Source organism: Pseudomonas sp. McL0111 (assembly GCF_052567255.1).
Genome location: NZ_CP199585.1, coordinates 394,971 through 508,090 on the forward strand (window position 1 = coordinate 394,971; position 113,120 = coordinate 508,090).

107 protein-coding genes and 1 pseudogene (2 of these 108 cut by a window edge) are annotated in these 113,120 nt (G+C 59.1%); 58 read left to right on the forward strand and 50 right to left on the reverse strand.

The window, feature by feature from the left end; translation table 11 throughout:
- Positions 1–635 carry the 3' portion of a 23S rRNA (adenine(1618)-N(6))-methyltransferase RlmF gene (gene rlmF, locus ACTWLJ_RS01920; protein WP_445179673.1) on the forward strand. The gene continues 385 nt to the left of window position 1, outside the view, so the window shows 635 of its 1,020 coding nt (coding positions 386–1,020); its start codon lies off the left edge, out of view; its stop codon occupies positions 633–635.
- A 205-nt stretch (positions 636–840) separates the two neighbouring features.
- Here the strand turns inward: rlmF and ACTWLJ_RS01925 are convergent, their stop codons facing one another.
- Positions 841–1,122, reverse strand: coding sequence for an HU family DNA-binding protein (locus tag ACTWLJ_RS01925; RefSeq protein ID WP_003221909.1), 282 nt, complete (start codon positions 1,120–1,122; stop codon positions 841–843).
- Between the two features lie 395 nt (positions 1,123–1,517).
- Here ACTWLJ_RS01925 and yejK point away from each other — a divergent pair, with 395 nt between their 5' ends.
- Entirely contained in the window at positions 1,518–2,522 is a 1,005-nt protein-coding gene (gene yejK, locus ACTWLJ_RS01930; RefSeq protein ID WP_445179674.1) for a nucleoid-associated protein YejK, read from the forward strand.
- Positions 2,522–2,872 carry a glutaredoxin family protein gene (locus tag ACTWLJ_RS01935; protein WP_445179675.1) on the forward strand — a complete coding sequence of 117 codons (351 nt, stop codon included), beginning with the start codon at positions 2,522–2,524 and terminating at the stop codon, positions 2,870–2,872. Before yejK ends, ACTWLJ_RS01935 begins: the two co-directional genes overlap by 1 nt.
- 143 nt (positions 2,873–3,015) lie before the next feature.
- Here ACTWLJ_RS01935 and ACTWLJ_RS01940 read toward each other — a convergent pair whose 3' ends face one another.
- The 5 genes from ACTWLJ_RS01940 to ACTWLJ_RS01960 all read right to left on the reverse strand — a co-directional run bounded on the left by ACTWLJ_RS01940 (position 3,016) and on the right by ACTWLJ_RS01960 (position 6,990).
- On the reverse strand, positions 3,016–3,951 hold the full coding sequence (locus tag ACTWLJ_RS01940) for a glutathione S-transferase family protein (RefSeq protein ID WP_445179676.1): 936 nt from the start codon (positions 3,949–3,951) through the stop codon (positions 3,016–3,018).
- Positions 3,952–4,035: 84 nt separating this feature from the next.
- Positions 4,036–4,338: a GIY-YIG nuclease family protein gene (locus tag ACTWLJ_RS01945; protein WP_401219983.1), complete on the reverse strand. Its 303-nt coding sequence runs from the start codon at positions 4,336–4,338 to the stop codon at positions 4,036–4,038.
- Between the two features lie 40 nt (positions 4,339–4,378).
- Positions 4,379–4,849, reverse strand: coding sequence for a nuclear transport factor 2 family protein (locus ACTWLJ_RS01950; protein ID WP_445179677.1), 471 nt, complete (start codon positions 4,847–4,849; stop codon positions 4,379–4,381).
- A gap of 205 nt (positions 4,850–5,054) precedes the next feature.
- Positions 5,055–6,341, reverse strand: coding sequence for a CynX/NimT family MFS transporter (locus ACTWLJ_RS01955; protein WP_445179678.1), 1,287 nt, complete (start codon positions 6,339–6,341; stop codon positions 5,055–5,057).
- On the reverse strand, positions 6,331–6,990 hold the full coding sequence (locus ACTWLJ_RS01960) for a FadR/GntR family transcriptional regulator (RefSeq protein ID WP_445179679.1): 660 nt from the start codon (positions 6,988–6,990) through the stop codon (positions 6,331–6,333). Before ACTWLJ_RS01960 ends, ACTWLJ_RS01955 begins: the two co-directional genes overlap by 11 nt.
- Before the next feature lie 166 nt (positions 6,991–7,156).
- On the opposite strand from ACTWLJ_RS01960, the gene ACTWLJ_RS01965 reads away from it, so the two are divergent.
- The 3 genes from ACTWLJ_RS01965 to ACTWLJ_RS01975 all read left to right on the forward strand — a co-directional run bounded on the left by ACTWLJ_RS01965 (position 7,157) and on the right by ACTWLJ_RS01975 (position 9,794).
- The gene (locus ACTWLJ_RS01965) at positions 7,157–7,468 is read left to right on the forward strand and encodes a type II toxin-antitoxin system MqsR family toxin (RefSeq protein WP_445179680.1); all 312 of its coding nucleotides are present in this window, start codon (positions 7,157–7,159) and stop codon (positions 7,466–7,468) included.
- Positions 7,465–7,956 carry a type II TA system antitoxin MqsA family protein gene (locus ACTWLJ_RS01970; RefSeq protein WP_445179681.1) on the forward strand — a complete coding sequence of 164 codons (492 nt, stop codon included), beginning with the start codon at positions 7,465–7,467 and terminating at the stop codon, positions 7,954–7,956. Before ACTWLJ_RS01965 ends, ACTWLJ_RS01970 begins: the two co-directional genes overlap by 4 nt.
- 212 nt (positions 7,957–8,168) lie before the next feature.
- On the forward strand, positions 8,169–9,794 hold the full coding sequence (locus ACTWLJ_RS01975; RefSeq protein WP_445179682.1) for a S8 family peptidase: 1,626 nt from the start codon (positions 8,169–8,171) through the stop codon (positions 9,792–9,794).
- A gap of 63 nt (positions 9,795–9,857) precedes the next feature.
- On the opposite strand, the gene ACTWLJ_RS01980 is transcribed toward ACTWLJ_RS01975, so the two are convergent.
- From ACTWLJ_RS01980 to ACTWLJ_RS01995, 4 genes are all read right to left on the reverse strand, one after another.
- Positions 9,858–10,622, reverse strand: coding sequence for an amino acid ABC transporter ATP-binding protein (locus ACTWLJ_RS01980; RefSeq protein ID WP_401219997.1), 765 nt, complete (start codon positions 10,620–10,622; stop codon positions 9,858–9,860).
- 10 nt (positions 10,623–10,632) lie between these two features.
- Positions 10,633–11,730, reverse strand: a complete 1,098-nt coding sequence (locus ACTWLJ_RS01985; protein ID WP_445179683.1) for an amino acid ABC transporter permease — start codon at positions 11,728–11,730, stop codon at positions 10,633–10,635.
- 10 nt (positions 11,731–11,740) lie between these two features.
- A complete protein-coding gene (locus tag ACTWLJ_RS01990; protein WP_401220002.1) occupies positions 11,741–12,922 on the reverse strand; it encodes an amino acid ABC transporter permease in 1,182 nt (393 codons plus the stop codon).
- Positions 12,923–12,987: 65 nt separating this feature from the next.
- Positions 12,988–14,019, reverse strand: a complete 1,032-nt coding sequence (locus ACTWLJ_RS01995) for an amino acid ABC transporter substrate-binding protein (RefSeq protein ID WP_401220005.1) — start codon at positions 14,017–14,019, stop codon at positions 12,988–12,990.
- A 467-nt stretch (positions 14,020–14,486) separates the two neighbouring features.
- Between ACTWLJ_RS01995 and ACTWLJ_RS02000 the strand changes: the two genes are divergently transcribed.
- The 5 genes from ACTWLJ_RS02000 (at position 14,487) to ACTWLJ_RS02020 (ending at position 19,769) form a co-directional block, all read left to right on the forward strand.
- Complete coding sequence (locus ACTWLJ_RS02000) at positions 14,487–15,143, forward strand: alpha/beta hydrolase (RefSeq protein ID WP_445179684.1); 657 nt, start codon at positions 14,487–14,489, stop codon at positions 15,141–15,143.
- 107 nt (positions 15,144–15,250) lie between these two features.
- Complete coding sequence (gene rhlB, locus ACTWLJ_RS02005) at positions 15,251–16,729, forward strand: ATP-dependent RNA helicase RhlB (RefSeq protein ID WP_445179685.1); 1,479 nt, start codon at positions 15,251–15,253, stop codon at positions 16,727–16,729.
- A 140-nt stretch (positions 16,730–16,869) separates the two neighbouring features.
- Positions 16,870–17,814 (forward strand): ornithine cyclodeaminase family protein, encoded by a 945-nt coding sequence (locus ACTWLJ_RS02010; protein WP_445179686.1) that lies wholly within the window; start codon positions 16,870–16,872, stop codon positions 17,812–17,814.
- Between the two features lie 130 nt (positions 17,815–17,944).
- Complete coding sequence (locus tag ACTWLJ_RS02015) at positions 17,945–19,072, forward strand: NAD(P)/FAD-dependent oxidoreductase (RefSeq protein ID WP_401220015.1); 1,128 nt, start codon at positions 17,945–17,947, stop codon at positions 19,070–19,072.
- 70 nt (positions 19,073–19,142) lie between these two features.
- Complete coding sequence (locus ACTWLJ_RS02020; RefSeq protein ID WP_445179687.1) at positions 19,143–19,769, forward strand: helix-turn-helix transcriptional regulator; 627 nt, start codon at positions 19,143–19,145, stop codon at positions 19,767–19,769.
- A gap of 124 nt (positions 19,770–19,893) precedes the next feature.
- Here the strand turns inward: ACTWLJ_RS02020 and ACTWLJ_RS02025 are convergent, their stop codons facing one another.
- From ACTWLJ_RS02025 to ACTWLJ_RS02050, 6 genes are all read right to left on the reverse strand, one after another.
- Positions 19,894–20,670, reverse strand: coding sequence for an ABC transporter substrate-binding protein (locus ACTWLJ_RS02025; RefSeq protein WP_445179688.1), 777 nt, complete (start codon positions 20,668–20,670; stop codon positions 19,894–19,896).
- 246 nt (positions 20,671–20,916) lie between these two features.
- Complete coding sequence (moaE, locus tag ACTWLJ_RS02030) at positions 20,917–21,369, reverse strand: molybdopterin synthase catalytic subunit MoaE (protein WP_445179689.1); 453 nt, start codon at positions 21,367–21,369, stop codon at positions 20,917–20,919.
- Positions 21,370–21,372: 3 nt separating this feature from the next.
- Entirely contained in the window at positions 21,373–21,615 is a 243-nt protein-coding gene (locus ACTWLJ_RS02035; protein ID WP_016985014.1) for a MoaD/ThiS family protein, read from the reverse strand.
- Complete coding sequence (gene moaC / locus ACTWLJ_RS02040; RefSeq protein ID WP_445179690.1) at positions 21,612–22,085, reverse strand: cyclic pyranopterin monophosphate synthase MoaC; 474 nt, start codon at positions 22,083–22,085, stop codon at positions 21,612–21,614. The genes ACTWLJ_RS02035 and moaC overlap by 4 nt, the downstream gene beginning before the upstream one ends.
- 235 nt (positions 22,086–22,320) lie before the next feature.
- A complete protein-coding gene (locus ACTWLJ_RS02045; protein WP_445179691.1) occupies positions 22,321–23,715 on the reverse strand; it encodes a PhoH family protein in 1,395 nt (464 codons plus the stop codon).
- A gap of 349 nt (positions 23,716–24,064) precedes the next feature.
- Positions 24,065–25,189 (reverse strand): polysaccharide deacetylase family protein, encoded by a 1,125-nt coding sequence (locus ACTWLJ_RS02050; protein ID WP_445179692.1) that lies wholly within the window; start codon positions 25,187–25,189, stop codon positions 24,065–24,067.
- A 287-nt stretch (positions 25,190–25,476) separates the two neighbouring features.
- Between ACTWLJ_RS02050 and yaaA the strand changes: the two genes are divergently transcribed.
- From yaaA to ACTWLJ_RS02125, 15 genes are all read left to right on the forward strand, one after another.
- Complete coding sequence (yaaA, locus tag ACTWLJ_RS02055; protein WP_401220815.1) at positions 25,477–26,256, forward strand: peroxide stress protein YaaA; 780 nt, start codon at positions 25,477–25,479, stop codon at positions 26,254–26,256.
- 810 nt (positions 26,257–27,066) lie between these two features.
- Positions 27,067–28,383, forward strand: a complete 1,317-nt coding sequence (locus ACTWLJ_RS02060; RefSeq protein WP_445179693.1) for a nucleotide sugar dehydrogenase — start codon at positions 27,067–27,069, stop codon at positions 28,381–28,383.
- Between the two features lie 103 nt (positions 28,384–28,486).
- Positions 28,487–29,968, forward strand: a complete 1,482-nt coding sequence (gene alg8 / locus ACTWLJ_RS02065) for a mannuronan synthase (RefSeq protein WP_445179694.1) — start codon at positions 28,487–28,489, stop codon at positions 29,966–29,968.
- A 35-nt stretch (positions 29,969–30,003) separates the two neighbouring features.
- Complete coding sequence (locus ACTWLJ_RS02070) at positions 30,004–31,173, forward strand: PilZ domain-containing protein (RefSeq protein WP_401220823.1); 1,170 nt, start codon at positions 30,004–30,006, stop codon at positions 31,171–31,173.
- A 9-nt stretch (positions 31,174–31,182) separates the two neighbouring features.
- Positions 31,183–32,694, forward strand: a complete 1,512-nt coding sequence (gene algK / locus ACTWLJ_RS02075) for an alginate biosynthesis TPR repeat lipoprotein AlgK (protein WP_445179695.1) — start codon at positions 31,183–31,185, stop codon at positions 32,692–32,694.
- Positions 32,691–34,178 carry an alginate export family protein gene (locus ACTWLJ_RS02080; protein ID WP_445179696.1) on the forward strand — a complete coding sequence of 496 codons (1,488 nt, stop codon included), beginning with the start codon at positions 32,691–32,693 and terminating at the stop codon, positions 34,176–34,178. Before algK ends, ACTWLJ_RS02080 begins: the two co-directional genes overlap by 4 nt.
- A 26-nt stretch (positions 34,179–34,204) precedes the next feature.
- On the forward strand, positions 34,205–35,791 hold the full coding sequence (gene algG, locus ACTWLJ_RS02085; RefSeq protein WP_445179697.1) for a mannuronan 5-epimerase AlgG: 1,587 nt from the start codon (positions 34,205–34,207) through the stop codon (positions 35,789–35,791).
- A 10-nt stretch (positions 35,792–35,801) separates the two neighbouring features.
- A complete protein-coding gene (locus ACTWLJ_RS02090; protein WP_445179698.1) occupies positions 35,802–37,262 on the forward strand; it encodes an alginate O-acetyltransferase in 1,461 nt (486 codons plus the stop codon).
- A gap of 8 nt (positions 37,263–37,270) precedes the next feature.
- Complete coding sequence (locus ACTWLJ_RS02095; protein WP_401221376.1) at positions 37,271–38,395, forward strand: mannuronate-specific alginate lyase; 1,125 nt, start codon at positions 37,271–37,273, stop codon at positions 38,393–38,395.
- A gap of 217 nt (positions 38,396–38,612) precedes the next feature.
- On the forward strand, positions 38,613–40,178 hold the full coding sequence (locus ACTWLJ_RS02100) for an MBOAT family O-acyltransferase (protein ID WP_445179699.1): 1,566 nt from the start codon (positions 38,613–38,615) through the stop codon (positions 40,176–40,178).
- A 10-nt stretch (positions 40,179–40,188) separates the two neighbouring features.
- A complete protein-coding gene (locus ACTWLJ_RS02105; protein WP_445179700.1) occupies positions 40,189–41,364 on the forward strand; it encodes an alginate O-acetyltransferase in 1,176 nt (391 codons plus the stop codon).
- 14 nt (positions 41,365–41,378) lie between these two features.
- On the forward strand, positions 41,379–42,035 hold the full coding sequence (locus ACTWLJ_RS02110) for an alginate O-acetyltransferase AlgF (RefSeq protein ID WP_401217132.1): 657 nt from the start codon (positions 41,379–41,381) through the stop codon (positions 42,033–42,035).
- Between the two features lie 150 nt (positions 42,036–42,185).
- On the forward strand, positions 42,186–43,637 hold the full coding sequence (locus tag ACTWLJ_RS02115; protein WP_401217135.1) for a mannose-1-phosphate guanylyltransferase/mannose-6-phosphate isomerase: 1,452 nt from the start codon (positions 42,186–42,188) through the stop codon (positions 43,635–43,637).
- 346 nt (positions 43,638–43,983) lie between these two features.
- Complete coding sequence (locus ACTWLJ_RS02120; protein WP_401217138.1) at positions 43,984–44,448, forward strand: multidrug transporter; 465 nt, start codon at positions 43,984–43,986, stop codon at positions 44,446–44,448.
- Positions 44,449–44,484: 36 nt separating this feature from the next.
- Complete coding sequence (locus tag ACTWLJ_RS02125; RefSeq protein WP_445179701.1) at positions 44,485–45,309, forward strand: SDR family oxidoreductase; 825 nt, start codon at positions 44,485–44,487, stop codon at positions 45,307–45,309.
- 133 nt (positions 45,310–45,442) lie between these two features.
- Here the strand turns inward: ACTWLJ_RS02125 and ACTWLJ_RS02130 are convergent, their stop codons facing one another.
- Positions 45,443–46,324, reverse strand: a complete 882-nt coding sequence (locus ACTWLJ_RS02130; RefSeq protein ID WP_445179702.1) for a LysR substrate-binding domain-containing protein — start codon at positions 46,322–46,324, stop codon at positions 45,443–45,445.
- A 109-nt stretch (positions 46,325–46,433) separates the two neighbouring features.
- Here ACTWLJ_RS02130 and ACTWLJ_RS02135 point away from each other — a divergent pair, with 109 nt between their 5' ends.
- Both ACTWLJ_RS02135 and ACTWLJ_RS02140 read left to right on the forward strand, forming a co-directional pair.
- The gene (locus tag ACTWLJ_RS02135; protein WP_445179703.1) at positions 46,434–47,804 is read left to right on the forward strand and encodes an MFS transporter; all 1,371 of its coding nucleotides are present in this window, start codon (positions 46,434–46,436) and stop codon (positions 47,802–47,804) included.
- Complete coding sequence (locus ACTWLJ_RS02140; RefSeq protein ID WP_445179704.1) at positions 47,801–48,199, forward strand: DUF4440 domain-containing protein; 399 nt, start codon at positions 47,801–47,803, stop codon at positions 48,197–48,199. The genes ACTWLJ_RS02135 and ACTWLJ_RS02140 overlap by 4 nt, the downstream gene beginning before the upstream one ends.
- Before the next feature lie 141 nt (positions 48,200–48,340).
- Here the strand turns inward: ACTWLJ_RS02140 and ACTWLJ_RS02145 are convergent, their stop codons facing one another.
- The 4 genes from ACTWLJ_RS02145 to ACTWLJ_RS02160 form a co-directional block, all read right to left on the reverse strand.
- On the reverse strand, positions 48,341–49,210 hold the full coding sequence (locus ACTWLJ_RS02145; protein ID WP_445179705.1) for an efflux RND transporter periplasmic adaptor subunit: 870 nt from the start codon (positions 49,208–49,210) through the stop codon (positions 48,341–48,343).
- A gap of 10 nt (positions 49,211–49,220) precedes the next feature.
- Positions 49,221–49,421 (reverse strand): DUF1656 domain-containing protein, encoded by a 201-nt coding sequence (locus tag ACTWLJ_RS02150; protein ID WP_015096751.1) that lies wholly within the window; start codon positions 49,419–49,421, stop codon positions 49,221–49,223.
- Positions 49,411–51,603 (reverse strand): FUSC family protein, encoded by a 2,193-nt coding sequence (locus ACTWLJ_RS02155; protein WP_445179706.1) that lies wholly within the window; start codon positions 51,601–51,603, stop codon positions 49,411–49,413. The genes ACTWLJ_RS02150 and ACTWLJ_RS02155 overlap by 11 nt, the downstream gene beginning before the upstream one ends.
- 137 nt (positions 51,604–51,740) lie before the next feature.
- Positions 51,741–53,240 carry an efflux transporter outer membrane subunit gene (locus tag ACTWLJ_RS02160; protein WP_445179707.1) on the reverse strand — a complete coding sequence of 500 codons (1,500 nt, stop codon included), beginning with the start codon at positions 53,238–53,240 and terminating at the stop codon, positions 51,741–51,743.
- 181 nt (positions 53,241–53,421) lie between these two features.
- Between ACTWLJ_RS02160 and ACTWLJ_RS02165 the strand changes: the two genes are divergently transcribed.
- The 5 genes from ACTWLJ_RS02165 (at position 53,422) to ACTWLJ_RS02185 (ending at position 59,429) form a co-directional block, all read left to right on the forward strand.
- Positions 53,422–54,390 carry a LysR family transcriptional regulator gene (locus tag ACTWLJ_RS02165; RefSeq protein WP_401217161.1) on the forward strand — a complete coding sequence of 323 codons (969 nt, stop codon included), beginning with the start codon at positions 53,422–53,424 and terminating at the stop codon, positions 54,388–54,390.
- Between the two features lie 411 nt (positions 54,391–54,801).
- Positions 54,802–55,167 carry a DUF6124 family protein gene (locus tag ACTWLJ_RS02170; RefSeq protein WP_445179708.1) on the forward strand — a complete coding sequence of 122 codons (366 nt, stop codon included), beginning with the start codon at positions 54,802–54,804 and terminating at the stop codon, positions 55,165–55,167.
- An 875-nt stretch (positions 55,168–56,042) separates the two neighbouring features.
- Positions 56,043–57,571, forward strand: a protein-coding gene (locus ACTWLJ_RS02175; RefSeq protein WP_445181418.1) for an IS3 family transposase whose coding sequence is annotated in 2 segments (ribosomal slippage) — positions 56,043–56,484 and positions 56,484–57,571 — 1,530 coding nt in all. Because the reading frame shifts where the segments join, the coding sequence is not laid out codon by codon here.
- 223 nt (positions 57,572–57,794) lie between these two features.
- On the forward strand, positions 57,795–58,769 hold the full coding sequence (locus ACTWLJ_RS02180) for a 2-hydroxyacid dehydrogenase (protein ID WP_445179709.1): 975 nt from the start codon (positions 57,795–57,797) through the stop codon (positions 58,767–58,769).
- Positions 58,770–58,919: 150 nt separating this feature from the next.
- Positions 58,920–59,429 carry a DUF2165 family protein gene (locus tag ACTWLJ_RS02185; RefSeq protein WP_445179710.1) on the forward strand — a complete coding sequence of 170 codons (510 nt, stop codon included), beginning with the start codon at positions 58,920–58,922 and terminating at the stop codon, positions 59,427–59,429.
- Between the two features lie 26 nt (positions 59,430–59,455).
- Here the strand turns inward: ACTWLJ_RS02185 and ACTWLJ_RS02190 are convergent, their stop codons facing one another.
- A complete protein-coding gene (locus ACTWLJ_RS02190) occupies positions 59,456–60,358 on the reverse strand; it encodes a DMT family transporter (RefSeq protein ID WP_445179711.1) in 903 nt (300 codons plus the stop codon).
- Positions 60,359–60,497: 139 nt separating this feature from the next.
- Here ACTWLJ_RS02190 and ACTWLJ_RS02195 point away from each other — a divergent pair, with 139 nt between their 5' ends.
- Complete coding sequence (locus tag ACTWLJ_RS02195; protein ID WP_445179712.1) at positions 60,498–61,373, forward strand: helix-turn-helix domain-containing protein; 876 nt, start codon at positions 60,498–60,500, stop codon at positions 61,371–61,373.
- A gap of 100 nt (positions 61,374–61,473) precedes the next feature.
- Here the strand turns inward: ACTWLJ_RS02195 and ACTWLJ_RS02200 are convergent, their stop codons facing one another.
- From ACTWLJ_RS02200 to ACTWLJ_RS02225, 6 genes are all read right to left on the reverse strand, one after another.
- Positions 61,474–63,903 (reverse strand): TonB-dependent siderophore receptor, encoded by a 2,430-nt coding sequence (locus tag ACTWLJ_RS02200; RefSeq protein ID WP_445179713.1) that lies wholly within the window; start codon positions 63,901–63,903, stop codon positions 61,474–61,476.
- A gap of 211 nt (positions 63,904–64,114) precedes the next feature.
- Positions 64,115–65,104: a FecR family protein gene (locus ACTWLJ_RS02205; protein WP_445179714.1), complete on the reverse strand. Its 990-nt coding sequence runs from the start codon at positions 65,102–65,104 to the stop codon at positions 64,115–64,117.
- Complete coding sequence (locus ACTWLJ_RS02210; protein ID WP_445179715.1) at positions 65,101–65,667, reverse strand: RNA polymerase sigma factor; 567 nt, start codon at positions 65,665–65,667, stop codon at positions 65,101–65,103. The genes ACTWLJ_RS02205 and ACTWLJ_RS02210 overlap by 4 nt, the downstream gene beginning before the upstream one ends.
- Before the next feature lies 1 nt (position 65,668).
- Entirely contained in the window at positions 65,669–65,995 is a 327-nt protein-coding gene (locus tag ACTWLJ_RS02215; protein WP_401217183.1) for a DUF3325 domain-containing protein, read from the reverse strand.
- The gene (locus tag ACTWLJ_RS02220) at positions 65,995–67,581 is read right to left on the reverse strand and encodes a PepSY-associated TM helix domain-containing protein (protein WP_445179716.1); all 1,587 of its coding nucleotides are present in this window, start codon (positions 67,579–67,581) and stop codon (positions 65,995–65,997) included. Before ACTWLJ_RS02220 ends, ACTWLJ_RS02215 begins: the two co-directional genes overlap by 1 nt.
- Positions 67,578–67,883, reverse strand: coding sequence for a DUF3649 domain-containing protein (locus ACTWLJ_RS02225; RefSeq protein WP_445179717.1), 306 nt, complete (start codon positions 67,881–67,883; stop codon positions 67,578–67,580). The genes ACTWLJ_RS02220 and ACTWLJ_RS02225 overlap by 4 nt, the downstream gene beginning before the upstream one ends.
- Before the next feature lie 187 nt (positions 67,884–68,070).
- Here ACTWLJ_RS02225 and ACTWLJ_RS02230 point away from each other — a divergent pair, with 187 nt between their 5' ends.
- The 3 genes from ACTWLJ_RS02230 to fecA all read left to right on the forward strand — a co-directional run bounded on the left by ACTWLJ_RS02230 (position 68,071) and on the right by fecA (position 71,948).
- The gene (locus ACTWLJ_RS02230) at positions 68,071–68,559 is read left to right on the forward strand and encodes a sigma-70 family RNA polymerase sigma factor (protein WP_445179718.1); all 489 of its coding nucleotides are present in this window, start codon (positions 68,071–68,073) and stop codon (positions 68,557–68,559) included.
- Entirely contained in the window at positions 68,556–69,494 is a 939-nt protein-coding gene (locus ACTWLJ_RS02235) for a FecR domain-containing protein (RefSeq protein ID WP_445179719.1), read from the forward strand. Before ACTWLJ_RS02230 ends, ACTWLJ_RS02235 begins: the two co-directional genes overlap by 4 nt.
- 120 nt (positions 69,495–69,614) lie before the next feature.
- Entirely contained in the window at positions 69,615–71,948 is a 2,334-nt protein-coding gene (gene fecA, locus ACTWLJ_RS02240) for a TonB-dependent Fe(3+) dicitrate receptor FecA (protein ID WP_445179720.1), read from the forward strand.
- Positions 71,949–72,070: 122 nt separating this feature from the next.
- Here fecA and ACTWLJ_RS02245 read toward each other — a convergent pair whose 3' ends face one another.
- Both ACTWLJ_RS02245 and ACTWLJ_RS02250 read right to left on the reverse strand, forming a co-directional pair.
- Positions 72,071–72,478 (reverse strand): HPF/RaiA family ribosome-associated protein, encoded by a 408-nt coding sequence (locus ACTWLJ_RS02245; RefSeq protein WP_401217200.1) that lies wholly within the window; start codon positions 72,476–72,478, stop codon positions 72,071–72,073.
- Positions 72,479–72,679: 201 nt separating this feature from the next.
- Complete coding sequence (locus tag ACTWLJ_RS02250; protein WP_445179721.1) at positions 72,680–73,627, reverse strand: LysR substrate-binding domain-containing protein; 948 nt, start codon at positions 73,625–73,627, stop codon at positions 72,680–72,682.
- Positions 73,628–73,762: 135 nt separating this feature from the next.
- Between ACTWLJ_RS02250 and ACTWLJ_RS02255 the strand changes: the two genes are divergently transcribed.
- Together ACTWLJ_RS02255 and ACTWLJ_RS02260 are read left to right on the forward strand one after the other, a co-directional pair.
- Positions 73,763–75,139: an L-serine ammonia-lyase gene (locus tag ACTWLJ_RS02255; protein ID WP_445179722.1), complete on the forward strand. Its 1,377-nt coding sequence runs from the start codon at positions 73,763–73,765 to the stop codon at positions 75,137–75,139.
- 248 nt (positions 75,140–75,387) lie between these two features.
- Positions 75,388–75,705 carry a DUF3509 domain-containing protein gene (locus ACTWLJ_RS02260; protein ID WP_401217208.1) on the forward strand — a complete coding sequence of 106 codons (318 nt, stop codon included), beginning with the start codon at positions 75,388–75,390 and terminating at the stop codon, positions 75,703–75,705.
- On the opposite strand, the gene ACTWLJ_RS02265 is transcribed toward ACTWLJ_RS02260, so the two are convergent.
- The gene (locus ACTWLJ_RS02265; RefSeq protein WP_445179723.1) at positions 75,702–76,202 is read right to left on the reverse strand and encodes a phosphate-starvation-inducible protein PsiE; all 501 of its coding nucleotides are present in this window, start codon (positions 76,200–76,202) and stop codon (positions 75,702–75,704) included. The two genes, ACTWLJ_RS02260 and ACTWLJ_RS02265, sit on opposite strands and share 4 nt — an antisense overlap.
- Positions 76,203–76,472: 270 nt before the next feature.
- On the opposite strand from ACTWLJ_RS02265, the pseudogene ACTWLJ_RS02270 reads away from it, so the two are divergent.
- Positions 76,473–76,712: pseudogene (locus ACTWLJ_RS02270) on the forward strand (YebG family protein); the annotation flags it as partial.
- 203 nt (positions 76,713–76,915) lie between these two features.
- Here the strand turns inward: ACTWLJ_RS02270 and ACTWLJ_RS02275 are convergent.
- Positions 76,916–77,935 (reverse strand): Glu/Leu/Phe/Val dehydrogenase family protein, encoded by a 1,020-nt coding sequence (locus ACTWLJ_RS02275; protein WP_401217232.1) that lies wholly within the window; start codon positions 77,933–77,935, stop codon positions 76,916–76,918.
- Between the two features lie 184 nt (positions 77,936–78,119).
- Between ACTWLJ_RS02275 and ACTWLJ_RS02280 the strand changes: the two genes are divergently transcribed.
- Positions 78,120–78,923, forward strand: a complete 804-nt coding sequence (locus ACTWLJ_RS02280) for a SirB1 family protein (protein WP_445179724.1) — start codon at positions 78,120–78,122, stop codon at positions 78,921–78,923.
- 52 nt (positions 78,924–78,975) lie between these two features.
- On the opposite strand, the gene ACTWLJ_RS02285 is transcribed toward ACTWLJ_RS02280, so the two are convergent.
- The 4 genes from ACTWLJ_RS02285 to hmgA all read right to left on the reverse strand — a co-directional run bounded on the left by ACTWLJ_RS02285 (position 78,976) and on the right by hmgA (position 83,768).
- Positions 78,976–80,346: an MFS transporter gene (locus tag ACTWLJ_RS02285; RefSeq protein ID WP_445179725.1), complete on the reverse strand. Its 1,371-nt coding sequence runs from the start codon at positions 80,344–80,346 to the stop codon at positions 78,976–78,978.
- A gap of 161 nt (positions 80,347–80,507) precedes the next feature.
- A complete protein-coding gene (maiA, locus tag ACTWLJ_RS02290; protein WP_445179726.1) occupies positions 80,508–81,143 on the reverse strand; it encodes a maleylacetoacetate isomerase in 636 nt (211 codons plus the stop codon).
- A gap of 12 nt (positions 81,144–81,155) precedes the next feature.
- Positions 81,156–82,460: a fumarylacetoacetase gene (gene fahA, locus ACTWLJ_RS02295; RefSeq protein ID WP_445179727.1), complete on the reverse strand. Its 1,305-nt coding sequence runs from the start codon at positions 82,458–82,460 to the stop codon at positions 81,156–81,158.
- 3 nt (positions 82,461–82,463) lie between these two features.
- The gene (hmgA, locus tag ACTWLJ_RS02300; RefSeq protein ID WP_445179728.1) at positions 82,464–83,768 is read right to left on the reverse strand and encodes a homogentisate 1,2-dioxygenase; all 1,305 of its coding nucleotides are present in this window, start codon (positions 83,766–83,768) and stop codon (positions 82,464–82,466) included.
- A 163-nt stretch (positions 83,769–83,931) separates the two neighbouring features.
- Here hmgA and ACTWLJ_RS02305 point away from each other — a divergent pair, with 163 nt between their 5' ends.
- The gene (locus tag ACTWLJ_RS02305; protein ID WP_445179729.1) at positions 83,932–84,726 is read left to right on the forward strand and encodes an IclR family transcriptional regulator; all 795 of its coding nucleotides are present in this window, start codon (positions 83,932–83,934) and stop codon (positions 84,724–84,726) included.
- On the opposite strand, the gene ACTWLJ_RS02310 is transcribed toward ACTWLJ_RS02305, so the two are convergent.
- The 3 genes from ACTWLJ_RS02310 to ACTWLJ_RS02320 form a co-directional block, all read right to left on the reverse strand.
- Entirely contained in the window at positions 84,727–87,285 is a 2,559-nt protein-coding gene (locus ACTWLJ_RS02310) for a LuxR C-terminal-related transcriptional regulator (protein WP_445179730.1), read from the reverse strand.
- A gap of 138 nt (positions 87,286–87,423) precedes the next feature.
- Positions 87,424–88,791: a DUF1329 domain-containing protein gene (locus ACTWLJ_RS02315; protein ID WP_445179731.1), complete on the reverse strand. Its 1,368-nt coding sequence runs from the start codon at positions 88,789–88,791 to the stop codon at positions 87,424–87,426.
- 23 nt (positions 88,792–88,814) lie between these two features.
- The gene (locus tag ACTWLJ_RS02320; protein ID WP_445179732.1) at positions 88,815–90,608 is read right to left on the reverse strand and encodes a DUF1302 domain-containing protein; all 1,794 of its coding nucleotides are present in this window, start codon (positions 90,606–90,608) and stop codon (positions 88,815–88,817) included.
- Positions 90,609–91,308: 700 nt separating this feature from the next.
- Here ACTWLJ_RS02320 and ACTWLJ_RS02325 point away from each other — a divergent pair.
- The 3 genes from ACTWLJ_RS02325 (at position 91,309) to ACTWLJ_RS02335 (ending at position 94,040) form a co-directional block, all read left to right on the forward strand.
- Positions 91,309–93,378: an S-type pyocin domain-containing protein gene (locus ACTWLJ_RS02325; protein ID WP_445179733.1), complete on the forward strand. Its 2,070-nt coding sequence runs from the start codon at positions 91,309–91,311 to the stop codon at positions 93,376–93,378.
- A complete protein-coding gene (locus tag ACTWLJ_RS02330) occupies positions 93,375–93,632 on the forward strand; it encodes an immunity protein (protein ID WP_445179734.1) in 258 nt (85 codons plus the stop codon). Before ACTWLJ_RS02325 ends, ACTWLJ_RS02330 begins: the two co-directional genes overlap by 4 nt.
- A 150-nt stretch (positions 93,633–93,782) precedes the next feature.
- The gene (locus ACTWLJ_RS02335; RefSeq protein ID WP_445179735.1) at positions 93,783–94,040 is read left to right on the forward strand and encodes an immunity protein; all 258 of its coding nucleotides are present in this window, start codon (positions 93,783–93,785) and stop codon (positions 94,038–94,040) included.
- A gap of 42 nt (positions 94,041–94,082) precedes the next feature.
- Here the strand turns inward: ACTWLJ_RS02335 and ACTWLJ_RS02340 are convergent, their stop codons facing one another.
- The 5 genes from ACTWLJ_RS02340 to ACTWLJ_RS02360 all read right to left on the reverse strand — a co-directional run bounded on the left by ACTWLJ_RS02340 (position 94,083) and on the right by ACTWLJ_RS02360 (position 98,079).
- A complete protein-coding gene (locus ACTWLJ_RS02340) occupies positions 94,083–94,994 on the reverse strand; it encodes an SDR family oxidoreductase (RefSeq protein ID WP_401220248.1) in 912 nt (303 codons plus the stop codon).
- A gap of 204 nt (positions 94,995–95,198) precedes the next feature.
- On the reverse strand, positions 95,199–96,101 hold the full coding sequence (locus ACTWLJ_RS02345; protein WP_445179736.1) for an alpha/beta fold hydrolase: 903 nt from the start codon (positions 96,099–96,101) through the stop codon (positions 95,199–95,201).
- Complete coding sequence (locus ACTWLJ_RS02350; RefSeq protein WP_445179737.1) at positions 96,101–96,883, reverse strand: class II aldolase/adducin family protein; 783 nt, start codon at positions 96,881–96,883, stop codon at positions 96,101–96,103. The genes ACTWLJ_RS02345 and ACTWLJ_RS02350 overlap by 1 nt, the downstream gene beginning before the upstream one ends.
- 133 nt (positions 96,884–97,016) lie before the next feature.
- Entirely contained in the window at positions 97,017–97,703 is a 687-nt protein-coding gene (locus ACTWLJ_RS02355) for an LrgB family protein (RefSeq protein ID WP_401220240.1), read from the reverse strand.
- Positions 97,693–98,079: a CidA/LrgA family protein gene (locus tag ACTWLJ_RS02360; RefSeq protein WP_445179738.1), complete on the reverse strand. Its 387-nt coding sequence runs from the start codon at positions 98,077–98,079 to the stop codon at positions 97,693–97,695. The genes ACTWLJ_RS02355 and ACTWLJ_RS02360 overlap by 11 nt, the downstream gene beginning before the upstream one ends.
- Positions 98,080–98,175: 96 nt before the next feature.
- Between ACTWLJ_RS02360 and ACTWLJ_RS02365 the strand changes: the two genes are divergently transcribed.
- Positions 98,176–99,063, forward strand: a complete 888-nt coding sequence (locus ACTWLJ_RS02365) for a LysR family transcriptional regulator (protein WP_445179739.1) — start codon at positions 98,176–98,178, stop codon at positions 99,061–99,063.
- On the opposite strand, the gene ACTWLJ_RS02370 is transcribed toward ACTWLJ_RS02365, so the two are convergent.
- Complete coding sequence (locus tag ACTWLJ_RS02370) at positions 99,053–99,508, reverse strand: flavodoxin (RefSeq protein ID WP_445179740.1); 456 nt, start codon at positions 99,506–99,508, stop codon at positions 99,053–99,055. The two genes, ACTWLJ_RS02365 and ACTWLJ_RS02370, sit on opposite strands and share 11 nt — an antisense overlap.
- Before the next feature lie 153 nt (positions 99,509–99,661).
- On the opposite strand from ACTWLJ_RS02370, the gene ACTWLJ_RS02375 reads away from it, so the two are divergent.
- Together ACTWLJ_RS02375 and ACTWLJ_RS02380 are read left to right on the forward strand one after the other, a co-directional pair.
- Complete coding sequence (locus ACTWLJ_RS02375; protein ID WP_401220230.1) at positions 99,662–100,138, forward strand: PAS domain-containing protein; 477 nt, start codon at positions 99,662–99,664, stop codon at positions 100,136–100,138.
- 54 nt (positions 100,139–100,192) lie between these two features.
- Positions 100,193–100,798 carry a hypothetical protein gene (locus ACTWLJ_RS02380; protein ID WP_445179741.1) on the forward strand — a complete coding sequence of 202 codons (606 nt, stop codon included), beginning with the start codon at positions 100,193–100,195 and terminating at the stop codon, positions 100,796–100,798.
- A 3-nt stretch (positions 100,799–100,801) separates the two neighbouring features.
- Here ACTWLJ_RS02380 and ACTWLJ_RS02385 read toward each other — a convergent pair whose 3' ends face one another.
- On the reverse strand, positions 100,802–101,761 hold the full coding sequence (locus ACTWLJ_RS02385) for a MerR family transcriptional regulator (RefSeq protein ID WP_445179742.1): 960 nt from the start codon (positions 101,759–101,761) through the stop codon (positions 100,802–100,804).
- 213 nt (positions 101,762–101,974) lie between these two features.
- Between ACTWLJ_RS02385 and ACTWLJ_RS02390 the strand changes: the two genes are divergently transcribed.
- The 6 genes from ACTWLJ_RS02390 to ACTWLJ_RS02415 all read left to right on the forward strand — a co-directional run bounded on the left by ACTWLJ_RS02390 (position 101,975) and on the right by ACTWLJ_RS02415 (position 105,082).
- Positions 101,975–102,544 (forward strand): antibiotic biosynthesis monooxygenase, encoded by a 570-nt coding sequence (locus tag ACTWLJ_RS02390; protein ID WP_445179743.1) that lies wholly within the window; start codon positions 101,975–101,977, stop codon positions 102,542–102,544.
- A gap of 175 nt (positions 102,545–102,719) precedes the next feature.
- A complete protein-coding gene (folM, locus tag ACTWLJ_RS02395) occupies positions 102,720–103,430 on the forward strand; it encodes a dihydromonapterin reductase (protein WP_445179744.1) in 711 nt (236 codons plus the stop codon).
- A 23-nt stretch (positions 103,431–103,453) separates the two neighbouring features.
- Positions 103,454–104,014: a GTP cyclohydrolase I FolE gene (gene folE, locus ACTWLJ_RS02400; protein ID WP_445179745.1), complete on the forward strand. Its 561-nt coding sequence runs from the start codon at positions 103,454–103,456 to the stop codon at positions 104,012–104,014.
- Positions 104,015–104,386 (forward strand): dihydroneopterin triphosphate 2'-epimerase, encoded by a 372-nt coding sequence (folX, locus tag ACTWLJ_RS02405; RefSeq protein ID WP_007914273.1) that lies wholly within the window; start codon positions 104,015–104,017, stop codon positions 104,384–104,386.
- A 68-nt stretch (positions 104,387–104,454) separates the two neighbouring features.
- Positions 104,455–104,751, forward strand: a complete 297-nt coding sequence (locus ACTWLJ_RS02410; protein WP_445179746.1) for a DUF1244 domain-containing protein — start codon at positions 104,455–104,457, stop codon at positions 104,749–104,751.
- Complete coding sequence (locus tag ACTWLJ_RS02415) at positions 104,744–105,082, forward strand: HopJ type III effector protein (protein WP_445179747.1); 339 nt, start codon at positions 104,744–104,746, stop codon at positions 105,080–105,082. The genes ACTWLJ_RS02410 and ACTWLJ_RS02415 overlap by 8 nt, the downstream gene beginning before the upstream one ends.
- 182 nt (positions 105,083–105,264) lie before the next feature.
- Here ACTWLJ_RS02415 and trxB read toward each other — a convergent pair whose 3' ends face one another.
- Positions 105,265–106,227 carry a thioredoxin-disulfide reductase gene (gene trxB / locus ACTWLJ_RS02420; protein ID WP_445179748.1) on the reverse strand — a complete coding sequence of 321 codons (963 nt, stop codon included), beginning with the start codon at positions 106,225–106,227 and terminating at the stop codon, positions 105,265–105,267.
- 311 nt (positions 106,228–106,538) lie between these two features.
- On the opposite strand from trxB, the gene cysZ reads away from it, so the two are divergent.
- Both cysZ and ACTWLJ_RS02430 read left to right on the forward strand, forming a co-directional pair.
- A complete protein-coding gene (cysZ, locus tag ACTWLJ_RS02425; protein WP_445179749.1) occupies positions 106,539–107,291 on the forward strand; it encodes a sulfate transporter CysZ in 753 nt (250 codons plus the stop codon).
- A gap of 43 nt (positions 107,292–107,334) precedes the next feature.
- Complete coding sequence (locus tag ACTWLJ_RS02430; protein WP_445179750.1) at positions 107,335–108,534, forward strand: glycosyltransferase family 4 protein; 1,200 nt, start codon at positions 107,335–107,337, stop codon at positions 108,532–108,534.
- Between the two features lie 108 nt (positions 108,535–108,642).
- On the opposite strand, the gene ACTWLJ_RS02435 is transcribed toward ACTWLJ_RS02430, so the two are convergent.
- From ACTWLJ_RS02435 to ACTWLJ_RS02445, 3 genes are all read right to left on the reverse strand, one after another.
- Positions 108,643–109,746: an NADH:flavin oxidoreductase gene (locus tag ACTWLJ_RS02435; protein WP_445179751.1), complete on the reverse strand. Its 1,104-nt coding sequence runs from the start codon at positions 109,744–109,746 to the stop codon at positions 108,643–108,645.
- Positions 109,747–109,935: 189 nt separating this feature from the next.
- The gene (locus ACTWLJ_RS02440) at positions 109,936–110,418 is read right to left on the reverse strand and encodes a glutathione peroxidase (protein WP_445179752.1); all 483 of its coding nucleotides are present in this window, start codon (positions 110,416–110,418) and stop codon (positions 109,936–109,938) included.
- 121 nt (positions 110,419–110,539) lie between these two features.
- Entirely contained in the window at positions 110,540–111,025 is a 486-nt protein-coding gene (locus ACTWLJ_RS02445) for an FKBP-type peptidyl-prolyl cis-trans isomerase (RefSeq protein ID WP_445179753.1), read from the reverse strand.
- Between ACTWLJ_RS02445 and ACTWLJ_RS02450 the strand changes: the two genes are divergently transcribed.
- Complete coding sequence (locus ACTWLJ_RS02450; RefSeq protein WP_445179754.1) at positions 110,994–111,320, forward strand: DUF3565 domain-containing protein; 327 nt, start codon at positions 110,994–110,996, stop codon at positions 111,318–111,320. The genes ACTWLJ_RS02445 and ACTWLJ_RS02450 overlap by 32 nt on opposite strands.
- 60 nt (positions 111,321–111,380) lie before the next feature.
- Positions 111,381–113,120, forward strand: the 5' portion of a protein-coding gene (gene pta / locus ACTWLJ_RS02455) for a phosphate acetyltransferase (protein ID WP_401220859.1). It continues 360 nt past the right edge of the window; the window shows 1,740 of its 2,100 coding nt (coding positions 1–1,740); its start codon is at positions 111,381–111,383; its stop codon lies off the right edge, out of view.

Sequence of the window (113,120 nt, forward strand, 5' to 3'; positions counted from 1 at the left end):
CGATCATCAACGTGCTGGACATCGGCATGGGCGCCAACTGCGTTTATCCGCTGATCGGTAACAGCGAATACCGCTGGCACTTCCTTGGCTCGGAAATCGATCCGACGGCCGTGGCCGCCGCCAAAGCCATCGTCCAGTCCAACGATCTGAACAAGGTTATCCAGCTGCGCCTGCAGGAGAACCGCAAGCACATCCTGATCGGCTTGCTGGAACCGGGCGAACGTTTTGACCTGACCATGTGCAACCCGCCGTTCCACGCCTCGATGGACGAAGCGACCAAAGGCAGCGAGCGTAAGTGGCGCGCCCTGGGCCGTGCCGACCCGAAACGCAAACTGCCGGTGCTGAACTTCGGCGGGCAGTCGGCTGAATTGTGGTGTGAAGGCGGCGAAGCGCGGTTTGTGACGCAACTGATCGCCGAGAGCGCGAACTTCCAGCACAAAGTGCTGTGGTTCAGCACCCTGGTGTCGAAAGCCTCGAACCTGCCCGCCATCGAAACCGCCCTGAAGAAGGCCGGCGTCCTTGAAAGCCAGGTGGTGGAAATGTCTCAGGGCCAGAAGCAGAGCCGCTTCGTTGCCTGGACCTTCCAGACCAAGTCCGAGCAGCAGATCTGGCGCCGCGAGCGCTGGGTTCGCTAACACTGAACCACTGGCTGGCAAAGTCCAACTGTGGGAGCGAGCTTGCTCGCGAAAGCGGTGTATCAGTCGATATTGAAGCTGACTGACACGCGGCCTTCGCGAGCAAGCTCGCTCCCACAATGGTTTCAGTGGGCATCACCAAATCGCAGACACAAAAAAACCGTGCCCGGATCACTCCGGTGCACGGTTTTTTTATTGTTGCGTCTTACTTGTTCACAGCGTCGGTCAGGCCTTTGGCCACAACCAGCTTGATCACTTTCTTGGCCGGGATTTCGATGGCAGCGCCAGTCGAAGGGTTACGGCCAGTGCGGGCAGGACGCTCGGTCACTTTCAGCTTGCCGATACCTGGCAGAGTGATTTCGCCGCCGTTTTCCAGCTGATCAGCAACGATTTGGCCCAGTTGGTCCAGAGCGTTACGCGCGGTGGTTTTCGGCGCGTCGATAGCTTCAGCGATGTCGGCGATCAGTTGGTCTTTAGTAAGAGCCATGTAGTGTTCCTTCCCTATCAAATTCATATGGATTGCAGAGTGCAGTGTCAGCCATCGAGCCCGATCTTCTGGATCTGGCACCCTCGGCGATAACCACGACGAGTCGGGTTATAGATACCGAAATCAGGGTTTGGTTCGACCTGACAAATGCTGAATGCACGCTTAACGCAGTGACTTCGCGTAAGACGGGGCAAAACTAGCACAGAGACGGGGAAATATCCGCCTCTAGCTACCCATTTGGTCAGCTTTATTGCTCTAAATCGTGAAAAAACTGCATAAGGACAGGCTCCCGCCCCGGAATTGCCCTTCACCCCGCGCCAAAACCAGTGGTTGCGGTACACTGGGCGCTTTTTCGGGGGAGCCTGCCCTCCTCCCATCCACCAGCCGAGAAGCCCATGCCGATCCGTCATTGCATCGTCCATTTGATCGACAAAAAACCCGACGGCACGCCCGCAGTTCTGCACGCTCGTGACTCTGAACTGGCTGAGTCCGCGGCCATCGAGAACATGCTCGCCGACCTCAACGAGAGCTATAACGCCAAACAGGGCAAAGCCTGGGGGCTGTTTCATCCGGAATCCGGTGCGTTCCCGTTCAGCGGCTGGCTGAAGGAATACTTCGAAGGCGGCAAGGATTTCACCGCATTCAGCAAAGTAGCGGTCGAGCATCTGCAAAAACTGATGGAAGAGTCGAACCTGTCGGTCGGTGGCCACGTTTTGTTCGCCCACTACCAGCAAGGCATGACCGATTACCTGGCCATCGCCCTGTTGCACCACAGCGAAGGCGTCGCAGTGACTGACGAACTGGACGTGACCCCGTCGCGCCACCTCGACCTCGGTCAATTGCACCTCGCGGCGCGAATCAACGTCTCCGAGTGGCAGAACAACAAGCAGTCCAAGCAGTACATCTCGTTCATCAAGGGCAAGAACGGCAAAAAGGTTTCGGAGTACTTCCGCGACTTCATCGGCTGCCAGGAAGGCGTCGACGGCCCGGGCGAGACCCGCACCCTGCTCAAGGCCTTCAGCGACTTCGTTGAAAGCGAAGACTTGCCGGAAGAGTCCGCCCGCGAGAAAACCAAGACACTGGTGGATTACGCCAGCAGCCAGGCCAAGCTCGGCGAGCCGATGGGTCTGGAAGAGCTGTCGGAGCTGATCGACGAAGAACGCCCGAAAGCGTTCTACGATCACATCCGCAACAAGGATTACGGCCTGTCGCCGGAGATTCCGGCAGATAAACGCACGCTCAACCAGTTCCGCCGCTTCACCGGCCGCGCCGAAGGCCTGTCGATCAGCTTTGAAGCGCACCTGCTAGGCTCGAAGATCGAATACGACGAAGAAGCCGGCACGCTGGTAATCAAAGGCCTGCCGACCTCGCTCACCGATCAGCTGAAGCGTCGCAACTGATGCTAGGCAATGTGCTGAAGAAGGTTCTGCTGGTACTGCTGGTAGTGGCGGTCTATCAGAACTGGGGCAAGATCGAGCGGGTGTTCAATCCGTCGCAGATAGTCTCCGAGCAGACGCGAGGCCAGGCGAACGTCGTGCTCTATACAACCGACTGGTGCGGCTACTGCAAACAGACCAAGCGCTTTCTCGACAGCAAGGGGATTCCTTTCAAGGAGTTCGATATCGAGAAGGACGCCGAGGCGCGCAAGGCGTATGAGGCTCTTGGTGGACGCGGGATTCCGCTGATCGACGTGAATGGCACGTTGATTCGAGGGTTTGACCAGCAAAAGATTCTTGCAGCCCTGAAATAACCCAACTCCCTGTGGCGAGGGAGCTTGCTCCCGCTGGGCTGCGAAGCGGCCCCCGCTTTTCAAAGTGAGACCGCAATCACCGGTTTTTACGACTGCTGCGCAGCCGAGCGGGAGCAAGCTCCCTCGCCACAGATAGGTAATGGTTACTTGGCTTCGATACGGAAACCAAAGCGCGGAAAGTGCACATGCACCACACCGCCGCGTTCGTCTTCGCGACGTACGATCAGTTCCTCACTGCCAGCAAACAACAACTCGCCTACCACCGGGTCAACGCCGTAATCAATCGCGGCGATTGCCACTTGTTGCCCGGCCTTGAAGCCGTTGGGATCTTCGAACTGCTCATCCGGCAGTGCCGCCGGGGTTGCATTGCGCGCAACGTCCAACGCCTCTTCAGAAGTCATCTCACTCGCCGCGCCATGGCCAAAGCCCAGCACACGCCCCAACCATGCGGATACGGCCGGATAGGCATCGACCAAAGGCGCAGTGACGTGGGTTGCCTTGAGGAACCACATCGGATGCGCCAGGGCGAAGTCGGCAATCGACGGTTCGCCGAACAGGAAGTCGCCCTGCTCGCGCTGCAACTGCTGCTCCAGACGACCCATGATGGTCGGCCATTGGTGCTTGGCCTGCTCGGCGGACAAACGCGTGGCGCTGCCACCGCTGAACAGACCGGCGCGGTCGGCGAGAAACGCCTTGATCGCTTCCGGCGGCAACTTGCCGAAGCGCACCGCCACTGATTCCGGCTGGAATACCAGACTGACTGCGTGCTGAAACACTACCGAGTCGGCCCACGCAGCGAAACTGGCGGCGATCATTTCCTGACCTTCAGGGAAGAATGCGGGCGAGGCTTTTTCCTGCTCCAGACGACGGGCGATCAGCGAGGTGTCGCAATAGATGTCAGCGCCGATTTGCAGCACCGGGGTCTTGCGGTAGCCACCAGTCAGTGCGGTCAGATCGGGTTTGGGCATCACTGGCGAAATATGCACCGAGCGCCAGGACAAGCCTTTGAAACCCAAGAGCAGACGGGCCTTTTCGGCAAATGGGGAGGTCGGGTAATGATGCAGAATCAACTCGGACATGCTCGGCTCCGCCGCTCAAAAGATGAACCCGCAGCTTAGCGTGCATTTGCTTAGCAGCCTACAGATCTGCCTGATGGGAACCGATCAGTCAGATTGATAAGACGCGACCAGACATTCCTTGGCGCTTTTCCTGAGCTTTTTGATCAGCCGTTCCTGACGCAGGGCATCGCCCTTGTCACGACACAACTCGGTGTAGACCAGCGCCATCGCCGGGCTTGAAAGGAAGAAGCGCGCACCCTTGCCGCTTTGGTGCTTGGCGAAACGCCGCACCGGATCATCGCTGATCCCGCAGTACAGCGAGCCATTGGCGGCGCGCACTAGATAGACGAACCAGGATTTGCTCACTGGCACGTCGGCATCGACAGAATTTTCGCTGAGGGTCGTCACTTGTCGATCAAGGGTGCGTAGGAAACAGGCCGCGATCTTATCAGCGACCGGCCTGAAATGCCTTCAGTCCCTTCAATGCCTGCGCACGCACTGCGTTACGCACCACTGGCGTCCAGCCCAGCAGCAGACCTTTGAAACCCAGCGCCTGACGCGACCAGCGCCACAGATCGAACTGATCATGGTGCTCGCAGATCTTGCCGTCGCGAAACACGAAGCGCGCCTGGATATCGTTGATCACGACATTGCCGGTCTGGCTGAAAAGATAGGTCGCCACCCAATGTGCGCCGCCGCTGCGCTCATCGGCGCGGACATTGTCGAAGGTCAGGGAGAAATCCTTGGCCCGGGTCGTAAGCATGCGCCACATGTCGCCGGCATCGCGCCCGCGCAGTTCGCCGAAGGCCGGATCGCTGAACACCACATCATCGGTGTAACACGCGGCCATGGCCTCGGCATCGAGGCGCTGGAAGGCCTGATAGAACCGGGTGATCAACGCAGCATGGGCTTCACTCACGGGCAATCTCCAAAATAGGTACAGATTGCCAGCACGATAATCTGCAATCGCCCGAAACACTATCGGCATTCGCGCACCGAATACCGCCAGACACAAACCCTGTGGGAGCGAGCCTGCTCGCGAAGAGGCATGCACCTTCAATATCACTGGCGCCAGAACCACCGTTTTCGCGAGCAGGCTCGCTCCCACATTTGAAATCACCGCCTCAGATTTTTTCGCTTTGTACCTGCACGTACAGCGCACGCCCGGCACCAAGCCCGGCGATGATCGCGCCCGTACCGATAATGCCGAAGATCCAGCCGACAGCATTCCAGCCGCCGGTCCAGTCGTGCACGACGCCGACCGCGAACGGTCCCATCGACGCCAGGGTGTAACCGAAACCCTGGGACATGCTCGACAGGTTGGCCGCCACATGCGCGTCACGCGAGCGCAACACGATCAAGGTCAGCGCCAGCGAGAACGTGCCGCCCTGCCCCAGACCCAGCAGAATCGCCCAGCCCCACAGACCTTCGATGGGTGCGTACAGGCAACCGAACAGACCGCCGAGGGTCAGCGCCATCACTACCACGATCGCCAGACGCTGATCCTTGCCACGAGTGGCCAGCCACGGTGCAGCCAGGGAACTGGCGAGCTGAACGATGACCGAACCGGACAACACCAGACCGGCCTGGGTCGGGGTCAGCCCGCGACCGATCAGGATCGAGGGCAACCAGCCAAACACGATGTACGCCAGCGACGATTGCAGGCCCATGTACAAAGTCACCTGCCAGGCCAGCGGATCACGCAGCAAACCGCGCACCCGATAAGCCACGTTGTGCGCGCCGTGCTTCTGCCCGACTTGTGGCAGCCAGAACACCGCGGCAGCCAGCGCCGGAATCACCCAGAAGCCAAGGCCCATCGCCCAACTGCCGCCGAAGTGCTCGCTCAACGGCACGCTCGAACCTGCCGCCATCGCCGCGCCCAGGCACAGGGCCATGGTGTAGACACCGGTCATGGTGCCGGCGTGTTTGGCGAAGTCGCGTTTGACGATGCCCGGCAGCAACACGCCGATGATGCCGATGCTCGCGCCGCCAAGGACGCTGCCGGCGAACAGACCGATTTCACCGAAGTTGCTACGAACGATGATGCCGGCGGCCAGTGTCAGCAAAATCCCCAACACCACACGCTCGGCGCCAAAACGCCGCGCCAGAATCGGCGCAAGCGGCGCGAACAGCCCCAGGCAAAGCACCGGCAAGGTGGTCAACAGACCGGCCTGAGCCGCCGACAGCCCCAGACTTTTCGACACATCACTGAGCAGCGGCGCCATGCTCGACAGCGCCGGACGCAGGTTCAGCGCAACCAGAATCAGCCCCAGCAGCAACAGCCATGGTCGGCGCACCAGCGGATGGCTTTGCTGGACTTGTTCGTCATCGGCCTCGGCATCGATCAGCAACTCTTCGAGCTCTGCCGTGCGCTTGGGGGTTGAGAGATTTTTCCCGGTTTCAAGGTTCATTGATCAACTGCCTCGAGAGTGCTTTGGCCCGCTCCGGATCACGTTGCTCGACCGCATCGAGCAACTCGATGTGCAGATCGAACACTTCCTGACGGCGCGGGACGATGTTCAGGGTCTGGCGCAATTGCGCGCCGACGATGCTGGAAAAATAGCGATACAACTCGCTGAGCGTCGGGTTGTGTGCGGCGTCCACCAAACGACGGTGGAACACCAGATCGCAAGCAATGTAGGTATCGAGATCGCCGTGGTAATGGCTACCACTGGTGCCGAGCGCCTCACGCAGTGCGAGCAGGTCTTCATCAGTACGTCGCAATGCGGCCAGGCCAATCGCCTCAACCTCAAGGATGTGCCGGGTTTCCCGGGCCTGCTCTAGCGAGCAGCGCGACAGCGCCTTGAGCGTGTCCATCGGATCGACCAGCGCTCGCAGATAGCTGCCATCGCCCTGACGGATTTCGATCAACCCGGAAAACGCCAACACACGCATGGCTTCGCGCACGGTGTTGCGGCTGATGCCCAGTTCGGCGCACAGCTCAGGCTCGGTTGGCAAACGCTCACCAACAGCCCAAACGCCATCTGTAATGCGCTGGCGCAACTGATCCAAAGCCTGATCGACCAGGGATCGCTTAATGAGAGGTGAAATTTCTGACATAGGATTCGCCCTTTCATCCAATCATAGGATGAATTTTCCGACATGTTAGTCAGACTCGCGTAGGACGGCAACCACCTACGGTCATTAAGAGACATATGGAGCGGCATTTTCGATTAGTCAAAATTACCCTTTAAGGGTAATTTCAGGGACAGGGTTTTGGTTTCTTATGGAAAAGAACACACCCCATTACGACTTGGCGGTGATCAAGGCTGAGGTCAGGCGGCTGGGAACAAAAGCCTTCACAAAATCTGCAGAGAAACACGGCCTGGACCTCGGTTTTAGCCTCAAAGAAATGCGAGAGATCATTTTCGAGTTGCAGCACAGGATGTTGTACAAATCGATGACCACCTATGACGACCATCGGGTCTGGCAGGACGTGTACTACATCAATTCAAAAGACCTGGAGATTTACATCAAGGTGACCTACCGCCCCGGCGGCGGCCCACCGGTGATCTCCTTCAAGGAGAACAACCCATGAAAACCCGGCAATGTGTCAGCTGTGGTGCCCGTGAGGGAATGAGACATTTCGAAGGGCGCGGCGAAACCCTGAGTGTCAAAGGCATGGAGCGCCGTGTAGATGATCTTTCTGGCTGGGAATGCCAGCAATGCGGCGAAGTCGAATGGGATCACGATACCGATAGCGCGGACCGTTACACGCAAGCAGGTGACGAGCTGGTTATCGCGGCCCGACAAATGATCGGTACCGAGATGAAGCGTATCCGGCGCAAATTGCACCTGACGCAGAAAGAAACAGTGCAATTGCTGTCAGGTGGAGGTCACAACGCATTTTCAAGGTACGAGCGCGGTGAATTACTGCCGCCGAAGGCCTTGATGCTTTTGATGCGCTTGCTGGATCGCTACCCGCATTTACTCGCTGATGCTCGAGTCTTGGCCGAAGGGGCGGATTTGAGAGGGGCGTTCAAGTACATCATCCACAAAGAACACGAAACGCTCACGGTGTCTTGAAAGCACTCCAACAGGACTGATCTTTCTGCGGACCGCCAAAGAAATCGGTCCTACCACACGAGTCGTAAAAACCGTCTGCCCATGGAGTGTTTTCCCACACTACATGGGCCTATCTGCCGACATATCCCACAGCCTCCGGACTTCAGACTTTAGACATTCATCTGAGGGCGCTCTTGCCCTTTGTTTTTGTCCATAAGGAAGTGGAACAGCTCATGGTAGAAGTCAATTTCGGCACTCAGCGCGGCCGCCCTTTTGTCCTGGAAAAAAATCGTCAGCTGCTGGCAGTGCGCAGTCATGCAGGAAAGAACCTGACACACACACTGTGCTGCGAGTCGGCGCTCTCTGCGCTGGAAGGTTGCGAACTGTTGCTGCATGTCGAAGACGCTGATGTACAAGTTTTCAAACTGCCTCTGAACGCTGACCCGTCGCAACGCAAAGCCATGCTGCGAAAGTTGCCGGATGTGCGTTTCGCCGGCAGCGTCCTGATGGACCCTCGCACGCAAGAGCCCGTGCTCTACACCGAGAATATTTTTTTAAAGTTCACCGACTCACTGAAAGCCACGCAATGCCTGGCCATCCTCGATGAGCTGGGACTGATGATCAAACAACAGGTGCCTTACGCAGCCAATGCCTTTTTCGTACATCACCCCGACGTCCAGGGAATCGATATCTGTGCATTAACCTGTGATTGGCTGAAGCGCGACGAGATCGAGTACTGCCATCCGGAGATGCTCCGCCAAGGCCAGCGCCGGGCGATCCACGCCAATCAGTGGCATCTGAAGAAAACCACTGTGACCTACCAGGTCGAAATCGATGCCAGCGCCAATGTCGAAGCCGCCCATGAACTCGCGCAGGGCGCAGGCATCGTGATTGCAGTCATCGACGATGCCTTTGATATAGACCATCCCGAGTTTGCCGGAGAAGGCAAAGTGGTCGGCGCACAGAACTTTGACCGACGTAACGCCAAGCAAGGTCCACGGCCAAAAAACGCCTTTGAACGACATGGCACTGCCGCCGCCGGGGTGGCTTGCGCGAATGGTCAGGACGGTGCCAGCGGCGTTGCCCCGCAGGCCAGCCTGATGCCGTTGAAACTGACCAAACCCTTGGGTTCACGGGCTGAGGCTGACGCCTTTTTCTGGGCTGCCGATCAAGGTGCCGACATTATTTCCTGCAGTTGGGGACCGGCCGAAGGGCATTGGGCTGATCCCTCCGACCCGCGTCACACACAAGTATTTCCGCTGGCGGCCAGCACTCGTCTGGCTATCGAATACGCAGCCACCAAAGGCCGTAACGGCAAAGGCTGCGTGATCTTTTTTGGCGCAGGCAACGGTAATGAATGTGTCGATAACGATGGCTACTCCAGCCACCCGCAAGTGATTGCCGTAGGTGCCAGCAACGATCAGAACCGACGCAGCGCCTACAGTGATTATGGCAAAGCGCTGTGGTGCTGCTTTCCCAGCGGCGATCTGCAACACCCCGATCCGAAGTTCAAGCCCGCAACCTTGATCCCGCAGACCCGAGGTATTCGCACCACGGATTTGAGCGGCAGCTTCGCCGCACAAACGCTGCCGGCCTACACCGACTCATTCAGCGGCACCTCCAGCGCCTGCCCCGGAGCTGCGGGCATCGCGGCACTGGTACTCGGAGTCAAACCGGGACTGGACCGTGAAGCGGTGCGACAGGTACTCGCCGACTGCTGCGACAAGATCGGCCATGCCGACGACGGGCCACTCGGTCGGTACGACGAGAACGGTCACAGTCATTACTACGGGCACGGCCGCCTCAACGCATTGCGGGCGGTGCAAATGGCGCTTGCAGACAGATCAGACACTGACTGATTCGCCCATGAAAAAAGCCCCGCCGGGCAACCGGAGGGGCTTCTTGTCACAGCTCTCAAACCATCAATGCAAAATCTGACTCAGGAACAACTTGGTCCGATCATTCTGCGGGTTATCGAAGAAGTCATTCGGCGCAGCCTGCTCAACGATTTCGCCCTTGTCCATGAAGATCACGCGGTTGGCCACGGTGCGGGCGAAGCCCATTTCGTGGGTTACGCAGAGCATGGTCATGCCGTCTTCAGCGAGGCCGATCATGGTGTCCAGAACCTCTTTCACCATCTCCGGATCGAGCGCCGAAGTCGGTTCATCGAACAGCATGATTTTCGGTTTCATGCACAGGGCACGGGCAATCGCCACACGCTGCTGCTGACCGCCGGACAGTTGCCCCGGGAATTTATGCGCCTGCTCCGGAATGCGTACGCGCTCCAGATAATGCATGGCGATTTCCTCGGCCTTGCGCTTGGGCAGCTTGCGCACCCACATCGGCGCCAGGGTGCAGTTCTGCAAAATGGTCAGGTGCGGGAACAGGTTGAAGTGCTGGAACACCATGCCGACTTCGCGGCGGATCGCTTCGATCTGCTTGAGGTCGTTGGTCAGTTCCACGCCATCGACGACGATGCGGCCCTGCTGGTGTTCTTCCAGACGATTCAGGCAGCGAATGGTGGTCGATTTGCCGGAACCCGACGGGCCGCACAGAACGATACGCTCGCCCTGTTTGACGTTGAGGTTGATGTCTTTCAGTACGTGGAACTGGCCATACCACTTGTTCACGCCCTGCATCTGAATAATGCCTTCAGCGCTTACAGGCTTTTTGATTGCTTCACTCATTACAGAACTCCTAACGCTTGTGGCCAGTGTCGAGCTTGCGTTCCAGATGCATGGAATAGCGCGACATACCAAAACAGAAAATCCAGAACACCAGGGCGGCGAACACGTAGCCTTCGGTGGCCATGCCCAGCCATTTCGGATCGGCAGCGGCTTGCTTGACGCTGTTGAGCAGGTCAAAGAGGCCGATGATGATCACCAGACTGGTGTCCTTGAATAGCGCAATGAAGGTGTTGACGATGCCCGGGATTACCAGCTTCAGGGCTTGCGGCAGAATCACCAGCCCCATCGCCCGCCAGTAGCCGAGGCCCATTGCTGCGGCTGCTTCGTACTGACCTTTGGGAATCGCTTGCAGACCGCCGCGCACCACTTCGGCCACGTAGGCCGACTGGAACAGGATCACACCGATCAGCGCCCGCAGCAGCTTGTCGAAGTTCATGCCTTCGGGCAGGAACAGCGGCAGCATCACCGAGGACATGAACAGCACCGTGATCAACGGCACGCCGCGCCAGAACTCGATGAACGTCACGCAGACCACGCGGATCGCCGGCATGTTCGAACGTCGACCCAGCGCGAGGATGATCCCCAGCGGCAAGGCGCCGGCGATCCCGACGGTGGCGATGACCAGGGTCAGCATCAGGCCGCCCCATTGGCTGGTCGCGACGGCGGTCATGCCGAAAACGCCACCGTGCAGCAGGCACCAGGCGATGATCGGGTACAGCACCAGGAAGCTCAGGCCGTACACCGCTTTACGCGGGAAGCGCGAGATGAACAGCGGTGCCACGCCGATGACCGCCAGCCACACGGTCAGGTCCACGCGCCAGCGCAGTTCCGGCGGGTAGTAGCCGTACATGAACTGGCCGAAACGCTGCTGAATGAACACCCAGCAGGCGCCGTCCTTGGTGCAATCGGCGCGGGTGGTGCCGACCCAGTTGGCATCGAGAATCGCCCAACTGAGAATCGGTGGTACCACCAGGTAAATCAGGTAGAACGCAAACAGCGTCAGCAGGGTGTTGAGCCAGCTGGAAAACATGTTCGCGCGCATCCACGCCACCACGCCGATGCTACTGCTCGGTGGGGGCATGTCGGGTTTGAAAGTATGGGTAGTCATGCGCTTTTCCTCACCGTTCGATCAGCGCAATGCGCTTGTTGTACCAGTTCATCAGCAGGGAAATGCTGATACTGATCGCCAGGTACACGCTCATGGTGATGGCAATGACTTCAATCGCCTGACCGGTCTGGTTGAGCACAGTGCCGGCGAACAGCGAAACCATTTCCGGATAACCGATACCGGCCGCCAGCGAAGAGTTTTTCGCCAGGTTCAGGTATTGGCTGGTCAGCGGTGGAATGATCACTCGCAGCGCTTGAGGGATGATCACCTTGCGCAGGGTCGGGCCGTTGCGCAGGCCGAGCGAACGGGCCGCTTCGGTCTGGCCGTGGCTGACCGACTTAATCCCGGAGCGCACGATCTCGGCGATGAACGCCGCGGTGTACACGGTCAGGGCCAGGGTCAGCGCCAGCAGTTCCGGGATCAACACCCAGCCGCCGACAAAGTTGAAGCCCTTGAGCTGAGGCATTTCCCAGTGCAGCGGCGCACCGAAGATCAGCGCACACAAGGTCGGAATCACCAGCAGAATCGCCAGCCCGGTCCAGAACTTGCGGAACGGAACGCCGGTCGCTTCAAAGCGCTTGTTGGCCCAGCGGCACATCAGCACGATGGCAACGATGGACAGCACGACGCTGATAAAGAACGCCCAGAAGCCGTCAGCCATTTGCGCGGCCGGCATGTTCAGGCCACGGCTGCTGACGAAGAAGGTGTCACCGAAGTTGTGACTGGCGCGCGGTCCCGGCATGGTCAGGAACACCGCGAAGTACCAGAAGAGGATTTGCAGCAGCGGCGGAATGTTGCGGAAAACCTCCACATACACGGTCGCCAGTTTGCTGATGATCCAGTTCGGCGACAGCCGCGCCACACCGATGATGAACCCCAGCAGTGTTGCCAGAACCACGCCGATAACCGTCACCAGCAAGGTGTTGAGCAAGCCGATGACGAACACCCGGGCATAGCTGTCCGATTCGGTGTAGTCGATCAGGTGCTGAGCGATGCCGAACCCGGCACTGCGCTCCAGAAAGCCGAAACCGGAAGTGATACCCCGGTGTTGCAAGTTGGTCTGGGTGTTATCGAACAGATACCAGCCCATCGCGACCACCGCCACAACGGTGATGATCTGAAATAGCCACGCACGCACTCGTGGATCGCTGAGGCTGAGCCTCTGCTTAGGTGCGCCGATTGAATTTTGCATGAAGTGCCCCGCAAGAAATGGAACAGAACATCACCTGGCGGTTGGCCCGCCGGGTGATAGAACCATTAGCGCACTGGTGGTGCGTACTGAATGCCGCCGTTGTTCCACAGGGCGTTCAGGCCACGGTCGATTTCCAGCGGAGTGCTCTTGCCGAGGTTTTTCTCGAAGATTTCGCCGTAGTTACCAACCTGGGAAACAATTTTAACTACCCAGTCCTTCGGCAGTTTCAGATCCTTGCCATATTCACCGTCGCCACCGAGCAGACGAGCAACGTCCGGGTTCTTGGTGGATTTGGCTTCTTCCAGCACGTTTTTCGAAGTGATGCCGGCTTCTTCAGCGTTGAGCAGCGCGTAGCCGACCCAACGCACGATGGCCAGCCACTCGTCGTCGCCATTACGCACGACCGGGCCCAGAGGTTCCTTGGAAATGGTTTCCGGCAACACGATGTAGTCTTTCGGCGAAGCCAGTTTGCTGCGCTGAGCGAACAGCTGGGATTTGTCCGAAGTCAGTACGTCGCAACGACCGGATTCCAGCGACTTGGCGCTTTCATCGGAGGTGTCGAAAGTGATCGGGGTGTACTTCAGGCCATTGGCGCGGAAGTAGTCGGACACGTTCAGCTCGGTGGTGGTACCGGCCTGAATACAGATGGTTGCACCGTCCAGTTCCTTGGCACTTTTCACGCCCAGCTTGTTGTTGGCCAGGAAGCCCACGCCGTCGTAGTAAGTGATGAAGCCAGGGAATTTCAGGCCCATGCCCGCGTCACGCGAACTGGTCATGGTGGTGTTGCGCGAGAGCAGGTCGATTTCGCCGGATTGCAGCGCGGTGAAGCGCTCCTTGGCGTTCAACTGACTGAACTTGACCTTGGTCGCATCGCCGAAAACGGCAGCGGCCACAGCGCGGCAGACGTCAGCGTCGATCCCGAGGATCTTGCCGGAAGCGTCCGGTACCGAGAAGCCCGGCAGACCGTCGCTCACGCCACACTGCACGAAACCTTTCTTCTGCACTGCATCCAGGGTTGCACCCGCCTGAGCGAACCCGCTGACACCGAGTACTGCTGCTGCAGTCACGATTGCCAGGGTGGATTTCAACATCTTCATTCAAACCTCCAGTTTTGCTCTTGTTGTGTCGGAGCTGAGTCCAGTCGCACCCTTTTGAGGCGTTGTTGACCCGTGTTGGCTTTTTATAGGGTCAACCGACGTAAGACTTTCGCTATGAGTCTAGTAGGAGAAAATCCACATCATGGATAACTCACTTCTCACCAATCGGCCGAACGGGCTGTAGCCCTTTCACGTTCGCTGCGCCCGTAGCGGCCATTGGCGAACATCCATCACCGGATTCTTTGCAATCCCGTCGCAAGCCGTACACTGATAGTGTTACCGGCAGACGTAGGATGCTTCGTACAGAATCCTCCATAGCAAACCCCGTACCACACCGGCCGCTGAAGCGATTGAGCAGCAGGTCAATAGAAAAACTTGTAGCCTTGCGACATCTTCTTAACGGATCAACCCGTCGCGCACTCGAATCACGCACTTAATGAGAGCGCCCGCACATTTTTGGAGCAAACATGACTCAGCCCTTGATTCTTCAGCCCGGCAAGCCCGTAGACGCCTGCGTAATCTGGCTGCACGGCCTTGGCGCTGATCGTTATGACTTCCTGCCAGTCGCCGAGGCGCTGCAGGAAACCTTGCTGACAACCCGCTTCGTATTGCCCCAGGCACCGACTCGCGCAGTCACCATTAATGGTGGTTACGAGATGCCGAGCTGGTACGACATATTGGCCATGAATCCGGCACGCGCCATCAGCCGTGAGCAACTGGACGAGTCAGCGCAAATGGTCGTCGAACTGATAGAAGAACAAAAATCCAGCGGGATAGACCCCTCGCGGATTTTTCTGGCCGGTTTCTCCCAAGGGGGCGCTGTCGTTCTGCACACCGCGTTCCTGAAATGGCAAGGCCCGCTCGGTGGCGTACTTGCCCTGTCCACTTATGCCCCGACATTCAGTGATGAACTGGAGTTGTCTGCCAGCCAGCAGCGAATCCCGGTGTTGTCGATGCATGGCCAATACGACGACGTAGTGCAAAACGCTATGGGCCGTAGCGCTTATGAGCATTTGAAGACCCGTGGTGTCACCGTGACATGGCAGGAATACCCAATGGGCCACGAAGTGTTACCCGAGGAAATTCAGGATATCGGCGTCTGGCTCACCGAACGTCTGCGCTGATCGAACCGGGCCCGGTTGCCCATCCGGGCCCCTTTGATCATCACACTACGCCGCGCCCGATTCTTGCATTACACTGGCCGGCGTACATTCCTTAATCAATTGATGAGATGACCGTGCTCAAAGCACTCAAGAAAATGTTCGGTAAAAGCGAGGCTGAGCAGCTCGCGCCAGTTCCCAGTGCGCCGTCGCACGCCCCCGGCCATCGCAGCGATGCCCCCAAGGCCGACCGCCCAGCTCCCGTAGCGGCACCGAAGCAACCAGAAAAACCTGCCCCGGCCGCGCCAATCGCCGCCGAGCCAGTGCAAAGCGAAGCGCCGAAACCGGCCAGACCGCGCCGCGAACCCAAGCCAAAGGCTCCGGTCATTCACTGGAAACTCGAAGACTTCGTCGTCGAGCCTCAGGAAGGCAAAACCCGTTTCCACGATTTCAAACTCGCCCCGGAACTGATGCACGCCATCCAGGACCTGGGTTTCCCGTACTGCACGCCGATTCAGGCGCAAGTGCTTGGCTTCACCCTCGCGGGCAAAGACGCCATCGGTCGCGCACAGACCGGTACTGGCAAGACTGCCGCGTTCCTGGTCTCGATCATTACCCAGTTGCTGCAGACCCCGCCGCCGAAAGAACGCTACATGGGCGAGCCACGGGCACTGATCATCGCGCCGACCCGTGAACTGGTCGTGCAGATCGCCAAGGATGCCGCCGATCTGACCAAGTACACCGGCCTGAACGTCATGACGTTTGTTGGCGGCATGGACTTCGACAAGCAGCTCAAGCACCTCGAAGCCCGTCATTGCGACATCCTTGTTGCAACGCCGGGTCGTCTGCTCGACTTCAACCAGCGCGGCGACGTGCATCTGGACATGGTCGAAGTGATGGTGCTGGACGAAGCCGACCGCATGCTCGACATGGGTTTCATCCCGCAAGTGCGTCAGATCATTCGCCAGACCCCGCCGAAAAGCGAACGTCAGACCCTGCTGTTCTCTGCGACCTTCACCGAAGACGTGATGAACCTTGCCAAGCAGTGGACAACCGATCCGTCGATCGTCGAGATCGAATCCGAGAACGTTGCCAACGTTAACGTTGAGCAGCACATCTACGCCGTGGCCGCCGCCGACAAGTACAAGCTGTTGTACAACCTGGTGACCGACAACGGTTGGGAACGGGTGATGGTCTTCGCCAACCGCAAGGACGAAGTCCGCCGTATCGAAGAGCGCCTGGTGCGCGACGGCGTGAATGCCGCGCAGTTGTCCGGCGACGTGCCGCAACACAAGCGCATCAAGACGCTGGAAGGTTTCCGCGAAGGCAAGATTCGCGTGCTGGTCGCCACTGACGTGGCCGGTCGTGGCATCCACATCGACGGCATCAGCCACGTGATCAACTTCACTCTGCCGGAAGTCCCGGACGACTACGTGCACCGCATTGGCCGTACCGGTCGGGCCGGCGCCGATGGCGTGTCGATCAGCTTCGCCGGTGAGGACGACTCCTACCAGTTGCCGTCCATCGAAGAAAAGCTCGGTCGCAAGATCAGCTGTGAAACGCCACCGACGCATCTGCTGCGAGCGGTTGAGCGCAAGCGTCCGCAGTAAGCGACGCACGAAAAAAGGCGCAGCCAGCAATGGACTGCGCCTTTTTTTTCGTCCGGATTTTTTTCAATGGGTGTCTTGCCCGACAAAACTAAAAGTCCATAATGGACAAATTAGTTTATAAAAATAATCCGGAGCCCGACATGTCCAGTACGCCCTACGTGATCGACCAAGCTCAGGCTCGCGAATTGCTGACGCAGATCGACGTGCCGCAGATCCTGCGCAAACTGTTCCGCGATCTGGCGGCTGGCCATGCGGTGCAACCGGCGCAGCAACTGGTGGAATTCCCCCAAGGCGCTGGCGACTTCATCAACTATCTGGGCGTGCTGGCCGAGGATGGCGTCTACGGCGTAAAGACCTCGCCGTATATCGTCCGCGAGCAAGGCCCGCTGGTGACCGCCTGGACGCTGCTGATGTCGATGCAAACCGGCCAACCGCTGCTGCTCTGTGATGCCGGCGAACTCACTACTGCTCGAACGGCGGCAACCACCGCAGTGGCCGTCGACGCTCTCGCCCCGCTGAATGCCCAGCGTCTGGCAATCATCGGCAGCGGCAAAGTCGCTCAGGCGCACCTGCATTACGTCAAAGGTTTGCGCGACTGGCAGAGCATCAGTGTGTACTCGCCGAGCCTGCTCGAAGATTCTGAAACGCAGACATTGCTGAAAAGTATCGCTCCCGCGCTGACGATTGCCGATAGCCGCGAATCCGCCGTGGCAGATGCCGACGTGATCATGCTTTGCACCTCCTCCGCCGGCCCGGTGCTTGATCCGGCGACGTTGAGCAAACCGGCGCTGATCACCTCGATCAGCACCAATGCCCCTCGCGCCCATGAAGTACCGCCACACAGTCTCAACGCGATGCAGGTGTTCTGCGACTATCGCCTGACCACACCCGGTTCGGCGGGTGAGATGCTGATTGCCGGCGAGCAGCATGGCTGGAGCAAGGAGGCGATCATTGGCGACCTCGCCGATCTGCTCAGCGAGAAAGTGCAGCGTCCGGATTACCAGCGCCATGTGTTCTTCCGCTCAATCGGTTTGGGCCTCGAAGACATCGCCCTGGCCAATGCCATTTATCACCTGAAGCACTAAGACCACGATCCCTGTGGGAGCGGGCTTGCCCGCGATGCAGGCGCGAAACGCGGTGATGCTATCGCGGGCAAGCCCGGCTCCCACAGGATCTGCGACACCTTCAAATTTGCATTTCACCGTGGAGATTTTCATGAGCCAGGCAGATTTCATCATCATCGGCGGCGGGATTGCCGGCGCGTCCACCGGTTTCTGGCTGTCGCCCCATGCCAAAGTAATTGTGCTGGAGCGCGAATCGCACCCGGCCTATCACTCCACCGGACGCTCCGCCGCGCTGTACACCGCCGCGTACGGTACACCGCAGGTACGCGCGCTGACCCAGGCCAGCCGGGCGTTTTTCGACGCACCACCCAGCGGTTTCTGCGAGCACCCGCTGCTGACCCATCGCGGCGAAATGACCGTGGATTTCACCGGTGACGCCGCCGAACTGAACAACCAATACCTCAGCGCCAAAGCCACGGTGCCCGAGATGCAAATGCTCAGCGCCGACGAAGCCTGCGCACGTTTGCCGATCCTGCGCCGGGAAAAAGTCCACGGCGCGATCTACGACCCGACCGCCAGCGACATCGACACCGATGCGCTGCATCAGGGCTACCTGCGCGGTATTCGCCGCAACAACGGCGAAGTGCACACCGATTGCGAAGTGCTGGGCCTGAGCCGTGATGCCGAAGGCGTCTGGCAGGTCCAGACCAACGGCCAGACCTTCAGCGCACCAGTGATCATCAACGCTGCCGGCGCCTGGGCCGACAAGATCGGCGCCATGGCCGGTGCGAAGTCGTTGGGCCTGCAACCGAAACGCCGCGCCGCATTTATCTTCGCCGGGCCCGAAGGTGTCGACATTCATCACTGGCCGATGCTGGTCAGCCTTGATGAGTCGTTCTACATGAAACCCGATGCCGGCATGTTTCTCGGCTCGCCAGCCAACGCCGACCCGGTCGAACCCCACGATGTGCAGCCGGAAGAACTGGACATCGCCATGGGCATCTACCAGATCGAAGAGGCGACCACCCTGACCATTCGCCGTCCGACCCGCACCTGGGCCGGATTGCGCAGCTTTGTCGCTGACGGTGATTTGCTCAGTGGCTTCGATCCACAAGTGCCGGGACTGTTCTGGGTCGCCGCGCAGGGTGGTTACGGCATCCAGACTTCACCGGCCATGGGTCAGGCCAGTGCCGCGCTGGTTCGTGGCCAAAAACTGCCGGAACAGCTCAAGCAATTCGGCCTGAGCAGCGCCATGCTGTCCCCTGCCCGTCTGGCCTGACTGCGCGGATTACGGCAAACTCGCAACGCCCCTCCGCCGGGGCGTTGACGCACGCCTGGAGCTTCACCTTATGACCGCCCCTGAACTCGACCTCGCACTGGATAACTACCGTGCAATCGCCGACGCCATCGCCACGCTGTTCTTTCCCCACGCCGAAGTGGTGCTGCACGATTTGCGCACGCAGAAGGTCGATTACATCGCCAACAACCTGTCCAAGCGCGAGATCGGTAACGAGTCGTCGCTGGAAGACATGCTCAGCGAGGATGTCAGCGACCGCAACATCGGCCCCTACGAAAAGCTCAATTGGGACGGCCAGAAAATCCGCAGCCTGAGCACAGTGCTGCGCGACAGTGAAGCTCGTCCGCTGGCGGTGCTGTGCATCAATCTGAATATTTCGCTGTTCGAAAATGCCAAGGCTGCGCTGGATCTGTTTCTTTCGCCGAGCAAGCTGATTCCACAACCGGATTCACTGTTTCGCGATGACTGGCAGGAGCGCATCAACACCTTCCTCCACGCCTGGCTGCGCGAACGGCAACTGAGCCTGAATCTGCTGACCCGCGATCACAAACGCGAACTGGTACTGGCCCTGCACGCCGAGGGCGCGTTCAAAGGCAAGAGCGCTTCGAACTATGTGGCCAATGTGCTGAACATGGGGCGGGCGACGGTGTACAAGCATCTGAAGGAATTGAAGGGCTGAGAATTCGCGTTGAATGTTCAGGCCTCATCGCTGGCAAGCCAGCTCCCACAGTGATCGGGTCGTACACAGGATTTGTGTACACCGCTAAACCTGTGGGAGCTGGCTTGCCAGCGATGGCGGATTATCAATCGCCGTAGATATCGGACTTGAAGTACTTCTCGGAAATCTTCTGATACTGACCATTGGCACGAATCCCGTCGATAGCGGTATTCAGCTCGGACACCAGCTCAGCATTGCCCTTGCGCACCGCAATCCCCGCACCCTCGCCGACGTATTTCGGGTCCTTCAACTCCGGCCCGACAAACGCATAACCCTTGCCACGCGGCATCGACAGGAAGTCATTCAGCGGAATGGTGTCGGCAAAAATCGCGTCGAGGCGACCGGCCGCCAGGTCCATGTAGATCTCTTCGTTGTTGCTGTAGCGCTTGACGTTGATGCCCTTGGGCTCGAACACCTCGGTGGCGTACCGGTCGGTGGTGGTGGCGCGCTGCACGCCGATGGTTTTGCCCTTGAGGCTGGCGTACTGGTCATCGACCGTTGCGCCGTCCTTCATCACCAGTCGTGACGAAGTGAAGTAATACTTGTGGGTGAAATCGACAGACTTCTTGCGGTCTTCGTTGATGGTCATCGACGACAGCGCCATGTCGATTTTCTTCACCTTGAGCGAAGGAATCAGACCGTCGAACTCACCTTCGACCCACACGCATTTGACCTGCATCTGCGCGCACAAGGCATTGCCGATGTCGTAGTCGAAACCGACGATTTCGCCCTTGTCGGTCTTCGAGGCGAACGGCGGGTAAGCCGCTTCAATGCCGATGCGCAGGGTTTTCTCGGCGGCGAACACGCTGCTGCACGCCAAAAGGCTCAGCGCCAGACCGGTAATGAGGGGGAGTTTCTTCATGTTCGTTCTCTCGCGGGTTGTTGTTGGTTTGGCAAGACAGAAGAAAGAGCTGAAAGGGGGTGAACGCTTATTTTGTACTTGTAAATCCATACTGGACTTTTATGTACATTGCGTCAATTGGACAGGGCTGGAGGATTTTGTGTTGCGGATGACGCTATCGCGAGCAGGCTCACTCCTACAGAGGAATGCATTCCAACTGTGGGAGCGAGCCTGCTCGCGATGACTGACTGGAGAGCGCAGCAGGAGTTACTTTTTCCAGCGATCCGCAGCGGCATGATCGCTGTCACGCCCTTTGACCCAACGCGGGCCGTCGCTGGTGTTTTCTTTCTTCCAGAACGGCGCACGGGTTTTCAGGTAATCCATGACGAAGGCGCAAGCATCGAACGCAGCCTGGCGATGCGCGCTGGCGGCAGCGACAAACACGATCGGTTCGCCCGGCTCCAGCGCGCCAATCCGATGCAGCACTTCCAGCTTCAACAGCGGCCAGCGCTGTTCAGCTTCGACGGCAATCTTGCCGAGGGCCTTTTCGGTCATGCCGGGATAGTGTTCAAGGAACATCCCCGCCACATCCAGCCCGTCATTGAAGTCGCGCACGTAGCCGACAAAACTCACCACCGCACCGACGCCGACATTGGCCGCGTGCATCGCGTTGACTTCGGCGCCCGGGTCGAACGCGGTGGACTGCACACGAATCGCCATGGCTCAGCCTCCGGTTACGGTGGGGAAGAACGCCACTTCGTCGCCATCGACCACCGGCTCGTCGAGCTGGCACAGGTCTTCGTTGCGCGCGCACATCAGGTTCTGCTCGCTCAGCACTTCTGCGCCGTCACGCTGGGCCAGCAATGCACGCACGTCATCGACGGTGGCGAAGTCGCCCTCGACCTTGACCGAGTCCACGCCCAGCGCTTCACGGTAACGGGCAAAAAACTTCACGGTCAGGTTCATGGCTGCTCCGCCTGAAAATGCCCGCTCTTGCCGCCGACCTTTTCCAGCAGACGCACGCTCTCGATGGTCATGCCACGGTCCACGGCTTTGCACATGTCGTAGATGGTCAGTGCCGCGACGCTGGCAGCGGTCAGCGCTTCCATCTCGACGCCGGTCTGCCCGGACAGTTTGCAGCGGGCGACGATGCGTACGGTGTCGTCGCCTTCTGCGCTGAGTTCGACCTTGACGCCAGTGAGCATCAGCGGATGGCACAGGGGAATCAGATCGCTGGTTTTCTTCGCTGCCTGAATGCCGGCAATGCGCGCCACGGCAAACACGTCGCCCTTCGGATGACCGCCACTGACGATCATTTGCAGGGTTTCGGGGAGCATGCGCACCAGCGCTTGAGCCGTCGCTTCACGGAACGTCACGGCTTTTTCAGTGACGTCGACCATGTTGGCGCGACCTTGGGAATCGAGATGAGTCAGCACGGGATTACTCCTGATCAGGAGCGCCGATTGTAAACCTGCGGGTCAAATTTCCGCATCATTGAATATGAAATCACCTCTAAACCTGTGGGAGCGTGGCTTGCCCGCGATTCAGGCGCTGCGGTTTGGCAGGCAGACCGAGTTGCTGCATTCGCGGAAAAGCCACGCTCCCACAGGATTTATGTTTTTCCATAAAAAACCGGGCGGCTGTTGGGCCGCCCGGTTTCGTTTGCAGCACTTACAGATGCGTTTCGGCGTATTCGGCCAGGATCGAGCGAGGCACCCCTTGCAGGGTGATGTGCACACCGTTGGGGAAATCCTTGAAGCGTTCGGTCAGGTAGGTTAGCCCGGAACTGGTCGCGGACAGGTAAGGGGTATCGATCTGTGCCAGGTTGCCCAGGCACACCACTTTGGAACCGGCGCCGGCCCGGGTGATGATGGTTTTCATCTGGTGCGGCGTGAGGTTCTGGCATTCGTCGATCAGGATCAGGCTCTGCTGGAAGCTGCGACCGCGAATGTAGTTGAGCGATTTGAACTGCAAAGGCACTTTGCTGAGGATGTAATCGACGCTGCCATGGGTGTTTTCATCATCCATGTGCAAGGCTTCGAGGTTGTCGGTGATGGCGCCCAGCCAAGGCTCCATTTTTTCCGCTTCGGTGCCGGGCAGGAAGCCGATTTCCTGATCCAGCCCCTGGACGCTGCGAGTGGCGATGATGCGGCGATAGCGTTTGCTGACCATCGTCTGCTCAATCGCAGCGGCCAGCGCCAGAATGGTTTTACCGGAGCCGGCAGCACCGGACAGGTTGACCAGATGGATGTCCGGATCGAGCAAGGCATACAGCGCCAGGCTTTGATAGATGTCACGCGGCTTGAGCCCCCAAGCCTCCTGGTGCAACAGCGGTTCTTGATGCAGATCGAGTATCAGCAGACGGTCTTCTTCGATTTCCTTGATCCAGCCAACGAAGCCCTGTTCATCGATGATGAACTCGTTGATATGCACCGCCGGCAGGTTGTCGATCAGTTGCACCTGATGCCAGGTGCGGCCGTGATCCTGACGGGTTTCGACCTTGCTCACGCGGTCCCAGAAGGAGCCGGTCATGTTGTGGTAACCGTTCGGCAGCAGCGATACGTCATCGACCAGTTGGTCGGTGCTGTAGTCCTCGGCCGCAATCCCGCAGGCACGCGCCTTGAGGCGCATGTTGATGTCTTTGGTGACCAGCACCACAGGTTTTTTCGGATCGCGTGCGTGCAGATCGATCAACTGGTTGATGATTTTGTTGTCGTTCAGATGCTCGGGCAGAATCAGACTCGACTCGGCCTGCTTGCTCATCAGAATCGACAGCAAACCCTTCGGCCCGCCCTTGCCGCGTTGAATCGGCACACCCAGTTCGACATCTTCGGGGGAAGCGTCGCCCAGGGTCTTGTCGATCAGGCGGATTGCCTGACGGCACTCGGCGGCCACGCTGTGATGCCCGCTCTTGAGCTTGTCCAGCTCTTCAAGCACGGTCATCGGGAGCGCAACGTGGTGTTCTTCGAAATTCAGCAGGGCGTTTGGATCGTGAATCAGTACGTTGGTATCGAGTACATAAAGGATTGGCTGGTTGGAGGAAGGGCTACGTCCGTGATCATCCATACTCGGTCACCTTTGTGGGAGCCATTCGACGCAATACCTCGGCGGTGCTGCGCCTCGAAGTGACTGCCGAATCCACCTGCAGTGCCCTCGTCAGGATGGCAGGTGAACTGCACACAAAATGGGTCTTGGAAGACGCCACCTGTGTTGCAGGTTTCGGCGGTCTGTCTTCGTAATACTCCAAAACCCATGACATAAAAAAGCACTTTGACGGTTTTTTTAAGTTTATTTTGCAAAGTGACGAAAAGCCCTTGGCGGACTCCCGCGACACCGTTAGAGTCGGAAGTCCGCCTGCATCGATTCCTCTGAAAAATTCACCCCAAGCCCAATGTTTACGGGCTCTTGCCGTTTATCAGCGAAATGCGTCCTGACAGTCTTCCCAACCGATACCGCTTTGCGCGGTCTGGGTGATCAGCCACGGCAACGCAGTCTTCACCGCATCCTGTTTGCTGTTGAAATTGATCACCCCGTGACGCCACAACAGCATCAAAGTCAGCACCCGCTGTGCGCTCGCCGGGCCCTTGAGTTTGCCGGCGCCGTCCTGGGCATCGATGTCCCATAGCGCTACTTGCAAGCCCTGACTGTTGAAGAAGCCCTGCGCATCACTGCGGCGCTGGCCATCCGGCGGACGGAACAGCGGCACGTAGTTTTCCGGCAGTTTGTTCTTCACCAGATCGGCGCTCCGGCGCACCGAATCCTGCCAGTCCTGCCAATAGCTGTGGGAGCGGAACTCCCAGCCCTGCACGCCGACGCATTGTCTGGAGAATGTCGATTGCAGGCTGCTGACCGAATTACCCGCCAGACGCGCCTGAATATCCTTGCCCAACACGAAGAAGGTGCCCGTGAGGTTCGACTTGCGCAGGTAGTCGGCGAGCCACTCGGTATTGTCCGGCAGCACATTCGCCGCGCTGTCGAAACTCAGCAGAAACAGGCGATCGTGCATGTCGTCGCCGTTACGCTCGTAGTCGCCGAAACGATCGACTTCGCTGCTGGTCTGCGGCGACAACGCAGCCTTGCGCATCAGTTCGTCCAGATACTGCAAATGGAAGATCCGGCTCGGCTCGGCCCACCTGGTGTAGTAGCTGTCGTCGCTGACCACGAACTTCGCAGCCTGCTCGCGCAAGGTCGGCATGTCCTCGACGAGGAAACAGAACGAGGCGTCCTGATCGCAGCTTTGCTGGGCGAAGTTGTAGCTGGTCAACAACCGCTGCCAGAGGCGTTGGCGCAAGCTGTTGATCGCATCCAGATTGATCGTGCGCAGCCCCAGGCGCTGGGCCAGTGCGGCTTCGTCCATCGACTCGGTGCCCAACAAGCCACGGGCGAACATGAGGATTTCCGCCCGCGACGCCACGTCGAACAGGGTCGGATTGCCGAACTGCTCGGGCCAGGTGCTGCGATCCAGCGTCGCCGGATCGCCCGGTGCCGCCAGGGCACCGAAGCTCAACAGCCACACGGTGAATAAAAGAACAATGCGCAAAGGGGTGTCTCCATAACAAAACCCGCGCGGCACTATAGCTGATAAGACACCCACACTCCTGAGGATGACGGAATCTGTGGCGAGGGAGCTTGCTCCCGCTGGACTGCGCAGCAGGCCCAAAGATATTTTGCGACCGCTGCGCGCTCGAGCGGGAGCAAGCTCCCTCGCCACAGGGATGATTGCCAAGAGTTTCGTCGGCGTCGCCGTCGATCACCTATGAGCCTGATAGCTGGAGTCATCCGCCCCAACCCCCTAGAATCGCCCCCACGATTAAAGGAGACGACTTCATGCTGATGGTGATTTCCCCCGCCAAGACCCTCGATTACGAAACACCGCCGGCGACCCAGCGCTTCACCCAGCCGCAATACCTGGACCATTCCCAGGAGCTGATCCAGCAATTGCGCGAGTTGAGCCCGGCGCAGATCAGCGAGTTGATGCACGTCTCCGACAAGATCGGCGGGCTCAACGCCGCGCGTTTCGGCAGCTGGACGCCAGCCTTCACCCCGGAAAACGCCAAGCAGGCACTGCTGGCCTTCAAGGGCGACGTCTACACCGGTCTCGACGCACAATCCTTCAGCGAAGCCGATTTCGACTACGCGCAACAACACTTGCGCATGCTCTCCGGCCTGTATGGTCTGCTGCGCCCGCTCGATCTGATGCAACCGTATCGACTGGAAATGGGCACCAAACTGGCCAACGCCCGTGGCAAGGATTTGTACGCCTTCTGGGGCACGCAGATCAGCGAATGGCTGAACCAGGCACTCGCCGATCAGGGCGATGACGTGCTGCTGAACCTGGCCTCCAACGAATACTTCTCGGCGGTCAAACGCAACGCCTTGAACGCGCGGATCATCAACACCGAATTCCGCGATTTCAAGAACGGCCAGTACAAGATCATCAGCTTCTACGCGAAAAAGGCCCGTGGCCTGATGAGCCGCTTCGTGATTCAGGAACGCATCAACGATCCGGCCGCCCTCAAACAGTTCGACGTGCAGGGTTATCGCTACAGCGCCGAGCAATCGAAACCGGACAATCTGGTGTTTTTGCGCGACCACGCACCGGAATAAAGCATGTCCATTGCACGACTCTTTATATAAAGAGTCGTGCACCTCGCACGATGTCAAAAAACCCTCGCCTCATTTCGCCGTTTTATTGGCGCCATTAATTCGTCCCACCCAATTCTAATTTTAGTTTCACTCGACAGCCGTGATTTTTTTCAGTAGTGGCACGTAAATTTTTTCACGGTAGTGGCACAAAAATATCTCACGCTAGTATCTGCCTATTAATAAAGGGCGAAATCGAAAGTGCTATCAAATTGAGACCAGTGCCATCTTTGACAATATTTCAAAAAATTTCAGATTTCGCGATGAGCGGACAGGAACTATGTCCAAATGCATAGCTCATACCACCGGTAACGATTCTCGCCGAGTTTGTACGAGATAACTTACGCAAGACAGACAGCCATATAACCAAGTTGTCACACTAACTTGCCTAGATGACTAACCAGTCTGAAAGCAACTTGAAGGACAGGAGATACGCATCATTAATATCCCCTACAAGGCCAAGGCCGCGCCCCTATAACCGTGCTCACCGTAGCACCCAACCGCTTGATCTGCGGGCTTTATGCCGGCCACTCGAGCGCGTTATACGACTGCACGAATATCTTTCAAACGAAAGATCGGCTGCAAAAAAGGGCAAGTCATAACAACAAGGCCTAGTTGCGCACACCTTGAGTGCACTTATTTAGACACTCGAACTTATGTATGCCTGCACACGGCATTGTGGCGCCTGTAAGCCGCACTTTCGAGTGCACTATGACCGCTGAACACCATTAACTCCGGCCCTCTAGCGGCCTGATATATACAGAGGTAATTGCGATGCGCATCAGCATATTTGGTTTGGGTTACGTTGGCGCAGTATGTGCCGGTTGCCTGTCTGCACGGGGCCATGACGTGGTTGGCGTCGATGTTGCCAAAGACAAGATCGACATGATCAACGCCGGCAAGTCGCCGATTGTTGAACCGGGTCTGGGCGAGTTGCTGGCTCAGGGGATCGAGACCGGTCGTCTGCGTGGCACCACCAACTTCGCCGAGGCGATTCGCGACACCGACCTGTCGATGATCTGCGTTGGCACGCCGAGCAAGAAGAACGGCGACCTGGAACTGAACTACATCGAAGCGGTGTGCCGCGAGATCGGTTTTGTCCTGCGTGAGAAATCCACCCGCCACACCATCGTGGTGCGCAGCACCGTGTTGCCGGGCACCGTTGCCAACGTGGTGATCCCGATCCTCGAAGACTGCTCGGGCAAGAAGGCCGGCGTCGATTTTGGCGTTGCGGTCAACCCTGAGTTCCTGCGTGAATCCACCGCGATCAAGGACTACGACCTGCCACCGATGACCGTCATCGGCGAGTTCGACAAGGCCTCGGGCGACGTTCTGCAATCGCTGTACGAAGAACTCGACGCGCCGATCATCCGCAAGGACATCGCCGTTGCCGAGATGATCAAGTACACCTGCAACGTCTGGCACGCAACCAAAGTGACCTTCGCCAACGAGATCGGCAACATCGCCAAAGCGGTCGGCGTCGATGGCCGCGAAGTGATGGACGTGGTCTGCCAGGACAAGACCCTCAACCTGTCCCAGTACTACATGCGCCCGGGCTTCGCCTTCGGCGGTTCGTGCCTGCCGAAAGACGTGCGCGCTCTGACCTACCGCGCAGGTTCGCTGGACGTCGAAGCACCGCTGCTCAACTCGCTGATGCGCAGTAACGAATCGCAAGTGCAGAACGCCTTCGACATCGTTTCCAGCCACGACAAACGCAAAGTCGCCCTGCTCGGCCTGAGCTTCAAGGCCGGCACCGATGACCTGCGCGAAAGTCCGCTGGTGGAACTGGCCGAGATGCTGATCGGCAAGGGCTTCGACCTGAGCATCTACGACAGCAACGTCGAGTACGCCCGTGTTCACGGCGCGAACAAGGAGTACATCGAGTCGAAGATCCCGCACGTTTCGTCCCTGCTCAACTCGGACTTCGACTCGGTGATCGACAACTCCGACGTGATCATCCTCGGCAACCGCGACGAGAAGTTCCGCGCGCTGGCCCAGCAAGCACCACACGGCAAACAGGTCATCGACCTGGTGGGCTTCATGGCCAAAGCGACCGACACCGGTACTCGCACCGAAGGTATCTGCTGGTAAGTCAGCCTTCCGGCCGGGGCTTGAACCCCGGCCGGTTCTTCGCCTGCCTTAACCCCATCGGGCCACCCAAACGGCTCGCCCGAGATAGAGACGGATGCAGATTATGCACAGGCTAAAGCACGGCCTACTTCAGGCCGCCGGTTGGCTGTTTTACCTCAGTTTGTTGATGGGCCTGGCGTTGATGCTGCCCACGTCCACATTCGACTCCGAGTCGAAGGACTTCATTTTCCTGATTGGCGCCGTAGGTATCTGGCGCTACTCGATGGGTGCAACGCACTTTGTGCGCGGCATGATTTTTCTCTACATCGTCTACCCGCACCTGCGCCGCAAAGTGCGCAAGCTGGGTAAATCGGCGGACCCGTCGCATGTGTTTCTGATGGTCACCAGTTTCCGTATCGACGCGCTGACCACAGCGCAGGTCTATAGCTCGGTGATCCGCGAAGCCATCGACTGCGAACTGCCGACCACCGTGGTCTGCTCCATCGTTGAAATGTCCGATGAGTTGCTGGTCAAGGCGATGTGGGCCCGGATGAATCCGCCGGAGCGGGTCAAGCTCGACTTCGTGCGTATTCCCGGCACCGGCAAGCGCGATGGCCTGGCTTACGGCTTCCGTGCGATCTCCCGTCACTTGCCGGACGACCGCGCAGTGGTTGCCGTAATCGATGGCGACACCGTGCTCGGCGAAGGCACCGTGCGCAAGACCGTGCCGTGGTTCCAGCTGTTCGGCAACGTCGGCGGCCTGACCACCAACGAGTTCTGCGAAGTGCGCGGCGGCTACATCATGAGCGAATGGCACAAGCTGCGTTTCGCCCAGCGTCACATCAACATGTGCTCGATGGCCCTGTCCAAGCGCGTGCTGACCATGACCGGTCGCATGTCAGTGTTCCGCGCCACCGTAGTGACCAACCCGGAATTCATCGCCGACGTTGAGAGCGACTCGCTGCAACACTGGCGTCTGGGTCGTTTCAAGTTCTTGACCGGCGACGACAAGTCGAGCTGGTTCAGCCTGATGCGCCTTGGCTACGACACCTTCTACGTGCCTGACGCGGCGATCAACACCGTTGAACACCCGCCGGAAAAAAGCTTCATCAAGGCCAGCCGCAAACTGATGTTCCGCTGGTATGGCAACAACCTGCGGCAGAACTCCCGGGCCTTGGGCCTGGGTGTGAAACGCCTCGGCGCGTTTACTTCGGTGGTGCTGTTCGACCAGCGCGTATCGATGTGGACTTCGTTGCTCGGCCTGACCGTGGCGATCATCGCCAGCTTCAAATACGGCACCGCTTTCATCCTGGTTTACCTGCTGTGGATCGGCATCACCCGCCTGATTCTGACCTTGCTGTTGTCGTGTTCCGGTCACCGTGTCGGCCCGGCCTACCCGGTGATTCTCTATTACAACCAGATCGTCGGCGCGCTGGTGAAGATCTACGTGTTCTTCCGCCTCGACCAACAATCCTGGACTCGCCAACCCACCTCCCTGACCCGTGATCTCGCCAGCTTTCAACGTTGGTTCAACACCTGGTCGTCTCGGACCATGACCTTCTCCGCCGGCAGCATTTTCGTCGCCGTGCTGCTGATGATGGTCTGACCCGCCCCTATTGAATTAACAAGGAAATCGCCCCTATGAATACCGCCGTGAACGCCAACGTAGTGCATGAATCCGAAGCCCAGCGCCAACACGCCCGAGTGAAAATCCCGGCCAAGCTGCGCTTCTTCGGTCCCGACCGGACACCCGTCGAAGCGCGGGTCATCGACCTGTCCGCCGGGGGCCTGGCGTTCAACGCCGGCCAACTGCCGCTGACCATCGGCGAGGTGTACAAGGCGCGTCTGCAATTCGTCATCGATAACCTCGGCCTGGCCATGGATGTCGAACTGCAAGTGCGTTCCTACGACCGCCAGACCGGCCGCGTCGGTTGCCAGTTCCAGAACCTCGAACAGCAGGACATTTCGACCCTGCGCCACCTGATCACTTCGCACCTGTCCGGCGACATCGTCAGCATCGGCGAAGTGCTCGCGACCTTGCAGCGCGATAACTTCACCAAGGCGCGCAAGGTCAAGGACGGTGGCTCCGGCATGACCCCGTTCGGGCGCCTGAAAGCGGTGACGTTCAGCGCCGGGATCTTCGCGGTCGGTCTGGTCGCGGCGGGTTTCATTTTCAAATCGGTGTACGGCATGTACTTCGTCAGCCATGCGCAGGCCGGTCTGGTCAGCGTGCCGGGCATGAACATCACCATGCCGCGTGACGGCACCGTGCAGAGCCTGATCAAGTCCGACGGTGTCGCCGCCAAAGGCGCACCGCTGGCGACCTTCAGCACCAGCATGCTCGACGTGCTCAAGGGCCATCTCGACGAAGACCAGTTGCAGCCGGCCAAGGTTGAAGAACTGTTCGGCAAGCAGATGACCGGCACCCTGACTTCGCCGTGCGATTGCACCGTGGCCCAGCAACTGGTGGCCGACGGTCAGTACGCGAGCAAGGGCGATGTGATCTTCCAACTTGTGCCGCGCAACACCCAGGCCACGGTTGATGCGCGCTTCTCCTATCGCCAGTTCGGCGACGTGCGTCCGGGTACGCCAGTGAGCTTCCAGATCGCCGGCGAAGACAAGACCCGCACCGGCAAGATCGTCAGCAGCACCAGCCTGAAAAGCGCCGACCTGTCCTCCGACATCCGCGTACAGATCCAGCCGGACGAACCACTCGACAGCACCTTCGCCGGCCGCCCGGTGGAAGTGAACAGCGACCGTGGCCCGAACCTGAACTGGCTGATCGACAAAGCCATGGCTGCCGGTCTTTAAGTCGAGGACATGCCTGTGACTACTCCACCCATCCTGAATACATCGCGATCCCTGTGGGAGCTGGCCTGCCAGCGATTGGATCATTGCGGTATTGCTGGAACACCGCGTCGCCTGCATCGCCAGCAGGCTGGCTCCCACATGGGATTGATGGTTTGCTCGTTGGCATTGGCGGTGAGCCTCGCCGGTTGTGCCGGCCTGCCCGACCAGCGTCTGGCCAACGAAGCGCTCAAACGTGGCGACACCGCCACCGCTGCGCAGAACTATCAGCAACTGGCCGATCTGGGTTACAGCGAAGCGCAAGTCGGCCTCGCCGATATCCAGGTTGACAGCCGTGATCCGGCGCAGATGAAACAAGCCGAAGCGACCTACCGCGCCGCTGCCGATGTGTCGCCACGGGCGCAGGCTCGTCTCGGTCGTTTGCTGGTGGCCAAACCGGGCTCCACCGAAGCCGAACACCACGAAGCCGAAGTCCTGCTGAAAAAAGCGGCGGCCAATGGCGAAGGCAACACGCTGATCCCGCTGGCCATGTTGTATCTGCAATACCCGCACAGCTTCCCGAACATCAACGCCCAGCAGCAGATCGATCAATGGCGTAAATCCGGTTACCCGGAAGCGGGTCTGGCGCAGGTGCTGCTGTATCGCACTCAAGGCACTTACGACCAGCATCTGGATGACGTGGAAAAGATCTGCAAAGCCGCGCTCAACACCACCGACATCTGCTACGTCGAACTGGCCACGGTCTATCAGAAACGCGCCCAGCCCGAGCAACAAGCCGAGCTGATCAAGCAGATGCAGGCCGGTTACAGCCGTGGCACCGTCACTGCTCAGCGCGTGGATTCGGTTGCTCGCGTGCTGGCCGATTCGACTCTCGGCAAGACCGACGAAAAAACCGCGCAGTCGTTGCTCGAACCGATTGCTCCGGGTTATCCGGCGTCGTGGGTGACCCTCGCGCAACTGCTTTACGACTTCCCCGAACTGGGCGACGTCGATCAGATGATGAAGTACCTGGACAACGGCCGCGCCGCCGACCAGCCGCGCGCCGAGCTGTTGCTGGGCAAGCTCTACTACGAAGGCAAAATGGTCCCGGCGGATGCGAAAGTCGCCGAAGAACATTTCCAGAAAGCCGTCGGCCGCGAAGTCGCCGCCGACTACTACCTCGGCCAGATCTATCGTCGTGGTTATCTGGGCAAGGTCTATCCGCAGAAAGCCCTCGACCATCTGCTGACGGCTGCGCGCAACGGCCAGAACAGCGCCGATTTCGCCATCGCCCAACTGTTTTCCCAAGGCAAGGGCACCAAGCCCGATCCGCTCAACGCCTATGTGTTCAGCCAATTGGCCAAGGCACAAAACACCCCGCAAGCCGATGAGCTGGCGACCACCCTTGCAGCGCAACTGCCGCCCGAGCGTCTGGCCGAAGCCCAGCGCCTGTTGCAACAGGAGCAGGCCAGCCGTGGCGCCCTGAACCAGAGCACGCTGCAACTGCACGCCCTGCAAGAAGAAGACGGCGAGGAATCCCTATGAAGTTGAATCCCTTTGTGAAGGCCGGCATTGGCCTCACGTTCGCGCTGATCTGGTCTTGCCCGACACTGGCGGCGATCACCGAAACCAAGAACTTCGGCCTCGAAGTGAAAATCACCGGCCAGTCCGAAGACGACCGTGACCTCGGCACCGCCAAGGGTGGCGACGTCAACGGTGTCGGCCTCGACCTGCGTCCATGGGTCTATGGCGAGAGCGGCGCGTGGAGTGCCTACGCCATGGGCCAGGCCGTGACCTCGACCGACATCATCGAGACCGACACCCTGCAACAGTCCGACAGCGACGGTACCCAGAGCACCGACAACGGCGACCGCAAGACCAAGAAAAACTACCTGGCGATGCGTGAGTTCTGGGTCGGCTACAGCGGCCTGACGCCGTACCCGGGCGAGATGCTCAAGTTCGGTCGCCAGCGCCTGCGCAACGACGACGGACAGTGGCGCGACACCAACATCGAAGCGCTGAACTGGACCTTCGACACCACCCTGTTGCGTGCCAACGTCGGTGTCGCCGAACGCTTCAGCGAATACCGCACCGACCTCAAAGAGCTGGCGCCAAAAGACAAGGATCGCCTGCACGCCTACGCCGATGCCGCTTACCAGTGGACGCCGGGGCAGTGGGTCGGGATTCGTGGTCATCACACCCACGATGACGGCAAACTCGATTACGCCGAGCCGGGCGTGCCCCGCGACTCGCTCGACAAGACTCAGAACGGTGACATCAGCTGGCTCGGTCTGACCGCTGACAGCGACGCCTACAACTGGCGCAACACCAACACCGTCAACTACTGGGGCAGCATCACTGGCATGAGCGGCGATCGCGACACGGTCAACCCGCTGAACGCCGACGGCACCGCGCCGGCCCAGGCCAAACGCAGCGAGGACGTCAACGGCTGGGCGACCGATCTGGGCGTGCGTCTGCGCCTTGATCCGCAATGGCAAGTCGGCGCCGCGTATGCCCGCGCCAGCGCCGATTACGAACAGAACGGTCTGGAAAGCAACCGCTCGAACTACACCGGTACTCGCTCGCGCGTACACCGTTTCGGCGAGGCCTTCCGTGGCGAAATGAACAACATGCAGACCGCGACCCTGTTCGGTTCGTGGATGCTCAACGACCAGTACGACGCCAGCCTGATCTACCACAAGTTCTGGCGCGTCGACGGTAACAAGCCAGTCGGCAGCAACGGCATCAACGCCGTGGAAAACAACACCGACGACGTGACCGGCGCGATCCTTTCCAGCACTTCCCTGCCGCTGGACGATGGCAAGAAAGACCTCGGCCAGGAAATGGATCTGGTGGTCACCAAGTACTTCAAGCAAGGCCTGTTGCCAGCGGCGTTGAGCCAGTCGATTGACGAGCCGGCGGCGCTCGTACGTTTCCGTGGCGGCGTGTTCAAGCCCGGCGATGCCTATGGCAGCCAGGTTGATTCGTACATGCACCGCGCATTCATCGACGTGATCTGGCGCTTCTGATGCAAACCGCCAAGGGAGTGCCCGACATGAACAGTACGAGGAAAGGCTCGATCAGCCTGTTGGCCGGCGCGATGCTGCTGGCCTCGGCCAGCGCCTTTGCCAGTGTCGAACCGGTCGCGCCGCAACAGGGCAAACCGGTGACCACCGCCAAAGAGCTGCAACAAGCCAAGACCTACACCGTCAGCAGCGCGCCGACCGAGGCGCTGGAACTGGCCAAGCCGAAACTGCCTGACCTGTCCGGCTTCACTGCCGAGGCCGCCGCCGCGAAAATCGTCCGTAGTAAACCGGGCAAGATCAGCGTGCGCCGGATGATGCAGGAAGACGCCCTGAAGGACTTCATCGGCGGCGACAACAAAATGGCCGAGTGGGTGGTGCGTCAGCACGGTATCCCGCAGGCGATCTTCGTCGACGACGGCTATATGAACCTCAAGGATCTGGCGAAGAAACTGCCCAAGCAGTATTTCAGCGAGACCTCGCCGGGCGTGTACCTGTCGAAGCTGCCGATCGTGGTTGGCCGCAAGGGCATCCTTGAAATCGACGGCCAGACTCAGGAACTGCGCCTGTCGCAAGAGGCCGGGGCGTTCTTGGTCAACGACGGTCAGTTGTTTGTGCGTGACACCAAAATCACTGGCTGGCGCGAGAAGGAAAACGGCCCGGCGACCTTCCGCTCGCCGAAAGAATTCCGTCCGTTCCTGCTGGCCTGGGGCGGCACCGAGACTTACATCGTCAACAGCAAGATGGCCAGCTTCGGCTACGCCAACAGCAAGTCCTACGGCGTGAGTATTTCCCAGTACACGCCGAACATGGCCAAGGTGCTCAAGCGTCCCGAGCCGACTGGCTGGATCGTCGGTTCCGAGTTCTCGGACATGTGGTACGGCTTCTACTGCTACGAAACCCGCGACTTCGTGGTCAAGGGCAACACCTACAAAGACAACATCGTCTACGGCATCGACCCGCACGACCGTTCCCACGGTCTGATCATTGCCGAGAACACCGTGCACGGTACGAAGAAGAAGCACGGGATCATTATTTCCCGTGAAGTGAACGACAGCTTCATCTTCAACAACAAAAGCTACGACAACCACCTCTCGGGGCTGGTGATCGACCGTAACAGCGTCAACAACATCATCGCCTACAACGAGATCTACAAGAACCACACCGACGGCATCACCCTCTACGAGTCCGCCGACAATCTGCTGTGGGGCAACAAGGTCATCAGCAACAAGCGCCACGGCATCCGTATTCGTAACAGCGTGAACATTCGCCTCTACGAAAACATCGCCATGGCCAACGGCCTGACCGGTGTCTACGGCCACATCAAAGACCTGAGCGACACCGACCGTGACATCAAGCTCGACCCGTTCGATGCCCAGGTTTCGCTGATCGTGGTTGGCGGTGAACTGGCGGCCAACGGCAGCGGCCCGCTGTCGATCGATTCGCCCTTGAGCGTCGAGCTGTATCGCGTATCGATGCTGGCGCCGACCAAATCCAGCGGCATCAGCTTCAACGGCATCCTCGGCGAGCGCCAGGATGAAATTCTCGACTTGCTGGTACGCCAGCAGAAAGCCGTGCTGATCGACCCTGTCGAACGCCAGACCGAAATGCGGGACTGAGGATAATTCTATGCACCCACACATGATCAAATTACTCAGCCTGTCGGCCCTGACCCTCGGCGTTCTGGCGGCCAGCAATGGCGCCCGCGCCGATGAAACCAGCGCTGCCACGCCGCCGAAGTTCAGCGCCGAGCCTTGCTGCAACCTGTGCCCCGCTGCGCATGACGCGAAGAATTACACCACGCGTTATCAACAGAACTTCACCACGCTGGTGCAGGCGCAAGGCGACTGGTTGTTCCGGACTCAGGAAGACCTGCGCACCGAATTCAACACCAGCCCGGCCGGCTACAAACGCCTGCAACAGCTGCACGATGCGTTCAAGGCCAAAGGCGTCGAACTGGTAATCGTCTATCAGCCGACCCGGGGTCTGGTAAACCGCAACAAGCTCAACCCGCAGGAAAAAGCCGCGTTCGATTACGAGAAAGCGCTGGGCAACTACAAGACCATGCTCGGCCGTTTCGCGCAGATGGGTTACGTGGTCCCAGACCTGTCGCCGCTGACCAACGAATCGCTGCCGGACACTCTGCCCGCCCACGATTTCTACTTCCGTGGCGACCAGCACTGGACGCCATACGGAGCGCAGCGCACGGCGAAAATCGTTGCCGAAAAGGTCAAGCAGATCCCGGCCTTCGCCGATATTCCCAAGCGTGAATTCGAGACCAAACGCTCCGGGCGCATGGGCAAGACCGGCACCCTGCACAACATGGCCGGGCAGCTGTGCGGCACCAGTTACGCGATCCAGTACATGGACCAGTTCACCACCGAACCGAAAGGCGAGGCTGGCGACGGCGATCTGTTCGGTGATTCCGGCAACCCGCAAATTACCCTGGTCGGCACCTCGCACAGCGGCAAGAACTACAACTTCGCCGGCTTCCTCGAAGAGGCGATTGGCGCCGACATTCTCAACGTCGCGTTCCCCGGCGGCGGTCTGGAAGGTTCGATGTTGCAGTACCTCGGCAGCGACGAATTCCAGAAGACTCCACCGAAGATTCTTATCTGGGAATTCTCGCCGCTGTATCGCCTCGATCAGGAAACCATCTATCGCCAGATGATGTCTCTTCTCGACAACGGCTGCGAAGGCAAAGAAGCACAGATGACCGGCAGCACCACCCTCAAGGCCGGCACCAAACAAGAGCTGCTGGTCAACAGCAAGAACCTGAACCTGCAGAACAGCAGCCATCAGGTCGACATCCGCTTCGCCGACACTTCGGTGAAAACCCTGCAAGCCACCCTCTGGTACATGAACGGTCGCCACGAGGACATCAAGATCGAGAAACCGGAAACCTCCGACACCGACGGTCGTTTCGCCTTTGAGCTGCGCACGGACGAAGACTGGGCCTCGCAAAACCTGCTGGCGGTCGAAGTTCAGGGCCCTGAAGCGGGCGCCGCGCCACAAAAAGTCGAAGCGAAAATCTGCAAACGCAACGTATTCCCGGGCGCTGGGCAACAAACCGCTCAGGCCGGGCAATGAGGTCTGCTATGCGAAATCCGAAATTGAAAGCCTTTTTGGCACCCACCCTGTTAAGCCTGGCGATGTTCGCTGGAGCCACTCAGGCCGCCGCGCCACTGCGTCCACCTCAGGGCTACTTTGCGCCTGTGGATAAATTCAAGACTGGTGACAACAGCGAAGGCTGCGATGCGATGCCGGCGCCATACACCGGACCGCTGCAATTTCGCAGCAAATACGAAGGTTCGGACAAGGCGCGCTCGACGCTGAATGTGCAGTCGGAAAAAGCCTTCCGCGACACCACCAAAGACATCACCACGCTGGAACGCGGCACCGCCAAACGGGTGATGCAGTTCATGCGCGACGGTCGCCCGGAGCAGCTTGATTGCACGCTGAACTGGCTGACCGCGTGGGCCAAGGCTGATGCGTTGATGTCGAAAGACTTCAACCACACCGGCAAGTCGATGCGCAAATGGGCGTTGGGCAGCATGGCCTCTTCGTACATTCGCCTGAAGTTCTCCGACTCGCATCCGCTGGCTCAACACCAGCAGGAAGCGCAGTTGATCGAAGCCTGGTTCAGCAAAATGGCCGATCAGGTAGTCAGCGACTGGGACAACCTGCCGCTGGAAAAAACCAACAACCACTCGTACTGGGCCGCATGGTCGGTGATGGCGACCTCTGTCGCGACCAACCGTCGCGACCTGTTTGATTGGGCGGTCAAGGAATACAAGGTCGGCGCCAATCAGGTCGATGCCAACGGTTTCCTGCCCAACGAACTCAAGCGCCAGCAACGCGCCCTCGCCTATCACAACTACGCCCTGCCGCCACTGGCGATGATCGCCAGTTTCGCTCAGGTCAATGGTGTGGATTTGCGTCAGGAAAACAACGGCGCGCTGAAACGTCTGGGTGATCGGGTGTTGTCCGGCGTTAAAGACCCGGATGAGTTCGAAGAGAAAAACGGCAAGAAGCAGGACATGACCGACCTGAAAGAGGACATGAAATTCGCCTGGCTTGAACCGTTCTGCACGCTCTACACCTGCGCGCCGGATGTGCTGGAGAAGAAGCACGGCATGCAGCCGTTCAAGACCTTCCGCCTCGGTGGCGACCTGACCAAGGTCTACGACCCGTCCCACGAAAAGGGCAACAAGGGTTCTTGAGTGCACCGATAAACCCTGTGGGAGCGAGCTTGCTCGCGAATACGGTCTGACATTCAAAAGTGAAGTCGACTGAGACACCGCTTTCGCGAGCAAGCTCGCTCCCACAGGGGTCGGTGTCAGGTTTGAGATTTGAGATTTGAGTTAGCCCTCCGGTTTACGTGGGGGGTTTGGGGGGGCTTTGGCCCTTGACTGTTGGTTCAAACATGGAGAGATCGGGATGGTATTTTCATCCAACGTGTTCCTGTTTCTGTTCTTGCCGATCTTTCTCGGCTTGTACTATCTGAGCGGGCAACGCTATCGCAATCTGCTGCTGCTGATCGCCAGCTACGTGTTCTATGCGTGGTGGCGGGTGGACTTCCTGGCGTTGTTCGCAGCCGTCACCCTGTGGAATTACTGGATCGGCCTCAAGGTCGGAGCCGCTGGCGTCAGAACCAAACCGGCGCAGCGCTGGCTGTTGCTCGGCGTCGCAGTGGATCTGTGCATCCTCGGCTACTTCAAGTACGCCAACTTCGGCGTCGACAGCATCAACGCGATGATGACGTCGGTCGGTCTGTCGCCGTTCATCCTGACTCACGTGCTGTTGCCGATCGGTATCTCGTTCTACATTTTCGAGTCGATCAGCTACATCATCGACGTCTATCGCGGCGACACCCCGGCCACCCGCAACCTGATCGATTTCGCAGCGTTCGTGGCGATCTTCCCGCACTTGATTGCCGGCCCGGTCCTGCGTTTCCGTGACCTCGCCGACCAGTTCAACAACCGCACGCACACCCTCGACAAGTTCTCCGAAGGCTGCACGCGGTTCATGCAGGGTTTCATCAAAAAGGTGTTTATCGCCGACACCCTCGCGGTGGTCGCCGACCACTGCTTCGCCCTGCAAAACCCGACCACGGGGGATGCCTGGCTCGGCGCACTGGCCTACACCGCGCAGCTGTATTTCGACTTCTCCGGTTACAGCGACATGGCGATTGGTCTGGGCTTGATGATGGGTTTCCGTTTCATGGAAAACTTCAAACAGCCGTACATCAGCCAGTCGATCACCGAGTTCTGGCGTCGCTGGCACATCAGCCTTTCCACCTGGCTGCGTGACTATCTGTACATCACCCTCGGCGGTAACCGTAAAGGCACGCTGATGACCTATCGCAACCTGTTCCTGACCATGCTCCTCGGCGGTCTGTGGCACGGCGCGAACATCACTTACATCGTCTGGGGCGCCTGGCACGGCATGTGGCTGGCAATTGAAAAAGCGCTGGGCCTGAACACGTCGCCGCGCAGTCTCAACCCGATTCGCTGGGCGCTGACCTTCCTGCTGGTGGTCATGGGCTGGGTGATCTTCCGTGCCGAGAACCTGCACGTTGCCGGGCGCATGTACGGCGCGATGTTCAGCTTCGGCGACTGGTCGCTGTCGGAACTCAATCAGGCCAGCCTCACCGGCCTGCAAGTGGCAACACTGGTGGTGGCTTACGTAACGCTGGCGTTCTTCGGCCTGCGTGACCTCTACACCAATCAACCGCCGGCCAAGACCAAACCTGAAGTCAACGTCGAGGCCGATGGCCCTGCCACTGCGACCCCGGGAATGATCAAGGCAGCCCCCGGCGAAAACCCGGCGAGCATCCACGAGCCTGGCTACACCGTCGGCGTCGAAGCCCAGGTGCAAGCGGCGTACTGGAGCGCGAACTGGTCCCGCTACGTGATGCGCGGCCTGATCCTGCTGCTGTTCATCGCTTCGATTCTCAAACTCTCGGCGCAAAGCTTCTCGCCGTTCCTTTACTTCCAGTTCTGAGGGATCTGACATGACCCGCTCATTACGCATCTTCTACATCGCGCTGTTTCTGGTGACCTTGCTGGTGCTCGGTCTGTGGTCGGTGCGCAGCTTCTTCGGCTTCAGCACCAATGCCGACGCAACGGTGCTCAACGGTCGCTGGACCAAAGCCGTGGAAACGCATTACGACGACGAGTTTCCGATCAAGCGTCTGGGCACCAATCTCTGGGCCGCGCTGGATTTCAAACTGTTCAACGAAGGTCGTCCGGGTGTGGTGCTCGGTCGCGATCAGTGGTTGTACAGCGATGAGGAATTCAACCCGATCGTCAACGAAGAGCTGAACCTGCAAGGCAACTACGCGCTGGTCGAAGGCGTGCGCCAGACCCTTAAAGACAAAGACGTGAAACTGGTGATGGCGATTGTTCCGGCCAAGGTTCGCCTGTACCCGGAGCATCTGGGTGAAGTGAAACCGGCGAGCATCCACGCCAACCTTTATCAGGATTTCCACGCCCGGGTTGCCGCCGACAAGATCCTCGCCCCTGACCTGCTCAAGCCATTGCAACAGGCTAAGCAGAACGGTCAGCAAGTGTTCCTGCGCACCGACACCCACTGGACGCCGGAAGGGGCCGAGATTGCGGCGAATACCCTGGCGAAAACCATCGCCGACAAGTTCCCGCTCAGCGGCGAGCCACAGCGCTTCGTCACCACGCCTGCGGAAAAGGTCACGCACAAGGGCGATCTGCGTCTGTTCCTGCCGCTTGATCCGCTGTTCGAAAACCTGATGCCGGCGCAAGAACCGCTGCAAAAACGCAACACCGTGGCCGCCGCCGAGCAGCCTGCCGGTGACGACGCTTTGTTCGCCAACAGCGAAGTGCCGGTCGCACTGATCGGCACCAGCTACAGCGCCAACCCCAACTGGAACTTCGTCGGTGCGCTCAAGCAAGCGCTGCACAGCGACGTGGTCAATTACGCCGAAGACGGCCACGGCCCGATTCTGCCAATGCTCAGCTACCTGAAAAGCGATGACTTCAAGAACAGCCCGCCACAGGTGCTGATCTGGGAGTTTCCTGAACGATATCTGCCTGTGAACATCGAAATCGGCGACGCCGACCCGCAGTGGGTCGCAGAGCTTAAACAAGCCGGCGCGCGCCAACAAAACGTAGCAATCAACACTAAATCCGAGACGCCCGATCGGGCGCAAAACTGAAAGAGAGGTACACCATGACTTTCACTACTACTCCTCGTCGTCTCGCTAAAAGCTTCGCTCTGGTTGCTGGCCTCAGCGTGCTTTCCGTACCTGCATTTGCCGGTGGCGACGCCGCGCTCTACGGCCCGACCGCACCGAAAGGCTCGACCTTCGTGCGGATCTACAACGCCAGCAACGCTGAAGTCAGCGCGACGGTCGGCAGCACCAGCCTGAGCGATGTTGCGCCACTGGCCAGCAGCGATTTCAGCTTCATGCCGGGCGGCGATTACAGCGCCAAGGTCGGCAGCCAGACCCTGCCGGTGAAACTTGCCGGTGATCACTACTACACCTTGGTCAACAACGCTTCCGGCGCGCCGCAACTGATCGAAGAGCCGCCATTCAAGAACAAGCAGAAGTCGCTGGTGCGTGTGCAGAACCTCAGCGACAAACCGCTGACCCTGAAAACCGCCGACGGCAAGACCGACGTGGTGCCGAACGTGGCCGCCAAGGGCCGTGGCGAGCGTGAAATCAACCCGGTGAAAGTCAGCCTCGCGCTGTACGACGGCGCGACCAAAGTCGGCGACGTCAAACCGGTTGCCCTGGAACGCGGTGAAGCAGCGGTGCTGTACGTCACCGGCAGCGGCAGCAGCCTGTCGCCAGTCTGGGTAAAACGCCCGGTTTCGACGCGCTAATCATTTCTCAAAACTGCCCCGGCTCTCTGTGGGAGCCGGCCTGCCGGCGATTCAGGCAACTCGGTTTTTCTGATGTACCGAGGTGATGCAATCGCTAGCAGGCTAGCTCCCACAACGGTCTGACCCAATTGATTTTATGGAGTAAACAATATGATTCCGGTGATCTTGTCAGGTGGTAGCGGCTCACGTCTTTGGCCGCTTTCGCGCAAGCAATTCCCCAAGCAATTCCTCGCCCTGACCGGCGAACACACGCTGTTCCAGCAAACCCTCGAACGTCTGGTGTTCGAAGGCATGGACACGCCGATTGTGGTCTGCAACAAGGACCACCGTTTCATCGTCAACGAGCAGTTGAGCAACCGCAATCTCGAAGTGCAGCGCATCCTGATGGAACCGTTCGGCCGCAACACCGCGCCGGCCGTGGCGCTGACCGCGATGATGCTGGTCAACGAAGGTCGTGACGAACTGATGCTGGTGCTGCCGGCCGACCACGTGCTGGAAGATCAGAAAGCCCTGCAACGCGCCCTCGCCCTGGCCACCGTTGCCGCCGAAAACGGCGAAATGGTGCTGTTCGGCGTACCGGCGACCAAACCGGAAACCGGTTACGGCTACATCAAGTCCACCGCCGATTCGCTGCTGCCGGAAGGCGTCAGCCGCGTCTCGCACTTCGTCGAAAAACCTGACGTCAAACGTGCCACCGAATACGTCGAATCCGGTGGCTACTTCTGGAACAGCGGCATGTTCCTGTTCCGCGCCAGCCGCTTTCTCGAAGAGCTGAAAAAGCATGATCCGGACATCTACGACACTTGCCTGCTGACGCTTGAGCGTAGCGAGCAGGACCCGGACACTATCACTTTCGACGAAGCCACGTTCGCCTGCTGCCCGGACAACTCCATCGACTATTCAGTAATGGAAAAAACCCAGCGCGCCTGCGTAGTGCCGCTGACCGCTGGCTGGAGTGATGTCGGTTGCTGGTCGTCGTTGTGGGAAGTCAACGAGAAAGACGCCAACGGCAACGTCACTAAAGGCGACGTGGTGATTCAGGACAGCAAGAACTGCATGATCCACGGCAACGGCAAACTGGTGTCGGTGATCGGCCTGGAAAACATTGTGGTAGTCGAAACCAAGGACGCCATGATGATTGCGCACAAGGACAAGGTCCAAGGCGTCAAGCAGATGGTCAACACCCTCAACGAGCAGGGCCGTAGCGAAACCCAGAACCACTGCGAGGTCTATCGTCCGTGGGGTTCCTACGACTCGGTGGACATGGGCGGGCGTTTCCAGGTCAAGCACATCTCGGTCAAACCGGGCGCATGCCTGTCACTGCAGATGCACCACCACCGTGCCGAGCACTGGATCGTGGTCAGCGGCACCGCCGAAGTGACCTGCGATGAAAACGTGTTCCTGCTCTGCGAAAACCAGTCGACCTACATCCCGATCGCCTCGGTGCATCGCCTGCGCAACCCGGGCAAGATCCCGCTGGAAATCATCGAAGTGCAATCGGGCAGCTATCTCGGCGAAGACGATATCGAGCGTTTCGAAGATATCTACGGTCGCTCCACCCCAATCGAACGCGGCGTCTCGGTGAAAACCATCGCGCAGTGATCGATCAGCAATAAGAAGCCCCCGTCCAGCCCGCTGCGTCCCCTATCCGCAGTGGGTTGGGCGGGGGCTTTTTTGTCCGGGATTTGCAGCGCGGACACTGGCCTCTTCGCGAGCAAGCTCGCTCCCACAGGGGAGTGCATTGCAAATGTGGCAGCCAGCCTGTTCTCACAGAGGCATGCATTGCAAATGTGGCAGCCGGCCTGTTCTCACAGAGGCATGCATTGCAAATGTGGGAGCGAGCTTGCTCGCGAAGAGGCCATCCCAGACACCGCAAGTCCCGATGCCCATCGCCAACCTCACCTACGCTTAGGTAGGATGCCCCTCTAATCCCGCGAGGTTGTGCGATATGTTCATCGGCGTTTTGCTGGTCATCACCTGGCTGATCCTGTTGCTGCGCTATCCGGCCAAGGCGTTGCCGGTGTCCATTGCCGCCGCTGTTGGCTTGGGGCTGGTGGCGATGTGGGTGGTGTGGCTGGACAATCGCGAGATCAAGCAACTGGCGCGTCTTGAGTTGCGCATCGCTTATGCGCCGCAAGACTGCCCGGCGGATCGCCCGCTGCAACTGAAAATGAACAACGGCAACAACGTGCCACTGACCGAATTGCGCTGGCGCATCGCCGCTTATGCGCCGGGCGATACGGTCAATCTGGCCGACAATCAATACACTGCACCCCGCTATCGCGGTCCCGGCGAATTGCAGGCCGGTGGCAATTGGGAAGACTGTTTGCCACTGCCGCCACTGCGTCCCGGTTATCGTCCGCAAACCCTGGATTTTCGCGCCGAGCGCTTGCAGGGCAGTTTCTCCGACTGATCCCCCTCCCCCACTTTTTTGCACAAGGAATGCGCCATGCCCGTTGCGTTGATTACCGGTTGTTCCAGCGGCATCGGCCGCGCCCTCGCCGATGCGTTCAAAGGCGCAGGTTTCGAAGTCTGGGCGACTGCGCGCAAGGCTGAAGATGTGGCCATGCTCGCGGCGGCCGGGTTCACTGCCATTCAACTCGACGTCAATGACGGCGCGGCGCTGGAACAACTTGGCGAGCGGATCAACCAGCAGACTGGCGGCCTCGATGTGCTGATCAACAACGCCGGTTACGGCGCGATGGGGCCGTTGCTTGATGGCGGTGTACCGGCGATGCAACGGCAATTCGAAACCAACGTGTTTTCGATTGTCGGTGTCACTCGTGCGCTGTTCCCTGTGTTGCGTCGAGCCAAAGGTCTGGTGGTGAATATCGGCAGCGTGTCAGGTGTTTTGGTTACTCCATTTGCTGGCGCTTATTGCGCATCGAAAGCCGCCGTCCATGCCCTGAGCGACGCATTGCGCATGGAACTGGCGCCATTTGGTGTGCGGGTGATGGAGGTTCAGCCGGGGGCGATTCAATCGAGCTTCGCCAAGAACGCCGGACACGAGGCCGAGCAATTGATCAACGAACAGTCGCCGTGGTTTCCATTGCGTGAAGGGATTCGGGCGCGGGCCAAGGCTTCGCAGGACAAACCGACGCCGGCCAGCGAGTTTGCCGGCGTGTTGTTGAAGGCTGTGCAGCAAGACAAACCGCCGCGGCTGATCCGGATTGGCAATGGCTGCCGGGCGTTGCCGTTGTTGGCGGCGTTGTTGCCCAAGGGGTTGCTGGAGTCGACGTTGATGAAGCGGTTCGGGTTGCGTGGGCAGCTCTGAAGTCGAGGTGAATCCATCGCGGGCAAGCCACGCTCCCACAGGTTTTGTGGGTGGTTCGGAATTTATGAATACACCACAAAACCTGTGGGAGCGGGCTTGCCCGCGATGAGGCCAGAACTGTCACCGCAAAGTTTCAGCCCCAACTCTTCATGAAATCAATAAACGCCCGAACCTTCAGCGGCAAATGCCGGGTATCCGGGTACAGCGCATACACGCCTTGCTGCGCAAAACGAAAATCCGCCAACAAGCGCTGTAATCGCCCAGCCTCCAGATCTTCCTGAATCAACCATTGCGGCAGAATCGCCACACCTTGCCCGGTTAGTGCAAACGCCCGCAGCGTCGCCGAATTATCCGCGACGATTGCCGTAGTGCCCGGTTTTGGCTGATACACATGCTCGGTTCCGACAGGATCAGTCACGGTCATCTCCGGCACGCGCCCATGGCCCAGCGTCGGCATCGACTCCAGTGTCGCCAGCGTGGTAACCGGCGCAAAGCGTTCGACCAATTGCGGCGCGGCCACCGCAAACACTTCGAATGTCGACAACTGCACCGCACGCAGATTGGAGTCGTGCATGCGGCCTAGCCGAATCGCCATGTCGAAGCGTTCGGAGATCAGATCGGCATGGGTCGACGACGTCGATAAATGAATATTCAACTGCGGCTGTTGCTTGCGAAACACCTCCAGCGCCGGCACCACTTGGGCCAGGGCAAACTCGACGGTGGTGGTGATGCGCAAGGTGCCCTTGAGCTGTGAATGCTCGGAGCGAGCCTCCTCAATGGCCAGTCGAGCCTCATCCAGCGTGCGCAGGCAACGCCGATAAAAGCGCTCGCCGGCATCGGTCAGCGCCAATTGCCGGGTGTTGCGCGTGAGCAAGGTCACGCCCAGTTCTTCTTCCAGCCGCTTGAGATTGAAGCTCACCACCGCCCGGGTTTGCCCCAGTGTTTCGGCGGCAGCAGTCAATGAACCGGCCTCGACCACGGCTTTGAAGGTGTCAAAACGATCCAGGCTGACCATACCCGCGCCACTCCTTGTCAAAATAATTTTGACAAACTAGCAGCCAAACCAGCGTTTTCCTAATACGCCCGGCACCCTACCCTGCACGTCTCATCACCGGGAAGTCGCCATGGCCTATCGCTCGAAAGTCGCGCTGGTTTATTTGTTGGGGTTTGCCCTCGACCTGCTGAACATGTTCGTCGCCAGCATTGCCTACCCCGACATCGCCCGGCAGCTGAATGCCTCGGTGACCGAACTGGCGTGGATCACCAACGCCTACATGCTCGGGCTGACGCTGATCATTCCGCTGAGCGTGTGGCTGGCGGCACGGATCGGCGAGCGGCGGTTGATTCTTGCTTCGCTGCTGTTGTTCGGGGTTGGCTCCGCACTGGTCGCGCAGGCGGGATCGATCGAAAGCCTGATCGGCTGGCGCCTGCTGCAAGGGCTCGGCGGCGGGTTGTTGCTGCCGGTCGGTCAGGCGCTGGCGTATCGGCAGTTTCCGCCGGAGCAGCGTGCGCACTTTACCGGTGTGGTGTTGCTGGTGGCGTTGATGGTGCCGGCGCTGTCGCCAGCGGCGGGCGGACTGATCGTTCAGACATTGTCCTGGCGCTGGATTTTCTACCTGAATTTGCCGGTCGCATTGCTGGCGTTCGGGCTTGGTCTGCTCTGGCTGAAACCCGATCAAGCCAGCAGCCAACGCCCGACGCTGGACGCCCGAGGCCTGTTGCTGGCGGTGTCGGCGCTGAGTTTGTTGTTGATTGCCGTAAGCCTGGCGAGCGAACCCGCAACCCGCAGCGTCAGCGGCATCGTGCTGCTGCTCAGCGCCCTGACGTTGTGCCTGTACCTGCGTGACGGCTGGCGTAAACCCGGTGCACTTCTCGACCTGCAACTGATCAAGAACCCGTCGCTGCGTCTGGCGATGTTGATCTACCTGTGTGTCCCGGGGATTTTTACCGGGACCAATCTGATTGCCGTGCTCTACCTGCACGAACTGGGTTTCGGTGCAGCGCATACCGGTGCGCTGATGCTGGCCTGGGCGGCGGGCTCGGGGGTGGCGATTTTTCTTGGAAAACGCAGCTTCAACCGCATCGGCCCCAAGCCGTTATTGGCTGCCGGGATGCTCCTGCAATGCCTCGGCATTGTCTTGCTGATGCGCATCGACCAACCCGCCAGTACGCCGCTGATCATCGCCTATGCGGTGATGGGACTGGGTGGCAGTCTGTGCAGCATCACCGCGCAAACCCTTGCGTTCGTCGGCATCGCAGCGGAAAAAATGGGCCATTCCAGTGCCCTGTGGAATATCAATCGCCAACTCGGTTTCTGCCTCGGCGCCGCACTGCTCAGCTCACTGTTGGGCGCATTGGGTACCAGTGGTTTCAAATACTGTTTTCTGGCCGCCGCGCTGATCACGTTATTACCGATGGTCGCCGTCCTGCGGTTTGATTCGACAAAAGTTCTGGCCCTGCTGGCCTCTTCGCCCCTCAAGGAAAAATCCACATGACTGACTACAACGACTACTTCGACGAAGTGATCCAGGCCCACGAAGCCATCGAACAATGGTTTGCCGAGACGCAGGACGATGCGGCACTTGATCAACTGCTGACGCGTTTTTCGCCACGGTTCTCGATGATTTCACCGCGGGGTCGGGAGCTGGACTTCGATGCCTTGCAGACGCTGTTTCGCATGGCGGGCGGGAAAAAGAATGGCTTCAGGATCGAACTCAGTGAGCTGCGCGGGATTGCCCTGAATGAACGCGGGGCGACGGTGAGTTATCACGAGCGGCAGAGCGATGCGACGGGAACCCAGACGCTTCGGCTATCGACGGTAGTGTTCGAAAAACAGGCGGGTGGCAAGGTGATTTGGCGGCATCTGCAGGAGACGTTTTGTGCTGAGTGAATGGCTGCCGTTTCCTGAAGCGCCGAGGTGAACCCATCGCGGGCAAGCCACGCTCCCACAGGTTTTGCGGCGCTCACATATTTTGAGTACGCCAGGAAACCTGTGGGAGCGTGGCTTGCCCGCGAAAAACGATAACGCGGTCTATCCGTTATCCACAGCGTTCTGTTTCACCACCACCGTACAAGTAATCCCCGCCGCCAGCAGCACGCCTTCCGGCACTTCATCGATGTGAATCCGTACCGGCACCCGCTGCGCCAGACGCACCCAATTGAACGTCGGATTGACGTCGGCGATCAGCTCGCGGCTTTCCGGGTTGTCGCGGTCATAGATGCCGCGTGAAATGCTTTCCACATGGCCCTTGAGCACTTCGCCGCTCATCAATTGCATGTCGGCCTTGTCGCCGACTTTGACGTGCGGCAGCTTGGTTTCTTCGAAGAAGCCGTAAACCCAGAACGAGTTCATGTCGACCACGGCCATTTTCGCCTCGCCGATCCTCGCGTAGTCGCCGCGATGCACGTTGAGGTTGGTCACGTAACCATCGACGGCCGCACGTACTTCGGTGCGTTTCAGGTTGAGTTCGGCGGCTTCGAGTTGCGCCTGGGCATGTTGATAATCAGCCTGCGCCGAGTCGGCGATATTGCTGGCGTCGTCGCGGTTCTCTTTGGAAATCACCAGATTGTCGAGGTCGGCGCGGCGATGCGCATTGACCTTGCGCATCTCCCAAGTGGCCTTGCGTGAAGCGACCAGCGACTGCGCCTGCTTCACTGCGATGCGGTAGTGCTCGGGATCGATCTGCATCAGCAAATCGCCCTTCTTCACCAGTTGGTTGTCACGCACCGGCACATCGACCACTTCGCCGGTAACGTCGGCGGCGACGTTGATGATATCCGCACGCACCCGACCGTCGCGGGTCCACGGCGTGTCCATGTAATGCACCCACAGGGTCCGGCCGATCCACAGCGCAAGGGCCAGCACCAGCAGGGTCGCGAGCAGGCTGAAAAACTTTTTCATCAGAACGTTCTCAACGGTAGACAGTCAGCGCCATGGCGCCGAACAGACAGGTAAACAGACTCAGGCGCAGCAGTGCCGGATGCCAGAAAAAACGGTACAGATCGAACCCCGACAAAAACCGGTCGAGCGCCCAGGCCAGTGCCGCAGCGATGAAAAACATCAGGGTCATGGTCGGCATGTACACGCCGTGGAACGCGATTTCACGAGGCATGGGCAAGTCCTTCGGGCTTGGCCGAGGCGAACTCGGCAAGCGGTGATTGCGGGTCGAGCAACGATGTGCGAATGAAGTGCAGATAGCTTTTCACCCGGCGTAATGCGGAGGTGTCGAAGTGCGGCGCGAACGGCTCGTCAGTGGCAGCGACGCGGCTGATCGCGTGATCCACCGCAACCAGTGCGCGCTCCAGATTGCTCGCGTTCGGTTGCAGAAACAGCCGCACCAGCGCGCGTCCCATCACGCGGATCGCCTGACGCCACGGCTGCGATTCGGCGTACGCCGGGTGCACCGGCAGAATCGCCTGTTCCTTGCGCAACTCGATGATCGAATGACCCACTTCCAGCACCACGAACATCCAGCGCAGCAGATGCTTTTGCACCTTCGGCTGACCTGCCGCGAGGCCATACGCCTGATGCAGCAAGTCGCGGGTACGGCTTTCGAAACTCGACGCCAGGCCCTTGAGCTTGCCGCTGATCGCGTACACCACTTGGCCACGCAGATCCTGTTCCAGACGTTTCCACAACCAGCGACTGTTCGGCGGCAGAATAATTGCCCCCGCCGCCGCACACACCAACATGCCCATGACCATGGCGATGTAGTCGTTGATGAAGGTGTACGGGTTGTAAATGGTCAGGTTGTCCGGCACCGAACCGGTGCTGAAGAAAATCAGCAAACCGAGACCGACCCCGGCGTATTGCGGACGCGAGGTGAGGAACGAACCGAGCACGATCACTGGCGCGAGCATCACGCACAGCAGCGGAAAACCGTCGATCCACGGGAAGATGAAAAACATCTCGACGAAGCCGATCAGCGCCCCGAGAAACGTACCGCAGGCCATTTGAAAAGCCATGCGCTTCGGGTTCGGCGTGGCGGCGGACAAGCCCACGGTGGCGGCGGCAATCAGGGTCATGGTCGCGCCGCTCGGCCACGCGGTGGCGACCCAGTAACTGCCGAGCACGATCAGGATAAACGAGGCGCGAATCCCCGAAGCAGCCGCCGCCCACCAGTTGGTTTGCGGAGTGAACGGCTCGTCCCAGCGCTCGCGCTCGTGGCTGTGATCGGCCAGCGAAGCGTGGGTCTGTGCATAACTGTGCAGATCATCGACGAAGCGATAAAGCAGTTCATACGCGGTATGGAAATCCAGTTGCTCGGCGTCGCTCGGTTCGCTCTCCTGAAAGAGCGCCCGCAAGCTTCGCACCCGCGCCGGCAGGCCTTCCTTGTAGGTCGCCAGTGCTGTCGCCAGCCGTGCGGCATCGGGGCTGGTCAGGGAGCGACCGCTGAAGCCGTCGAGCACTTCGGCCAGATCCTGCAAGCCCGGTTTGATTGCCGCGACCACGTGCTCTTCGTCATAGCCGCGCAGGCGTTCGAGCAACTGATGCAGGGCGTTGAAACGTGTGGTGATGCCCATGAATTCGCTATTCAACCGACTGAGCCGACCGTTACGCCGACGCATGTGCGGGTCTTCGAAAACGGTGACGCTGCGCAACCCTTCCAGGCCCACGGCTTCGGCGATGAAACGCACGTTGCTGGCTTCGAACGCCTCCGGTTTGCTGCGCCCGCGCAGGCCATCGGTGACGAACAGTGCAAATACACCGAAGCGCTGATACAAGGCGTTGCGCATCGCCGCGCTGGCGGTTTGCGGCAGGATCGCGGCGCTGACTACGGTCGAGCAGAGAATCCCCAGCGAGATTTCCAGCACCCGCCACACCGCAGCCATAAATGCGCCGTCGGGATGCGCCAGCGCCGGCAGGCCGACCATCGCAGCGGTGTAGCCGGCCAGCACAAAACCGTAAGCGCGGAAGTTGCGGCAACGTGCGGCACCGGCCGAGCAGATGCCGACCCAGATCGCCAGCGAACCGAGGAACAGTTCGGTGTTCTGCGCAAACAGCGCGATCAGCGTGACCATCATCGCCGACCCGGCCAAAGTGCCGAGGAAGCGATAGAAGCTCTTGGCGAACACCTGACCGCTCTGCGGTTGCATGACGATGAACACGGTGATCATCGCGGTGCGCGGCTGCGGCAATTCCAGACGCATCGCCAGCCACAGGGTCAGGAACGCAGCGATCAACACCTTGAAGATGTAGACCCAGGTCACGCCATCGCTGCGTGCCCAGTCGAAAAAACCCCGGCGCCATTCGAGGGAGTAGAGCCAGCGCAGAGGTGCGGGCAAGGGGGTCATGAATTCTGCTCAAAAAAGTCGAGTTGAACCGAGATCCTGTAGGAGCGAGCTTGCTCGCGAATGCGGTGAGTCAGTCAACCAATTTGCTGGCTGACACTCCCTCTTCGCGAGCAAGCTCGCTCCCACAGGTTGTATGTTCAATGCAGGAGAACCGGGGTTTTCGGGGCTTGGGTTTGCTGGTTGGTCGGTACGTCACTACCGGCGCCGAGGCCGCCGCCCAGCGCAGTCACCAATTCGGCATGAGCACTCAAACGTGCCGCTTGCACTTGCTGCTGCACTTGCTGCTGCTTGAACAACAGCGTCTGCGCGTTGAGCACATGCAGGTAATCGGTCAGCCCGCGTTGATAAGCGATGGTCGCGATGTCGTACGTCTTCTGCGCGGTAGCCACTGACTCGGCGGCGAACGCCTGCTGCTTGTCCATCGACTCGCGACGGATCAACTGATCGGAGATGTTCTTCAGCGCATTGACCAGCGTCTGGTTGTAATGCGCCACGGCGATGTCGTAACCGGCCGAAGCTTCACCGAGTTCGGCACGCAGTCGCCCGCCGTCGAAAATCGGCAGCGAGATCGCCGGGCCGACGTTGTAGTTGAGCTTCTTGCCAGTCAGAAACTCCAGCGCCCCGCCACCGGTTGCCATAAAACCGAGGCTGCCGACCAGATCGACGTTGGGATAAAACCCGGCATGCGCCACCTCGATCCCACGCGCCTGCGCCGCCACTTGCCAGCGACTGGCAACCACGTCCGGACGCTGACCAAGCAACTCGGCAGGCAATGCCGAAGGCAGTTTCAACGCGGCGCCAAGCACCAGCGTCGGCCGCTGCAATTGCGCACCGGCACCCGGGCCTTTGCCTGCCAACGCAGCAATCTGGTTGCGGCTGAGGGCGATTTCTTCGTCCAGCGCATCCAGTTGCCGATGGGTTTCCGGCAGCGGCGTCTCGGCCTCGCTGACTTCGAAGTGGGTGCCGATGCCGCCGGCCAGACGCTTCTGTGCGAGTTCGAGAATCTGCTGCTGCTGCTTGAGCGTCGCGTCAACGATGTCGCGCTGGGCGTAGTGCAGCGACAATTCGATGTAGGCGCGGACGATGTTGTTCTGCAATTCCAGCTGCGCCAGCCGCGCCTCGGCAGCGCTCATGTGCGCAAGGTCCACCGCCCGTTCACTGGCGTTGCTTTCCTTGCCCCAGAGGTCGAGGGCGTAGCTGAAACCCAGTGCGGCGTTGTTGTCCCAGGTGGTGGTGTTGGCCAGATCGCCCGGGCCGTAGAACTGATCGGTCGGCCAGTTGTGACGTTTGAGGGTCGAATCACCATTGATCTGCAACGACTCCGCCGCTTCAGCGACGCTGGCGATGGCTTTGGCCTGACGCAAACGTGCGGTGGCCATGGCCATGGTCGGGCTGCCTTGGACGGCGAGGTCAATCCAGCGATTCAGTTGCGGGTCGCCATAGGCTTGCCACCATTGGGCGGTGGGCCAGTTGGCGTCACGGGCGGCGTGGGCGATGGCGTCATCGGTGGCCAGCGAATCGGCCTCCAATGCCTTGCCCTGCGGGGCAATCCCTCCGGTACTGATGCAGCCGCTGATGATCAGGGTAAAAGCCAGAACACTGAGCGGCATAAGCGCTCTGTTGATGCGACGCGGCACAGCTGCGAATTCCTGAGAAAGGGGGGGAAGCAAGGTGGGCGCAATTCTATTGGGGCGCCTGAACGGCGATAAGCTGGGATTTCTGTGAATCTTTGTTACGGTTAACGAGATAATCCCAAGGTCGGGGGTCTCGCCCCGGACACTTCGTGTCACAATTTGCCATCTCCCTTGAGAGCACCCCATGGACACTTTGCAAAACATGCGCGCCTTCAGTTGCGTGGCCGAAGCCGGCAGCTTCACCGCCGCCGCCGTGCAACTCGACACCACCACGGCCAACGTCTCGCGCGCGGTCTCCAATCTGGAAGCCCATCTGCAAACCCGCCTGCTCAACCGCACGACCCGCCGCATCGCGCTGACCGAGGCCGGCAAGCGCTACCTGCTGCGCTGCGAGCAGATCCTCGCCTACGTCGAAGAAGCCGAAGCAGAAGCCAGCGACGCCCACGCGCGCCCGGCCGGACAATTGAAAGTGCACACCATGACCGGCATCGGCCAGCACTTCGTGATCGACGCCATCGCCCGCTATCGCAAGACCCACCCCGACGTGACCTTCGACCTGACCCTGGCCAACCGCGTGCCGGACTTGCTCGACGAGGGCTACGACGTGTCCATCGTGCTCGCCAGCGAACTGCCGGATTCGGGTTTCGTCTCGCAACGCCTGGGCATCACCTACAGCATCGTCTGCGCCTCGCCGGCCTACGTAAAAGCCAACGGCGCTGCGCAAAAACCCAGCGACCTGCTGAACCACGCCTGCCTGCGCCTGGTGAGCCCGGTGATTCCCCTGGAAAAATGGGCATTCGACGGCCCGGAAGGCCAGGAAATGGTCACCATCAACAGCTCACCATTTTTGGTGAACTCCGCCGACGCGATGAAAACCGCAATCACCAGCGGCATGGGCGTCGGCGTGCTGCCGGTCTACGCCGCCATCGAAGGCCTGCGCAACGGCACACTCGTGCGCGTAATGCCGAACTACCGCTCGCAGGAACTGAACCTGTACGCGATCTACCCTTCACGCCAGTACCTGGATGCGAAGATCAAGACGTGGGTCGAGTACCTGCGTGGATCGTTGCCGGAAATTCTTTCGGCCCATCAAGCAGAATTGGCCGCGTACGAATTGAGCGGCAGCCTGGCTGGAGCGCGCGTCGCCAACTGAATCTTAAACACACCGCCGTTCACGTTTTTGGCGCGGTGGGCTGTGATCTTTTGATCTGCTGTTTAAAAATCAAAAGATCGCAGCCTACGGCAGCTCCTACAGAAGCGTGGATGACGCGGATATTTCCGACAGGTTGTGGCGGTTGTCGGTCGGAAGTGGGGTGGATAGGATTTTGTGGTCGCTGACGAATCAGTGACCGGGTCTGGAAAACCCGATTTCTACCAACCCTGCCCATGGCATACTGCGGCGCTTTTTCTGCTTCGCAATGTAATGGCGGCTGTGCGCGGGAGGCCCTTGGGCCTGCCGGGTTTGGTTGGTTGACCGGTTTTTCCAGTCCGCGCACAGCTGCCACCCATCGTCTGGAAAACGAAAAGTGGCAGCTTCAATCCAACCGCCATGAGTATGTTTCCAATGATCAAACCAACACCCAACCCGCCCGAAGCGGACAGCACCTCTCCCTACGAATCCCTCGATTCCAACAAACTCCACGAAGCCGCCGAACGCGCCCTCGACCACTACCTCTGCCCTGGCCACAAAGACCTGCCATTGCGCAAACCGAGCACCATGTTCGTCGTCGCCCCGCAGATGGACAACGAAACCCTGCTGGCCCACGCCTGCGAATCCCTGGCCTCGGCCAGCGTCATGACCAGCGACATCGCTGCGTATGTGGCGACCCCGCAGCGGCATACGATATTGGCCATCCAACAAATCATCATGCTGGCTGAGTTGGCGGTGAATCGAGTGCTGGATAACGTTGAAATAACAGCCAAAAACTGAACCGTAGGAGCTGCGGCACGCTGCGATCTTTTGATCTTCATTAACCACACCAAAGATCAAAAGATCGCAGCGTGCCGCAGCTCCTACCGGATTGGTGTACATCTGACGAAGATTGGTCGGCTGTCAGGCCGCCATCGCTGGCAGGCCAGCTCCCACAGAGATTGTGTGTATCTGGTGGAGGTTGGTCGGCTTTCAGGCCGCCATCGCGAGCAAGCTCGCTCCCACAGGGATTGTGTGTATCTGGCGGAGGTTGGTCGGCTGTCAGGCCGCCATCGCTGGCAGGCCAGCTCCCACAGGGATTGTGTGTATCTGGTGGAGGTTGGTCGGCTTTCAGGCCGCCATCGCGAGCAAGCTCGCTCCCACAGGGATTGTGTGTATCTGGTGGAGGTTGGTCGGCTTTCAGGCCGCCATCGCTGGCAAGCCAGCTCCCACAGGGATTGTGTGTATCAGGTGGAGGTTGGTCGGCTTTCAGGCCGCCATCGCTGGCAAGCCAGCTCCCACAGGTTGACCCGAGTGAATCTGACACTCCACGCCGCCCTTCACCACTCAACTGAATGAGCGTTAGCTCGACTGCAGCTCTTGATCCACAAGGCCCATCGGCAGGCTGAGTGGAGGGATTCATCCGGGGGTGGGCGCGTAGCGCCGTTTGGCGGAGCCAAACAGATCGAGAGGAGGTGCAGCGAAGCAAACCGTAGGCGATCCCCCCGGATGAAACCCGGAACGAAGGAACCCCGAGCCCCAGCGAGCGGGCCGAACGCCGGGGCCCAGCGTTTTTTGCTTACTTTTTTAGGCGCTCCCTCCGTGTCAGGCTACCTGTCGCCCTTATTGATTGACTCAAATAATCAAGAGGGCGAAGGTGCATAACCATGTCCAAAATGGGTAAACGTTACGACAACGACTTCAAAGACTGGGTCGTTCTGCAAATGATGCCGCCCCTCAATCGATCAGTGGCGGAACTTGCCGCTGCACTCAATCTCACGCCACAGTCACTGCGAAACTGGAGACAAATGGCTAGAGATAAAGGCTTGATCGTTCCGGGAAACGGCAAGACCAGTGACCAATGGTCTAGCGCCGATAAATTCAATGCTGTCATGGAAACCGCGCCGTTGAGCGAGGTCGAGATCTCTCAATATTGCCGAATCAAAGGCATTTACCCTGAGCAAATCCAACAGTGGCGAGTGGCATGCCAAAACGCTAATCCCGTTGTTGATCTCACCTCTCGAACTTCAAAAACGGCCGAGCAACGGCGCATCAAAATACTTGAACGCCAACTGATTCAGTCTGATGCCAGTCGTGCAGAGGCGGTGGCGTTGCTGGAGCTCAGAAAAAAAGCCAATGCGATCTGGGGCAAGGACAAGGAAGACTGATCAACGCCTCTGATCGTACGCAAGCCATGAAGTTGATTGCCGACGCAGTGCTGAATGGCGCTCGTCGATACCGCGCTTGCAATGAACTGGGTCTGAGCCTGCGCACAGTTCAACGCTGGCAACACACTGAATGTGACGGGCGACAGCTGGCTCAACGTGCAGCTCCGGCTAACAAGCTCAATGATACGGAGCGTCAAGCGGTGCTGGATGCTGCCAATCAGGCTGGCTATGCCAGCCTGACCCCGCATCAAATCGTGCCTAAGCTGGCCGATGAAGGCATTTATCTAGCTTCGGAATCGACGTTTTATCGTGTGTTGAAAGCCGCCCATCAAAACGTCCGTCGCGGCCGGGCCAAAGCCCCAAAACGCAGAGTACTGACGACGCATCGCGCTGATGGCCCCAATCAGGTGTGGTGCTGGGATATCACCTGGTTGCCGAGCACAGTGAAGGGCCGTTTTTTCTATTGGTACATGGTCAAGGACGTCTACAGCCGCAAACTGGTCGCCAATGAAGTCCACGAAGTGGAGAGCGCCGAACACGCCTGTGAACTGCTCACAAAGGGATGTTTACGCGAACAGACGGCAGGTCGTCCACTGGTGTTGCACTCAGATAACGGACACGTGATGAGAGGCTCTTTGTTGCGTGAAAGCATGGTCGCGCTGGGCGTAGAACCTTCTTTTAGTCGGCCAAGGGTGAGCAATGACAATGCTTACGCCGAAGCACTTTTTCGCACTGCAAAGTATTGCCCGCTTTGGCCGGATCAACCATTTGATACGGTTACTGATGCAAGGCTTTGGGTGCAGAATTTCATCGATTGGTACAACGAAGATCACCGCCACAGTGCCCTGAAATACGTCACGCCAAACCAACGGCACGAGGGCAAAGCAACCGCCCTATTACAAGCCAGGGCAGAGCTTTATGAGGATGCCAGGCGAACTAACCCAAGTCGGTGGAGCACTCGCACACGCAACTGGAAGCTGGCAGATGCCGTTTATTTAAATCCTGAGCGCCCTGAAATAAAGGACGCAATGGACTAGCAACCGTAAGACCAAGGCGACAGGTACCTTGACATGTACCGCGCTTGTAAAAAAGTGAGTCGCTGTAAAAGCGAAACCGCCAGCAGCAACACCCGAAGCAACGGATATACACCCCCACCAACCCAAAACATGGTCGGCCCAGAGGCCGCCAAGACAAGCCAAACACCACAAAGAAATGTTAGCTTGCTTGGCAATAAAAGCCCCAAAGCCGAGCCCAAGCCAAATGAAAAAAACCGTCCTGGCCTTCAGCCGCATCACCCCCCCAATGATCGAACACCTCCAACAAGAGTTCGACGTCATCGTCCCCAACCCAAAAAACGGCGACATCAACACCCAATTCAACGAAGCCCTGCCCCACGCCCACGGCCTCATCGGCGTCGGCCGCAAACTCGGCAAAGCCCAACTCGAAACCGCCACCAAACTCGAAGTCGTCTCCAGCGTCTCCGTCGGCTACGACAACTACGACCTCGACTACTTCAACGAACGCGGGATCATGCTCACCAACACCCCGGACGTGCTCACCGAAAGCACCGCCGACCTCGCCTTCGCCCTGATCATGAGCAGCGCCCGCCGCGTCGCCGAACTCGACGCATGGACCAAGGCCGGCCAATGGCAAGCCAGCGTCGGCGCCCCCCTGTTCGGTTGCGACGTACACGGCAAAACCCTCGGCATCGTCGGCATGGGCAACATCGGTGCCGCCATCGCCCGACGTGGCCATTTCGGCTTCAACATGCCGATCATCTACAGCGGTAACACCCGCAAAACCGAACTGGAACAACAATTCGGCGCACAATTTCGCAGCCTCGACCAACTACTCGCAGAAGCCGATTTCGTCTGCCTGGTCGTGCCGCTCAGCGACAAGACCCGCCACCTGATCAGCCATCGCGAACTGGCGCTGATGAAACCGGGCGCGATCCTGGTGAACATCTCCCGCGGTCCGGTGGTCGATGAACCGGCGCTGATTGAAGCTCTGCAAAACAATCGAATTCGCGGCGCCGGACTGGACGTCTACGAGAAAGAACCGCTGGCAGAGTCGCCATTGTTCCAGTTGAAAAACGCCGTGACATTGCCGCACATCGGCTCGGCGACGAATGAAACCCGCGAGGCGATGGCCAATCGCGCATTGGCAAACTTGCGCAGCGCCTTGCTGGGCGAGCGTCCACAGGATCTGGTGAACCCTCAGGTCTGGCGCGAGTAAAAATTTCGGGCAAGTGCAAATTTACACTTGCCCGACTATTTACCCCACCGCACATAATTTGAAATTCAACCCACCCCCGAAATAAAAATACCCGCTATAGACTCCTTGATCTTATCGAGCTCTCGATAAACAGCCTGGAGAATAAAACAGTTGAACAACTTGACCACGAGCAGAATCATTCGCGCCAGCAAAATTGCGCTAATGAGCTTCATCAGCTTTTTTGGCTTACTGGTGATGTACAGCAACTTTACCGACTACGCTTCAAACTATGAATATGTCGGTCATGTCCTGAGCATGGACACGACCCAACACAATTTAAACATAAGCTACCGGGCGATTACCTCCCCCATGCTGCACCACCGGATTTACTGGTTCATCATCACAATGGAGGTAACTTATACGGCACTTTGTCTATTGGGAACTTATCACTTATTTAAAAACATAAACTCTTCTCCAGAAGAGTTTCACGAAGCCAAAAAATTTTCGATCGTGGGTTTGCTGATCGTGATTTTTATCTATTACTTGTGTATCCAAGTCGTCGGCGTTGAATGGTTCGATATGGACACATCACAAATATGGAATGCCAAGGACTGGGCCCGACATATTATTGACTTCATATTTCCATTGCTGATTTACGTCGCAATAAAGATCGAACACTAAAAACAACACACGACCAAAGTTGATGTTCATGCCAACGTACCCTGACTCGGCATTACAGTCGCTCGTGGCTTACGGAACACCAGCACATTACCCAGCATCACCAATACCAGTCCGGCCAGTGCCGGCGCCGTCCATTGATAACCTTCGACAAACGCCGAGACATTCAATGCCACCACTGGAAACAGAACAGTGCAATACGCCGCGCGCTCCGGGCCCATACGTCCGACCAATGTCAGATACGCAGTGAAGCCGATCACCGAACCCGGGATCACCAGATACAGCAGTGCACCGACGTAGCGCGGCGACCAGTCCATGTCGAACGGAATACCTTTCACCAGACACCACACCGACAACATCGCCGCACCGTAAGCCATGCCCCAGGCATTGGTGGTCAATGGTTTGAGCCCGGCCTTCTGTTGCAGGCTCGACAGCATGTTGCCCGCCGAAAAACACAACGTGCCGCACAGCGCCAGACCGAGCCCCAGCAGGGTTTGCGGAGTCGCCGCATGGCCTGCCAGTTCCGGCCAGAACAGCAGACCAAGGCCACATAAACCGAGCCCGCCGCCCATCAGCACGTTGCGGGCAATCCGCTGACCGAAGAACACCCGCGCATTGAGCGCGTTCCACAACGTGGCGGTGGAAAACACCACTGCTACCAGTCCGCTGGGAATCCACTGGCTGGCCGTCAGAAAGCACATGAAGTTGACGCAAAACAGGCACAAACCCTGCGCTACACAAATTAGATGCCCACGCCGATTCATCGGTTGCAACCGACGACTAAGCAGCAACAGCACAAACAGCACCAGCGCCGCGAGGCCGAAGCGATAGACGATCGACACCGGAATCTCCACCACCCCCAGTTGCCATTTCAAGGCAATCCAGGTGGTGCCCCAGATCAGCACGGTCAACAGATACAGCGACAGGTTCATGGCAGACACTCCTCAATAGGGGTTCAGTGTCCACTTCGTCCCGGCGCAGCCGCTTGCATAAACTTGCGCTTTTGTCGCCCGGCGGGCTGGCAGCCCGACCTCTACGGAGTAGGATGCAAGGCGTTGGAGAGAACCGAACATGGCCGCAATCGACACCCTGCAAGTCTTTCAAGCGCTTAACCGCTCGCCCAATGCACGCCTTGTGCACAGCGCCGAGTTCGGTGACGGTTTGTCCGCAGCTCTGTGGACCAATCATCACGACGCCCAGGAATACGAAGCGCCGAGCCACCACACTCTTTCCTGCTACATCGCCGGTGGCACCGGGACCTTTCGCCGTGGCGAACCGGGCAACAAGGGTGGCCCCGACAAGTTGTGCATCCTGCCGGCCGATCACGAATCAGGCTGGGTGATCAACGGTGACATCCGCCTCGCTCACTTGTATTTCAGCGCCGAGCAATTTGCCCTCGGTTGCGTCACGTTGCTGGATCGCGAGCCGCGGGAAATGCAGTTGCGCGAACAGACTTTTCTGGAAGATCCGCAGCAGGCGCAGCGCTTTCGCCGGTTGCTCACCCTCAACTGGGACGAACCTGCCGAGCGCTTGCTGACCAGCAGTCTGGCCCACGAACTGATCAGCCATACCTTGCTCAGTCAGGTCGGCGCGCGTCAGGGTTTACGTTTGAAGGGCGGATTGGCGCCACATCAGCGCCGGCAACTGGTGGAGTTCATCGACAGTCAATTGGCCGAACCGATCAGCCTCGGGCAACTGGCCGGGTTGTGTGCGTTGTCGGAATATCACTTTGCGCGAATGTTCCGCGTGAGCTTCGGTTTGCCGCCGCATCAGTACGTGCTGGCGCGACGCTTGAACCGGGCGCGGGAGTTGTTGCGCGGTACGGCGTTGCCGTTAGGGGAGATTGCGCTGGCATGCGGGTTTGCCAGCGCCAGTCACTTTACCAACCGCTTTCGCCAGGTATTGGGCGGGACGCCTGGCGAGTATCGACAGGCGTTTTTGCGCTAGAGCAAGATCAAAAGATCGCAGCCTTCGGCAGCTCCTACAGGGGAATGCATTTCCCTGTGGGAGCGAGCCTGCTCGCGAAGAACGATGACGCGGTATTCGGTCAGAACTCCAGCGTGCTCGACAACGAAATCTGCCGCGAATCGCCCATCGACACAAAGAACCGGCTCACCGCCGAGGTGTAGTAGGTACGATCAAACAGGTTCTTCACGTTGAGCTGAAACTTGACCTTCTGCCCTTCAACTTTGGTGTCGTAAGTCGCGAACGCATCGGCCACGGTGTAGCTCGGCAGCTCGAAATCATTCACCGCGTTGCCTGCCCGCTCACCGACGTAACGCGCCCCGGCGCCAACGCGCAACTGGTCACCGCCGATCACGCTGCCGAAGTCATACACCGCCGATAACGAGCCGCTGTTCTTCGCCACGTTTTGCAGGCGATTGCCTTTGTAGTCCGGGTCTTCGGTGACTTCGGCATCGGTGTAGGCGTAGCTGCCAATCATGCTCCAACGGTCGCTGAGTTGACCGCTCAGATCCAGTTCCAGACCACGAGAACGCACTTCGCCGGCAGCACTGTAAATCGTGGTCGGGCCTTCGGCGTTGGACACCAGCACGTTGCGTTTCTTGATGTCGAACAGGGCGATGTTGCCGGTGATGCGCCCCGGAATATCCAGCCGCGCCCCCAGTTCCCACGACTTGGCTTCTTCCGGCGCGATGCTGCCGTCGAGGATGGTGCTGCTGCCACTCAGCGGGGCAATGGTCGAGTTGGGTTTGAACGATTCGGTGTAGCTGCCGTAGAACGACAGCTCATCGGTGTAGCGATAAACCAGGCCCGCACGCGGCACCCACTTCTGTCCGTTGTTGTCGGTGTTGGCCTTGAATGGCACGCCTTTACCGGCGTACTGGTCGTACTCCTGAAAGCGTCCGCCGGCGACCAGAATCCACTGATCGTTGAGGTGGATCGAGTCCTGCATAAACACCGAATCGCTGCGCAGCAGATCGGTTTGCGCGCTGTCCGCTGCACTGACCGTGGTGCCCTCGACTTCACGGCCATACACCGGATTGACGTAGCTGAAAGTGCTTTGGCTTTTCTGGCGGATCAGGTCGGCACGGTAGATCTTGCGGTACTCGTCATCGACGCCGAACACCAGGTCATGCTGCATGCCCAGCACGTTGACCTTGCCTTCAAGACTGGCGGTGGTGAAACGGTCGGTGCTGATCGCGCCTTGAGTGCCGTCCATGCTGCGGGTCAGCGTGCCTTTTTTGGTGTCGATGGCGGTCACGCGGACCTGGCTGGCGTCGTAGGTTTCGCGGTTCCAGCTGTAGCCGAAGTGCGCTTTCCAGTCGTCGTTGAGTTCGTGATCAGCCTCGAAGTGGTACAGATCCGAACGCCCTTCCATGTTGTTGAACGGCTCGTCCAGACGCTCGTTGCGCGAGATATCCAGCGGATGATTGGTGCGCGGATCGATCAACGTGCCACGGTCGAACGGAGTGAGAAATTCGCGATGCTCGTAGGCGAACAGCAGCTTGGTGCGTTCGCCGTACCAGGCCAGCGACGGCGCGATCAGCGACTCGCGATGGGTACCGAAGTTGCGCCAGTAATCTTCATCTTCGTGATCGAGCACCATGCGATAGGCCAGCCCGGAATCACCCAGTGCGCCCGTGCTGTCGAAGGTGCCGCCGCTGCCATTTTTGCCATCGCCGTAAGTCGAGCCGCTCAGAGTCAGCGCGTTGTACTGGGTCAGTTCAGGCTTCTTGCTGACCATATTGACCACCCCGCCCGGGTCCTGAATCCCGTACAGCAAGGACGCCGGGCCCTTGAGCACCTCGACGCGATCGACCGTGGCGTTCATCCCGCGACCCTGCACGATCGGCATGCCGTCGCGCATGATCGAGCCGTTGCGGTTGTCACCGAAACCGCGCGTCATCACCGAATCCTGAGTGCTACCCAAAGTATTGCCCTGGGTGATGCCGCTGACGTTGGCCAGCGCATCATCAAGATTGCGCGGCGTCTGATCACGAATGACTTGGGCCGGGATGACGTTGACGGTTTGCGGGATTTCTTGCAGCGAAGCCGAGGTGCGCATCACCGAACTGGTTTCCGGTGGCTGGTAGCTCTGCGATTCGTCGCGCATAGAGGTGATGGTGGTGGCGCCGAGATTCAATGCACCTGCGGTGGGTTGCGGCTCCAGCGCCAGGGTGTGGCTGTCGGTGCGGCGGAAGGTCAGGCCAGAACCTGCGAGCAGACGTTGCAGCGCTTGCTCGGCACTCATCTGCCCGTTGACCGCTGGAGCGGTGAGGCCGTACGGCGCTTCATCGGTGTAAACCACGCTTTGCCCGGTCACGCGGCTGAATTCACTCAGCGCCTGGGGCAACGGTTTGGCGACCAGGGCAAAACTGAACTGCTTTTGTGGCTGACTGCTGAGGGTTTCAGCGGCCAGCGCCACGCTGATCGGCAGCAACGCCAACGCCGAAAAACTCAATGCAGAAGCACCCAACCACTGTTTGACCGAACCCGATTTTGCCCTGGACTTCATTGCTCATGACCTGTGTAGAACCGCAACGGATGCGAATGACTCGCAGTTTCAGTCACTACACGAATGGCGTCCGGGTTTACCTCACTACAAATTTGAAAATATTTTTTGAGAGGTGTGTTGTTGCTACAGACACCTTCGCGAGCAAGCTCGCTCCCACAGGAAATCGCATTGCAAATGTGGGAGCGAGCTTGCTCGCGAAGAGGCCGGCAGCTCAACGCAAAATAATCAGATGCCCCAGCACTTGATGCTGCTCAAACCCCATCACGCCCTGCAACGAACTCAACACCGCGTGCGGGTCCTTGCTCGGAAAACTGCCGCTGACTTTACGTGCCGCCAAATCATCGTTGAGCAACACAATCCGGCCCGGGTAATAACGCTGCAGATCCTGCACCACATCGGCCAGCGTCGACTTGTAATAAGTCAGCCATCCCTGACGCCAGGCCAGTTGCGCTTCGCTGTCGGTGGCGTGAAGTTTTTGTGCGGTACCTGCGCCGTAAGCCACTTGCTGACCGGCGGTGAGAATCTGCTGTTCGCCATCGGCTTGCGCCGTCACGCCGACCCGTCCTGACAACACCGTAACCTGCGCCCCCTGTGGTTTCAGGCGCACTTCGAACTGGGTACCAAGCACCCGCGCTTGACCCTTTTCAGCCTCAACCACAAAAGGTTCGCCGGTATGCGTGACGCTGAAAAAACCAGCGCCGCGCCGCAGTTGCACATGCCGTTCGCCATGGCTGAAATCCACGGCGATGGCGCTGTCGGCATCGAGTGTCACTTGCGATTGATCGGCCAGAGTCACCGTACGAATTTCGCCGGGAGCCGAGACGTAATCGGCGCCGAGATCATCGATCCAGCGCTGCGGTTGCCAACCCGTGCCGAGGCTGACCATCAACAACAGACACGCCGCCAACGCCAGCGCACCCGACCAGCGCAGCAGCGGCGCACGACGTGGCCGGTCCATCGCGTTGAGATAGCCCTGCAAGGCAAATGCCTCTTCATCAGCCAGCGTGCGCGCCGGGCCTTCGCTCAATTCCCAGACCACTTGCGCCTGTGCGTAAGCCTCGGCGTGGGCCGGATCGGCGCGCAGCCATTGGCTGAATGTGAGTTGGTCGCCTGCGCTCGGCCGGTCGTGCAACAGGCTCAGCCAGGCGAAAGCCGCCTGTTCCTGAGCGGGCGTCGGGGCGATGCGATTGATGTGATTCACGATGCTTTCCCTGGCAGGCGTGGCGCGGGTTCGCGCAGGCTGGCCTTGCAGGCCTCGAGGGCGCGCATCATATGTTTTTCCACGGCGCTTTGGGACAAACCCATGGCCTTGGCGATGTCGGCGTACTTGCGCCCGTGAATGCGATTGAGCAGAAATATCTGCCGGGTGCGCTCGGGCAAGGCGCGCAGTGCGGCCTCGACATGACGTAAATCGTTGCCGGCCTCGAGCGCGGCCTGCGGCTCGCTGCCATGGCTATCGGGTTCGTCCGGTTGCCAGCCTTCGTTGACTCGCACCCGCGTACCCTCGCTACGCAAATGGTCGATGGCGATGTTGCCGGCACAGCGCAAAAGGTAAGTGCTGAGTTCTTCGACCTGCACCAGCGGCCGTCGCCAGAAACGCAAAAACAGATCCTGCACCAGATCCGCCGCCGTCGCCCGACAGCCAACGCGTCGGTTAACCAACGCTTCCATCTGCGAACGCTGGGACAGAAATACCTGCAAAAAATGCGCACGCGCCCCGCGCGGCTCGTCGTCGCGTGATTCCGGCGGATGACCGATCAGCACTTCAGCACTGCGCCCATGCGGCGACCGGTGTCGCCAGCAAACTCACCCCGGCCAGGGCCAACGCCAGTTTCGGCCGATAGGGCAACAGCAGCACCAGGGCCAATGCGCTGAACATCAGCACCGCAAACCAGTCGACCAGACCGAAACTCCAGCCTTTCGCATCGACAGCGGCCCACAGCGATAAACCGAGCAATAGCCATCCGGCCAGCTTCAGGGCCTGACGGCGACGCTCTGATGGTTTGTGCCCGAGCAGATCATCGTGATGCCGGGGCATCGACAGACACAGCGCGGTAAACCCGGCGTAACACAACAACAGCGCCAGCAGCATCAATGGCTCCCCTGTTCTATCGTGACCGGACGAGGCGTTTCGCGAGCCGGTTTTTTCACCCGAACGGTGTTGCCGGCGCGCTGCATTTTCCACGCAGCCCAAGCCAGGAAGAGACCGCAGCCGAGACAGGTCAAGTCGAACCCGGCCAGCACCCAATCGCCTTGCGCCAGCGTCACGCCAAGGTGATGCGAAGTTGTCAGGGCGTTGAGCAATGGCAGTGAGCTAAACAGCATCGCCGCCAGCGCCAGTTGCTCGACCCAGGCTTTGCGTCCGGGGCGCAGCAGCGCGTGGATCATACTCAAGCCCCAGGCGATGAAGAACGCGTTCACTTCCCAATCCGCGCGTCCTGCCAGACTCACCGGCAGCAGACGATTGGCCCAGAAGAACACTGCCACCGCGCTGACCAGTCCGGCCATGCTGGCGATGTTCAGCACTTCAACCAGCCGCAACTCGAACGGCATCACGCCGCTTTTGGCATGTTTGAGCTGGCGCTTGCCAAGCCAGATCACCAGCCCGGTGCCGATCATTGCCGTGCCGGCCAAACCACAGATGAAGTACAGCCAGCGCAATACCGGGCCGGCGAAATGGCCCATGTGCAACCCATAAAACGTGCCGCCGACCGCCATCGCCACCGGTTGAACCGGCGTGCTGCCAAGCAGTTGTCCGCTAACACCGTTGAAGGTCACTGCACTGCCAAAATCGTAAACCACACGATCACCTGCGCGTGACAGCACCACCGAAGCGTTGGTATCCCCAGGGTTGTTCACCGTGACCCGCGCAGTCTGGCCACCAGACCACTGCTCACTGGCCTTGGCCAATAACGGGGCCATTGGCGCCAGGGTTGCGGGTATGTTGAGCCGTTCCGGGTTGTTGGAGGCCGGGAAAACTTCAGCGTAAAACTTTTCGACGTCGTTGCCGTACGAGGCAAGAATGCTCGCCGGCATGACCATCGACATGAAAATCACCAGACTGCTGTAGGTGATCATCAGGTGGAACGGCAGCACCAGGACGCCCACGGCGTTGTGTCCGTCGAGCCAGGAACGCTGACCTTTACGCGGGCGGAAAGTGAAAAAATCCTTGAAGATTTTCTTGTGGGTAATGATCCCGGTAATCAACGCGACGAACATCACCATCGCGGCAATCGTCGACAGCCAGCGCCCCCACGGATAAGGCATCTGCAACTGGAAATGAAAGCGGTAGAAGAATTCGCCGCCCATGCTTTCGCGCCCCTGCACTTGGGCACCGGTTTGCGCGTCCAGCGTTCTGGACTCGAACCGTCCACGCTCGCCCGGTTTAGCCGGTGCCTGTTGCCAACGCACTGTCAGGCCGGGATCGCGCGCATCGGGTAAATCGATCAGCCAGCGCGAAGCGCCAGCCGCGTGTTGTTGCAGATAATCCTGCGCCAGCGTCAGGCTCGCCTCGGCATTCAGAGTGCGCGCGGGAATTTCCGGCTGCATCCAGTGACTGGTTTCGTCCTTGAAATACGCCAGGGTTCCGGTCAGAAAAATCGCGAACAGCAACCAGCCGAACACCAGCCCGGTCCAGGTATGCAGCCAGGCCATCGCCTGGCGGAATCCCTCTTTCATGCGTAACCCAATCCGCGTGCCGCACCGGAAATCGTCGCGAGAATTACACTAGGCACCAGCAGTCCGACCCACGCCGACCACGCGGTTCGGCAAGCAAAGCACCAGAGCACCGCGACCAGATACACCAGAAACGACACGGTCATGCCGGTCACGACCGCTTCGGCACGGCTCAACGGCAACCACATAGTCAGGGTGACACTGGCCAGCGCGGCGACCAGATAGCCGCCGAATATCGCCGCCAGCACCCGCGAGGTAACGGCCAGACGATAGGACATGGGAAGTGTGGCGAGTTTGCCTTTCATGTTTCGACCCTGAAACGGAAACGTTCGGCGACAAGCCGAGCTGATGGGCTGCAATATTAATGATAAATATTCTCATACGCAAAAGCATCTGATTGCCGGACAGTGGCAAGCACCCCTACAATGCGAACCATTCTTGTTCTCTAACACATGCGTTTTTATCCATAAAGAAAGCGCCCGGGGTCATTCGTTGCCGTCCGCCCATCCTGTCGAAATGCTTTATCAGGCTCACAACAGCTGGCTCACCGGTTGGTTGCGCCGCAGGCTTGGCTGCCCGGACAGGGCGGCGGATCTGGCGCAGGACACCTTCATTCGGGTGCTGACCGCCCGTGAACCGCTGGCGATCATCGAACCCCGCGCATTTCTCACCACCCTCGCCAAGCGCGTGCTGTTCAATCATTACCGCCGTCAGGATCTGGAACGCGCCTACCTCGAAACCCTCGCGCAAATGCCGGAAATGGTCGCGCCATCGGAAGAAGACAAAGCGATCATCCTGCAAACCCTGCTGGAGCTGGATCAGTTACTCGATGGTCTGCCGCGACCGGTCAAACGCGTCTTTTTGCTGGCGCAGATCGATGGCCTGACCTATCCGCAGATCGCCGTTGAATTGGGCATTTCCGTGGCCACGGTCAAACGTCATTTGAACAAGGCAGCCATGCGCTGCTATTTCGCGCTATGAACCCATCGACAGATTTCTCCTCGCAGGTTGCCGAGCAGGCGGTGCACTGGCTGCTGGAAATGCAGCAAGGACCGTTGAACCCGCGCCAGCAGCAAGCCTGGCAACAATGGGTCGATGCGCACAGTGAGCATCGCCGCGCCTGGGAGCACATTCAGCGGGTCAACTCGCGTTTGCGCGGTTTGTCCTCACCGCTCGCGCATGCGGCGTTGAATGCGCCGAAGTCCGGCAGCCGTCGTCAGGCACTCAAATTGCTGCTGATTCTAGGCGCAGGTTCGGCAGTGACCTGGGGGATGCGCGAGCACAATCCATTGCCGTCGCTGCTGGCCGACTACCGCAGCCCGATCGGTCAGCGCCGCAAAGTGCCGCTGGACGGCGGCGGACAGTTGCAACTCAACACCGCGAGTGCGGCGGATGTCCGGGTGGTCGGCTCACAACGGCTGATCCGTTTGCTCGAAGGTGAAATCCTTCTGAGCACAGCGCAGGCGTTCGAAGTGCGTACCGCGCAGGGACTTTTGAAAGCCCATGGCGCACGTATCAATGTGCGCCAGTTTGCTGACCGTACGCAGATTGCGCTGTTCGAAGGACAGGTCGAACTGACTGCCAATGGACGTGCGCCCATCGCATTGCCGGTGGCGCGTCAGTTGAGTTTCAGCGCAACGTCGATCAGCCCGGCGCAAGCGCTCGACGCCAACAGCGGCGCCTGGGCCGATGGCATGCTGGTGGCGGCGCACATGCGTCTGGGGGATTTCCTCGACGAACTCGGGCGCTATCGGCGCGGGCAGTTGCATTGCGATGCGAAGGTTGCCGATCTGCTGATCTCCGGGACTTATCCACTGGACGACAGCGAGCGGATTCTTGATCTGCTGGAAATCAGTTTGCCGGTGAAGGTGAAGCGCTTTACCCGGTATTGGGTAACAGTCGAAGCCAAGGCCTGAAAATCCTTTCCACAAAAACACTACTCCAAAAAAATATTTTCAATTAGTGAGCCGTTTTTCAGATCTGGCGTGACAGAGAAGGAAAGCCCCCTTGATTCAACCTTCTCAGGATCATCGAACATGCACCCCACCCGCCTCACGCCACTGGCCCGCTCCCTGCGCAATCTCGTTCTGGGTGCCAGCCTGACTTTCAGTGCCCTGCCCGCCGCGCTGGCCGCCGACACCAAGGCTTACCACATCGCCCCGGCATCGCTGGAAAACGCCCTCAATCAGTTTGGCCGTGAAGCCGGGGTGCTGATTTCCTTTGGTTCGCAAGTCACCAGCGGCGTGACAAGCCGTGGTCTGGAAGGCAATTTCACGCCGGAACAAGGTCTCAACGCCTTGCTCGAAGGCACCGGCCTGCAAGCCCGCGCCGAGGGCAACAACGCGTTCAGCCTGCAACCACTGAATGACACGGCGCTGGAACTGGACACCTCGAAAGTCGTCGGCGACTGGCTCGGCGACGCGGCGCAGGTCAACGTCTTCGAACATCCGGGTGCGCGTGATGTGATCCGTCGTGAAGAGTTCGAACGCCAGGGCGCCACGCAGGCGCGTGATGTGCTCAACCGCATTCCCGGCGTCAACGCCCCGGAAAACAACGGCACCGGCAGCCACGACATGGCGCTGAACTTCGGCATTCGTGGTCTCAACCCGCGTCTGGCTGCGCGCTCGACAGTGCTGATGGACGGCATCCCGGTGCCGTTCGCGCCTTACGGTCAACCACAGTTGTCGTTCGCGCCGATCAGCATGGGCAACATGGATGCGGTGGACGTGGTGCGCGGCGGCGGAGCAGTACGCTATGGCCCGCAGAACGTCGGCGGTGTGGTCAACTTCGTGACCCGGGCGATTCCCGATGAGCCGACGGTCAAGGGCGGTTTCCAGACTGAAACCAGTCCATCGTCGAGCCATGACGGCTTCAAGACCAGCGCCAATCTGCTCGCCGGTGGCACCAACGCCAATGGCCTCGGCGGCGCGCTGTTGTACTCCGGCACGCGCGGTGGCGACTGGCGTGAACACAGCGACACCGAAATCGACGACCTGATCCTCAAGGGTAAATACCAGCTCGACGAGGCCAACAGCTTCAACGCGATGGCTCAGTACTACGAAGGCAAAGCGGACATGCCCGGCGGTCTGAACGTCGCCGACTATGATGCCGATCCGTATCAGTCCACGCGCCCGAAAGATCAGTTCTGGGGGCGCCGCACCATGTTCAATTTCGGCTATCGCTATCAGGAAGATCGCCGCGAGTTCACCGCCAATACCTTCTTCACCAAGACCCTGCGCAGTGGTTATCTGGATCAGGGCTCGTTCCTGTCGCTGTCGCCGCGCGAATACTGGGTTCGCGGTTTCGAAACCCGTTTCGCCCAAGGTTTCGACCTGGGCCCGACCAGCCATGAAGTCGGCGTCGGCTACCGCTACATCAACGAGGCCGGCCACGAACTGCGCTATCGCACGCCGATTGCCAGCAACGAATACCCGACCACCAACAGCCGCAACGACCGCGACACCCGTGGCGGCACCGAGGCCAATGCGTTCTTCGTCGACGACCGGATCGATATCGGCAAGTGGACGATCACCCCGGGCGTGCGCTACGAGATGATCGAATCGCAGCAGACCAACAATCTGACCAACGTCAAATACAAGGGCGACTACAACACCGCGCTGCCGGCGCTGAACGTGTTGTATCACCTGACTGACACCTGGAATCTGTACGCCAACACCGAAGGCTCGTTCGGCAGCGTGCAGTACAGCCAGATGCCTAACCGCGTGAGCAGCGGCGAAGTGAAACCGGAAAAGGCCCGTACCTGGGAACTCGGAACTCGTTACGACAACGGTGCGCTGCGGGCGGAGATCGGCGCGTTCCTGATCAACTTCGACAACCAGTATGAAAGTAACCAGACCAACGATTCGGTGATTGCCCGTGGCGAAACCCGCCATCAGGGCATCGAGACCAGCGTCAACTATGCGCTGGATGACTTGAGCCCGGCGCTCGCCGGTTTTGATGTCTACGCCACTTACGCCTTTGTTGACGCGACCATCCGCGAAGACGGGCCGAACAAGGGCAATCGTGTGCCGTTCTCCTCGAAACACAAAGGTACGATTGGTGTGGGTTATACCGAAGGGCCGTGGAAGTTGAATCTGGACAGCAGCTTCCAGAGCGACCAGTTCGCCGACAACGCCAACACCTCGAAAGAAAGCGCCGACGGCAGCACCGGCAAGATCCCCGGCTACATGCTGTTCAGCAGCCGTGCGGGTTATGACTTTGGCCCGCAATTGTCGGATTTGAACGTCGCGGTCGGGGTGAAGAACATCTTCAACACCCAATACTTCACGCGCTCGTTCGATGACAACAACAAGGGCAAGTACGTGGGTGAGCCGCGGACGGTTTATGTACAGACTTCCGTGGCTTTCTAAACGTTTCCATGTGGCGAGGGAGCTTGCTCCCTTGCCACAGATAAATGATTCGGCGGTTGAAACAAAAACGGGCCTGCATTCGCAGGCCCGTTCTCATTGGGGTGAATTAAATAGTCAGTCGATCAACTGTTGATCGCTGCCTGTTCGTTCTCCAGAAACTCTTCTTCCAGTAGCGAATCGTTGGCTTTGCCCCTGAAGGGCACCACTGCGGCACGTGGTTTGCCACGCAGTTTGCCGAACAGATGCTCCAGCTTGTGTTCAAGCTTCTCGGCAGCGCCGTCAATCGCCTGTTCCAGCGAATCGGCTTTGTGGGTCACGGAAATCGGTTGGTGGCCTTTTGGCCGCGCTTCCAGTTGGCAGCGCATGTCATGGGGACCTGGCTTGTCACCGTTCTCGTCGGCCAGATGGACTTCGACGCGGGTCAGGTCTTCTTCATAACGTTCGAGCGTGCTCTCAATGGTTGTACGTACCCACTCCTCCAGTCGTTGACTACTTTGAATATGGTTATCGCTGTTGACTTGGATTTGCATAGTTCCATCCCTTATTTCAGCTAGCTCGCTAGAGGCCTGGATATGATTCTCGTGACCTCTTGATTACAACAATCGGCCCGCTTGCCGAAGATTTCAACCCCTGAAAAAAGATAAATATTCATTAGCAAAAAAAGCCGGACAAGGGAGTAAAGCGCTGGTAAGGTCGGGAGTTGGGTCGCCCCTCTCCTCTGCAAAATCTGCTCACAATTGCCCGTCATTCAACGGGTGCAAACTGCGAAAAACCCCCGCTTCTTCTACTACCCAGTCATGCACCGCACGCACGCCCGGATGGCTCAGCGCCCCTGGTGCATAGAGCAACACGTAACGTTTGTGATTGGGCACCGACAGCCCGAACGGCACGATCAACGCGCCCCGCTCCAGTTCGTCATTGAGCAGCGTGCGCCGGGCAATCGCCACGCCCATCCCCGCTATCGCCGCTTCGATGGTCAGGTGATTGCGATTGAAGGTGTGCCCGCGCCGCACATCGGCGCCTTCAAAACCGATGGCATTCAGATAGAACTCCCATTCCGCATATTCATAGCTGCCGCGCCAGGCAGTGATGTCGTGCAGCAGCGGGAAATGCACCAGATCCGCCGGCCCGTGCAGCGGCGGACGTCCGCGCAGCAGGCTCGGCGCGCAGACCGGGAAGATCTGCTCGTCGAGCAAGGCTGTGGATAACAATCCCGGATAGCTGCCGTCGTTCAAATCGATGGCCAGATCGAAATCGCCCTCGTGCAACGGCACGCTGCTGTCCTCGGCCACCAGGCGCAACTGGATGTCCGGGTAACGCTGTTGCAGGCGCGGCAATCGCGGGGTCAGCCATTTGCTGAGGAATGAGGGAATCGAGCGCAGCCGCAAAGTACCGCTGATCATTCCGGCATCCAGTCGACGCAGTTCCGCATCGATGCTGCCGTAGGCCTCGTTGACCGTAATCGCCAGCCGCTGCCCTTCCGCACTCAACTCCACGCCCCGCGCCCGCCGATGGAACAGTCGAAAACCGAGGCGCTCTTCCAGTTGACGGATCTGTTGGCTGACCGCCCCCGGGGTGATGTGCAGTTCCTCGGCACAACGGGTGAACGACAGGTGCCGTGCGGCACAGGAAAACACCTGCAGCCAGACGTAAGTCTGGGCATGCAATTGACGACTCATTGTTTAGTCCTGCTAAAGGCTGTCTTAGGAAGTTTCGTTGGTCACGTCGAAGCGACGCAGGCAGTATCGCCGACATTGCGCTTGTCCGACAAAAAATGGCAGCGATTCCTCCTCCATTGCTTGTAAGGGTTTAGCATGGCTATCAGTGTTTTTGATCTATTCAAAGTCGGCATCGGTCCGTCCAGTTCTCATACCGTCGGTCCGATGCGGGCCGCCGCGACCTTCGCCCAAACCCTGATCGATCAGCAGTTGTTAGCCGCCGTGCAGCGTGTGGAAATCCGCCTGTATGGTTCGCTGTCCGCCACTGGCGTCGGTCACGCTACCGACCGCGCCTGCGTCTTGGGGTTGATGGGCGAATGGCCGGACAGCATTGATCCGGCGACCATCGAACCGCGCATCGAGCAACTGCGCGAAACCCGTCAACTGAACCTCGCCGGGCAAAAGACTATCGTCTTCCACTGGCAGCGTGACCTTCTGCTGCTGGACGAAAGCCTGCCCTACCACCCCAATGCGATGTCGCTGACAGCCTTCGGCGAAACCGGCGAATTGTTCGAGCAAACGTATTACTCGGTTGGTGGTGGTTTCATCATCGAAGCGGCGGAAGCCGAATCCGGCGTGGCCCCGGCCAGCGATGTGGTGTTGCCCTACGATTTTTCCAGCGCGGCTGAATTGCTGGCGCTGTGCAAGAAACACAATCTGCGGGTCGGCGAGTTGATGATGGCCAACGAACGGGCCTGGCGCAGCGACGAGCAAATCCGTCAGGGTTTGCTGCACATCTGGTCGGTGATGCGTGAATGCGTCGAGCAAGGCATGCGCCACGAAGGCATTTTGCCGGGCGGTCTGAATGTCCCGCGCCGCGCCGCGAAACTGCACCGCAGCCTGTTGGAAATCGGCAAGCCGAATGTCATCACCTCAACGCTGTCGGCGATGGAGTGGGTCAACCTGTTCGCCCTCGCGGTCAACGAAGAAAACGCCGCCGGCGGGCGCATGGTCACTGCACCGACCAACGGTGCCGCCGGGATCATCCCCGCCGTGCTGCACTACTACATGAAATTCAATCCGGATGCGTCTGACGACGATGTCGTTTCGTTCTTTCTGGGCGCAGCCGCGGTCGGCATTCTGTGCAAAAAAAACGCTTCGATCTCCGGTGCCGAAGTCGGTTGTCAGGGCGAAGTCGGTTCTGCCTGCGCAATGGCTGCTGCCGGCCTCGCCGAAGTGCTTGGCGCCACGCCGGAGCAACTGGAAAACGCTGCCGAAATCGGCCTCGAACACAATCTTGGCCTGACCTGCGACCCGGTTGGCGGCCTGGTGCAAGTGCCCTGCATCGAGCGCAACGCCATCGCCGCGGTCAAGGCGATCAACGCCACGCAAATGGCCCTGCGCGGTGACGGCAACCACTTCATTTCCCTCGACCGGGTGATCCGCACCATGCGCGATACCGGCGCAGACATGCACGACAAGTACAAAGAGACTTCACGCGGCGGCCTGGCGGTAAACTGGGTCGAATGCTGATCGAACGGATTGCACCGTCGGCGACCATCAAGTCATTCCTGCCCTGAAACGGGCCACAAAAGAAAAGGCGAGCCAGCGTGGCTCGCCTTTTCTTTTACCGCATCCATTGCTCGAAAACTTTCCCGGCACAGCCCTTGCTACGTCCCTGATGGAGATAAGGCTAAGGAATGGCCGATGGTCTGGTATTGCGAACTAATCCTGATCAAAGCCAGTCAACAACTGCACGTTCAATCAGGCGGTGACGCATCATGGACAACCCTTTTCAATTGATTACCGATGCTTTCGCGCCGGACTATCAGATCAACCTGAGCATCCAGGGGCTGGACGGCAGCATCATGCTGACCCTGTCCAACGCCGGGCGGATCGTCGCCAAACGGATGATCAGCGCCGAACAGCGCAATGACCCCAAACGCCTGAAGCGTCTGGTGCAAAGCATTCAGTTTGGTATCGCCATCGAGCAGGGCCACAGTGCCATGGCGATTCTTGAAGCGATGACCAGCAGTGACGGAAGAACTCCGCCACCGCCCTTGGTCAATGGCCCGCCACGGCAGTCCATCGGACTTTAAAGTTCGCCCTTCTCGATCTCGGGATGTTCACCGGAACCCGCACCGATCTTGCGTTGCGGTTTCTCGATCTTCACCGACGGAAATTGCGACGATGCGTAACGCACCACCAGAATCGAGAACGCCAGCAGCAGAATCCCGCCGCACAGGTAGATGATGCCCATGTCCGGCGGATTATGGTGCGAGACGTTGGAGATCAGCAGACGCGTCAGCGCGGTGATCGCCACGTAGATCAGGAAGCGCACCGGCATGTGATTGGTCTTGAAATAAATCCCGACCATCGCCCCGAGTTCCAGATAGATGAACAGCAGCAGGATGTCATCGATCTTGATGTGGCCCTCTTCAAGCATCCCGAGAAATTCCATCACCGCCGCCCACGCGGTCACCGCACCAATGGCGAACAGCGCCAGATAGTGGAAAGTCTCGACGAACAGGTTGCCCAGGGACTCGGCCAGTTGATGCACGTTTTGCCGCAGTTTCTCGGCCCAGTTGATTTTCACGATGAGTTTCCTTAGCCCGATGCGAGCGGATGATGCGTATTGGACGTGACGGTTTTCTGCACGTAAGTCATTTCATGCAGAAAAGAGGCCACGCCATCATGGCGAGCCGCCACAAAACCCGCAGCGTGGCGTTTGGTCGCACTGCCTCACAAATTCCGGTCTACATTAAAAAGCCGCTACCCAAAGCGCAGGGATTCGCTTATCCTTTTCGCTGTATATAGATACAGTAGTCGCAAAGACAACTAAATGTGAAGGCATGTGAGGTGGTGAATGGCCGTCGAAGTGGTATACCGCAGCAGCCGAGATCTGGAGCGCTTGTTCATGGATAAAGCCGAAGCTGACCGTCATGACAAAATGCTTGAGCTGGCCGAATATCTGGCCGATGTGCTGCAAAAAGCCGTTCCGTCCCTGACCGAACAGCAAATGGAAGAGGCCGGGATCTACATGGCGAAAAACCGCGATGTGTTCGCCCGGGCGTTCAAGAGCCAGCCGGACGCACTATTGGAGCTGATCAACGCTCCAGTCGAGACCGCGCCAGTGACAGAAGTGGCGGAACCGGAAGAAGCACCGGCCAAACCAGCCAAAGCGGCAAAAGTCGCGAAGTAATACGGTTCGAATCGAAAAGATCGCAGCCTGCGGCAGCTCCAGCATGGGAATGGATTTTCCTGTTGGAGCTGCCGAAGGCTGCGATCTTTTGCTTTTTGATCTTCAAATCACCGATACAAAACCTTCTCCGCCAACTCATTCGCCACCCGCGCCGGCGAACGCTTTTCCGCCTGCGCGTGAGCAAAAACTTCAGTCAGCCGCGAGCAGATCTTCGACAGATGCGCAGTGATGGTCGGCAACTCTTCGCCCCGATGTTTCAGCGAAACATAGATCAGCCCGCCCGCATTGATCACATAGTCCGGCGCATAAAGAATGCCGCGCCGTTCCAGTTGATCGGCGACGTCGAGATGCGTCAGTTGATTATTCGCTGACCCGGCCACCGCCGAGCAGCGCAACTGGCTGACGGTATGGCTGTTGAGCACACCGCCAAGGCCACACGGCGCGAGAATATCGCACGGTGTGCTGAGCAAGGCGTCGTTGGCAATCGGATGGGCATTGAGCTGTTCCATCGCCAGTTGCACCTTGCCGTGATCAATGTCACTGACCAGCAACTCGGCCCCGGCTGCATGCAGCTGTTCCGCCAGTGCATAACCGACGTTGCCCAGCCCCTGAATCGCCACGCGCAAACCTTCGAGATTATCGCTGCCCAGACGCGCCATCGCCGTGGCGCGAATGCCGGTGAACACGCCCATTGCCGCATGGGGCGCCGGGTCGCCGGCCGAGGTGGTGCTGGTGACATGCTGGGTCTGCTGGGCGATGCAATCCATGTCGGCCACTGAAGTGCCGCTGTCGATGGCGGTGATGTAGCGGCCGTCGAGTTGATCAATGCAACGCCCGAACGCTTCGAACAGCGCGCCACGGTTTTCCACATGCACCGGGCGCACGATCACCGCCACGCCCCCGCCCTGCTCAAGCCCGGCCAACGCAGCTTTATAGCTCATGCCTTGCGCCAGGCGAATGGCGTCCTCGACTGCGGATTCGTCGTTTGGGTAAGCAAGATAACGGCATCCGCCGAGGGCTGGCCCCAGGCGACTGTTATGAATGGCAATGACCGCCTTCAACCCGGACACCGGGTCGACGCTGAGATGCAGCGATTCCAGGCGACTGCTTTGCATGAGAGCAAACATCGTTAGGCTCCCGAATCACTTCTGGTAGACGCCAGTATAGGCTTGCGCCTGAAAATTGCTGGAGCGCACCGGAATAAGCGCCGATGCCGACGACGACTTTGCGGCATAACCTCACAGCAGAGCCGTGCGGCACTGGACGAATGCCTCGCACGGGGCTAAAACGAGGCATTCCCCGGAGATTCAGATGAGTCCGCGCCAACGTTTTTTCGAGTGTCTGCACCGTTCGCCGCCCGCGCTGTTCGAAGCTGCGCTGTGGATGGCTGCCGAACACGAAAAGTCGCTTGATCCCCAAGCCCTGTTGCAGGATTTCAAGGAGCTGCAGCAGCGCGTCAGTCATGGCCTGCCGATGCTGCCGGTCAGTGAACTGGCGCAACCGTTGTTGCGACGGATGAATGATCTGGGGTTCGCCCAGGACGACTTTCTGCCGCTACGCCCGCAGGCAGCGCTGCTGCATAAAGTGTTGCAGACCCGACGCGGTCAGCCACTGACGTTGGCGTTGATTGCGCTGGAGCTGGCACGCGGTCTGGAGATTCCGCTGGTCGGGGTGAATTTTCCCGGTCACTTTCTGCTACGCGTACCGGGCGCCGACCACCTGCTCGACCCGTGTGGTGGCCGACGCCTGTACCCGAATGATTGCCGCGAGTTGTTGCACCGCCAGTACGGCGCGCACATGAAGCTCAACGCCGAACATCTGGCGGCAGCTTCTCCCGCACAAATGCTCCAGCGCCTGTCGCGTAATTTGCGCCAGTTGCACCTGACTCACGATGACTTCATAGGCGCGCTGATCGACGCCGAACGCGTGCTGGAAATGGGCACCGCCAGCGCCGCCGACTATCTGGCCCGCGCCAGCCTTTATCAGCGACTCGACTGCCCGAACGCCGAGCGCTTCGATCTGGAGCACGCGCTGATGCTCAGCGAAGATCCGATCCAGCGCCTGCGCCTGACCGAACGCCTCGGGCATCTGCCCCCGAACTCAGTCGTCCACTGATCCCCCTTGTGGGAGCGAGCTTGCTCGCGAAGCAGGCGACTCGGTTTATCAGTCAGACCGCGTTATCGTTCTTCGCGAGCAAGCTCGCTCCCACAGGGGAAAGCTTCGCGTCTGATGGCGAACGCACCTGAATAATCAGCAACGCCGCAATCACCGCCGGAATCGCGCAGAAGAAGAAAATCTGCTCCACCGGAATGTGCATCGCCAGCAGCAGACTGCCGAACAGCGGCCCGAGAATCGAACCGAAACGCCCCACTCCCAGCGCCCAACCCGTGCCGGTGGCGCGCACGTGTGCCGGGTAAAAATTACTGGCGAAGGCATTGAGCGTCAGTTGCCCACCGATGATGCAGAAGCCGGCAGCAAACACGCACGCCACCAGATAACGCGGATTGTCATGATTCAGACCGAGCAGAATCGTGCACAACGCCGCCCCCGCCAACACGCCGGAGAGCAAACGAACCTTGCGCTTCAAGCGGTCGGCGAACCACGCCATGCAGATCGCGCCGATGGTCCCGGCAAACAGAAACATCGACGTCACCAGGTTGGCTTCGTTGAGTTTCAGACCACTTTCCAGCAACAGCGTCGGCAGCCAACTGATCATGAAATACAGCAGGATCAGGCTGACAAAAAATGTCGCCCAGATCAGCAACGTCGGACGCGCGTAACCGTTGCGGAACAACTCGACCACCGTCAGTTTGCTGCCCTGCTCCTGCTCATTCTGTTCGACCGATGCGGCGGGCGGTTGCCAGTCTGGCAGCATCTGCGCGGTGACTTTACGCAGTCGCGTGTAGGGCGGCGCATCACGCAGCAGGCGTGGCAGGGATTCAGGCAGCATCCACCAAAGAAACGGAAACAACAGCAGAGGCGTGACGCCGCCGGCGAGGAACACCGCTTGCCAGCCGAACTGATCGATAAAACCTGCCGCGACGAAACCACCCGCCGCGCCACCGAACGAGAAGCCACACGCTGCCAGCGTCACCATCAATGTGCGCAGACGCGGTGGTGAGTATTCCGACATCAGCGCCATGGCGCTGGGCATTGCCCCGCCCATGCCGATCCCGCAAATGAAGCGCGCGATCATCAGGGTGTTCAGCGAATCGGCGAACACCATCAGCACCGTCAGGCTGGCGTAGATCAGCACGCAGGCGAGCAGAATCCGTCGCACGCCGAAGCGGTCGGCCAAGGGGGTTACAACGAGTGAACCGATTGTCAGCCCGAGCAGGTTGGCGCTGAACACTGGACCGAATGCGGATTTTTCCAGCCCCCAATCCTGGGCCAGCGCAGGCACCACATAACCGAGCACCTGCGCGTCATAGCCGTCGGTGACCAGCAGCAAGGCGAGCAGGATCAAGAGCAACCACTGATATCGGGACACAGGACGGGCGTCGAGTGCCGCCCGGAAGCTGGCAATCTGGTTATGCATCGCAAGGTACCTGTTTTGTTTTTATGATTATTTTGCTGAAGCTGGCATCAATCCCTGTGGGAGCGGGCTTGCCCGCGATGGCTATGTCCCTGACACATCGATGCTGGATGTGCTGCCGTCATCGCGGGCAAGCCCGCTCCCACAGGTTTTCTGGTGAGGCTTTACGGTGTGTCCGGCTGGTTCGCGGGATGGGCCTTGATGAACGCAGGGTGTTCAGCAGCGAGTGTCGCGACTCGGCGAATTCGCGGATACGTCTCAAGGCTCACGTTGAAACGCTCTGCCGCATACAACTGCGGAATCAGATACACATCAGCCACACATGGCCACTCACCGAAGCAGAAGCCGCTGTCACCGATCAATTGCTCGACCGTCGCCAGTCCCTGCCCGATCCAGTGGCTGATCCACTCGACCACTTGCGGCTCCTCGTGTCCCAACTGCCGCAGGCGATTGAGCACGCTGACGTTGTGCAACGGATGCACATCGCAGCCGATTACTGCCGCCACGCCGCGCACATGGGCGCGGGCTGCGAAGTCCTGCGGCAACAACGGTACCTGTGGATAACGTTCCTCCAGGTACTCGATGATCGCTGGCGACTGGATCAGCAACTCGCCTTCGTCGGTGCGCAAGGCCGGCACCCGGCCCTGTGGATTGATCGCCAGATACGCCGCTTGCCGGTGCTCGCCACCGGTTGGCGCGATCAGGTTGACCGGCAGCGCCTGATAATCGAGCCCCTTCAGCGCCAGCGCGATCCGCACCCGATACGACGAGGTCGAGCGGTAATAGGTATAGAGATCCATGAACCGCTCCTGTCAGCGCGCCGCCAGCACTTTGCCGCGGCACTCGCCGAAGCCGATGGAGGCAAAACCGTCACGGGCGCAGCGCGCACGCAGAATGATTTCGTCGCCGTCCTCAAGGAATTTACGCACTTCACCGGAAGCCAGTTCGATCGGTTTTTTGCCGCCCTCGGTGATTTCCAGCAGGCTGCCGAACTGACCGTTTTCAGGCCCGGACAAGGTGCCGGAACCGAACAGATCACCGGCCTGCAACTGGCATCCGTTGACGCTGTGATGCGCGACCATTTGCGCGACGGTCCAGTACATGTAGCGAGTGTTGCTCAGGGTCAGACGATGAGCCGGCAGATTCTGCTCGCGCATGGTTTCGGTGAGCAGCAGCACTTCCAGTTCGATGTCGAAGGCACCGCCATCCTGATCACGCTTGTCGAACAGATATGGCAGCGGTTGCGGATCGCCTTCTGGACGCGCAGGTTGCGCGGCGCGGAATGGCGCCAGCGCTTCGGCAGTCACCACCCACGGCGAGACGCTAGTGATGAAGCTCTTGGAGAGGAACGGCCCCAGCGGCTGGTATTCCCAAGCCTGAATGTCGCGCGCCGACCAGTCATTGAGCAGGCAGAAACCGGCGATGTGCTCAGCGGCGTCACCGATGGCAATCGAATCACCCATCTCGTTGCCCTGACCGATCCAGATCCCCAGTTCCAGTTCGTAGTCCAGACGCGCGCACGGGCCGAAGGTCGGTTCAGTCTGACCGGCCGGCAGGGTCTGGCCTTTCGGACGACGTACGTCGGTGCCGGACGCACGCACGGTGGAGGCACGGCCGTGATAACCGATTGGCACGTGCTTGTAGTTCGGCAGCAGCGGGTTATCCGGACGGAACAGTTTGCCGACGTTCTGTGCGTGCTCGATGCCGACGTAGAAGTCGGTGTAGTCGCTGATCCGTGCCGGCAGATGCAGTTGGCAATCGGCGGCCAGTGGCAGCAGTTTTGCGCCTTGGGCTTCGATGTTGCCGCGCAAGGTGCTGCCTTCAACGAACAGTTCCAGCAAGCGTTCACGCAGGGCCACACGGGCGTCGCGACCGAGTTCAAAGAACGCGTTCAACAAGCCGCCGTGCATGGCTTCAACCGCGCTACGTGCAGCACCGTCGAACAGCCCCGCTTCAAGCGCCACTTGCAGATCGAAAATGTGTTCGCCAATCGCCACGCCGCTGCGTGGTGCCGAACCGTTGATGCTGAACACGCCCAGCGGCAGGTTCTGCAACGGGAAATCGCTGTGGCCGTTGGCCGAAGCAACCCAGCTGCGGGAAATGGAAGTCTGAGTCATGGGTTATCTCCGGGTCGGGTCGAACGTGGCGGGCAAAGTGGCCCAGCAGGCGTCGTAATTGGATTGCAGTTGCGGACAGTCGAGGGCAAACCGGCTCGGACGCAGCACTTGGCTGGTCTCGAACATGAAGGCCATGGTGTTGTCGATTTTCACCGGTTTCAGATCGGCGTTGATCGCCTTGGTGCAAGACTCGCCGTCCGGGCCGTGAGCGCTCATGCAGCTGTGCAGCGAAGCACCGCCCGGCACAAAACCTTCGGCCTTGGCGTCGTATTCGCCCTGGATCAGGCCCATGAATTCGTTCATCAGGTTGCGGTGGAACCACGGCGGACGAAAGGTGTTTTCAGCAACCATCCAGCGTGGCGGGAAGATCACGAAGTCGAGGTTGGCCAGGCCATGCACACTGGTCGGCGAGGTCAGCACGGTGAAGATCGACGGATCAGGATGATCGAAGCTCACAGTGCCGATAGTGTTGAAGCGACGCAGATCGTATTTGTACGGCACGTTATTACCGTGCCAGGCGACCACGTTCAGCGGCGAATGATTGAGTTCGGTGCCCCACAACTGGCCGAGGAATTTCTGCACCAGCTTCGTCGGCTGTTGCAGGTTTTCGTAGGCAGCGACCGGGGTCAGGAAGTCGCGTGGATTCGCTAGGCCATTGCTGCCAATCGGTCCCAGATCCGGCAGACGCAGCGGCGCGCCATGGTTCTCGGCGACATAACCGCGCGCCTGCGGATCAAGCAGCTCAACGCGGAATTTCAGACCGCGTGGCAACACGGCGATTTCCAGCGGCGCGACGTCCAGCACACCCAGCTCAGTGGTAATGCGCAAACGTCCGAGTTGTGGCACCAGGAGCATTTCGCCGTCGGCGTTGAAGAACACCCGCTCCATCGAGCGGTTGGCGCCGTAGCTATAGATGCTGATCCCGGACGGTTTTTCCGCGCCCGAGTTGGCGGCCATGCTGACCAGCCCGTCGATGAAATCGGTGGCTTCGCTCGGGATCTCCAGCGGGTTCCAGCGCAGGCGATTGGGGGTGACTTCGCCCAATGGGCCGCCGGCCAGTTGTCGCTCAAGTTTGGCGAACGCCGGGTGATTGGCCGACGGCTGAATGCGATACATCCAGGTGCGCCGCGCTTCACTGCGGGTCATGGTGAATGCGGTGCCAGAGAATAATTCGGTGTAGAGACCGTAAGGCGCTTTTTGCGGGGAGTTCTGGCCGACGGGCAGTGCGCCGGGCAACGCCTCAGTGCTGAATTCGTTGCCGAAACCGGACTGGTAAGCCAGCGACGACGCGGTTGAATCGGAGTTCATGGAGCCTCCTGAACAGGGAGTCGGCATGGCCGAACGCTCTGGATCAGAGGTCTTGGCACGCCGGGGTTATTTTTATCGTAATTCAATTACGCATAACGTAATTTGCTCGCTATCCAGCGTCAAGCTATAAAGACGCCCATTCGATCCGGAACCCGGCAGCACCATGGAAAAAACCAGCGACAGCAACGGCAAACAGAAAGTCCGCTCCGCCGAGGTCGGTACCGACATCCTCAAGGCTTTGGCCGAGTTGTCACCGGCCACCTCGTTGTCGCGCCTGGCCGAACACGTGCAGATGCCGGCAAGCAAAGTGCATCGCTACCTGCAAGCCTTGATCGCCAGTGGCTTCGCCGAACAGAACCCCGCCACCAACCACTACGGCCTCGGTCGTGAAGCGCTACGCGTGGGTCTGGCCGCACTCAACAGTATGGACGTGCTGAAAGTCGCCGCCCTGCCCCTGGCGGAGTTACGCGACGAACTGAACGAAACCTGCTTCCTCGCGGTGTGGGGCAATCAGGGTGCGACGGTGGTGCACATCGAACCGGCGGTGCGCGCAGTGACGGTGGTGACGCAATTGGGTTCGGTATTGCCGCTGCTCAGCTCATCCACCGGGCTGGTATTCAGTGCGTACCTGCCGCATCGGGAAACCGATGAGTTGCGCGAGCGGGAAATCGCCGTCGCCGGGCATCCGCTGACCGATGAAAAGACCTATGCAACGCTGTGCGAGCAGATCCGCGAGCGGGGTCTGCATCATGTGCATGGTTTGCTGATGCCGGGTGTCGATGCGTTGTCGGCGCCGGTATTCAACGCGGTCGGACAGGTCGCCGCCGTACTGACCATCGTCGGTCCGACGTCGCTGTTTCACGCCGACGAAAACGGCCCGGCGGCGCAGCGATTGCTGGCGGCGACACGGGCCGTGAGTTGGCGGATGGGTTATCAGGCCGATGACGTCAAACCCTGATCAACCACACAAACCCAATCGTTTGGCCTTCGCCACGGCTTGTGTCCGGCGCTCGACGCCCAACTTGCCGTGTATGCGCCGGGCGTGGGTTTTAACGGTATGCAGGGAAATGAACAGGGCATCGGCAATCTGCTGATTGGAATGTCCGAGAGCGATCAGCTCCAGGACTTGCCGCTCTCGCTGACTTAACGCGCCGGTCTCGCCGCATGGTGTGCCCAACTCAGCGTCAGACAACGAGATTCCCGAGAGTTCTGACAAATCCGGCTGGCGCTGGCGCAACTCGCTTAATACTTGATGCGCCTGGAATCGGGCAACGCTCTCCATCCCTTCGCGCAATTGTTCTGTGGCTTCGGCTGTCCGACCGTTCAGCCACATCACTTCTGCCACGGCCAGTTGCAACTCCGTATACAACGCCCACATCCCTCGCACCTGCGCCTGTTTTGCCAGCGATTCAAGCCGAACCGACGCCTCGAACGCATCTTGGCCAAGACGAACATGGGCAAGGATCAGCAGATACTCGATACGCGGGATCAGCTCCACCGATGCCGGCGGCGCCTGCCGTGCCTGCGGCCCGCGATAGTGTTTGAGCACGCGGCTCAACGCCTCACACGTCAGTTCCGCACGTCCCTGCTGCAACCAGAAATGACTGCTCACCTGCAACAACACACCTCGGTAAACCGTGTCCGGTATCTGCCGTTGTTGCATCAACCGCTCGGCATCGCGCAAACGTACGAAAGCCTGTGCGTAGTCGCCCTGATTGGCCGCCAACTGGGCCTGCCCGAGAAAGCCGTAAAGCACGCGTTTATCGTGGCTGCGCAGGCAATCTTCGAGTCCGCGCTGAAAGAATCCGGCAGCAAGTGCATCCTGCCCCATACACAACGCCAACCGTCCACGGCGCAACGCAATCCGTCCGAGTAGCGGCGTCGGTCGCTGCCCTTGTGCGAGCAACAGCTCCTGAATTCCAGCCAGCAGATTTTCCGCCCGCGCCGGGGACCCACGCTGTTCCAGCAATTGCGCGTGATCCAGTTCCAGTAACGCTTCGAACAGCAATGAGCCTTGGGCACGGGCGAGACAAAGTGCCTCACGATTGAGCGCATGCGCGTGTTCCAGTTCACCGCACAACAGCGCCTGCTGAGTCAGCCCGGACAGGCACATCAGGTGCGCCGGCCACGCATCCGCACCCAACGCTGTCAGCGCCTGTTGAAAGTGTTCGCGGGAGGTTTCCATCAATCCCTGCAAATGCAACAGCCAGCCCATTTGCGCCTGCCAACGGGCAATCAGCTGTTGCTCGAGAACTGCCGAAGGCTGAGGAAGGAAACGCCCCATATGGCCGATCCAGCTCGCCGCCTGCTCGAAGCGTCCGGCAAACAATAACGCCGCCGTCATCAAGCCGATCAGTTGCGGCGAGCCGAGCATCAGCGCTTCGCCTTGCTGTTCGTGCAGGTGCAACAAGAGCACTACGGTCTGGTCCTCGAACAACTGCTCGAAACTGAAGTGCTGCAACAGGCTGACCGCCACCTCGTATTCTTCAGCGAGCAACGCTTGTTCGAAGGCTGACTTCCAGTCCGCTGCAGCAGCAAACCACTGGCACGCCCGCCGATGCCATGAACGCCCGCCAAGCCAGTGCCCGTCACGCATCACCCGCGAAAGCGGCGGAAAAATCTGCAACCAGTCGGACGTCTCCTGCCAGGGTTCGATGAAACAACCGAGGGTTTGCAACGCATGCAGATGCTGCGCGCCCTCCCCGGCACCAAACAGGTGTTCGCACAGTCCGTCGTTGAAGCGCGGCAAATGCGCAAGCACGCGCCAGACTTCGGTCTGCTCCGGCGTGAGGCTGCTGAACAGTTCGTGTTGCAGATAATCGAGCAGAGTATCTAGCCGCTCCTGAGGCTGACGCTTTTGCGACCAGTCGCACTTTTGCATCAACGCCATGCGTACTCCAGCGCACCAGCCAGCGGTTCGTTGCACGATACGACTGGCGACACTCGCTGCCTGCTCCGTAGGTAAATGCACCAGCGCCTGGGCGATTTCGTTTTGGGTGAGTGCCAGTGTGGTCGGCTCGCATTCGTACAATGCGTCATCAAGCAACAGTCGCGGCCAGTTGCACTGCGGGCGTCTGCGCGAGCCAATCCACCAGGTCAGCGCCGGGCTGCTGATCGCCAGCAAGCGGTCGAGCATGGCGTCCAGCGCCGGATCGGGCAGGCGACAAAAGTCGTCGATAAACAACCAGGTTGGCACCGCCCAGCGAGACAGCGCTGCGAGTAACGCGGTTTCATCGCTCTCCGCCAGCCCCAATGTCTGCGCCAGCCGCCGAGAAAAATCTTCGCCCGTCAGCGCCGCGCCAGCCAGCGGTAACCAGAGCACTGAGCATTCTGCGGGGGCCTGCAACAGGCACTCGGTCATCAGCGCGGTCTTGCCGCTGCCGGCCGGTGCGCAGATCAATCTGACGCGAGCCGCCGATTCGAGCAGCGGCGCGCTCAAGCGCTCACGCGACTGGTGATGAGAGGACAACCTCGGCAGAAATCCCGGGCGATCCAGGCACAAAGTCATGGCAGTCATCGAGTCAGCCTTTTTATCGTTATGCGCTCACCCTAGCCCGCCTCAATTACTTGTTCACGAGTATTCAGGGCGCTGATTGGCGCCCATAAAAAAGGCGACCGTCCGGTCGCCTTTTGTCCTGCATCTATTTCAACCGACTTATCGAACGCCCTCGGCGCGCAATGCCGAAGGGGTGAAGTCGGCAGCCTTGGCCTCGAAGCCGAATTCAAAGCTGTGTTTCTCTTCGTTCTTCATGCCCAGCGCGATGTAACGGCCGGCGATGATGTCGTAGAGCGCTTCAAGGGTGTAGGCCTGAGCCTGGTGATCGTAGTAATACTGAGCATGCCCTTCGGCCACCCGCCACAACTGCCCGCGACCGTCATAGTGGTCAGCCAGCGCCACTTGCCAGCTGTCTTCGTCGATGTACATGTGGCGCTTGGCGTAGATGTGTCGCTCGCTCGGTTTGACCGTGCCGATCACTTCCCAGACCCGGTGCAACTCATAACGGGTCAGGTCCTGATTGATGTGCCCGGCCTTGACGATGTCGTCGTATTTCAGCGTTGGCGAATCGAGTTTGTAGCTGTTGTACGGGATGTACATTTCCTTTTTGCCGACCAGTTTCCAGTCGTAGCGATCCGGGGCGCCGGAGAACATGTCGAAGTTGTCCGAAGTACGCAGACCATCGGCGGCAGTACCCGGACCGTCATAAGCCACTTGCGGCGCTCGGCGCACGCGACGCTGACCGGCGTTGTAGATCCATGCCAGGCGCGGTTCCTTCACTTGGTCGAGGGTCTCGTGCACCAGCAGCACGTTACCGGCCAGTCGCGCCGGAGCAGTCACCGATTGCTTGAAGAAGGTCAGCACGTTGGCGGCCTGTTCCGGATCGAGATCCTTCATAAGTTGCGGCACAGCGATCACTTCTTCGAAGCGTATCGGCGTGTAGCTGCCGTTGGTCTGCGGCGTCACCTGAGTGATGATCCGTTTGACGTTACCGCCGTGGTAACGGGTGATGTGGTTCCACAACACCTCGACGCCGTTCTTCGGAATCGGGAACGCGTAATAGCGATTGCCGGTGAAATTGGCCAGACCGTTACCGTCGTTGATCGTCGTTACGTTGAGTGCGCTGCGCTTGGCCGACTCGTAGATTTCCGGCGGCACGGCCACGGTGCGATGCGTCGGGTAGACCGGGATCTTGTAGGTTTCCGGGTAGCGTTTGAACATCGCTACCTGACCTTCGGAAAGCTTGTCCTTGTACTTGTCGACGTTGGACGCGGTGATGGTGAACAACGGTTTTTCACTGGCGAACGGATCAGCGAGAAAGCCCTTGCTGTCGACCGCGCCGGCATTTTTCGGGATACCACCGGTCCAGGCCGGGATCGAGCCGTCAGCGTTGCCGGCCTTCTCGGCACCGAGCGGGGTAAGACTGGTGCCGAGCTTGTTGGCTTCGTCCGGCGACACCGCGGCCATCACATTCGCCGCCAGCAGACTGAGGGCGAGAACACCGCATTGCAGAATCATCTTGCGCATTGATTTCATCCTTCTCGGGCAGATCAGAAGTTCACGCCGAAGCTCAGGGCTACGAAGTCACGGTCTTCGAGGACGTTGTAATCGCCGCCGAAAAAGTTGGTGTAACTGAGGCTCGCGGTGTAGGTGTTGCGGTAGTCGGCATCGACCCCGAGGCTGATCGCTTTGGCGCCTTCGTTGAACAGGCCGTTGGGGCCATATCCGGAAACGTCGTGCGACCACGACAGGTTGGGCTTGAGGTTGATCCCGCCAATCACGTTGGCGTAATCGAGGATCGCCCGGGCCCGATAGCCCCACGATGTCGAGGTCACGAAACCGCCGGTATCGCCGTCGAAACCATATTGGCCATACACCGAGTCACGGCCATAACGCAGCTTGTCCCGCGACTCCAGTCCACCGACTCGCACCACCGCTGCCTCACCGACCACAGTCAAGCGCTCAGCGCCCAGTACCTGATCGAAGAAGTGCGTCAGGGTGCTCTGAAGTTGCGTCACTTCCTTGCGTCGATAGCCCTTGTTGTCAGCGCCCGGAGTGGTCGCAATCGGCGATGCCGCGCCGCCGGCAATCGGGTTGAGCAGCGACAGGGTCAGGTCGTTGGTGCTGAGTTGCACCGGGGCATTCGGTCGATAGCTGATTTCGCCGGTCCACGCAGTGCCGGTGGGCAGGGTGGTGGAGAAACTGGCGCCATAGAGACGGATGTCTTCCGGGTATTCGAGGTAATACTGACCGCGCCCGAGCATCACACTCTGCGCCAGACCCGAACCGCTGCCGGGGGCCAGGCCATTGGCGATGCCGACCATGCCCGGCAGTGCCGCCAGCGTCGACAAACCGGCCGTAGTGGTGCCCACCGTCGGTGTACGGCTGTGGTAGTTCATGAAGTACAGGCCGTACTCGGTGTCATCGCCGAGCCAGCGCAGCGCCGTGCCCCACTGCCCGGAATCCCGCGCATCGCGGTCGGCGCCGCGAGGAACAACCACGCCTTCGCGGGTCACTTCAATGCCCTGTCCAAAGGCTTGGGTCAGCGGCACAAAAGGCGCGATCGCCGGGCTGCCGACCGTGTAATTGTTGTTGCAACCGTCCGCCGCTACGTCGACACCGAAGAAGGTGCCGCAGTTATCGAGAACAGTCTGATCCCACTCCAGTTGATAGAAACCTTCGACCGAGAGTTTGTCGGTCAGGCTTTGCGAACCGAACAGCATGTTCACCGGAATCAGGCCTTCCTTGATCTCCGCGCCCGGACGGCGGAACGCCGACACGTCGATCGGGTTGATGCTGTTGATCGAGTTGCCGATGAAGGTACTTTCGCCCCAGCTCACTACCTGCTTGCCGGCGCGAATGGTGCCCGGCAGGTCTGCGATGGAGTAATTGTGGTAAACGAACGCATCGAGAATCTGCCCGCCGGATGACTTCGCGCCCTCTTTGCGGCCCTTGTCGCTGATCTGTTTGAACTCGCGGTCTTCGTCCTTGAGTTCGAAGTCGTACCAATACTTGCCCCGCACGAACACACCGGTGTCGCCGTACTTCAGCTCGAGGTCGTGGATGCCTTTGAAGATCTTCGAAAAGGTCTCGCCCTTCTTGAAGTTCAAGCGTCCGTCATCACCAGTCGAAGATTGCCCGGTGCCGCCATTGACCGTGCCGACCAGCGACTTGTCGGCATCACGCAGCCCCCAACTCGCACCCACCGACAGCGACGAATCGAACGAGCCCTCGATCTCCCCGATGTTGAACGAAACCGCGTGCGCCTGGGCGCAGCAACCCAGAGCCACCACGGCGGCCAGCGCCTGCGGTGTGAAGATGGCGCGCATTGTTGTTTTTGTCATGCGTCTTCCCCGGTGAGTGACAGAAGGCCCCACCCTACTGCCGCCGCCCCGTGAGGATAAGCGCACCAAGGAGGTATTCACGTTGTCGCTCGAAAGGATGAATGCCCGCTTGAGACGGGGCTTGGCGCCGGTCATGGATCGGCTGGATGGAGGGTTATCAGCGCAGCGCATGCAGCCGGCAGAGCGGCCAGACTGTTACGCGCCCCGTAACAGTGCATGTCTGGAATCGGTATTTTTCCTACAGGCTCGAAACCGTATTCTGAGCGGGCTTTCACGGGATACCCCGTAAAGCCACAGCCACTGGCCGCTAAGCAACTCGCGCCATTGCTGACAGATTTCAGATGAATCGAAGCTTTCGGTTTGTCGCCCCGGTGTTCACTGACGTTGATTTGTAGCTCCTTGATCCAACGTCTTACCTTGGCCGCTGCGTTTGCAGCGGCCTTTTTTATGGGCGGATTTTGGCGACAGCCGCCCTCACAGCGCCAGAAACTTCCTGTCTTCGCGTAGGAGGCTTCCTTTACTGCCAAAGAACATCCCACATTTAATTTTGCACTAACGAAATTTCCCTCTCATTTAAAAGCAACTCCCCACACCCTTCTCGGACCCATAACTTCAATTTATGTCGTAACTTTTAAACCGAGACCAACGCCACCACTACAACTTGAAACTTTAAAAAACGCACATTCAAAAGGATATGAATATGCAAAGACCTCCGCAATTGGAGTTGAATGAGCCTGTCTGGACGACGGCGCCTGCACCTCCGGGATTCAAACCAACTTCACCCACCATCGATAACAATCGTTATAACGGTCGGTTTGGCACGCCACTCAATACCTCGCGATATCAGCAGGTATTGCAAAACTTCACTGGCCCTCTGGAAACCGAATACGAGGCAAGGGCCGCCCGGATTCCGCAAACCATCGAATCGGATCTAGTGGCAACACGCCTGGAAGAGCCGACGCATGCATTGCCGCCAGCAGCGGCAATCGTGCGCGAATTGGACGTACGCAATAAAGTCATCCAGCGCAAAACCGCAGAACAGCAACGGCAAATCACCCTGTCTCACCAGTTTTACGGCAGCGACCCCACTGACAAGACCGTCTATCAATTCCTCTCCCGCGCGCAAGTAGTGGACAAGGTTCTGAGCCCCAACGGTCCCGGGATGAATGTGTGGAAGCAGTCTTATCGAGCGGCACTCGAAGCAAGGCTGCTTGCCCAGACGCTCAGCGTTTTGCATCAACAACAAGCCAACATCCATAACTGGCTGGCCAGCGTGCAAGCCAATGATCGTACGCAAGCCGCAGCGGCGGAAGCTCAACGACTCGAAGCCGAACGTGCGCGAATCGTATCTGAGCAACAACGGCAAAAAGACATCGCCAACGCCCAGCGCCGAGAGCAGGAGCAATCCCGCATTCAGGAGCAGGCACGGTTAGCAGCATTGGCAGAAGCCCAACGTCTTGCTCTCGAGCAAGCGCGGAGCGCCGCCGAAACAAGTGCCCGACAAATGGCGGAGGAACAGGCCCGCCTGGACGCGCTGATCGACGCTCAGCGCCTGCTCGAAGAAGCCAGGGAGCAAGCCGAACAACAGGAACGCGATCAGCAAAGCGCGGCATCCGAGGTTCACCATGTTTTCCCTGCTTCCGGCATGGCCGCCTCTGGTCCGGCATTTTCCCTGACCTCAACGGCCATCGTGCTCTCACCCGAAAGAATCGCCGCGATACAAACGGCGCTGCGCTCAGCGGTGCAGGTCGTAACAACGGCCAGCGCAGCGGCGATGGGCTCCGTGCTGGTCGGTTTCACTGCGTTGCTGATGCCGTCTCGGCTGGGCAATGGCGAACGCTTTGCCATGACGGTCCCGCTCGCCGAACTGGCCTCGGAAGACACCCAGACCCTGCGCGAAATTGCCGACCGCCAGGGCAGCGTCGATCTGCCCGTAGGGCTGGGATACAGATCCATCGGCGCAGGAGCGGAGGTGTTTGCCGTCAGCACCGACGGTTTCGACCTGCGCTCCGATGTACCCGTGCTGCACGCAACCTACAACCAGTTGAACGACATCTATGAGACCGCCCTGCCGGACTCGCCAACCGACTTCCTGACCTGGACACCCGCAGTGTCACCGGGCAACAGTTCGACTGACCTGCCGATTGTCGGCACTGGAACACCTGCATATTCGGGTGCCCCGATTGTGCCCGTTGAAGGACGACTGGATCTGCATCCGGTGGTAGTCAAGGGCTGGCAAAACTTCATCATCGTCTTTCCGGATGATTCGGGAATTGCGCCGCTGTATGTGGTGTTTAGCAGTCCATATGACGGTGCCTCTGCAAAAGGTAAATACAGCGGTCGCATTTTCAATCCGGAAAAGGCTGGCGGGCCAATACTTGATCTGGACTGGCGCACTGCAGTCATTACTCAAGCCGGGATAGACGCGGTGAAGTTACATATCGCACGGCTCGATCAATCCGATGCCAATGACATCATGGTTCAACGTCTTGAAAAAATATTGAATCGGACGTGGGAGGTCAGTGACACGGATTTGCGCTACTACACTCATGAACTGAGGGAGCTGGAGAGGTTCCGTGTGTTGGGGCTCAGCGATGAGTTCAAGCCCGATAGAGAATCACCACTCTGGAACAATGCTCACACAGCCACTATGGAAGACTATAAGCTCCAAGATGAAGAGACGCTGCTTTATACAGAAGACGCCATCGCAGCAGCCAACAAACAGGACGAAGTATTCTACAAAAAACTGCTGAAAGGAGGTACGCAATGAATACCGTCGAGCAAATCGTAAAAAATGAATCAGTAGAAGATGTATTGACTGTTTTCGCTCTCGGCTCCGCGATTCCGTCGTTAGACAGAATGTTTGGGCGTTACAGATACGAAGTCATTGCCAGTGGTGAACTGCTTAAAACCTATGTCAGACTTTTCGAAGAAGGTGTTCTTGCCAATGGCAAAGGCCCTATCGCAGTCAAAGGCCCCAACTGGAAAGCCCCTAGGTTCATGACTGAAAACAGGCACTCCTGACTGTGAGAAACCGCTGAACACACGCAAGTACTAATCACGACCAAAAAACCAGTAGCGATGACATCTTGCCGCGCCTCAACCAACTCTATTTTTGAACGTCACCAAACAGATAGATCGAACATATGAACAACTGCTTAAAGGAACACATTAATGAACACCGTTGAGCAAATCGTAAAAAACGAAACTATCGTGGATGTTCTGACCGCCTTTGGAATTGGACTGGCTTATCCTTCACTCGACAGAATGATTGGACGGTATCGATTTGAAGTCATAGCGAACGGCGAATTGCTGAAAACCTATGCCATGCTGTTCGAAGAAGGTGTTCTCGCCAATGGTGAGAGCCCTGTTGCCATCAAGGGCCCGAACTGGAAAGCCCCGCAATTCGTAACAGAAAACAGATATATTTGATAGGTTGCTCGGCCACCAAGCCCAGCTTGGTGGCCGTACTATTTAAAGCGAATACTTCTGCAAATTCGCCATCATTTCCTTCAATGCTTCGATGTTGTCCTTCGGATGCGCCGCGCCTTCGAAGTCGCAGATCTGCTGCCAGTGCGCCGCCACATCCTCCGGCGAGAACCCGACCCGTGGATCGAATCCGGCCCCAAGGCTGCGCTCCCAGCGAACCTTGCCCATCCAGCCGCCACCGACTTCGAACAGGCCGGAAGTTTCCTGGCATTGTTCGCTGCCCAAGTACACCACCAGCGGGCTGACCAATTCCGGTTTGAGTTGTTCGAACACTTGCGGCGGGATCAGGCCTTCGGTCATCCGCGTGCCGCCAGTCGGGGCGATGGCGTTGACCAAAATGTTGTTCTTGCGGCCTTCGATGGCCAATGTGCGGGTCAGGCCGTAGAGGCCGAGTTTGGCCATGCCGTAGTTGGACTGGCCGAAGTTGCCGTAGATACCGGAAGTCGAAGCGGTGAAGATTACGCGGCCATAGTTTTGTTCGCGAAGATGCGGCCATGCTGCACGGGTAACTTTATAGGCGCCTTCGACGTGGACGCGATAGACCAAATCCCAGTCGGCGTCGTCCATTTTGTGGAACGTCTTGTCACGCAGGATGCCCGCGTTGTTAACCACCACATCGACGCGACCGAACACATCGAGTGCATTCTGCACCAGCTTGTCACCGTCGGTGACGGAGTCATGGTTGGCTTCGGCAATGCCGCCGGCCTCGCGAATTTCCGCCACCACGCGGTCGGCGGCGGAAGCGTTGGCGCCTTCGCCCTGAGCCGAGCCGCCGAGGTCGTTGACCAGTACTTTGGCGCCCTGTTTGGCGAACAACAAAGCATGGGCTCGCCCCAGTCCGCCACCGGCGCCGGTGATGATCACGACTTTATCTTCGAAACGTACAGATTCACTCATCGGGGGAGACTCCAGCAGGCCAATGGGACATTGACCCCGAGTGTCAGGCACGGGGCTTTTGGTCACAATGAACACGGCTGAGGCTGAATGGTGTGCAATAAGGCAGAGGGATGATGACGAGCCAAGATCAAAAGATCGCAGCCTTCGGCAGCTCCTACAGGAGATTTATGTAGGAGCTGCCGAAGGCTGCGATCTTTTGATCTTTCAGGAGCACGCCACTTTGCGCGGCGGCAAAACCAGTTGATCGCGAAATTCGAGATAGTGTTTGAGCACCTGCACCGGCGCTTCGATCTGCGGATAGTGGCCAATGCCCGGCAGCAGCACGGCGTCCGCATCGGCGATCAATTGGCGATAACGCTCGACCATGTGCCCACCGGAAATCGGATCGACTTCTCCGTCGATCACCCGCAACGGCACTTCACCCCGTTGCATCGCCGCGACCCAACGGTCGCGCTGCACCCGGCGCTCGGGAATGTAACCGATCAGTTTGTGCATGATCCGAGGCCCGCGATGGGTCTCGATCAGGCTCCAGAAATCATCCATCTCGCTTTCAGTCGGCAGGGTCTTCGGGCCGAAGATCTGGTTGAAACTTTTCACCAACGCATCACGAGTAAACGCACGTCCGATCATCCAGCCAAGCGGACTGAGCAGCAGTTTTTGCATAAGCAAAGGTCGATGGGTTTCCGGGAATAGCCCGCCATTGAGGAACACACAACTGGCGACGTCGATCAAACCTTCGTAATGCCGGGCGAGCAGTTCCTGAGCAACGCTGTCGCCATAATCGTGAGCCAGAATGTGCACCGATTGCTCGATTCGCAGATGTTCCAGCAACGCCTGCTGCAAATCAGCCTGTTCCAGCAAGCTGTAGCTGTGATTCAACGGCTTGGCCGAATCGCCGAAACCGAGCATGTCACAGGCGATCACCCGATACCGTTGGGCCAACGGCTGCCACAGGTAATGCCAATCCCAACTGGCCGTCGGGAAGCCGTGGATCAGCAGCAGCGGCTCACCCTGCCCCGTCGTCCAGTAACGGATCGACTGCCCACGAAAGACGAACGTCTGACTGCGTTTGCGCCAGACACACAGAGGAATCTCGGCAAGAGGCATTAGAGTTTATATCCGGGGTCTTGTTTATCGAGTTTGCGCAGCAGCGCCGGCCAGGCCAGCGCGCCACCCATGCCCTGAGCACTTTTGGTCACGCCGGCAATCATCGCTTTGGCGCCCGCGAGGATCTGCGGTTCGATGGCGATCAGGTCGGCGCCGCCGGTCTGCGCCATCACCTGGATGTCGCAGGCGCGCTGGAAGGTAAACATCATCAGGAAAGTATCGGCGATGGTGCCGCCACAGGTCAGCAGTCCGTGGTTGTGCAGCATCAGGAAATTGTTCTCGCCGAGATCGGCTTGCAGGCGCGCCTTCTCTTCGTGGTTCAGCGCCACACCTTCATAGGCGTGATAAGCCAGGCTCGACAGCACGAACAGCGACTGCTGGCTGATCGGCAACACGCCCTGCTTTTGCGCCGACACCGCCACACCCGAAGCAGTGTGAGTGTGCAGCACGCATACCACGTCATGTCGCACTTCGTGCACAGCGCTGTGGATGGTGTATCCGGCAGGGTTGATTTCGTAAGGGCTGTCCATGAGTTTGTTGCCGGCCTGATCGACTTTCACCAGGCTCGACGCGGTGATTTCATGGAACATCAAACCGAACGGATTGATCAGGAAATCTTCGGTGCCAGGCACCTTGGCGGAAATGTGCGTAAAGATCAGATCATCCCAGCCATGCAACGCGACCAGACGATAACAGGCAGCAAGATCGACACGGGTCTGCCACTCGGCGGCGCTGACCTGCGCTTTGACATCAAGAGACGATTGGACGGGGGCTACGCTCACTGTATGCACCTCTGCGTTCTTATTGTTCTGCACGTGTGTGAGCAGTCTAGTCAGGCGCAGGCGATCGCGTAGTTGCATTGCCAGCCAGCTTGATGACTGAGCGAGTCAGCCATGCAAATAGCCTGGCATCACGTCAAAGCAACGACGCCAACAACGGTGCAGCAAACAGATTCAGCAAACCGGTCAGAACCATCACCAACCCGGCCACTGAGCCCTCTTCGCCGCCGACTTCATGTGCCCGGCTGACCCCGGCACCGTGTGCGCCGACGCCGAACAAGGCACCCCGCGCCAGCGCACTGCGCAGCGGCAACCATTTCAACAGAACGCCGCCGAGCATCGCGCCGAAGACCCCGGTGAACATCACGAACACCGCCGTCAGTTCAGGCACGCCGCCCAGGTCCTGCGCCAGCGGCATGGCGAATGGCGTGGTGATCGAACGTGGCACCAGTGACATCGTCACCGAGGTGTCCAGCGCCAATGCCCGAGCCAGTCCGAACGAGGTGGCAATCGATGCCGCGCTGCCAGCGAGCATACCCAGCAGCAACGCTGACCAATGCCGCACCAGCAAGCGTCGTTGCTGCCAGATCGGCACCGCGAAGGCGACGGTGACCGGGCCCAGCACCAGCATCAGCCAATGGGTGTTGCTCGAATATTCGGCATACGCGGTATGCAGCGGCACCGCGAGCGCCAGCAACAGAACCGGCACCAGAATCAACGGCGACAACAGGTAACGCCCGGTGCGCCGATACAACCAGCGACTGAACAGGTACGCCAACAAGGTGAAGGCGAGCCAGAACATCGGCATCCATTCAAGCTTCATGGGAACGCCTCATACGCACGGCCAATTCCACGGTGAAGGCTGTCACCAGCATCACCATCAAGGTACTCGCGGCGATCACCAGCAAAATCCGCCAGCCGTCATTGCGCAGCAGCACGCCGTAATCAAGCAGGCTCATCAGCGCCGGAATAAAGAACAGCAGCATCTCGGCCATCAGCAATCCTGCGCCCAGTTGCAGCGCTGCCGGCTTGACCCAGCCAAACGCGAACGCCAGCAACAACAAACCCATGCCGATCACCCCACCAGGAATCGGCCACGCCAGCCACGCCGCGAGTTGGCAGCCGAGCAAATAAAGGCCGAGCAACACGGCCAGTTCGACGAATAAACGGGATAGATGCTTGAGGATTGTGGTGTTCATGGTTTTGCTCCTGACAGGTGCTTATTTTACGAAGCGACCTGCCATCCCTGAAGCGAATTGTTAGACTCAAAGCTATTCCAAACTGGAATCAGGTAAATGGAATTCAAACAGCTGCGCAGTTTTGTCGAAGTCATGCATCAGGGCGGTTTCACTCAAGCCGCGAAAACCTTGCACATCAGTCAATCGGCAGTGAGCAAACAAGTCGCGCAACTCGAACAGAGTCTCGGCACTCCGTTGCTCGAACGCCTGGGTTCACAGTTGCGCCTGACCGCCGCCGGCAGCGTGGTGCTGCAACGTGCTGAAGGCATGCTGCGTCTGCGCAATGAATTGCTCATCGAACTGGACGATCTGAGCCTTCTGGCACGCGGCGAATTGCGCCTTGGTTTGCCCCTGTTGGGCAGTGATGCGCTGTTTGCCGGATTGTTTGCCGAGTACCGACGGCGTTATCCGAACATCAGCATTCAATTGCTCGAAGGCGGCAGCCGTAACATCGAGCAAGCGGTGCTCAGCGGCGAGCTGGAAATCGGCGGCAGTCTTCTGCCCAAGGATGAGCAGTTCGATTTTCAGCCATTCTGCGATGAGCGGCTGGATGCGCTGCTGCCGATGGATCATCCGTTGGCGGCACGCGGTGAGATTGGTCTGGAGGAGTTGGCCGACACGCCATTCCTGCTGTATCAGCGCAGCTTCGTGCTCAACGACCGCTTGCTTCAGGCTTGCCAACAAATGGGCTTCACGCCGAAGGAAGGCGGGCGTAGCGGTCAGGCGGATTTCCTCGCGGCACTGGTCGCCGCCGGCCAAGGCGTGGTGCTGCTGCCCCGCGTGGTGGCGCGGGCACTGGAGCGACCGGGCGTGGTGCGCCTGACCTTGAAGGCGCCAGAGTATCTGCGCTGGGACATCGCCTTCATCTGGCGTCGGGGCGCCTATCTGTCGAAAGCCGCCCAGGCCTGGCTGGCGCTGCTGCGCGAGCGTGCCTTCAACCCTTGAGCGTAGCGATCAGCTCAGCCAGCCAAGGCTCGGCGTCAGTTTCCGGGGTGACGCTTTCGCTGGCGTCGATGCGCAACATGTCCTGCACTTCGCGCACACCCAGTTCAGCGAACAATTCACGCATCTGTTCACCGCCACCGCAGAAGGTGTCGCCGTAACTGGCGTCGCCCAGTGCAATCACCGCGCCCGGCAATCCACGCCAGGCCATCGGCAATTGATCGCGAATCGTCGAATACAGCGGTTGCAGGTTGTCCGGCAACTCGCCCATGCCGGTGGTCGAGGTCACGGCGAGAAACGCTTCAGGACCGAAGGACTGAATGTCCGCCAGACTCGCGCGGGAGTTGTAGAAGGTTTCAAAGCCTGCGGCTTTCAACAGGTTCTGGGCGTGGCGAGCGACTTCTTCGGCGGTGCCGTAAACCGAACCGGAGAGGATGGCGACTTTCATCAATCTGATCCTGAAACTGAAAAAAAGAGCGGCGATAGTAACAGCCAAACCGGCAAAGCTGCGATTGGATCTCAACTGGCGATAATGGCCAGTAGACAGCGCCCACCGTTCTTCTAGAATGCCAGCCTCCGACAACTCTGAATGGATTCAAAGATGATCAATGCCAGCCTGCTGCAAATGGTGATCAACGCGTCGAATGACGGCATCGTGGTCGCGGAAAAGGAAGGGGAACAGGACAACATCCTGATTTACGTAAACCCGGCCTTCGAACGCCTGACCGGTTACACCAGCGAGGAAATCCTTTATCAGGACTGCCGCTTTCTGCAGGCCGGAGACCGCGATCAGGAAAATCTGGCGCTGATCCGCAATGTTCTGAAGGACGGTGGATCGTGCCGGGAAATCCTGCGTAACTATCGCAAGGACGGCACGCCGTTCTGGAATGAACTGTCGCTTTCGACGGTAAAAAATGCCGATGACGGACAGACTTATTTCGTCGGCGTGCAGAAGGATGTGACCGTTCAGGTCAAGGCCCAGCTGCGTGTGGCGCAACTCGAGGCCGAGGTAGCAGCCTTGCACGCTGAGCTGGCCGCCCTGAAAGCGACGAACGGTGAAAACAAAGCAGCGAACTAATTGTCATTAACTACAATCACCAATGACTTTGTAACTATTTCTTACGAGTTAACCATGCAGCGCGACGCCCTTCTCACTCAGGATGAGCTGGATTTCATCCAGACCATGCAGCACAACCCGCAACTCAATGTGCGGGATGCGACGTCGAGCCTGCTGGTAAATGGTGGTTCACAGATCCGCGATTTGCTGACACGCCTGGCCGCTCACGAGCAAGTGACGATCCAGGCGAACTTCGAAAATCAGCAAATGACCTTCCCGCTGCATCTGGTCGAAGACGAGTTTCACGCGCTGCATCTGCGTCTTGGCGTACCGAGCATTTACGAAGACGGGCCGATGGTTCGCCCATGGCGCCTGGCGCTTGAAGAGCCGGTAGCACTGGAAAACGCCAAGGGCCAGCCGGGCATGATGTGGGTGCACGAGGTGTCGCACAAAGGTGTGCTGCTGGAAATGCGCAACAAGACCAAACCACCCCGACATTTCGCCCTGTGGTTCAGCCCTTCAGGTTATGAGCGGATTTCATTGCGCGGCAACTTCGAACGAGAAACCGAACAAGGCTTTTACGCCTACGAACTCAGCCAGACCGATAGTGACGAAACCGAACGCCTGCGCCAGTTCATCCTGCAACAACATCGCCTGACCCACCCCGCCCTGCACACCTGAGATTCAGGTATCGAGCTTACCCGCGAGAATCTGCGTCATCCGTTGGCGCATGGTGGCGCCTTCATTGCCCAGGCAGCCGATTGAAGTCTCGCCAAGGCTTTCCTGCGCCAGATCGGCCGCGTCGCCCGCCAGCAACAACTGACAATCGAGACTCAACGCCAGACGGTTCAAGCGTCGCGGCAGTTCCGGGGCCGGAGCATGATTGGAAAACAGCACCAGGGCCTGAGGCTTGATCTTTTCGCAGACCAGCATCAATTCGTCGAACGGCTGGCCGGTGGTCAGTACCCGAACGCCCGTTTCGCCACCGCTGAGAAACAGCGCGGCCACCAGCAATTCAAGCTCCCGGCATTGCCCGGCCAGAGCACTGACGATGATTTTGCGTGGTTGAGACGAGCGTAAGACGAGGATTCGCTGCAACACCTTGGTCCGCAGAAAACCATCGAGAAACAGCCACTCACTGGTCTGTCCGAATGCATCCTGGCGCTGCAGCAATTGCCGCCACAGCGGCAGCAGAATGTCTTGAAACACCACTGGCAATGAGTAGGAAGAGAAGATCTGACCGTAGACCCGGTCCAGTTCGACATCATCAAAGGCGCTCACCGCACTTTGCACTTGATGCTGCCATTGCCGGTAATCGGCCTGCACCAGATCATCGGAAATGATATGCGCCAGCGCTTTCAAGGGTTCGGTCTTGGCGAGGATTTTGCCGATCTTGCTCACGGCGACACCGCGATCGATCCATTCGACAATATTACGAACACGCTCGATATCGGTCATCGAATACAACCGATGCCCACTTTCGGTGCGTGTTGGTTGGATCAGACCGTAACGCCGTTCCCAGGCACGTAGCGTGACCGGATTGACGCCAGTCACCCGCGAGACTTCGCGGATAGGGAATAAATCTTCGCGCTCAAGCGCGACAGATGCCTGCGAAGCAGGCTGCATATCCGTTATGACAGGCATTGTGCGTTAAACGTCCGTGTTGGTGAATTGGATCCCATTCTACTCCCGTTGCCCCTTTGTCGTTCAAGCGATGATCTGCGACGAAAGTAGCTGGTTAAATCACGAAAATCAGGAATAATCCTTGCTTGTTGAAAAACGCAGGGCCACTACCCCGGCCCTTCGTCTGGCGAATTTCCTACCCGGAATGACGCGCACGTAATACGGAGATACATAATGTCTACTTCCCCCGTCACGCTCATGGTCGCCCGTCGCGTCGCTGATGGCCGCTATCAGGATCTGATTGCCTGGCTGCGCGAAGGCGAACAACTGGCCACCGACTTTCCCGGTTATCTCGGCTCAGGTGTGCTTGCGCCACCGCCGGGCGATAACGAATTCCAGATCATTTTCCGCTTTGCCGATGAGCAGACCCTGCACGCCTGGGAACACTCGGCCTCACGCACTGCGTGGCTGGACCGCGGCAGCGATCTGTTTGCGCATCCCAAGGAACATCGGGTCAGCGGTATTGAAGGCTGGTTCGGTGCCGTCGGTCAACGTCCGCCGCGCTGGAAACAGGCTGTGGCTATCTGGCTGGCATTTTTTCCGGTGTCACTTCTATTCAATTTCGTACTGGGGCCGTTGCTCGGTGAAATGAGCCTGCTGCCACGGGTGTTCATCAGCACGCTGTGCCTGACGCCGTTGATGGTCTACTTCTTCATTCCGCTGTCGACGCGCTTGCTCGCCAACTGGCTGAACAACACGCCTGTGCGCCATCTGCCTGCCAAACCCGTCTCGCAAAACCAGTAACCCCTTCTGTGGGAGCGAGCTTGCTCGCGAAAGCGGTGTTTCAGTAACGCAGATATTGACTGACACAACGCCTTCGCGAGCAAGCTCGCTCCCACAAGGGCAGGTAAACCTCGGGATAGGTGTACGCCTGCCGTCGCTGTTATAGTTTTTGCTCCAACCGCGACCCGAGCCGTTCATGACCTCTTCCGCAGCCCCGATCCTCATCACCGGTGCCGGCCAGCGTGTCGGTCTGCATTGTGCGCAACGTCTGCTCGAAGACGGTCAGCGAGTCATCTTCACCTACCGCAGCGAACGCCCCGGCGTGCAAACCCTGCGCGATCTCGGTGCTATCGGCCTATTCGCCGACTTCTCCAGCGAGGCATCCATTCTCGCCTTCATCGCCGAACTGAAAACCCACACCGACTGCCTGCGCGCCATCGTGCATAACGCCTCCGAATGGCTGGCCGAAACGGCGGGTAACGAAGCCGAAGCGTTCAGCCGCATGTTCAACGTGCACATGCTCGCGCCCTATCTGATCAACCTGCATTGCGCCGACTTGCTACATCGTTCAAGCCCCGCCGACATCGTCCACATCAGCGACGACGTGACCCGCAAGGGCAGCAGCAAGCACATCGGCTATTGCGCCACCAAGGCCGGGCTCGACAGCCTGACGCTGTCCTTCGCCGCCCGCTATGCGCCGGCGATCAAGGTCAACACGATTGCCCCGGCCCTGTTATTGTTCAATCCAGACGACGACGCGGCGTACCGTGCCAAGGCGCTGGCCAAATCCGCGCTGGGCATCGAGCCCGGCAGCGAAGTGATCTACCAAAGCCTGCGCTATCTGCTCGACAACTCTTATGTCACCGGCACGACACTGACCGTCAATGGCGGACGGCACGTCAAATAAAGCCGCCCCCGCGAGGATGTTCCATGACCCGCTCACTGCCCGAGAATTACCGCGACATCCTGATCGGCCTCGGTGAAGACCCCGACCGAGAAGGATTGCTCGACACCCCGGTACGCGCGGCCAAGGCCATGCAATACCTGTGTCACGGCTACGAGCAGAGTGTCGACGAGATCGTCAACGGTGCGCTGTTCGCGTCTGACAGCGATGAGATGATCATCGTCGCGGACATCGAGTTGTACTCGCTGTGCGAACATCACCTGTTGCCCTTCATCGGCAAGGCCCATGTGGCTTATATTCCGACGGGCAAGGTGCTGGGGTTGTCGAAGATTGCGCGACTGGTGGACATGTTCGCCCGCCGCCTGCAGATTCAGGAAAACCTCACCCGGCAGATCGCCGACGCGGTGCAGCAAGTCACCGATGCCGCCGGCGTCGCCGTGGTCATCGAGGCCAGACACATGTGCATGATGATGCGCGGTGTCGAAAAACAGAATTCGACCATGAACACCTCGGTCATGCTCGGCGCGTTTCGCGAGTCGAGCAACACCCGCCAGGAGTTCCTGCAATTGATTGGACGGAGCAAGTAAATGCCACAACTTCAGCCGGGAATGGCGCGCATCCGGGTAAAGGATCTGCGCTTGCGCACCTTTATCGGGATCAACGAGGACGAAATCCTCAACAAGCAGGATGTGTTGATCAACCTGACCATTCTGTATGCCGCGCAGGAAGCCGTACGCGACAACGACATCGACCATGCGCTGAACTATCGCACCATCACCAAGGCAATCATCGCCCACGTGGAAGGTAATCGTTTTGCGCTGCTTGAGCGCTTGACTCAGGAGTTGCTGGATCTGGTGATGAGCAACGGTTCGGTGCTGTACGCCGAGGTCGAAGTCGACAAGCCGCATGCGCTGCGTTTTGCCGAGTCTGTATCGATCACGCTCGCGGCAAGCCGCTGAGCGTGTCTGGCGCATTGGCCGCCAGACTTTTATCATCCGCACCACGATTTGACTGCACAGAGCCCATCATGACCGAGCAACAACGCCTCGAACTCGAAGCCGCCGCCTTCCGCCGGCTGGTCGCCCATCTGGACAGCCGCAAGGACGTGCAGAACATCGACCTGATGAACCTTTCCGGGTTCTGCCGCAACTGCCTGTCCAAGTGGTACAAGGCAGCGGCCGACGAGCGCCAGATCGAGGTCAGCCTCGACGACGCCCGTGAAGTGGTTTACGGCATGCCTTACGCCGAGTGGAAAGCCCAATTTCAGCAAGAAGCCAGCGCCGAACAACAAGCGGCGTTCGCCAAAGGAAAACCCGATGCCTGATCTGAACACCCTGCGCGCCAGCCTCAACAGCGGCGAACACGCTTTCGCTGACACCCTGGCCTTTATCGCCGGCGGTTACGCCTACCAGCCTCAGGCGTTCAACAACGGCGGCGTGGAAAACGCTGCCGGACAGAACGAAGGTTCGTGCAAGACCCTTGGTCTGGCGCTGCTGGAAGGCTTGAGTGATGAAGAAGCGCTGCTGGCTTTCGGCGAACATTATCGTTCGGTAGTGGCGACACCTGAAGGCAGCGACCACGGTAATATCCGTGCGTTGATCGCTCACGGTCTGGCCGGCGTGAAATTCACCGCCCAACCCCTGACCCGCCGCTGATCTCAGGGCCAGACACACTCCTGTGGGAGCGAGCCTGCTCGCGATATCGGTGTATCAGTCGACTCATATGTTGAATGTAAAACCGTTATCGCGAGCAGGCTCACTCCTACATTTGTTTAGTGGTGGCTGTGAATTACGGGCATAAAAAAACCGGCCGAAGCCGGTTTTTTTGTGTCTGCGATTTAGAACGAAGCGTTCTGCAGACCGTCCAGGTAACGCTCGGTGTCCAGTGCCGCCATGCAGCCGGCGCCGGCCGAGGTGATCGCCTGACGGTAAACGTGGTCAGCAACGTCACCAGCAGCGTAGATACCTTCGACGCTGGTCGCGGTAGCGTTGCCGTCACGACCGCCCTGCACCACCAGATAACCGTCTTTCAAGGTCAACTGGCCTTCGAACAGCGAAGTGTTCGGGGTGTGACCGATGGCGATGAACACGCCGTCGACGGTGATTTCGTCGAAGCTGCCGTCGTTGTTCTTCAGACGTGCGCCGGTCACGCCCATGTTGTCGCCCAGGACTTCGTCGAGGTTGGCGTTCAACTTGAGAATGATCTTGCCTTCAGCTACGCGAGCGTTGAGCTTGTCGATCAGGATCTTCTCGGCGCGGAAGGTTTCGCGGCGGTGGATCAGGGTCACGGTGCTGGCGATGTTGGCCAGGTACAGCGCTTCTTCAACAGCGGTGTTACCGCCGCCGACTACAGCCACTGGCTTGTTACGGTAGAAGAAACCGTCGCAGGTTGCGCAGGCCGAAACGCCTTTGCCCATGAATGCTTCTTCCGACGGCAGACCGAGGTAACGGGCGCTGGCGCCGGTTGCGATGATCAGTGCGTCGCAGGTGTAGGTCGCGCTGTCGCCGGTCAGGCTGTACGGCTTGGAAGCGAAGTCCACGGCATTGATGTGATCGAAAACGATCTCGGTTTCAAAACGCTCGGCGTGCTCGCGCATACGCTCCATCAGCACCGGGCCGGTCAGACCGTGGACGTCGCCCGGCCAGTTGTCGACTTCGGTGGTGGTGGTCAGTTGACCGCCAGCCTGCATGCCGGTGATCAGCAGCGGCTTGAGGTTGGCACGGGCGGCATAGACTGCGGCGCTGTAACCGGCAGGGCCGGAACCGAGAATAATCACTCGCGAATGACGGACTTCAGACATGACCTGCTCCTGTTGACCGCGCCGAAAACCTGACGCGGAACGCCGGGCTGCCGGCGGGAATAAAAAAGGACCGTAGAAAACCTTGGGGAAGGCTTGAGCTCGACAGTCCTGTAAAAAGTTGGGTGCAGCGTATCGAGGGGGGCAAGATTAAGGAAATACGGATTAACAATCCAGCTCATAGGTGGTCTCTATGCCGACACACTGACGAGATGGACGTCTTTGTTACAGTGAATGTCGATCGCTCTGCCGCGCTTTCGCAGGTTGTGCAAAGTCGGTAAGGTCGGCGCGTTTTCCCTTGCTCGGAGCACCGTATGCCCGCACCCGCTCTCTCTGGCCCTCAATATTTGCGTGAAGGCCTCAAACTGGTTCTCAGCCCGGGCCTGCGCCTGTTCGTGTTGCTGCCGCTGGCAATCAACCTGGTGCTATTCGTCGGATTGATCTATCTGGCCGGCCACCAATTCAGCCTGTGGGTCGACACCCTGATGCCATCGCTGCCTGACTGGCTGAGTTTTCTAAGCTACATCTTGTGGCCGCTGTTCGTGGTGCTGGTCGGACTGATGGTTTTTTTCACCTTCACCATGCTCGCCAACGTAATCGCTGCGCCGTTCAACGGTTTTCTCGCAGAGAAAGTCGAAGTGGTCGTTCGTGGCACCGACGATTTCCCGGCCTTCAGCTGGGGCGAACTGATCGCCATGGTGCCACGCACCCTGGCCCGGGAAATGCGCAAGCTCGGCTACTTCCTGCCACGCGCCATCGGCCTGCTCATCCTGTCGTTCATCCCGGTGGTGAACATCGTCGCCGCACCGCTATGGCTGCTGTTCGGCGTGTGGATGATGGCGATCCAGTACATCGACTACCCGGCGGACAACCACAAACTCGGCTGGAACGAAATGCTCGCCTGGTTGCGCCAGAAACGCTGGCAGAGCATGAGCTTCGGCGGCATCGTTTATCTGGCGCTGCTGATTCCGGTGGTCAACATTCTGATGATGCCGGCTGCGGTGGCGGGAGCGACGTTGTTCTGGGTGCGTGAGCGTGGTGCAGAGAATCTAGTCGCCCAACGCTAAACCGACAGTCACAAATCCATCATCCGAACGTCACAGCGTCGACATGGCCTCAGCTGACACTGATGCCATGACGACAGCTCTACATATCACCCTGATCAGCGAAACCTTCCCTCCGGAAATCAACGGCGTGGCCAATACCCTTGGTCGTTTGTGCGATGGATTGCGCGCGCGCGGGCATCAGGTGGAGCTGGTGCGGCCGCGCCAGGGCGGCGATCCGCAGCGTTGCGAGGATGATGCGCTGTTGTTGTGCCGGGGCTGGCCATTACCCGGTTATCCGGGGCTGCAATGGGGGCAGTCGTCGATGCATAAACTGCTACGGCGCTGGAAGCGTCATCGTCCTGATGTGCTCTACATTGCTACCGAAGGCCCGCTCGGCTTGTCGGCATTGCGTGCGGCGCGGCGTCTGGGGATTTCGGTGGTGAGTGGTTTTCACACCAACTTTCAGCAATACACCAGCCAGTACGGCCTGGGCTTGCTGACGCGTTTGCTCACGCATTACCTGCGCTGGTTTCACAATCGTTCGAGCATGACCCTGGTACCGAGCATCAGCCAGCGGCTGGAGCTGGAGCGGCGGCACTTCGAACGTTTGGCGTTGTTGTCCCGAGGTGTGGACAGCCAATTGTTTCACCCGACCAAACGCATGAACGCGTTGCGCGAGCAATGGGGTCTGTCAGAGCAGGACCTGGCGGTGATTCATGTAGGACGACTGGCCCCGGAAAAGAATCTTGGCTTGCTTAAACGCTGTTTCGAGAAGCTGCGCAGCACTTATCCACAGCGCAATCTGAAACTGATTGTGGTCGGTGACGGGCCGCAGCGCCTGGCGCTGGAAAAGGAACTGCCGGAAGCGATCTTCTGTGGTTCACAGCGTGGCGAAGCGTTGGCCGCTCACTATGCGTCGGGGGATGTATTTCTGTTTCCCAGCCTGACCGAAACCTTCGGCAACGTGGTGCTGGAAGCGTTGGCATCGGGGCTTGGTGTGGTGGCTTACGATCAAGCGGCGGCGGCGCAACACATTCGTCATGGTTACAACGGTGTGCTGGCGATGCCGGGGGATGAGGAGGCGTTTTGCGACGCGGCGACTTGGTTGCTGGAGGAAGATGAGACGTTGCGCTGCGTGCGGCTGAATGCGCGGCAGCATGCGAGTCGGCAGGGTTGGGCGGCCGTCATCGAGCAGTTTGAAAGCCATTTGCGTGAGGCTTGTGTGGGTGAGCAGGTTGTTCCGAATGCTCAGACATTGCCCTGAATTCATGCTGCCTTTAAAACAGCCTTCGCGAGCAAGCTCGCTCCCACATTGGAATGCATTTCAATGTGGGAGCGAGCTTGCTCGCGAAGGGGTCAGTGAGATCGCTGTTTAAACCAGCGTCATCAACGCCTCACGGCTGAACGGCAGAATGTCCTGCTCGCGGCCTTCACGCACTTTCAGCGCCCAGTCGGGGTCGACCAGCAGCGCACGCCCCACCGCCACCAGATCGAATTCTTCTTTGTTCAGACGCTCCAGCAGGTTCTCCAGACTGGCCGGTTGCGCGACCTTGTCGGTGTTGACCATGAACTGCAGGAACTCGCCGTCCAGGCCAACGCTGCCCACGGTAATGGTCGGTTTGCCGGTGAGCTTGCGCGTCCAGCCAGCAAGATTCAGTTCGGAGCCGTCGAATTCCGGCTCCCAGAAACGCCGCGTCGAGCAGTGGAAAATGTCCACGCCGGCATCGGAAAGTGGCTTGAGAAACTCGCCCAACGCTTCGGATGTTTGCACCAGACGCGCGGTGTAATCCTGCTGCTTCCACTGCGAGAAACGGAAGATAATCGGAAAACCCTCTCCGACCGCCGCACGCACCGCTTGAATCAATTCGATAGCAAAACGCGAACGGTTGGCCAGGCTGCCACCGTATTCGTCGGTGCGCTGGTTGCTGCCTTCCCAGAAGAACTGATCGACCAGATAACCGTGGGCACCGTGGATTTCCACGCCGTCCATGCCGATGCTTTGCGCATCTTTGGCAGCCTGGGCGAAGGAAGCGATCACGTCCTGAATGTCTTGCTTGCTCATGCCGTGTACCACGACCTGACCGTCCTTGAGTTTCCCCGACGGGCCATAACCCGGCACGCTGGCGTCCGGCTCGGTGCCGATGCGGCGCACACTGCCGACATGCCACAGCTGTGGAACGATCTTGCCGCCTTCAGCGTGTACCGCGTCGACCACTTTCTTCCAGCCCGCCAGCGCCGCTTCGCCGTAGAAGTGCGGCACGTTCGGGTAACCATTGGAGGCGATATGGCCGACGGTGGTGCCTTCGGTGATGATCAGGCCGACACCCGCCGCCGCACGACGACGGTAGTACTCAATGACTTTGGAGTTCGGTACGCCGCCCGGAGAAAAGGAGCGGGTCATCGGCGCCATGACCACACGGGTCGGTAGTTCGAGGGCACCGAGGTGGAACGGTTTGAACAAGGCTTGGACGGGCATCGTGAAGCTCCACTGAGAATGGCTTTATGACGGCGATAATATGGATGCTCGCGAGCAATGAACAGCACTATTGATTTAAGTGATTAAGGATCAGAAACAAAAAGATCGCAGCCTGCGGCAGCGTCAACAGGAAACGTATTCCCATGTTGGCGCTGCCGCAGGCTGCGATCTTTTGGACTTGCGGAGGTTTCAGCCCAGCGCTTTCTCGATCGCTTGCACGATCGTTGGATCATCCGGCGCCGTGCGCGGCGAGAACCGGGCGAGTACCCGTCCGTCCTTGCCGAGCAGAAACTTTTCGAAGTTCCAGGTGATGTCACCCGGGAATTCCGCGCCCTCGCCCGCCAGCAGGCGGTAGAGCTGATGACGATCATGGCCGTTGACTTCAAGCTTGCTCGACAACGGAAAGGTCACGCCATAGTTGAGGCTGCAGAAATCCTGGATTTCCTGTTCGGTGCCTGGTTCCTGACCGGCAAACTGGTTGCACGGCAGGCCCAACACACTGAAGCCTTTGCCTTTGAATTGCTGATAGAGGTTTTCCAGCGCCGCGTACTGTGGGGTCAAGCCGCATTTGGAGGCGACGTTGACCACCAGCACGACGTGGCCCTTGAAGGGCGCCAGCGGTAGCTCCTGACCATCCAGGGCTGTCAACTTAAGGTCGTGAAAAGCACTCATGACGAACTCCAGATTCCCGTTTTCTACTCGAAACAGCCGCTTGGTGACGCCACCACGGACAGCCACGGACTAAAAAGGCGCCCGCAGGCGCCTCTCCAGTACTCGAAGCTTAGCGCAGAAATCAGTGCTGATGGCCACCTTCGCCATGGACGTGACCATGAGCGATTTCTTCCTGGCTGGCATCACGGATATCAATGATCTTCACCTGGAAGTTCAGGCGCTGGCCGGCCAATGGGTGATTGCCGTCAACGGTGACGTCGTCGCCGTCGAGGTCACGGATGGTGACAATTTGCATTTGGCCGTCTGGAGCGGAAGCGTGGAACTGCATGCCGACTTCCAGCTCGTCAACGCCTTCGAACATGCTGCGGCTCAGCGTGCTGACCAGTTCGGCAGCGTATTCGCCGTAAGCATCTTCAGGTTCAACGGCTACGGTCAGCTCGTCGCCGACTGCTTTGCCTTCCAGTGCCTTTTCCAGGCCCGGGATGATGTTACCTGCGCCTTGCAGGTAGACCAGCGGCGCGCCGCCGGCGGAGCTGTCGATGACCTCACCAGCGTCGTTGGTCAGGGTATAGTCGATGGAGACAGCCTTATTGGCGGCGATCAGCATGGGGCGAGACCTTTTGCAGAAGAATATAGAAAGGCCAAGTTTAGCGAAGCAATCGCTCGAAAGCGAACACAACCCGGACAAACGGGATTCGACGATTACCGGCTTTCATCAGGACGAGGACGGTCACTGGGTCGCCGAACTTTCCTGCGGGCACACCCAGCACCTGCGTCATCAGCCGCCATGGCAATCGCGGGCCTGGGTGCTGGACGCCGCGCAACGTATTGAAAAAATAGGCCAACCCTTTGCCTGCGGTTGGTGCGCACAAGGCTCGGTTAGCGCTAACCTTGGCGACTGAATTTCGGCAGATCGTCAGAGATAGATGATCGCCATTGCCATGCACCCTTAGAGAATCCGCATGCAAACTTTTTTTATCGCACCCACCGATTTTGGTGTGGGTCTGACCTCCATCAGCCTCGGGCTGGTGCGCACGCTGGAGCGGGCCGGACTGAAAGTCGGCTTCTTCAAACCGATCGCCCAGCCGCATCCGGGCGACACCGGCCCTGAGCGTTCCACCGAACTGGTGGCGCGTACTCACGGTTTGAAACCGCCGCAGCCGTTGGGTTTGGCGCACGTCGAACGAATGCTCGGCGACGGTCAGCTCGATGAGCTGCTCGAAGAAATCATCGCTCTATACCAACAGGCTGCCGTAGGTAAGGACGTACTGGTGGTGGAAGGCATGGTGCCGACCCGCAGCGCCAGTTATGCCGCCCGGGTCAATCTGCACCTGGCAAAAAGCCTCGATGCCGAAGTGATTCTGGTCTCGGCCCCGGAAAATGAAGTGCTCGCCGAACTCTCCGGTCGCGTGGAATTGCAGGCGCAGTTGTTCGGTGGCCCGAAAGATCCAAAAGTCCTCGGCGTGATCCTCAACAAGGTCAAGACCGACGAGAGCATGGAGGCTTTTGCTACGCGTCTTAAGGAGCATTCGCCGTTGCTGCGCAGCGGTGATTTCCGTCTGCTCGGCTGCATTCCATTCCAGCCGGAACTCAACGCGCCGCGCACTCGCGACGTTGCCGATCTGATGGGCGCCCAAGTGCTCAACGCCGGTGATTATGAAACCCGGCGCATGACCAAAATCATCATCTGCGCGCGCACCATGCGCAACACTGTGGAGCTGCTCAAGCCCGGCGTGCTGGTGGTCACCCCGGGCGACCGCGACGACATCATTCTCGCGGTCAGTCTCGCGGCATTGAACGGCGTGCCGCTGGCCGGCCTGCTGCTGACCAGCGACACCCTGCCCGACCCGCGCATCATGGATTTGTGCCGTGGCGCGTTGCAGGCCGGTTTGCCGGTGTTGTCGGTGAGCACCGGCTCCTACGACACCGCCAACCTGCTGAATGGTCTGAACAAGGAAATCCCCATTGATGACCGCGAGCGTGCGGAAATCATCACCGATTTCGTCGCCAGCCACCTCGATGCCAACTGGCTGCATCAGCGCTGTGGTACGCCACGGGAAATGCGTCTGTCGCCAGCGGTGTTCCGTTATCAGTTGATCCAGCGCGCCCAGGCAGCCAACAAGCGCATCGTCCTGCCCGAAGGCAGCGAGCCGCTCACCGTGCAAGCGGCGGCGATCTGTCAGGAGCGCGGCATCGCCCGTTGCGTGTTGCTGGCCAAACCCGAGGACGTCGAAGCGGTGGCCCGTGCGCAAGGCATCGTATTGCCGCCGGGGCTGGAAATCCTCGATCCGGATCTGGTTCGCGACCGCTATATCGAACCGATGGTCGCCCTGCGCAAAAGCAAAAGCCTGAATGCGCCAATGGCCGAGCAGCAACTGGAAGACACCGTGGTGATCGGCACCATGATGCTTGCGCTGGACGAAGTCGACGGGCTGGTTTCGGGCGTGATCAACACCACGGCCAACACCATTCGCCCGGCCTTGCAGTTGATCAAGACCGCACCGGGTTGCACGCTGGTGTCATCGGTGTTCTTCATGCTGTTTCCCGAAGAAGTGCTGGTCTATGGCGACTGCGTGATGAACCCGCATCCGAGTGCCGTGGAACTGGCCGAGATCGCCCTGCAAAGCGCCGACTCGGCTGCCGCATTCGGCATTACCCCGCGAGTGGCGATGATCAGTTACTCCAGTGGCGAGTCGGCCACG

What these genes read in the sequence shown, in the direction of transcription:
- ACTWLJ_RS02260 (WP_401217208.1), top strand. Translation starts at nt 75,388, where the DNA reads ATGGACAACCCTTTTCAATTGATTACCGATGCTTTCGCGCCGGACTAT.
- ACTWLJ_RS02195 (WP_445179712.1), top strand. Translation starts at nt 60,498, where the DNA reads ATGGCCGCAATCGACACCCTGCAAGTCTTTCAAGCGCTTAACCGCTCG.
- ACTWLJ_RS02245 (WP_401217200.1), bottom strand. Translation starts at nt 72,478, where the DNA reads ATGCAAATCCAAGTCAACAGCGATAACCATATTCAAAGTAGTCAACGA.
- ACTWLJ_RS02345 (WP_445179736.1), bottom strand. Translation starts at nt 96,101, where the DNA reads ATGCCTCTTGCCGAGATTCCTCTGTGTGTCTGGCGCAAACGCAGTCAG.
- ACTWLJ_RS01975 (WP_445179682.1), top strand. Translation starts at nt 8,169, where the DNA reads ATGGTAGAAGTCAATTTCGGCACTCAGCGCGGCCGCCCTTTTGTCCTG.
- ACTWLJ_RS02330 (WP_445179734.1), top strand. Translation starts at nt 93,375, where the DNA reads ATGAATACCGTCGAGCAAATCGTAAAAAATGAATCAGTAGAAGATGTA.
- ACTWLJ_RS01935 (WP_445179675.1), top strand. Translation starts at nt 2,522, where the DNA reads ATGCTAGGCAATGTGCTGAAGAAGGTTCTGCTGGTACTGCTGGTAGTG.
- ACTWLJ_RS02200 (WP_445179713.1), bottom strand. Translation starts at nt 63,903, where the DNA reads ATGAAGTCCAGGGCAAAATCGGGTTCGGTCAAACAGTGGTTGGGTGCT.
- ACTWLJ_RS02090 (WP_445179698.1), top strand. Translation starts at nt 35,802, where the DNA reads ATGCACCCACACATGATCAAATTACTCAGCCTGTCGGCCCTGACCCTC.
- ACTWLJ_RS01990 (WP_401220002.1), bottom strand. Translation starts at nt 12,922, where the DNA reads ATGCAAAATTCAATCGGCGCACCTAAGCAGAGGCTCAGCCTCAGCGAT.
- ACTWLJ_RS01985 (WP_445179683.1), bottom strand. Translation starts at nt 11,730, where the DNA reads ATGACTACCCATACTTTCAAACCCGACATGCCCCCACCGAGCAGTAGC.
- hmgA (WP_445179728.1), bottom strand. Translation starts at nt 83,768, where the DNA reads ATGAACTCCGATTCAACCGCGTCGTCGCTGGCTTACCAGTCCGGTTTC.
- moaE (WP_445179689.1), bottom strand. Translation starts at nt 21,369, where the DNA reads ATGGCGATTCGTGTGCAGTCCACCGCGTTCGACCCGGGCGCCGAAGTC.
- ACTWLJ_RS02135 (WP_445179703.1), top strand. Translation starts at nt 46,434, where the DNA reads ATGGCCTATCGCTCGAAAGTCGCGCTGGTTTATTTGTTGGGGTTTGCC.
- ACTWLJ_RS02115 (WP_401217135.1), top strand. Translation starts at nt 42,186, where the DNA reads ATGATTCCGGTGATCTTGTCAGGTGGTAGCGGCTCACGTCTTTGGCCG.
- ACTWLJ_RS02145 (WP_445179705.1), bottom strand. Translation starts at nt 49,210, where the DNA reads ATGAAAAAGTTTTTCAGCCTGCTCGCGACCCTGCTGGTGCTGGCCCTT.
- ACTWLJ_RS02235 (WP_445179719.1), top strand. Translation starts at nt 68,556, where the DNA reads ATGAACCCATCGACAGATTTCTCCTCGCAGGTTGCCGAGCAGGCGGTG.
- ACTWLJ_RS02375 (WP_401220230.1), top strand. Translation starts at nt 99,662, where the DNA reads ATGATCAATGCCAGCCTGCTGCAAATGGTGATCAACGCGTCGAATGAC.
- ACTWLJ_RS01980 (WP_401219997.1), bottom strand. Translation starts at nt 10,622, where the DNA reads ATGAGTGAAGCAATCAAAAAGCCTGTAAGCGCTGAAGGCATTATTCAG.
- ACTWLJ_RS02125 (WP_445179701.1), top strand. Translation starts at nt 44,485, where the DNA reads ATGCCCGTTGCGTTGATTACCGGTTGTTCCAGCGGCATCGGCCGCGCC.
- ACTWLJ_RS02335 (WP_445179735.1), top strand. Translation starts at nt 93,783, where the DNA reads ATGAACACCGTTGAGCAAATCGTAAAAAACGAAACTATCGTGGATGTT.
- ACTWLJ_RS02095 (WP_401221376.1), top strand. Translation starts at nt 37,271, where the DNA reads ATGCGAAATCCGAAATTGAAAGCCTTTTTGGCACCCACCCTGTTAAGC.
- ACTWLJ_RS02010 (WP_445179686.1), top strand. Translation starts at nt 16,870, where the DNA reads ATGTCCAGTACGCCCTACGTGATCGACCAAGCTCAGGCTCGCGAATTG.
- ACTWLJ_RS02415 (WP_445179747.1), top strand. Translation starts at nt 104,744, where the DNA reads ATGCCTGATCTGAACACCCTGCGCGCCAGCCTCAACAGCGGCGAACAC.
- folM (WP_445179744.1), top strand. Translation starts at nt 102,720, where the DNA reads ATGACCTCTTCCGCAGCCCCGATCCTCATCACCGGTGCCGGCCAGCGT.
- ACTWLJ_RS02155 (WP_445179706.1), bottom strand. Translation starts at nt 51,603, where the DNA reads ATGACCCCCTTGCCCGCACCTCTGCGCTGGCTCTACTCCCTCGAATGG.
- ACTWLJ_RS02385 (WP_445179742.1), bottom strand. Translation starts at nt 101,761, where the DNA reads ATGCCTGTCATAACGGATATGCAGCCTGCTTCGCAGGCATCTGTCGCG.
- ACTWLJ_RS02440 (WP_445179752.1), bottom strand. Translation starts at nt 110,418, where the DNA reads ATGAGTGCTTTTCACGACCTTAAGTTGACAGCCCTGGATGGTCAGGAG.
- ACTWLJ_RS02110 (WP_401217132.1), top strand. Translation starts at nt 41,379, where the DNA reads ATGACTTTCACTACTACTCCTCGTCGTCTCGCTAAAAGCTTCGCTCTG.
- ACTWLJ_RS02380 (WP_445179741.1), top strand. Translation starts at nt 100,193, where the DNA reads ATGCAGCGCGACGCCCTTCTCACTCAGGATGAGCTGGATTTCATCCAG.
- ACTWLJ_RS02035 (WP_016985014.1), bottom strand. Translation starts at nt 21,615, where the DNA reads ATGAACCTGACCGTGAAGTTTTTTGCCCGTTACCGTGAAGCGCTGGGC.
- ACTWLJ_RS02310 (WP_445179730.1), bottom strand. Translation starts at nt 87,285, where the DNA reads ATGACTGCCATGACTTTGTGCCTGGATCGCCCGGGATTTCTGCCGAGG.
- ACTWLJ_RS02020 (WP_445179687.1), top strand. Translation starts at nt 19,143, where the DNA reads ATGACCGCCCCTGAACTCGACCTCGCACTGGATAACTACCGTGCAATC.
- ACTWLJ_RS02015 (WP_401220015.1), top strand. Translation starts at nt 17,945, where the DNA reads ATGAGCCAGGCAGATTTCATCATCATCGGCGGCGGGATTGCCGGCGCG.
- ACTWLJ_RS02215 (WP_401217183.1), bottom strand. Translation starts at nt 65,995, where the DNA reads ATGCTGCTGGCGCTGTTGTTGTGTTACGCCGGGTTTACCGCGCTGTGT.
- ACTWLJ_RS01925 (WP_003221909.1), bottom strand. Translation starts at nt 1,122, where the DNA reads ATGGCTCTTACTAAAGACCAACTGATCGCCGACATCGCTGAAGCTATC.
- maiA (WP_445179726.1), bottom strand. Translation starts at nt 81,143, where the DNA reads ATGGATCTCTATACCTATTACCGCTCGACCTCGTCGTATCGGGTGCGG.
- ACTWLJ_RS02430 (WP_445179750.1), top strand. Translation starts at nt 107,335, where the DNA reads ATGGCCTCAGCTGACACTGATGCCATGACGACAGCTCTACATATCACC.
- ACTWLJ_RS02080 (WP_445179696.1), top strand. Translation starts at nt 32,691, where the DNA reads ATGAAGTTGAATCCCTTTGTGAAGGCCGGCATTGGCCTCACGTTCGCG.
- algG (WP_445179697.1), top strand. Translation starts at nt 34,205, where the DNA reads ATGAACAGTACGAGGAAAGGCTCGATCAGCCTGTTGGCCGGCGCGATG.
- ACTWLJ_RS02305 (WP_445179729.1), top strand. Translation starts at nt 83,932, where the DNA reads ATGGAAAAAACCAGCGACAGCAACGGCAAACAGAAAGTCCGCTCCGCC.
- fecA (WP_445179720.1), top strand. Translation starts at nt 69,615, where the DNA reads ATGCACCCCACCCGCCTCACGCCACTGGCCCGCTCCCTGCGCAATCTC.
- ACTWLJ_RS02190 (WP_445179711.1), bottom strand. Translation starts at nt 60,358, where the DNA reads ATGAACCTGTCGCTGTATCTGTTGACCGTGCTGATCTGGGGCACCACC.
- ACTWLJ_RS02120 (WP_401217138.1), top strand. Translation starts at nt 43,984, where the DNA reads ATGTTCATCGGCGTTTTGCTGGTCATCACCTGGCTGATCCTGTTGCTG.
- ACTWLJ_RS02325 (WP_445179733.1), top strand. Translation starts at nt 91,309, where the DNA reads ATGCAAAGACCTCCGCAATTGGAGTTGAATGAGCCTGTCTGGACGACG.
- alg8 (WP_445179694.1), top strand. Translation starts at nt 28,487, where the DNA reads ATGCACAGGCTAAAGCACGGCCTACTTCAGGCCGCCGGTTGGCTGTTT.
- ACTWLJ_RS01970 (WP_445179681.1), top strand. Translation starts at nt 7,465, where the DNA reads ATGAAAACCCGGCAATGTGTCAGCTGTGGTGCCCGTGAGGGAATGAGA.
- ACTWLJ_RS02315 (WP_445179731.1), bottom strand. Translation starts at nt 88,791, where the DNA reads ATGCGCAAGATGATTCTGCAATGCGGTGTTCTCGCCCTCAGTCTGCTG.
- ACTWLJ_RS02070 (WP_401220823.1), top strand. Translation starts at nt 30,004, where the DNA reads ATGAATACCGCCGTGAACGCCAACGTAGTGCATGAATCCGAAGCCCAG.
- ACTWLJ_RS01940 (WP_445179676.1), bottom strand. Translation starts at nt 3,951, where the DNA reads ATGTCCGAGTTGATTCTGCATCATTACCCGACCTCCCCATTTGCCGAA.
- algK (WP_445179695.1), top strand. Translation starts at nt 31,183, where the DNA reads ATGCCTGTGACTACTCCACCCATCCTGAATACATCGCGATCCCTGTGG.
- folE (WP_445179745.1), top strand. Translation starts at nt 103,454, where the DNA reads ATGACCCGCTCACTGCCCGAGAATTACCGCGACATCCTGATCGGCCTC.
- ACTWLJ_RS02140 (WP_445179704.1), top strand. Translation starts at nt 47,801, where the DNA reads ATGACTGACTACAACGACTACTTCGACGAAGTGATCCAGGCCCACGAA.
- ACTWLJ_RS02275 (WP_401217232.1), bottom strand. Translation starts at nt 77,935, where the DNA reads ATGTTTGCTCTCATGCAAAGCAGTCGCCTGGAATCGCTGCATCTCAGC.
- ACTWLJ_RS02255 (WP_445179722.1), top strand. Translation starts at nt 73,763, where the DNA reads ATGGCTATCAGTGTTTTTGATCTATTCAAAGTCGGCATCGGTCCGTCC.
- ACTWLJ_RS02165 (WP_401217161.1), top strand. Translation starts at nt 53,422, where the DNA reads ATGGACACTTTGCAAAACATGCGCGCCTTCAGTTGCGTGGCCGAAGCC.
- ACTWLJ_RS02360 (WP_445179738.1), bottom strand. Translation starts at nt 98,079, where the DNA reads ATGAACACCACAATCCTCAAGCATCTATCCCGTTTATTCGTCGAACTG.
- yejK (WP_445179674.1), top strand. Translation starts at nt 1,518, where the DNA reads ATGCCGATCCGTCATTGCATCGTCCATTTGATCGACAAAAAACCCGAC.
- ACTWLJ_RS02340 (WP_401220248.1), bottom strand. Translation starts at nt 94,994, where the DNA reads ATGAGTGAATCTGTACGTTTCGAAGATAAAGTCGTGATCATCACCGGC.
- folX (WP_007914273.1), top strand. Translation starts at nt 104,015, where the DNA reads ATGCCACAACTTCAGCCGGGAATGGCGCGCATCCGGGTAAAGGATCTG.
- cysZ (WP_445179749.1), top strand. Translation starts at nt 106,539, where the DNA reads ATGCCCGCACCCGCTCTCTCTGGCCCTCAATATTTGCGTGAAGGCCTC.
- ACTWLJ_RS02355 (WP_401220240.1), bottom strand. Translation starts at nt 97,703, where the DNA reads ATGAAGCTTGAATGGATGCCGATGTTCTGGCTCGCCTTCACCTTGTTG.
- yaaA (WP_401220815.1), top strand. Translation starts at nt 25,477, where the DNA reads ATGCTGATGGTGATTTCCCCCGCCAAGACCCTCGATTACGAAACACCG.
- ACTWLJ_RS02445 (WP_445179753.1), bottom strand. Translation starts at nt 111,025, where the DNA reads ATGCTGATCGCCGCCAATAAGGCTGTCTCCATCGACTATACCCTGACC.
- ACTWLJ_RS02390 (WP_445179743.1), top strand. Translation starts at nt 101,975, where the DNA reads ATGTCTACTTCCCCCGTCACGCTCATGGTCGCCCGTCGCGTCGCTGAT.
- ACTWLJ_RS02435 (WP_445179751.1), bottom strand. Translation starts at nt 109,746, where the DNA reads ATGCCCGTCCAAGCCTTGTTCAAACCGTTCCACCTCGGTGCCCTCGAA.
- trxB (WP_445179748.1), bottom strand. Translation starts at nt 106,227, where the DNA reads ATGTCTGAAGTCCGTCATTCGCGAGTGATTATTCTCGGTTCCGGCCCT.
- ACTWLJ_RS02025 (WP_445179688.1), bottom strand. Translation starts at nt 20,670, where the DNA reads ATGAAGAAACTCCCCCTCATTACCGGTCTGGCGCTGAGCCTTTTGGCG.
- ACTWLJ_RS02280 (WP_445179724.1), top strand. Translation starts at nt 78,120, where the DNA reads ATGAGTCCGCGCCAACGTTTTTTCGAGTGTCTGCACCGTTCGCCGCCC.
- ACTWLJ_RS02000 (WP_445179684.1), top strand. Translation starts at nt 14,487, where the DNA reads ATGACTCAGCCCTTGATTCTTCAGCCCGGCAAGCCCGTAGACGCCTGC.
- ACTWLJ_RS02130 (WP_445179702.1), bottom strand. Translation starts at nt 46,324, where the DNA reads ATGGTCAGCCTGGATCGTTTTGACACCTTCAAAGCCGTGGTCGAGGCC.
- ACTWLJ_RS02045 (WP_445179691.1), bottom strand. Translation starts at nt 23,715, where the DNA reads ATGGATGATCACGGACGTAGCCCTTCCTCCAACCAGCCAATCCTTTAT.
- fahA (WP_445179727.1), bottom strand. Translation starts at nt 82,460, where the DNA reads ATGACTCAGACTTCCATTTCCCGCAGCTGGGTTGCTTCGGCCAACGGC.
- ACTWLJ_RS02370 (WP_445179740.1), bottom strand. Translation starts at nt 99,508, where the DNA reads ATGAAAGTCGCCATCCTCTCCGGTTCGGTTTACGGCACCGCCGAAGAA.
- ACTWLJ_RS02105 (WP_445179700.1), top strand. Translation starts at nt 40,189, where the DNA reads ATGACCCGCTCATTACGCATCTTCTACATCGCGCTGTTTCTGGTGACC.
- ACTWLJ_RS02150 (WP_015096751.1), bottom strand. Translation starts at nt 49,421, where the DNA reads ATGCCTCGTGAAATCGCGTTCCACGGCGTGTACATGCCGACCATGACC.
- ACTWLJ_RS02225 (WP_445179717.1), bottom strand. Translation starts at nt 67,883, where the DNA reads ATGAAAGGCAAACTCGCCACACTTCCCATGTCCTATCGTCTGGCCGTT.
- ACTWLJ_RS02285 (WP_445179725.1), bottom strand. Translation starts at nt 80,346, where the DNA reads ATGCATAACCAGATTGCCAGCTTCCGGGCGGCACTCGACGCCCGTCCT.
- ACTWLJ_RS02060 (WP_445179693.1), top strand. Translation starts at nt 27,067, where the DNA reads ATGCGCATCAGCATATTTGGTTTGGGTTACGTTGGCGCAGTATGTGCC.
- ACTWLJ_RS01955 (WP_445179678.1), bottom strand. Translation starts at nt 6,341, where the DNA reads ATGAACCTTGAAACCGGGAAAAATCTCTCAACCCCCAAGCGCACGGCA.
- ACTWLJ_RS02220 (WP_445179716.1), bottom strand. Translation starts at nt 67,581, where the DNA reads ATGAAAGAGGGATTCCGCCAGGCGATGGCCTGGCTGCATACCTGGACC.
- ACTWLJ_RS02180 (WP_445179709.1), top strand. Translation starts at nt 57,795, where the DNA reads ATGAAAAAAACCGTCCTGGCCTTCAGCCGCATCACCCCCCCAATGATC.
- ACTWLJ_RS01960 (WP_445179679.1), bottom strand. Translation starts at nt 6,990, where the DNA reads ATGTCAGAAATTTCACCTCTCATTAAGCGATCCCTGGTCGATCAGGCT.
- ACTWLJ_RS01965 (WP_445179680.1), top strand. Translation starts at nt 7,157, where the DNA reads ATGGAAAAGAACACACCCCATTACGACTTGGCGGTGATCAAGGCTGAG.
- ACTWLJ_RS02365 (WP_445179739.1), top strand. Translation starts at nt 98,176, where the DNA reads ATGGAATTCAAACAGCTGCGCAGTTTTGTCGAAGTCATGCATCAGGGC.
- ACTWLJ_RS02170 (WP_445179708.1), top strand. Translation starts at nt 54,802, where the DNA reads ATGATCAAACCAACACCCAACCCGCCCGAAGCGGACAGCACCTCTCCC.
- ACTWLJ_RS02450 (WP_445179754.1), top strand. Translation starts at nt 110,994, where the DNA reads ATGGAGACAGCCTTATTGGCGGCGATCAGCATGGGGCGAGACCTTTTG.
- ACTWLJ_RS01995 (WP_401220005.1), bottom strand. Translation starts at nt 14,019, where the DNA reads ATGAAGATGTTGAAATCCACCCTGGCAATCGTGACTGCAGCAGCAGTA.
- ACTWLJ_RS02250 (WP_445179721.1), bottom strand. Translation starts at nt 73,627, where the DNA reads ATGAGTCGTCAATTGCATGCCCAGACTTACGTCTGGCTGCAGGTGTTT.
- ACTWLJ_RS02320 (WP_445179732.1), bottom strand. Translation starts at nt 90,608, where the DNA reads ATGACAAAAACAACAATGCGCGCCATCTTCACACCGCAGGCGCTGGCC.
- ACTWLJ_RS02410 (WP_445179746.1), top strand. Translation starts at nt 104,455, where the DNA reads ATGACCGAGCAACAACGCCTCGAACTCGAAGCCGCCGCCTTCCGCCGG.
- rhlB (WP_445179685.1), top strand. Translation starts at nt 15,251, where the DNA reads ATGACCGTGCTCAAAGCACTCAAGAAAATGTTCGGTAAAAGCGAGGCT.
- ACTWLJ_RS02100 (WP_445179699.1), top strand. Translation starts at nt 38,613, where the DNA reads ATGGTATTTTCATCCAACGTGTTCCTGTTTCTGTTCTTGCCGATCTTT.